Genomic DNA, 114,733 nt, shown 5'->3' on the forward strand with positions numbered 1-114,733 from the left:
TCGCCGGGACCGACCCGGACGCCCGGCCTCGTTGAACTGGCCGGTCCCGATGAAGGCAATCAGAAGGGCTTTCTCGACTTCCTGGCAAGCCAGGTTCCCGCCGGCCGCGTGGGCGAGCCGGACGAGATTGCGAAAGCGGTCGTGTTCCTGGCCTCGGATGACTCGAGTTTCGTCACCGGCGCCGAACTCTTCGTCGATGGCGGCTTGGTGCAGGTCTAGGCTTTAAAGCCTGGCCTTTGCGATCGGCCCTGCAGCCGGTCGCAAAGGCTCTTTCTTCAGGCTCCAGAAATGCGCTTGGCAAAGGATCCAACATGAGAAGCATTGTTTACAGGCAATATGGCGAACCGACTGAGGTGCTCGAACTTCTGGACGGTTCCCATCCGCCACCTCCGGCTCAAGACGAGGTGCTTGTCCGCGTTCTGTCCCGACCTGTCCATCCGGGCGATCTCATAGGGGTGCGTGGCGGATACCGGCCTCAAGGTAGCTCAGCCATTGCTCCGGCGGGCGTCGGTCGTCCGGGGTTCGAAGGGTTCGGTATCGTGGAGGCGCTTGGAGCCGGTCATTCGAAAGGGCTGGCGCTCGGATCCCGCGTCGCGTTCTTTCCTGCGAAGGGGGCTTGGGGCGAACAGGTCCTGGCGCCCGTTCAGTTCGTTACACCTGTACCGGACGGGGTTTCTGATGCCATTGCCAGTCAGCTGCATGTAAACCCGCTGACGGCCGCGATGCTGCTGCGGGCGGCGAGCGGTTCCGGGCTGGAGGCCAGTGATCTTATTGTCTTCTCGGCGGCGGGTTCTGCTGTCGCCAGACTTGCGATCAAGCTGGCGCTGGGCAAGGGGCTTTCCGTTGTCGGACTGGTCCGCTCCAATCAGGGAGCGGAAAGCCTGCAGACGATGTTTCCGGAAGCAGCAATCCTGTCCACCGAGGCGGCGGATTGGCCTGACCGGCTTCGCGCGATCGCAGGAAAAAGACCTATTCGGGCTGTTCTCGATCCGGTCGGCGGCCAAATGGCAGGACGACTGATTGACCTGCTTGCCGATGGCGGCGCCTTCATCGGCTACGGCGACCTCTCGGGCGAACCGATCCCGGTTCAACCGCTTGTCTTTCCTGTTCGCGGCCTGCGCATGTCCGGTGTCTCTGTTGGCCGTTGGGCCGGACTGTCAGAGGCTGAGCGGACTGAAGACATCAAGATGGCCCTGGAACTGGCGCATCGTTCGCCGGAATTGTTTTCTGTGGCTGCAGAATATGACTTGTCCGCGATCACCGAAGCGGTCGCACACGCAGAGCAGCCCGGCCGGTCCGGAACCGTTCTGCTGACATCGAAATGACCATCACGCTGGAGATGAACATCATGAAGATCGGCATTATAGGCGCATCAAGGCTGGGGCAGACCCTGGCCCGCCATCTCTCGGCGATCGGTATCGAGGTGATCATCGCAAACAGCCGTGGCCCCGAAACGCTGGCGGCTTTGACTGCAGAACTGGGCAGCAACGTCTCCGCCGGAACGCCCGACGACGCGGCAACATGCGACATGACCATCATCGCTGTACCTTGGACCCGGGTTGAAGAACTCCTCGAAAGCTTGCCTGACTGGAACGGGCGCATCCTGATCGATGCGACAAATGCATTCCTGTCATACGCGCCGGACTTCGAACTGGCAGATCTGGGCGGCAGAGCGTCCAGTGAAATTCTTGCCGAACAGGCTCCGGGCGCTCGCGTCGTGAAGGCCTTCAACACGCTGGATGCCAGGCTTCTTTCCAGGAACCCGCGTGAGCCCGGTGGGCGACGCGTAATGTTCATATCGGGCGACGATGCCGGTGCCAAAGGTGACGTGTCGTCAATTCTCGCCGCGCTCGGCTTCGCTGTGATTGATCTGGGCGGCCTTGCCGATGGTGGACGTATCCAGCAGGTTGGCGGCCCCCTTGCCGGGCACGACCTCCTGAAGGCCGGCTGACAGATCTCCCGACCGTAATGGCGACATGCGGCCAGCCCCGTTCAACCGGGCGGGGACGCTGTCGTTGCCGTCCTTATGGATGACTTCAGTCCCGAAGCTTAAGCGCACGGTTAATGCAGACCGTCAATTCGGAGGCATCGAACGGCTTCTTCAGGATACAGGCGGCATCTGAGGCCTCCGGTCGGCTTGCGATGTCCTGATGGTGCGCCGATATGAAAATGATCGGTATCGCAAACCCTTGCATCCTGAGCGTCTGCAATAACTCCGAACCGTGCATTCCAGGGAGCCTGAGGTCGCAGATGACGCAGGAGGTGCAGGCGATCCGCGGCCATTCCAGGAAAGCCTCCGCCGTCGGAAATGTCTGTATTTCAAAATCCTGCATAGCGAGCAGCCGCGCTGTCGCCTTCAGCACATGCGCGTCGTCATCAATAATCGCTATGAGGGTGATCGAGTTCGACACGGTGCCATTTTCCAACCGGTTCTGCAGGCCCATGACGTGGGACTTTGACGCGATTAATACCGCCTGGAAAAAGAAATGGAATCATACATAGGTTTGTGGCTTCAGCTAGACTTCAGCAGTTCCGCCATCCTCACCAGATCGGCCAGGGACCGCGCGGCCATTTTCCTCATCACGTTGCCGCGATGGATCTTCACCGTTATCTCGCTCAAGCCAAGCTCGCCGGCGACCTGCTTGTTCATCAGACCGGCTGTAACGTGCTGCATGACTTCTGTTTCGCGCGCGGTCAGCGTCGCATAGCGATCGTGAATATCGGCTTTGGCGCTGTCGGCCTCACGACGTTCTCTATCGTGGCGAAGAGCCACGGTCACGGCGTCGAGCATGTCCTGATCCCGAAACGGCTTCGTCAGGAAATCCAGCGCGCCGGACTTCATCGCCCGCACCGACATGGGAATGTCGCCATAGCCAGTCAGAAAGATCAGCGGCACGGCGATGCCGCGTGCGCGCAAGGATTGCTGGATGTCCAGCCCGCCGGCTCCCGGCAGCCGCACATCGAGCACCAGGCAGCAGGGCGCCTCGGGAAAGCTTGCCTGTTCGAGCTCGCTTGCCGAACCGTATGACTGGGTTTTCAGTCCAACAGAGCGGAAGAGCCGCTCGAGCGCATGGCGCACGTCAGCGTCATCATCGACGACCAGAACCACGCCATTCGTGATTGTGTCTTCGGAGTTCGAGCGCGGCATGTTTTCTATCCCAACCTTCTCTGGCGAAAGGAATACCTAACCTGTAGCGCAATAGAGCATGCGCTGGAAACCTGAACCAAAACAACAAAATCCTGGGGATTGCCTGTTCTCCGCCACTTGCACCTCGTAAGCGCCGCCGCTCTCTCTCTTGGCCTGTTTTCAGGCAACGCTCGTATCAGCATACAAGACACTTTGGCTGGAAACGTCAAACCTATGTTTAGGGTGCATCCCCCTTAGGCGCAATCGTCAGGTCGAGTTGCGCCCGGCATCATCGGAAACATCGAAAACATCGAAAACATCGACAAAGGAATGCTCCGATGACTGTCAGTCCAGCCATGTCTTTCGATCTACCGATCACCGAGCGCCGTTCTGCGAGACCCCATGAAAACGCATCGGACCGGAATGCGCGGCGCAACGCCCATTCTGCCGATGCCGGAGATGCTGCGGTCTATCGGGGTGGATTGACCACTTGGCAGAGACGCAGGGTCGTCTCCTATGTCGAGGAAAATCTGAGCCGATCAATCCGCATAGAAGAGATGGCCTCGCTTGCGCGTCTCAGCAAAAGCCACTTCTCAAGAGCTTTTCGTGAGAGCTTCGGCGACTCGCCCTACAATTATGTTCTTGTCCGGCGTGTTGCCCGAGCCAAGGAACTGATGATTGCGACCAGGGCCCCGTTGAGCGAAATCGCGCTGGATTGCGGCATGTGCGATCAGGCGCATTTCTGCAGGGTGTTCAAACGCGCTGTCGGGACCAGTCCCGACCGCTGGCGCCGACCGAACATGCCGGAACAGCGGACGGCCATGCATCAAGAGTGAGGGGGCTGGCCGCCCAAACGCCAGAGATCTTTTGGGGTGGCGACGACGGTAAGTGGTTCCGCTGGCGGCCTGCTTCGTCAAGTTCCTCTGTCCGGGAAATGGGCCCGATCGTCCGCCAGGTTTCTTTGGCAAACGGATCGAGCCAGTTGGGAGAGCCTTGGTCATCGGCGCGGAGCTGCCGCGCCGATGACTGTAGCCGTCATCAGTTGCTGTTGGATTCAGAGCGCTGGATCAGCTCAAGCTGCTGATCCGGACCGACGACATAGGTTTCGGTATAGCGCTGGCCGCCGTTGTAGAAGTCGTTGGTGACGACCGAGCCGGCCGGAGCCTTGGTGACCTGACCGTACTGCGCACCGTAGGTGATGCTGCCGCGGATGGGCTGGAGGGCAAGAGCAGGCCCGGCAATCAAACCGGTGAGGGCGATGGAAGCGATGAGCGTTTTCATTCTACTGTTCCTTTCTCGATAGCGCCGGAGAACCATTCCCCGACGACTGCTCTATCGTCGCCGAAACAGCATTTCTTCTATTGTAGCTATCACGCGATTTTGGCTGATCGGCGCATGCGCTCCTTCTCGTCGAGATAATGCCGCCGCGTGTCCAGATCCGTCGAATGACAATGAAGGGGCGACGGTCAAGGCGGATGAAGTCGTGCCAGGACAGGCATTCGATGACGCCGACGGAAAGGCGCTCGTGGACGTCCTTCAGCGTCGAGGCGAGCTTCACCAGGTTGAAGCGGGAGCCGGTGGTCTTGCTGACGCCGAGATTCCAGGCCGCCGCCTTGCCGCCGAAGGCGAGGCGCTGGAGGTAGAGGGAGCGGGCGGCGCGTTCGAGATCGGTCCGCGTCCGTCATCCGGAACGGCCAGATGATGAAATGATCGCACCAGCCAGGCGCGAAATCGCCGCTGTCGTCGCGCCGAGGAACAAATTGCCGGTGAATGCCGGGTGCGTCTGTCCAAAAAATCATATCAATGCGCCACCGCCAAAGCGCGGGTTACGACGGAAATTAGACATTCACGTTCAATGGCTTGGCGTATCAGGGCAGGGCGCGCGGGAGAAGTTGCCACCGCCGGCCGACCAGGTACGAGAGCAAAAAGAGTTGTTCCACACTTGCGAGGAGAACAAAAAAGAAACATAATAAAAACATAGAGCGAATTGGAGGCAAAAATGACCGAACTTCTGCGCGATGCTGCTGCATTCTTCTCAATCACATTGTTTTTGACCAGCATGGCGTTGATCGTCAGTTCACTGTAAAGCCGGCGCTTCGTTTTCCCATGTCGGCCCACGGGCGAGCTTTCTGTGCAAATGTTTCGTTTGCGTTGCGCCGGCCGTTCCGGCCTGCGAAAATCAACCGATAACGACAAGGCGTGACGGAGCAGGCGATGGTGGATAGTGGAGACAAGAGCGGGCACGGCATGGTGGAAAACGCAGCGTTCCGCTTTGTGCACCTGAGGGTCCACTCGGCCTATTCGCTGCTCGAGGGGGCCTTGCCGCTCAAGAAGGTGCTGAAGCTTGCCACGGAGGACCGGCAGCCGGCCGTCGCCGTGACCGACACCAATAATCTGTTCGGTGCGCTTGAATTCTCCCAGAAGGCGATTGGCGAGGGATTGCAGCCGATTGTCGGCTGCCAGCTTTCGATCGACATGGAAGACGGCGGCGACGGCGAACGGCGTGGCGGGTCTCATCTGCCTGTCAAGCTGCCCTCCATCGTCGTCCTTGTGGCCAATGAAACCGGCTATGCCAATCTGATGCATCTTGTCAGCGAGGCCTATCTCGCAGGCGAGGCCCATGAGAGCGTCTACATTCGCAAATCGTGGCTCGAAGGCCGGTCTGACGGCCTGATCGTGCTGACCGGTGGTCCGGGCGGCCCGGTCGACCAGGCCCTTGCCTCCGGCTTCGAGCTGAAGGCCAGCGAGCGCCTGGAGGCCTTGAAGGCGCTTTTCGGTGACCGTCTCTATGTAGAATTGCAGCGCCAGGGCACATTCGATGTCCAGCGTGAACGCCATGTGGTCAACCTCGCCTATGAGCTGGAACTGCCGCTGGTGGCGACCAACGAGCCCTTCTTCCCGGCGCGCGAGGATTTCGAGGCGCATGATGCGCTGATGGCCGTCGCCCACAACGCCATTGTTTCCGACGACCGGCGCTTCCGTTTGACGCCGGATCACTACATGAAATCGCAGGCGGAGATGGCCGCGCTGTTTGCCGACCTGCCGGAGGCGCTCGACAATACGATCGAGATTGCCCGGCGTTGCAGCTTCATTCTCCATACGCGCAATCCCATCCTGCCGCGGTTCACCGGCGCCTCCGACGATCCGGAAGAGGCGGAGAAAGCCGAGGCGCTTGAGCTTCGCCGTCAGGCGGTCGAGGGACTCGAAGCGCGGCTTTCCCACGTGGGCTTGAGCGAGGGGCATAGTCGCCAGGACTATGTCGAACGGCTCGACTATGAGCTCGGCATCATCGAGAGCATGAAGTTTCCGGGCTACTTCCTGATCGTTGCGGACTTTATCAAATGGGCCAAGGAGCACGATATTCCAGTCGGCCCCGGGCGCGGTTCGGGCGCGGGTTCGCTTGTCGCCTATGCGCTGACGATCACCGATGTCGATCCTTTGCGGTTTTCCCTGCTGTTCGAACGCTTTCTCAACCCCGAGCGCGTATCGATGCCGGACTTTGATATCGATTTCTGTCAGGATCGCCGCGAGGAGGTCATCCGCTACGTCCAGCAGAAATACGGGCGCGCCCAGGTGGCGCAGATCATCACGTTCGGTTCGCTGCAGGCGCGCGCTGCGCTGCGCGATGTGGGGCGGGTTCTGGAAATGCCTTACGGGCAGGTGGACCGGATCAGCAAGCTGGTTCCCAACAATCCGGCCAACCCGGTCACGCTTGCCAAGGCGATCGAGGATGAGCCGAAGTTTCAGGAGGCGGCCGAGGAGGAGCCGATCGTCGGCCGTCTCCTGGCGATCGCGCAGAAGATCGAGGGGCTCTACCGGCATGCCTCAACCCATGCCGCGGGCATCGTGATCGGTGATCGGCCGCTTTCACAGCTTGTGCCGATGTATCGCGATCCGCGTTCGGACATGCCGGTCACGCAGTTCAACATGAAGTGGGTCGAGCAGGCCGGCCTGGTCAAGTTCGACTTTCTTGGACTGAAGACGTTGACCGTGCTGAAGACCGCGGTCGATTTCATCGGTCGGCGCGATATCAAGGTCGACCTGTCGCTGGTGCCGCTCGATGATCATGACACATATGAAATGCTGGCGCGCGGCGAGACGGTCGGTGTGTTCCAGGTGGAAAGCGCCGGCATGCGCAAGGCTCTGATCGGCATGAAGCCCGACCGGGTCGAGGACCTGATCGCGCTCGTCGCGCTTTACCGGCCGGGGCCGATGGAGAATATCCCGGTCTATAATGCGCGCAAGCATGGCGAGGAGGAGATCGAGTCGGTGCATCCGATGATCGACCATCTTCTCGCAGAGACCCAGGGCGTCATCATCTACCAGGAGCAGGTGATGCAGGTCGCTCAGGTGCTCTCGGGCTATTCTCTTGGTGAAGCCGACCTTCTGCGCCGCGCGATGGGCAAGAAGATCAAGGAGCAGATGGACAAGCAGCGCGTCCGCTTCGTCGAGGGCGCGGTCGAAAAGGGCGTCAAGAAACAGCGCGCCGACGAGATCTTTGATCTTCTGGCGAAATTCGCCAATTACGGCTTCAACAAGTCGCATGCTGCCGCCTATGCGATCGTCTCCTATCATACGGCTTACCTGAAGGCGCATTATCCGGTGGAGTTCCTCGCCGCGTCGATGACGCTCGACATGGCCAATACCGAAAAGCTGAATGACTTCCGGCACGATGCCCGCAGGCTCGGCATCGACGTGGTCGCGCCGTCGGTTCAGACGAGCTACAGACATTTCGAGCCGGGCGAGGGGCGCATCTATTATGCGCTTGCCGCCATCAAGGGGGTTGGAGACGCGGCCGTCGATCATATCGTCGAAATGCGCGGCGATCGGCCTTTCGCCGATCTCGACGACTTCTGCCAGCGCATCGATCCGAAACTGGTCAATCGCCGGGTTCTGGAAAGCCTCATCTGTGCGGGCGCGTTCGATTGCTTCGGTCACGACCGGGCGGCGCTTCTCGCCGGCCTCGACCGGATCATCGGCCTTGCCCAGCGCACGCAGGAGGACCGCGTCAGCGGCCAGGCCGATATTTTCGGCAGTGCCGGTCAGGTTTCGAAGATCCTTCTGCCGGACTATACGCCGCTGTCTGATTCGGAGCGATTGATGCGCGAGTATCAGATGCTTGGCTATTATCAGACCGCGCATCCGCTCGATGCCTATTCCGAGATTCTGGCGAAGATGCGCGTGCAGGCCTTTTCGGACTTCCAGCTCTCGGTGAAGAACGGCTCGGACCGGGGGCGTCTTGCGGGCACGGTGGTCGCAAAGCAGGAGCGCAAGACCCGCACCGGCAATCGCATGGGCATCGTTACCTTCTCCGACGCCACGGGACAGTTCGAGGCGGTGCTTTTTTCGGAGATGCTCTATCAGTATCGCGATTTGCTTGAACCAGGCACATCGGTTGTCATTACCGTTTCCGCTGAAATGCGCCCCGAAGGAATCGGAATGCGGATCCAGACGGTTCAGTCCCTGGAGGAAGAGGCTGTGCGCCAGCAGCGCGCGATGCGAATCTTCCTGCGCGACGATTCGCCGATCGCTTCCCTTGCCCGTCATCTCAATGAAAATGGCGAGGGCCTGGTGTCATTTGTCGTCATACAGAATCACGGCCTTCGGGAAATCGAGGTCGAATTGCCGGGCAAATACCGTTTGTCACCGGAAGTCGCCTCAGCAATGCGCGCCGTCGCAGGCGTTGTGGATGTGGAGCTGGTCTAGGTCCGGTCGTCAGGAGAATGCGCGCGTCTGGTGCGATTCCCGAATGGAGCGCGAGGGGCTGCCGAGGAGCCTCGTCGCGTTCCTCTTTCGGTCCGAATCCGGCTTGCATGGACGTTGATTTGGCATTTCGGTTCGGATTCGCCCGGGAGCGAGCCGCGTAGATGCTCTGTTTCGCGCTTGTTTTCTTTACCTTTTGTAAAGATTTGACCTCCTGGAGGGGCGACTTGTTGCCAATCCGCAACAGCAAGCGGGTAAGGACGGCCCGATGGCGATAAACCGGGTGATTGGTGATTGCGATCGCGACGCGGTCTTGTATGTTCAACCTCGGAAGCGAGGGCGAGACGGCCCAGTCTTCTTGAAACCAGGGGATGGGGCAGGGAACGCCTCGGCGAAAATCCCAGACCCGCTTTAAACCTTATTTGGAGGTCATTATGAACGTGAAGAGCCTTCTCCTCGGCTCCGCTGCAGCAGTAGCAGCAGCTTCCGGCGCACAGGCTGCCGACCCGGTTGTGGTCATCGAGCCTGTAGCTGCCAACTACGTCGAAGTCTGCGACACCTTTGGTGCCGGCTACTTCTACATCCCGGGCACCGAAACCTGCCTCGACATCGGCGGTTATGTCCGTTTCCAGGTTAGCGCTCTGAGCAAGCAGACCCCGATGTGGGCCGCTTCGACCCCGGGCACCTGGGACGTATACACCAAGGCTCAGATTGACATCGCCAGCAAGACGGAAACCGAACTCGGTGTTCTGACCGGCGTTATCAAGATGAACGCTGAAGCGCACAGCGCCGGCGGTTCGGCCACGACCTTCGGTCTCGACCAGACCTACCTTGCTCTCGGCGGCTTCCAGGCTGGTTATTTCCAGAGCTACTGGGATGAAGGTCTCGTTGGCGAAATCGACGACCTGTCGGGCAACACCAAGTTCAACTCGATGCGTTACGTCTTCACGGGCGATGGCTTTGTGGCCGGTGTCTCGCTTGACGCTCTGACCGCTTCGCAGGTTGGCTACACGGGCAACCCGGACCTGGCTCGCCTCGGCGTTTCCGGTCGTGTCGGCTTCCAGGCCGGTGGCCTCGGCTTCAAGGTTGACGGTGGCTACGACACCTACAACGAAGACGGTTCGGTTCGTGCGATGACGTCGCTCGCACTCGGCCCGGGCCAGCTTGACCTCGGTGCTTCGTGGGCTTCCGGTTGGAACGCTTACGCCAACACCTTCGATGATTGGTTCGACAGCTACCCCTTCGCTGGTGCTCCGGCTGCGAACTCGATCTACGCCGAATGGCAGCTGGCTGCCGGTTACGCTCTTGACGTTACCGACAAGTTCACCATCACGCCTGCCATTCAGTGGACTTCGGTCAACATCCCGACCGCTTCGAACAAGAGCTTCTACACCTTCGGCGCTCTGTTCGACTACGAGATCGTCGACGGTCTGTCGGCCAAGGTCAACTTCAACTATGCTGACCTGCCGAACTCCTACTTCAAGGACGACACCTGGGGCGGTTGGTTCCGTCTGCAGCGCGACTTCTAAGAAGCGCTCAGGTTCAGTTACGAGAAACCCGGTCCTGGTGGCCGGGTTTTTCTTTGTCTGGGGTTCGCCGGGGACCGGCTTTTTCGGGCGTTCAGGCGAAGGCCAGGCCTATAGAGCGCCGTGCGTCCATTCGGATGCACAAAGGACGCTCTAACATATTGAATCTACGCATCGTGCTTTCCGAAAATCGATTCCGATTTTCGGAAAGCACGATGCGCTAGAGAGCTCGTCTTTGGGTTTCTATGCCGCAGTTCTCCGGTTGCGTGGACGCCGCATTGCCTGATCTGGCGCGTGTTGTCGGAATGCAGGGCAACCGGAGCGCTTTGACGATGCGCCGACTGGCTGAGAAACGGTTTCAGCGGCCCTGTTAAGGGGAGGCGTTTTCCGCTTTGAATGCGCGTGCGGGATGTTTGCGGCTGGTTCGCTTCGGGGCGTGGGGAGAAGATTGGTGCGGACGGCGGGGCTCGAACCCGCATGACCAATCGGTCGAGGGATTTTAAGTCCCTTGCGTCTACCTGTTTCGCCACGTCCGCTTCGGCTTGAGATTTATTATGGCGGTGCGCGTTAGGCAACAGTAGATCGCGTGATCGGGTGGCGGTTTTCACGGCCGGGAGCGTTGACCTAGCCTTGACCCTGTCTCTGTCGTTTTCTCTGTTTTGGCTTTGTTTTCAATATCAAACTCGCCAGTGTGTCGCTTGCGTCACAGTATTTCAGCATATTTTCACGTAAAAGCGTTTGGGGGAAAGTCGTCCATTTCCCGCCACAAACGAAGAGCATCAGAAAGGTCTGGTGCCGAGCGTGACGGCTCTCGGCCTTTCGCAAGAGCGAACTTGCGCGTGGCGGCGTGTTTTTTTGCCGGGCATTTATCCGGCCAGGTGTTTCGATGAAGAAACGTTCGATGATGATGGAAAAGACAGGTCATAGACAGGTTGGCCTCGTTCTGGTGCTGGCTAGCCTGGTGGTTGGCTATGGCGATGCGCGTCTTGCCCACGCTTTCGATATCACCACCGAGGTTCCGAAGGAATCAGGCCGGTTCGATCTCTTCCGCTTCGGCTTCAAGGCTTACCAGAACGGCGACAAGAAGAAGGCTGTCGAGGCCTACCGCTATGCCGCCGAAAAAGGACACACCGGCTCGCGCTGGGCGCTGGCCAATATGTATGCCTATGGCGACGGCGTGCCGGAGAACGACTATGAGGCCTTCAAGGCCTATGCCGAGATTGTCAATCATGATGTCGAGCCGGGTTCGCCTGATACCGGATTTTACGTGAATGCGCTGCTGGCGTTGGCTGGCTATTATCAGACGGGCATTCCCGATACGCCGGTTGAAAAGGATCTTGTTCAAGCCAGGCAGCTCTATTTCCAGGCGGCTTCCGTCTTCGGCAGTCCCGAAGCGCAGTTCCGGCTCGCCCAGATGATCCTCAATGGCGAGGGAGGGGCTAAGAATGTGCGCCTCGCCAAGAAATGGCTCAATCTCTCGCGTAAAAACGGCAATATCGGCGCCATGGCCGTCTTTGGCGACCTGATCTTCAACGAAGGCCAGCCGGTGCTGGGGCTTGCCTATCTGACCATGGCGGCGGACCGTTGCGCGCCGGGCGAATGCTCCTGGATCAGGGAGCTTCAGGAAAAGTGTTTCTCCGTCGTTGATGAGAATGATCGTCGCGGTGCGATCGCTCTTGCGCAAAATATGGGCACGACCAACCCCTGATTGTTGCTTCCGTAAGCAGGAGTGTCCGAACGATCAAACGCAGAGCAGCCGGAGCCTTACTCTTTCTCGATAGATGAATCTCAAGCTGGAGCGTCGGCCGTCGCTTTCCCTTGCGGGATCTTTTCGCGTCCAAGTGCCTTTTCTCGTGCCAGGGCCGGCAACGTTCTCTTCCGGCATAAGGTTTACAAAAACAACGCGATAGGCCGGTCTTCCGTTTCCGGATGCCACGGTTCGGCACGGCGGTGAACCGTTGGACCCAATGTGAGACAACAGCCTTGCTCTTCATTTGGATTATCGCCCTTCGCGGCATTTGCGCGAAGGTGAGGTCGGGTTGGCCGGCGCATGCCTCCAGCGTTCATGGCAAAGCACATTGCCTGAGGCCTGCAAGTTGTTTTCTGCTCTTTTCCTTGGACCTTATGCCCAGTCGAAACTGAATTCGGCCACGAGCGGTACATGATCGGACGGCTTTTCCCATCCGCGCACATTTTTGTCGATGATGGTGGTTCGCAACCTGTCGGCCGCCTCGCATGAGAGAAGCATGTGGTCGATGCGGATACCGTTATTCTTCTGCCAGGCGCCAGCCTGATAATCCCAGAATGTATATTGTCCGGCGGCATCGTCCGTGCTCGTGACAGCATCATAGAGACCAAGCGCGCAAAGGGTGTTGAACGCATCGCGCGTCGCTGGAAGAAAAAGTGCGTCGCCGGCCCAGAGGTCAGGGTCATGGCAGTCGCCCGGGCGGGGAATGACATTGTAATCGCCTGCCAAAATCAGCGGCTCCTCGAGCGCAAGCTGTTGTGAAACATGATCTTTCAGGCGGGACATCCAGGCAAGTTTATAGGGGTATTTGTCGCTGTCGACGGGATTGCCGTTCGGAAGATAGATCGAGGCGACACGTACGACACCGCCGGCCACGCTGAAGACGCCTTCGATATAGCGTGATTGGATATCATCCTCGGCGCCCGGCAAGCCGCGGCATGTCTCGTCCGGCGCCTTCTTGGAGATCAGCGCCACCCCGTTGAAACCCTTCTGCCCGTGGGTCTCCACGTGATAGCCGAGGGCTTCGATCGGTGCGCGCGGAAAGCTTTCGTCCTGCGACTTGATCTCCTGAAGGCAGAGGATGTCGGGGCTTTCCGCCGAGAGCCAGGCCAGAAGATTGTCCTGTCGCGCTTTGATGCCGTTGATGTTCCAGGTCGCGATTTTCATGGGGCCGCCTTTTCGGTGCTTCGACATCACTCTTATGCAGAGGACGACCTTGATTTGCAAACATCAACGCCGCGCCGATACGTGTAACGAATGGCTATTGCAAGACTTTCGGGAAATGTGACGATTTCGTGGCACGGAATTTGCATCGATGAAAACGCTAGCAGCAGGGGACAACGCGCGGTTTCGACCGCCTTCGAAAGAGAAATTCATGAGTGAACAAAATCCGAGTGCGGAGCACCATCACATCATCTTCAAGCTCAACGACGTGCCTTCGCCGCACGCATCGTTTCTGGCGGCCTTCCAGCATATTCTCGCCAGCATTATCGGGATTGTCACGCCGACGCTGATCATTGGCGGCGCACTGGGTCTCGGCGAGAACATGCCTTACCTTCTGGCGATGGCGATGTTTGTGTCCGGCGTAGCGACCTTTATCCAATGCCGGCGTATCGGCCCGGTCGGCTCCGGGCTCCTGAGCGTCCAGGGAACGAGCTTCGCCTTTCTCGGGGTCATCCTGGCCGCGGGTTTCGCGGTGAAGGGCAGGGGCGGCACGCCGGAGGATATCCTGGCGATGATTTTCGGGCTCTGCCTCGTCGGTTGCCTGGTCGAGGTCGTCCTCAGCCAGTTCATCACCAAGATGGGGCGTATCGTGACGCCGACCGTCACCGGGATCGTCATCACGGTCATCGGCCTTTCGCTCGTGAAGTCGGGCTTCACCGATTTCGCAGGCGGCGCGGGGGCGGGGGAAAACCTCGGCGCACCGGTCAACATCTTCCTTGGCCTGCTTGTCGTCGCGGTCATCATCTTCTTTTCCTTCTCCAAGATCCCGATGGTGCGGATTGCCGCGATCATGCTCGGGCTGGTCGCCGGTTTCGTCGTATCGATCTTCTTCGGCATGGTGGATTTCTCGCGGCTCGGCGCGCAGCCGATGTTTGCCATTCCCCAGCCGCTCCGTTACGGGCTTGATTTCGATATCGGCCTGTTCATTCCGATTGCCTTCGTCTACCTGATCACCGCGATCGAGACGACGGGCGACCTGACCGCGAACTCGGTCATCTCCGGCGAGCCGGTCCAGGGCGATGTCTATCTCAACAGGATCAAGGGCGGCGTTCTGGCAGACGGCATCAATTCCGGTCTCGCTGCGCTGTTCTGCACCTTCCCGAACACCACATTCAGCCAGAACAACGGCGTGATCCAGATGACGGGCGTGGCAAGCCGTCATGTCGGCTTCTATATCGCCGGCATTCTCGTGGTCATGGGCTTCTTCCCGGTCATCGGCGGGGCCTTTCTGCTGGTGCCCAAGCCGGTGCTCGGCGGCGCCACCGTCGTTCTGTTCGGTTCGATCGCGGTCGCCGGCATCCGTATCCTTGCCTCGGAGCCGATCGACCATCGCAAGGTCTACATCATGGCCGTTTCCTTTGGCCTTGGCCTTGGCGTCACCCTGGTGCCCCAGTCGATGCAGCAGATGCCCGACATCATCCAGAAGGTGTTCGCCACGCCGATCACGCTTTCGGGTCTGTCAGCGATCATTCTTTCCCTGGTCATTCCGGAAAGCGCGGGCAAGGCGATCAAGGACTGACGGCCTGATAAAACGAGAAGAGGCCGCGCTTTCGGGCGCGGCCTCTTTCATTCCGAGAGTTTGGCTCGGATCAGATCGCGAAGCTGGTGCCGCAGCCGCAACTGGCCACGGCGTTCGGGTTCTGGATCTGGAAGGACTGGCCGAGAAGGTTGTCGATGAAATCGATCTCCGCGCCGGCCATGTAGACAAGCGAGATGCTGTCGATCAGCACTGTCGCGTCGTCCTTGGTGATAACCACATCGTCCTCTTCCGGCCCTTCCACAAGGTCAAACTTGTAGGAAAAGCCGGAGCAGCCGCCGCCTTCCACGGAAACCCTGAGGGCGTGCTTGTCGTTCTCGCTGTTGATGATCGAGGCGATCCGCCGGGCGGCCGCGTCGGAAAGCGTCACTGTCTGGGCATCCATCTCAATTCTCCAATACCGGGGCGTGCCGGGCCTGGCAGTCAGACCCTAAATCCGCGGGCATGTGCTTGTCCATCGCGCGCCAGCGGCCGCGATGTCTTTCAATGACTTCCAATCTTAGTTAAGAACGGCATTGAAGGCCGTCAACGGTCTATTTGCATCCGGGTTCTCCGTGTTCCGCAAAACATGCCTCGCGCAACAGGATAGAAAATGACAATCGACAGATCGGCTCTGGGCTTTGGCGACGTGGCGCTCGCGGTCTATGCCTGCGATCCCTGGACAAGCCGCGGCCGGCTATTTCCCGAAGCCGACAGCCTTACGCGCTCGCCCTTCCAGCGCGACAGGGACAGGATCATCCATACCACGGCCTTTCGGCGGCTGAAACACAAGACCCAGGTCTTCATCGCCCAGGACGGTGATCATTACCGCACGCGGCTGACGCATACGATCGAGGTCGCCCAGGTTGCCCGCTCGCTCGCGCGCGCGTTAAGGCTCGACGAGGACCTCGCCGAGGGCGTTGCGCTGGTGCATGATTTCGGCCACACGCCCTTCGGCCACACGGGCGAGGATGCCCTGCACGAAAAGATGACAGATTATGGCGGGTTCGACCACAATGCCCAGTCGCTGAGGATCGTCACCAGCCTGGAACGCCGCTATGCCGATTTCGACGGGATCAACCTCACCTGGGAAGCGCTTGAAGGCCTCGTCAAGCATAACGGGCCGCTTCAGACGGCGGATGGCGAGGGCCTCGACGGCCCGGTGCCGCAGCCGATCATCGATTACAGCCGGCGTCACGACCTCTGGCTTTCCACCCATGCGAGCCTTGAGGCCCAAGTGGCTGCGATTGCCGATGACATTGCCTATAACACCCATGATATCGATGACGGGCTGCGCTCGGGCTATCTGACCTACGAGATGCTGGAGGAGGTGCCGTTCCTCGCCGGCCTGATGCGCGAAGTGCATGACCGCTATCCCGATCTCGAGGCCGCGCGCTTCACCAACGAGATTATGCGCCGCCAGATCACGGCCATGGTGGAGGATGTGATCGGCGTCACCCAGGCCAACCTGCGCGAAACGCGACCGGAGAATGCCGACGAGGTGCGTCTTTGCGGGCGCACGCTTGCCGCCTTCTCGCCGGAGATGTCCGAGATCGACCGGCAGATCAAGAAACTGCTGTTCGGTCACATCTACCGCCACCCCGACATCATGAAGATCCGCGCCGGCGCGGCGCAGATCGTCAGCGAACTGTTCGACGCCTATTTCGCCGATCCGGCTCTGATGGGCTCTCACCCCTGGACAGACGGTATCGAGGCGCTCACCCCGGCTCAGCGCGCGCGCCATGTCGCCGATTATCTGGCCGGAATGACCGATACCTATGCCGAGAAGACCCACCGGCAGCTGTTTGACCATACCCCTGAATTGCGCTAGAGCCGCCGCAAACAGCGCTTTTAGCCGCCTTTGGGCGGCCCATGGAACATGACATGAACCTCTTCACCGATTTTGAGCAAAGACTGAATGAACGGCTGCTGACGATTGCGGCGATTGCGGAAAAAAGCGCGTCACTCGATTTCTCGCGCCTTGTGGTGGAACCGCCGCGCGATCCGAGCCACGGCGATATCGCCATCAATGCCGCGCTTGTTCTGGCGAAGCCGCTCGGCAAGAAGCCGCGCGATCTCGCCGGCGAAATCGTCGCGGCGCTTGAAAGCGATGCGGACATCGCCGAGCTTTCGATCGCCGGCCCGGGCTTCATCAATATCCGTCTTTCGGATGCATTCTGGAAGCGCATGCTGGTTGCCGCCCTTCGCGAGGCGGAGGATTTCGGCCGCAGCGCCACCGGCGGCGGACGGAAGGTCAACGTCGAATATGTCTCGGCCAATCCGACCGGGCCGATGCATGTCGGTCACTGCCGCGGCGCGGTCGTGGGCGATACGCTCGCCAATATTCTCGATTATGCCGGTTTTGATGTGACCAAGGAATATTACATCAACGATGCCGGCGCGCAGATCGACGTTCTGGCCCGCTCGGTCTTCCTGCGCTACCGCGAGGCTTTGGGCGAGGATATCGGCGCGATCCCCGAAGGTCTCTATCCGGGCGATTATCTCATTCCCGTGGGAGAGGGGCTGAAGGCCGAATTCGGTCCTTCGCTGCATAACCTGCCGGAAGAGGAGTGGATGCCGATCGTGAAGGATCGGGCGATCGATGCCATGCTGTCGATGATCCGGGAAGATCTCGAGGCGCTCAATGTCCGCCACGAGGTGTTCTTCTCCGAACGCACGCTCCACGCCGATGATGCGTCGATGATCCGCACGGCGATCAATGACCTCACCTTCAAGGGGCATGTCTACAAGGGCACGCTGCCGCCGCCGAAGGGGCAGATTCCCGAAGACTGGGAGGACCGCGAGCAGACGCTGTTCCGCTCCACCGAAGTGGGGGACGACATCGACCGCCCACTGATCAAGTCGGACGGCAACTATACCTATTTCGCCGCCGACGTCGCTTACTTCAAGGACAAATACGATCGCGGTTTTCACGAGATGGTCTATATTCTCGGCGCGGACCATGGCGGCTACGTAAAGCGTCTTGAGGCTGTCGCCAAGGCGGTTGCCGGCGCCGATGCCAAGCTGACCGTGCTGCTCTGCCAGCTCGTCAAGCTCTTGCGCAACGGCCAGGAAGTGAAGATGTCGAAACGTTCCGGCAATTTCGTCACGCTGCGCGAAGTGGTTGACGAGGTCGGCCGCGATTCCGTCCGCTTCATGATGCTCTATCGCAAGAGCAGCGAGCCGCTGGACTTCGACTTCGCCAAGGTCACCGAGCAGTCCAAGGATAATCCGGTCTTTTACGTCCAGTATGCCCATGCGCGTTCGATGTCGGTGATGCGCCAGGCTCAGGAAGCCTTTGCCGGGCTCGATATCTCGCAGAAATCTCTGGAAAAGGCCGTGCTTGAAGCGGATTTCGAGCCGGAAGAGCTCAAACTTGTGGCAAAATTGTCAGAATATCCGCGAGTCGTGGAGTCGGCCGCACTGATGCGCGAGCCGCATCGACTGGCGTTTTACCTCTATGATCTTGCGTCGAACTTCCATTCCCACTGGAACAAGGGGAAGGAAAAGAAGGAATTACGCTTTATTAATGAGGGTGATAGACAATCGACGCTTGCAAAACTGGGACTGGTTTCTTCCGTGGCCGCCGTCCTGCGCTCCGGCCTGACGCTGACGGGCACGGATGCACCGCAGGAAATGCGCTAGAGACCGTCTCATCCGCACTTATCTCGCGTCGTTGCCGGCGCGAGGCAGCATCGGTGGTAGAAGATGGCAGATAACAACAAGCCGGATCGTTCAAAGCCTGGTCCCGCACACACGGACGAGGACGATCCCTTCGCCGAACTGGCGCGGCTGATCGCCCCGCGCGAGGCGGAACGGCCCCGTACGGCAGAGACTGCCGATGACCTGGCCGACGAGTTGCTGCGCGAATTTAACGCCTATCCCGGTCATTATCCGAGCGCCGAGACCGAACAGCAGGAGCCGGTCGCGTCGGAGCCGGAACCAAGCGCCCCGCCAATGGCGTTCGAAAGCTTCCATCCTGTCGGCGCTTTTCAATCTGAAGCCCCTCAACCGCCCGATGAGCGGGAGCCCGTGGCGCCCGAGTTCGGCGAGGCGGGCCTTAATGAGGGGTTGCTTGAAGACGAGCTCCGGCAATCGATCTCCTCTCTCGATCTCTCCGAGGATGAGCAGAACGAACCGCCGTCCGCCGATGAAGGCATTCACCCGGACAAGCTGTTCGCGCCGCAGGCGTTCGAATTCGAACAGCCTGACGAAGAAACCGTGCCGGAACCCGCAGAAAGCGGAGACTGGGCGTCGTCCTATGCCTTTGGCGAACCGCCGGCGAGCGATGCCGAGATCGAGCGGGACGAAAATGATCTGGCGCTCGACCTTGATGAGCTGGAACTCGAGCTTGCCGATGTGGCCCGGCCCGAAAATGACGGCCCTGAACCTTTGGAAGAGGCGGGCGCGGGCGAAGCGGGACGCGATGACGTCTTCGATCCGGCGGCAATCATTCCGACCGACGAAATGCCGCGACCGGTTGATGAACTCGATCTGCCGCGTATGGGTGATGAGGCTGAAACCGGTCACGAACCGCCGCCGCCGGTCTATGAATTCGATCTCGATGAAGAACTCGCCGATATGCTGGCGAGCCAGTCGGCTCTCGTCGATCCGTTGAGCGAGACGCCGGCCGAGCCCGAGCCGGTCATTCAGCCCGTTCCGCCGCCGCCGAACGATCGCGTCTATGACGACGATATCGAGCGGGCTCTTGAGGAAGGTTTCCAACTTGCCGAAAGCCGGGGAGGAGCCGCGCCGCCGACCTATCCAGACGCCGGCGACGACGTTTATTACGATGGGGATGAGCAGGAACAGCGGACGAGCTGGCTTGCCGTCACCTTCATGGGCTATGGTCGCATATTGCTGTTCGGCCTTGCCTTTGTCGTGATCGCGGTGCTGGCCGTTTTCGCGAGCCTTCGCTATATCGGCGGAGAAGGAGACAGCGGCCCGGTCATTATCGCTGCGGATGACACGAGCGTGAAGGAAGCCCCCGAGGATCCGGGCGGCGAGGTCGTTCCCAACCAGGACAATGTGATCTTCAACGACGCATCCGATACGCTCGACGCCGCGCCGCGTCAGGGCAGCCTGATCGCTTCGGATCAGGAGCCGGTCGATGTCGATGATATCGCGCCCAATCCGTTGGCCGACAGCGCCTCAAACGCGCCTGCGGACCAGGCCGGAGGAGGCGTTGTCGAGCCGCGCCGGGTCCGCACCATCATCGTTCGCCCGGACGGCACGCTGGTCGAGCGCGCGGAACCGGAGACCGGAAACACGGGTGAAAGCGGCGTAAGAGGGCTCGAGACCATCACCGCCATGCCCGATGACACCGGAAGGCTGGTGCCCTCCCAAACGGTGGAGGAGACCGGTAATTCCGACGAGGCCGCGCCCGATGATACGCAAAGCCCCTCCGTCGCCGATGTGCTGAATGGCGCTGCCGATACGGATGCTTCATCGGGGGCGACGGACCTGACCGACCAGCAAGCTCTGGAAGACGCTGCACCGGAAGCCGCGGCTGAGCCGGTGCCCGATTTCGGCATCGCCAATGTGCCGATCCCGACGCCGCGTTCATCGACCGGGGGCGCGCCGTCCGTTGCCGCGCGGCCAACGCCGGCTGCGCCGAGCCAGCCGACCGTAGCGACTTCTCCCGCAGCCTCCGCCGCTCCTGCGACCAACGCCGCGCCCTCTTCGCGCTATGCGATGCAGATCGCATCACTGCCGACGGAAGCCGAGGCCCAACAGGCCTATCGACGTCTGGCGGCCCAGTATCCGGCGGTGCTTGGACGCAGGCCGGTGGAAATCGTCAGGGCTGACATCGCGGGCAGAGGCACCTACTACCGGGTTCGTATCCCGGCCGACAATCTTTCGGACGCCCTGTCGCTCTGCGAGAACTTCAAGGCCGCAGGCGGCAGTTGCTTCGTGCCGCGCTAGCTGCGGTTTCGGCTCAGGCGCCTGAAGAAAACTGTGCATGAAGCGCGGGCGAATTTCGCGCTTTCGCGCGGAACCTCTATGATTCGCGGATGACCGAGACACGCAAGGCCATGATTCTGGGATGCGGCGGAACGCGCCTCAGCGCGGAGGAGACAGATTTCTTCCGCGCCGTTCAGCCGTGGGGGTTCATCCTGTTCAGGCGCAATGTCGAAAGCCTCGCCCAGGTCAGGGCGCTGACGGAGGCGATGCGCGAGGCGGTCGGTTGGTATGCCCCGGTCTTCGTCGATCAGGAGGGCGGCACGGTGCGCCGTCTGCGGCCGCCGCTGGTGCGCGATTATCCGGCGGCCTCCGTCATCGGCGCGCTCTATGCGACATCAAGGACGGCGGCGCATGAAGCGGCCTTTCTCAGCGGACGGCTGATGGCCGGCGACCTTCATGCGGTCGGCATCAATTGCGACTGCGCCCCCGTGCTCGACATCCCGCCGGAACCGGGCACCGGTTTTCTTGCCGACCGGGCCTTCGGCACGGACCCGGACCAGGTGATCGCGCTCGCCACGGCCCAGGCCGAAGGGCTGAAGGCCGGCGGCGTGCTGCCGGTGATCAAGCACATGCCGGGCCACGGGCGCGGCCTGCTCGATTCGCACCAGCGTCTGCCGGTGGTCGATGCCTCGCTTGAGACGTTGCGCGAGAAGGATTTTCGTCCGTTCCGGGAAATCCCGGGCATTGCCATGGCGATGACCTGCCATGTCCTGTTTGAGGCGGTCGACCCGGAAAACCCGGCATCAGCCTCGCGCAAGGTCGTTGAGGATATCATGCGCGGCGAGATCGGCTTCGACGGGCTGATCATATCCGACGATATCTCGATGAACGCGCTTTCCGGCGATATCGCGATGAGGGCGTGCGCCGTTGCCGCCGCCGGCGTCGACATCGTTCTGCATTGCAATGGCGATATGGATGAAATGCGCGCCGTGGCCGAAGAGGCACCGCCACTCGCGGGCGCGGCGCTGGAAAGAGCGGAGCGGGCGCTTGCCGGCGCGCCCGAGGCCGACGACAGCGATCTCGCGGCATTGTCGCGCCGGTTCGATGATCTGCTTGAGGGGAAGGGGTAGGCCGCATGCAGGACGATTTCTTCCCGGAAAATCCGAACGGAACCGTCGAGGTTCGCGCTGCTGGCGAGGCCGTTCTGGTGATTGATGTCGGCGGGTTCGAAGGCCCGCTCGACCTTCTCCTGCATCTGGCCCGCACGCAGAAGGTGGATCTTGCGCGCATCTCCGTTCTGGCGCTTGCCGAGCAATATCTCCAGTTCATCGAAAGCGCACGGCGCATCCGCATAGAGCTTGCCGCCGATTATCTCGTCATGGCGGCCTGGCTCGCCTATCTCAAGTCGCGGCTGCTGATCCCGCGCCGGGCAAGCGACGAGGAACCGTCGGGCGAAGACATGGCGGCAACGCTCGCCCACCGGCTGAAACGGCTGGAGGCCATGCGCGACGCCGCCGCCAAGATCGTCAATCGCAACCGGCTCGGTCGCGATACCTTCCAGCGCGGCGCGCCGGAGCATATTCCCGACGAGACCGGATCGTCCTACACGGCGACGCTTTATGAGCTTCTGGATGCCTATGCCAATCTCCGCCAGCGCCAGGCCGTAACCGAAGTGACCATCGAGAAGCGTCTCGTCTGGTCGCTGACCGATGCGCGCGAACTGCTGCAGGAGTTGATCGGCGAGATCGTCGAATGGACCGCGCTCGATCGTTATCTGCTGCGCTACCTCACGCGCCCGGAAGAAATGCGCACCGCGATCGCCAGCACCTTTGCCGCGTCCCTGGAACTTGTGCGCGAGGGCCGGCTCGACCTGCGTCAGGAAGAAGCCTTTTCGCCGATCCTGATGCGGCGCGGCAGCGGCCGATTGCCGCAGTCGGGCGCGATCTCCGGGGAGGCGGCCGAATGAGCGACGACGAGATTGACGAGACGCAAGAACCGGAAGACGTGGCCGCGACAAGCCCGGAACTGCTGCTCGAGGCCGAGCGCATCGCCGAGGCGCTGGTGTTTGCCTCTGCCGAACCGGTCAGCGAGGCCTATATCGCCGAACGTATTCCGGGCGGCATCAATGTCGGGGACGTCATGGCGGGGCTGAAGGAGACCTATGCCAATCGCGGCGTCAACCTGGTGCGCATCGAGGACCACTGGGCGTTTCGTACGGCGCCCGATCTCTCCTTCGTCATCCATCGCGGCGAGCGCGAGGCCCGCAAACTCACGCGCGCGGCGCTCGAAGTGCTGTCGATCATCGCCTATCACCAGCCGGTGACCCGCGCCGAGATCGAGGAAATCCGCGGCGTCCAGACCTCCAAGGGCACGCTGGACGTGCTGATGGAGGCGGGCTTTGTGCGTTTTCGCGGCCGCCGCAGAACGCCGGGCCGGCCCGTCACCATGGGCACGACGCGCGCCTTCCTCGACCATTTCGGCCTTGAGGAAATCCGCGATCTGCCGGGGCTCGAAGAGCTGCGCGGCGCCGGGCTGTTGTCTGGCCGCATTCCACCCGGTTTCCAGATCCCGCTGCCGCTCAATGACGACGAGGACCTTGCCGATGACGAGGATCCGCTGGATGCCGCCGATCTTGAGGATCTCGGCCTTTTGACTCCGGGCGGCAAACATGATGAATAAGCTCTAGAAAAATATCGGCCGGAACCGGCCGTATCGCAACTTCTGGAGCGACGATGAACCTTCAGGCGCTGAACCTGGGCGCGAGCGGCACGGCCGCCCGATTGCGTTTCGAGCATATCCGTCACGGCTATGGCGGGCGCGACGTCGTTCGCGACGTGTCGCTGACGGCGTTTCCCGGCAGGGTGCTGTGCCTTCTGGGACCGTCCGGATCCGGCAAGAGCACCTTGCTCAGGATCGCGGCCGGGCTAGAAGTGCCGCGCGGCGGGCGGTTGCTCATCAATGACGTCGAGGTCAGCGGCCCTCACGCTTTCCTGCCGCCGGAGCAGCGCGGCGTCGGCCTGATGTTCCAGGATTTCGCGCTCTTTCCCCATATGACGGTCGGCGCCAATGTCGCCTTCGGACTGACGCATCTGTCGAAGGCAGGCCGTCAAGCGGCGGCGGGGGAAGCCCTGGCACGGGTCGGGCTTGCCGGCTACGAGGGCAAGTATCCGCATATGCTCTCAGGCGGCGAGCAGCAGCGCGTGGCGCTTGCCCGCGCCGTCGCGCCCAAGCCCTCCGTGCTGTTGATGGATGAACCGTTCTCCGGCCTCGATTCGCGGCTGAAGGACCAGGTGCGGGCCGACACCCTGGCGGTTTTGCGCGAGACCGGCGCGACGGTGGTGATCGTGACCCATGACCCGGAAGAGGCGATGGGCATGGCCGACCAGATCGCGCTCTTGAAGGATGGCGAACTGGTGCAGACCGGCAGCGCGCGCGACCTGTTCCTTCATCCCGGCAGCGTTTTCGCCGCTTCCTTTTTCTCAGAAATCAACCGGTTCGAGGCGGTCGCCCGCAACGGTCTCGTCGAAACGCCGTTCGGCACCCGCCGCGCTCCTGAAAACGTGACCGCGGGCGAAGTGACGCTTGCCGTGCGGTTCAGCGACATCCGCGTCGCCACGGTGGAGCAGCCGGGCGCGGTGCCGGCCAGCGTCATCGACCGCCGCTATCTCGGCACTTCGGAGCATCTGACGCTCGCTTTGGAAGAGGGCGGAGCGACGGTGGAAGCGAGCATCAGCGCCGGCATGCTCGCCGAAGGTATAAGCCGAGTTTTCCTGTTTGTTGCCGAAGACGCGATTTTGATGTTTGAAAAACAACCGTAAACACCTTACACCAGATACAAAGTGGTAACAGGAGAATTGGCCATGGGTAATCTCGGTATCTGGCAGTTGCTGATCATTCTCGCGATTGTCGTCCTGCTGTTTGGCCGCGGCAAGATCCCCGAACTGATGGGCGATGTCGCAAAGGGCATCAAGAGCTTCAAGAAGGGCATTTCCGACGAAGACGAAAAACCGTCGGACAATGACAAGACCGTCGAGCACAGGGCAGACGAAAAGACCAAGCAGGGCTGACACGGTGTCGGACAGCCTTGCGGCTGTCTGCAGGAGAATGTGAATGCTTGATATTGGCTGGACGGAGCTTCTGGTCGTCGCGATCGTGCTGGTCGTCGTCGTCGGCCCGAGGGAGCTTCCGCATGTCCTGCGGACCTTCGGCAAGACCATGACCAAGATGCGGCGCATGGCCACCGATTTCCGTTCGCAGATGGACGACGCGCTGAAAGAGGCGGATATGGAAGACGTTTCCTCCGCCATTAGGGATGTGAGAAAACTCAATCCCGCCAATCAGTTGCGTGATGCCGTCAATCCATTGCGTCAAACGGCCCGCGATATCCAGTCGGATCTGAAGACCTCGACCTCGCTCGAAAACAAGCCGAAGACGACGACGTCCGACAAGCCGGACCTGCCAAAGGCTTCCTATCCGACGCCCGGCGCGCAGCCGGCCTTCACGCCGGAGAACGTCTTCCAGAAGGCCGTTCGAAAGGACGAGGAACAGGCCGCCGAGCTTGTATCGAAGCGTCAGGATGACGGGTTGATGAGCCGACGTCCCGGCTACAGGGGAACGGCGCGGCCGACGAAATCAAGCAAGGGACGCTCAGGCGGGCGGAGGAACGGCCGATGAGCGCCGATGAGAATATCGACGACAAGCCGCAGCCGCTTGTCGAGCATCTGATCGAGCTTAGAAAGCGGCTGGTGTGGTCGCTCGCCGCCTTCTTTGCCGGTTTCCTGCTCTGTTTTGCCTTTGCCAAGGACCTCTTCAATCTGCTGGTCCTGCCCTATAAATGGGCGGTGATCTGGTCGGGGCTGGACCCGGACAAGATGCAGCTGATCTATACCGCGCCGCAGGAATTCTTCTTCACCCAGATCAAGATTTCGCTGTTCGGCGGCCTGCTGATCGCCTTTCCGGTGATCGCCTTCCAGGTCTACAGTTTCGTTGCGCCGGGGCTCTACAAGAACGAGCGCTCGGCCTTCCTGCCGTTCCTGGTTGCCTCGCCGATCCTGTTCATCATCGGCGGCGCGATCGTCTACTTCTTTCTCATTCCCGTTGTCATGCTGTTCTTCCTCGGCATGCAACAGACGCCGGAAAGCGGCGAGGTCGCGATCTCGCTTCTGCCCAAGGTTTCGGAATATCTGAGCCTGATCATGTCGCTGGTGCTGGCCTTCGGGCTGGTGTTCCAGCTGCCGGTCGTGACCACGCTTCTGTCGCGGGCGGGCCTCGTGACCGCGGAATGGCTTGCCAAGCAGCGCAAGTTCGCCATCGTCATCGCCTTCATCATCGCCGCCGTTCTGACGCCGCCGGATCCGCTCTCCCAGCTTGGCCTGGCGCTGCCGACCGTACTGCTCTACGAAGTGGCGATCTATGCCGCCAAGCTGGTCGAGCGCCGGCGGAAGGAGGAGCAGGCCGAGGCGGCGAGCGAGGAAACGCCGCCGGAGGACACGCCGCCAGGGGACGAAACTTAGGCGATATCCTGAAAGCGTGTCTTGCGCTTTGAAGATGAGTTGGGCACAAGAGGGCCGCTGACGCAGACGCGCCGGCGGCCTTTTCTTCGTCATGGGAAAGCAGGAACGATGCTCGATATCAAATGGATTCGCGAAAACCCCGAAGCGCTGGACGCAGCCCTTGCGACGCGCGGCGCCGCACCGCTGGCGGCGGAGGTCGTCGGACTTGACGAGAAGCGCCGCTCCGTTCTGCAGCGCCTGCAGGAAATGCAGTCCCGCCGCAACGCCGCCTCTAAGGAAATCGGCGCGGCGATGGGCAAGAAGGACACCGCGCTTGCCGAAAAGCTGAAGGGCGAGGTCGCCGAGATCAAATCGGCCATGCCGACGCTCGAGGAAGAGGAACGCTCGGTCAGCGCCGCCCTCGAAGAGCTTCTGTCGGGCATTCCGAACGTTCCGCTGGACGATGTGCCGGTCGGCGAGGACGAGGACGACAACATCGAAATCCGCAAATGGGGTGAGAAGCCGTCGTGGAACCATGCGCCGAAGGAGCATTACGAGATCGGCGAGGCGCTCGGCGGCATGGATTTCGAACGCGCGGCCAAGCTATCCGGTTCGCGTTTCACGGTTCTGACCGGGGCTTTCGCGCGGCTTGAGCGGGCGCTCGGCCAGTTCATGATCGACATGCACACCGAAAAGCACGGCTACAAGGAAGTCAGCCCGCCGCTTCTGGTGCGCGATGCGGCCCTTTATGGCACCGGCCAGTTGCCGAAATTCGCCGAGGACCTGTTCAAGGCGTCGGAAGACCGCTGGATGATCCCGACCGCGGAAGTGCCGCTCACCAATCTCGTCGCCGGCGACATTCTTGCCGCCGAGACGCTGCCGCTACGCTATACCGCGCTCACTTACTGCTTCCGCTCGGAGGCGGGCTCTGCCGGCCGCGATACGCGCGGCATGCTGCGCCAGCACCAGTTCCTGAAATGCGAGATGGTGTCGATCACCGACGCCGAGACCTCGCTTGCCGAACTGGAGCGGATGACGTCGGCCGCCGAGGACGTGCTGCAGGCGCTCGGCCTGCATTACCGCGTCGTCGCGCTTTCGACCGGCGACATGGGCTTTTCCGCCCGCAAGACCTACGACATCGAGGTCTGGCTTCCCGGTCAGGATACCTATCGCGAGATTTCCTCCTGCTCGGTCTGCGGCGATTTCCAGGCGCGGCGCATGAATGCGCGCTACCGGGCAAAGGACGAGAAGGCCACGCGCTTCGTCCATACGCTGAACGGTTCGGGCGTGGCGGTCGGTCGCGCGCTGATCGCCGTCGTCGAGAACTATCTGAACGAAGACGGTTCGGTGACGATCCCGGAGGTTCTCGTCCCCTATATGGGCGGCAAGACCAAGATCGAAGCCGGGGAGTGAGCCGCGACATGCGTATTCTGCTGACCAATGACGACGGCATTCACGGCCCCGGCCTTGCCGTGCTCCAGAAGATCGCCGCGGAACTCTCCGACGATGTCTGGACCGTCGCTCCTGAAACCGACCAGAGCGGTCTTGCCCATTCGCTGACGCTTTCCGAGCCGCTTCGGTTGCGCCAGATGGGCGAAAAGCAGTTCGCGCTGCGCGGCACGCCGACCGACTGCGTCATCATGGCCGTGCGCGAGGTCTTGCCGGACGCGCCGGATCTGATCCTGTCGGGCATCAATTCCGGCGCCAACATGGCCGATGATGTCACCTATTCCGGCACCATCGCCGCGGCAATCGAGGGCACGCTTCAGGGTGTGAAGTCGATCGCGCTCAGCCAGACCGGGCGCTATGACAATGGCCGCTATTTCCCCTGGGAAGTGGCCGAGCGTCACGCCTTGCCGCTGATTCGCAAGCTCCTGCCGCTGGAACTGCCGGAAGGCACGTTCTTCAACCTCAACTTCCCGTGCTGCACGCCGGAAGAGGTCCAGGGCGTGCGGGTGACGACGCAGGGCAAGCTCGAATCGGGTCTTTCGGTCGAAAAACGCACGGACGGGCGGGGTCTGCCCTATTATTGGCTGACGTTCCGCGAGCGGCTGAGCGCCTTTGACCATGACAGCGACCTCAACGCGATCGGCGAGAACCATGTCTCGGTGACGCCGCTGAAGCTCGACTTGACCGATCACGCGGTTCGCGACAGGATCGCCGAAGCGCTTGCGTAAATGACGAGGTTGGACGGTGGCGACGAAGCTTCAGGAACGTGAGGGGTTTGCCGCCCTGGTGATGCGGCTGAGAGCGAGCGGCGTCACCAATCTCGATCTTCTTTCCGCCGTGGAGGCAACGCCGCGCACTGCCTTCACGCCCTCGCACATGTCGCCCTATGCCTATTCGGGGCGGTCGATCCCGATTGAATGCGGGGCCTTCATGGAAGGCGCGGATCTTGCCATCCGCCTGATCGATATCCTCAAGGTGAAGCCCGGTCAGCGCGTTCTGGAAGTCGGGACAGGTTCCGGCTACACCGCCGCCATCATGGGGCGGATCGCCGAGCGGGTGCTGAGCGTGGAACGCTACCGCACGCTTGCCGATCTCGCCCGCAAGCGCATGGCAGACCTCGCGCTCAAAAGCGTGGTCGTGCGCCAGGCCGACGGCCGCGAGGGCTTGAGCGGCGAGGGGACCTTCGACCGGATCTTCTACACGGTGGCCCTGCCTGAAATTCCGCGCGCGCGCGTCGAACAGCTCGTCTCCAACGGGGTGATCATGGCCCCGCTGATCCGCGAGGGAGCGCCGCCGCTGATGGTGCGCATGACGCGGATCGGCAGCCGCTTCGAACGTCAGGACCTGTTCGAGGTTCCCTATCTTCCTGTCGAGCGCGGCCTTTCGAAAGCGCTGTAAGGCCCTTCCAAGCCGGCCGTTGCGCCCTGCCATGCATGCCGCCTTTCCGGCGTCCCGATCCCCCTTCAAACTGATTTTCTGCATTGTCGTCCGCGCCTTAACCGCACGGTAACTCTGTTAGGGTTAAAAACGGTGCAGTAAAGAGTTCAAGCGTACAGGGTCGGTTCATGCGTATTTCAGGTGTGCCGGAAGGCGGCAAGGCAACACAGCGTATTCTGCTTGTTTCCGCGTTGGCGGTCATGGCGGCAAGCTGCAGCTCGCAGAGCGCGCGGCTCGGCAGCAATCCCGATACGATGACGACGGGTTCAGTTTCCGGCGTCCCGCAATACCAGCAGATGGTGCCCCCGGAAAATGTCGGAACCGGCGGTTACCAGGCGCTTCCTTCACAGAATTCGGCGGTCGTCAGCCGCCAGCCGATCAACACCGCGACCACCGCGGGTTCTGGCGCACGCATGGCGACCACGCCGGTGGCGGTGCAGAGCGGAAACCTGCCTTCGCCGCAGCCGGTCCAGACCGCGGCCATGACCCAGCCCGCCAATCCTTCCGCAACCTATAGCCAGCAGCAGGCCACCGTCGGCGCGCCGAGCAACCTTCCGTCGCGCACGCAGGATGTCGCCACCAAGCGGGTGATGATGCGCTCCGACGAGACGCTTGCCGCCTTTGCTGCCCGCAACGGTGCGAGCGAACAGGACATCCTGCGGCTGAACGGGTTGACGAGCCCCTCGCAGGTGCGCGCCGGCCAGGTGCTGCTCGTGCCGCTGGTCTCAAGTCAATCATCCGCTGCCAAGGCGACCGCCGAGGCACAGGGCCTGCCGCCGGCAGCGCCGGTGCCGACGCCTTCCAATACGCCCGACCAGCGCGTCGCCGTGCTGCCGACCACGCCGAGCAGCCGCGAAAAGCAGAGCACCGGCGCAAGCGCGACGTCGTCCGCTTCAACCGGCCAAAGCGGTGACGGGCGAACGCCCGCCAGCGGCAATGTCTATACCGTCAAGAGCGGCGACAGCCTCTACACGATCGCCAAGGCCAACGGCGTGACCGTCGATTCGCTGAAGGCGGCCAACGGTTTGACCTCGTCCAATATCCGGATTGGCCAGAAGCTCGCCATTCCGACCGGAGGCGCCGCGCCGGCCCAGCCCGTGACCCCGGTGCAGACGGCAGAAAAGCCCGCGCCGCAGCAGACGCAGCAGAAAAGCGCTGCCTCGGGCAATCCGAAACCCTACCAGCCGCCGGCGGCCGAGGAGCAGGAAGTCGTCGTCCAGGAAGTCGCCGTGCGCTCCGATGCCGGCGAGGCCGTTCCGGAAGGCACCGGCATCGCCACCTATCGCTGGCCGGTCAAGGGTGCTGTCGTGGTCGGCTTCGGCCAGCCGGACGGCGACGATCTCTCCGAGGGCATCGACATTTCCGTGCCGCAGGGCACGCCGATCAAGGCGGCGGAGAACGGCGTCGTCGTCTATGCCGATGACGGCCTGTCCGACTACGGCAACGCCATCCTCATCCGTCACGACGACGGCCGCGTGACCGTCTACGGTTATGCCGAGGAGTTGAAGGTCAAGCGCGGCGATAGCGTCCAGCGCGGCCAGACGATCGCCACCTCCGGTATGACCGGCAAGGCGACGCGTCCGATGGTCCACTTCGAAGTCCGCGACAACACCAAGGCCGTCGACCCGATGCCCTACCTCAACGGTTGATGCTCGGGCAGGGCAGGGCTTTCCTGCCCGACCTCTGCCTCAGCCAGCCAGGTGTTTCCTCTGTCGCCCCGCAACATCCTGAACGAACTGCCAGGCGACGCGGCCTGATCGGCCGCCGCGCGTCGTGGCCCAGGTCAGCGCTTCGGCGTGAAGCGCTTGCCTACCGCCTTCAAGCCCGAAATGGGCGGCGTAACCGTCAATCATGGCGAGATAGTCGTCCTGGCTGCACTTGTGGAAGCCGAGCCAGAGGCCGAAACGATCCGACAGCGAGACTTTTTCCTCGGTTGCTTCCGAAGGATTGATCGCGGTCGAGCGCTCGTTCTCGATCATGTCGCGCGGCATCAGGTGCCGGCGGTTGGAGGTGGCGTAAAGCAGTACGTTTTCCGGCCGTCCTTCCACGCCGCCATCGAGCGCCGCCTTCAGGGACTTGTAGGCCGCGTCGTCGTGATCGAAGGAGAGGTCGTCGGTGAAGAGCAGGAACCGGTATTGCGATCCCTTCAATATCTCGAGAAGCGCGCCGAGCGAGCCGATATCCTCCCGGTAAAGCTCCACCAGCTTCAGCTTCATCGTGGGCTTTTCCGCGATTTCGGCGTGGATTGCCTTCACCAGCGAGGATTTGCCCATGCCGCGCGCGCCCCACAACAGCGCGTTGTTGGCCGGAAAACCCTCGGCGAAGCGCAGTGTGTTTTCATGCAGGATGTCGCGCACATGGTCGACGCCGCGTATGAGCGGGAGGGGGATGCGGCTGGGGGCGACGACCGGCGAGAGATAGCGCTCCTCCGGCTTCCAGACGAAACAGTCGGCGGCATCGAGGTCGTTTTCGCGCGGCCGGACTGGTCCCATACGCTCCAGCGCGTCGGCCAGGCGTCTGACTTCGGCGATCAGCGCGCTTTCGGATGTCTTGTCCAAGTCTGCACTCCCATGACTTTGAAAAAAGAGGCGTTATGGCGCACAGCTTTTCGGTTTTTGCCGCGCTTGCAAGGTCGAAATGACGGTAAAATGATCGCTACCCCCCAAAAAGCACCCTTGTTTTTACGGCTGTTGTTGCATTGAACTGGCCTCCGACTATATACCGGCGACACATCCAAGGGGCATGAGCCCCGTTCATGGTCTGAGGAGTTGTAGACAACATGTTTAGCACGGCTTACGCCCAGGCAGCGGGCGGCGCAGGCGCGATGGGATCGGGTCTCGAAATGATCTTCCTGTTCGTGCCGTTGATGGCGATCTGGTACTTCCTGCTTATCCGTCCGCAGCGTCGTCAGGCCAAGAAGCGCCAGGAAACGCTGGCCGCCATTCGTCGCGGCGATCAGGTGGTCACCGGCGGCGGCATCGTCGGCAAGGTCATCAAGGTGGTCGACGACACCGAGCTCGAAGTCGAGATTGCCGAAGGCGTGCGGATCCGGATCATGCGCAGCTATGTGTCCGAAGTTCGCGTCAAGGGTGAGCCGGTCAAGACCGAGGAAACCAAGCCGAAAAGCTGATGCGCATTGAGCCGGCCCGGTATCGCCCAGAAAAAGCGATATTGGGCCGGTAACGCGTCATGGCATGCCTAGCCGGGACTGCACTGTCCCGATCGGCTGGCAGAGAACAGAAAGGGCGATGCCGCTGGGCGTCGCCTGCTTCGTGAAAACCGACGAACCGAGACCTCCATGCTGTATTTTTCCCGTTGGAAGACCCTATTCATCTGGCTCGTTGTGGCGCTTGGGGTGGTCATTGCCATTCCCAACGTTCTCAGCGACCAGCAACTGGCAAAGCTTCCGGGATGGATGCCAGACAGCAAGGTCACGCTGGGTCTCGACCTTCAGGGCGGTTCCTACATCATGCTGCAGGTCGATCGCAGCGATATCGTCACCGACCGCATGAACACGCTGGTCGACGATGTCCGCGCCGATCTGCGCGAGGCGCAGGTGCGCTATACCGGTCTTTCCGGTTCTGGGCAGACGGCGCAGGTGCGCATCACTGATCCGGACCAGTATGTGACTGCGGAAGAGGCGCTGCAGCCGCTCGCCGACTATGTCAATGCCGGTACGCTGAACGGCGGCACCTTCCAGGAAGTGACGATCGATGACGACGGCACTGGGCTGATCCGGCTCGCACTGACCGAGCAGGGGATCGATTATCGCATGCGCTCCGCCGTGCAGCAGTCGATCGAGGTCATCCGCCGCCGCGTCGACGAACTCGGCACCACCGAGCCGCTGATCCAGCGCCAGGGCGACGATCGCATCATCGTTCAGGTGCCCGGTCTCGATGATCCGCAGCGTCTGAAGGCGCTCCTGAACAAGACGGCGAAGCTGACCTTCCACATGGTTGACACATCGGTCAATCCGCAGGACGCGATCGAGGGCCGCCCGCCGGCAGGCGACGAAGTGCTCTACTCGATGGACGATCCGCCGGTTCCTTATGTGATCGAGAAGCGCGCTCTAATTTCCGGCGAGGACCTGGTTGACGCCAAGGCCGCCTTCGACCAGCGCACCAACGAGCCTGTCGTCAACTTCCGCTTCGATTCGCGCGGCGCTCAGCGTTTTGCCCAGGCCACACAGCAGAATGTCGGCCGTCCCTTCGCCATCGTGCTCGACGACCAGATCGTGTCCGCGCCGGTGATCAACGAGCCGATCCTCGGCGGTTCGGGGCAGATCTCGGGCAATTTCACCGTGCAGGGCGCCAATGACCTGGCCGTGCTGCTGCGCGCCGGCGCGCTGCCGGCAACGCTGACCGTTGTCGAGGAGCGCACTGTTGGCCCGAGCCTCGGCGCAGATTCGATCCGCGCCGGCGTTCTCGCCTCCGTCATCGGTGCAGGCCTCGTCGTCGTCTTCATGGTCGCCTTCTACGGCATGTTCGGCGTGGTCGCGAACATCGCGCTGTTCTTCAACATCGTGATGCTGATTGCCCTGTTGAGCATTATCGGCGCGACGCTGACGCTTCCGGGCATTGCCGGCATCGTGCTGACGATCGGCATGGCGGTCGATTCCAACGTGCTGATCTATGAACGCATCCGCGAGGAGCGGCGGCGCAACGGCCGCAGCGTGGTCCAGTCGGTCGATGCCGGTTTCCGCAAGGCCTTTGCCACCATCATCGACGCCAACCTGACGACGCTGATCGCCGCCGTGATCCTGTTCTTCCTCGGCTCCGGCCCGGTGCGCGGCTTCGCCGTGACGCTTGCCATCGGTATCCTGACCACGATCTTCAGCGCCTTCTACCTGACGCGTTTCATGATTTCCGAATGGGTCCGCCGCCGTCGCCCGAAGGAACTGCCGAAGGGCATCCGCACCGGCATGTTCGACGGGATCAATTTCTCGTTCATGAACTTCCGCAGGATCTCGTTTGCCGCATCGGCCATCCTGACGGTCGCCTCGGTCGTCGGTTTCGCCACCCACGGAATGAATCTCGGCATCGATTTTACCGGCGGTTCGGTCGTTCAGGTGGAATCGAAATCCGGCCCCGCCGATATCGGCCAGATCCGTTCCGATCTGAACAATCTCAATATCGGCGCGGTGCAGGCTCAGGGCTTCGGTTCCGACAAGGACGTGCTGATCCGCGTTCCCGCGCAGGACGGCGGCGCGAATGCCGAACAGAGTGCGATTTCGAAAATCCGGACGTCGCTTGAGAGCAGCTATGATTTTGTCCGCGTCGAGGTTGTCGGTCCGGTCGTCTCCGGCGAGCTGTCGCGCTCGGCCACGATCGGCGTTCTGGCGTCGCTGATCGCGATCCTGATCTATATCTGGTTCCGCTTCGAATGGCAGTTCGCCGTCGGCGCGATCATCGCGACCGCGCACGACGTGCTCCTGACCATCGGTATCTTCGTGCTGACGGGCGTCGAGTTCAATCTCACCAGTATTGCGGCGGTGCTGACGATCGTCGGCTATTCGCTGAACGATACGGTGGTGGTCTATGACCGCGTGCGCGAGAATCTCAGGCGATATCAGAAGATGCCGCTGCCGGAACTGCTCGACATCTCGATCAACCACACGCTGTCGCGCACCATCCTGACGGCGCTGACGACGATGCTGGCGCTTGCCGCGCTCTATCTCTTCGGCGGCGAGGTGATTCGATCCTTTACCTTCGCGATGCTGTTCGGCGTGGCGATCGGCACCTATTCCTCGATCTATATCGCGGCGCCGATCCTGATCGCCTTCAGGCTCCGCCCCGATACCTTCCAGAAGAAGGACGAGGAGAAGAAGGATACGCCGCCGGAAGAACACGGAACGGTGACGGGGATCTGATCTGATGGCGCGTGGCATCGAGATCCGCGAGGCGCATTTTCCCGGAAAGGCGCCGATCGACACCTATGGCAATGGCGGCTTCCGCTTTGCCGACATGTCGCATCGCGGCTCTCTCCTGTGCGTGCCGTCCGGCATCCACGGCTGGGACGTGACCGCGCCGGAGGAGATGAGCATTGCCGCCTTCGAGCGGGTGCTGGACCAGGCCGACGAGATCGAGGTTCTGCTGGTCGGAACCGGTCTCGACATGGTGATCCTGCCGAAGCCGTTGCGCGAGGCATTGCGGGCGAAGAAGATCGTCGCCGATCCGATGAATACCGGGGCGGCGGTCCGGACCTACAATATCCTGCTCGGAGAAGAGCGCGCGGTCGCCGCCGCGCTGATTGCCGTTTGACGCGAGGAACGGCCTCAACCGCACTGGAGCAAGGCGCGTGACCGATCACGCCGAAACCGAAACACTTCTGCTTGCCGAACTGCGCGAGGCCGACCGCGACCGCTATCTGGCCGCGCTGCTTTCGCCCGCGGACAAGCGACAGGCCCTTGTCGCTCTTTATCTTTTCAATGCCGAGCTTGCCCGAGTGCGCGAGCGCGTCAGCGAGCCCCTGCCGGGCGAGGTCAGGCTGCAATACTGGCGCGATCTGCTTGAGGGTGCCGACCACGGCTCGACGGCGGCCAACCCGACGGCCGCGGCGCTTCTGGAGGCGATCGAAACGCATCACCTGCCGCGCGACCCGCTCGTCCGCATGAGCGAGGCACGGATTTTCGATCTTTACGACGATCCGATGGGCGCGACGTCGGAATTCGAAGGCTATGCCGGCGAAACGGCGTCGGCGCTCATTCAACTCGCAAGCCTCGTGCTTGATCCAAAGTCAGCCGCTGCAAGCGCCACGGCCGCCGGTCATGCCGGCGTGGCGCAGGCCGTGGCCGGTTCGATCCTGCTGCTGCCGCGCCACAGGGCCGCCGGCCAGGTTTTCGTGCCCACGGAGATCCTCGGCGCCACGGGGCTTGATCGGGAGAGCTTCCTGATTGCCAGCGATCGCGAGCGGGTCGGCAATGCGATCCGCGCCTTCGCCGCCTTTGGCCGGTCTCACCTGGAGAAGTTCCGGGCGGAGGGCCCGGTCGCAAAAACACTTGCGCCGGCCTATCTTCCTATGTCAGCCTTGGAGAACATTCTTGTAAAGGCCGAGGCTTTGGGGGAAAATGCATTGGAACATACGGTGCGGCCTTCGCAGTGGAAGCGGCAGCTTGCGATGATGCGCTCTTTGCTGTTTCGTAAGTTTTAACAGGTATGTTGAAGCTCTAGCGCAGGCTTGCGGGCCGCTTCCGGCCGATCTTGTGGAATATTATCCCTCAGAAGCATTCCCGCGGGACATCGGGCCCCACGCGTCGCAACGGGAGAGGAAACTGGCGAATGGAAACTTGGGTATGGCTTCTCGTCGCCGTGGTCGCCGCCATCATTGCCTACTATTTCTTCGGACGGTCGAAGGCGCAAAATTCTGATGGCGGATTTTCCGTCGAGGAAGCCAATGGCTGGGCGCATCGGGAATTCAACCGCAGCTATCCCGATGAGCGGGTTACCGCCGTCATCGGCGATACGGAGCTTGAGACCTTCTTCCTGAGACTGGCCGATGGCAAGGTCGGCATGTATCGCTCGCGGCGCGGCAAGGGCCAGGCGATCATCGTCCGGCAGGCCGAATATCGCCTGCGCGCGCTTCCGGAGGCGAACGGCCTCCAGGTCGACTTCCCCGAAAGCGATTTCTTCAGCGGCAATTATCATTTCCTGACCGAGCAGGAAGCGGCGGACGTCTCGACCTGGATGTTGAACGCCCGCTGAGCTTTGCCGTTCAAGCCTGCGTCAGGCGTCCAGCCAGGCCTTGCAGGCATCCAGCGCCCGTTTGGCGACGAGCTGCTTTTTCACCGATGACTTCGCCTTGCCGCGCGGACGTTTGCCCGTCTCCGGATCGATCAGCGCGCCGGGCTCCAGCTCTGGAAACAGGCCGAAATTGACGTTCATCGGCTGGAAGGAGCGTTTTCCGCCTTCCTCCTCATGCGAGATATGGCCGCCGGTGACATGGCCGAGAAGCGAGCCGAGCGCGGTTTCCGGCGGCGGTGCGACCGGCGCTTCCCCGAGGCGTTCGGCGGCGGCGAACCGCCCGGCCAGAAGCCCGATGCTGGCGCTTTCCACATAACCCTCGCAGCCGGTGATCTGGCCGGCAAAGCGGAGGCCCGGACGGCCCTTCAGCGCCAGCGTTCCGTCGAGCAGCGTCGGCGAGTTCAGATAGGTGTTGCGATGCAGGCCGCCGAGGCGGGCGAATTCGGCCTCCTGAAGACCCGGAATCATCTTCAGCACGTCCTTTTGCGCGCCGTAGCGCAGCTTGGTCTGGAAACCGACCATGTTGTAGAGCGTGCCGAGCGCGTTGTCCTGGCGCAGCTGTACGACCGCGTAGGGCTTTTCGTCCGGCTTGTGGGCATTGGTGAGCCCCATCGGCTTCATCGGCCCGTGGCGCAGCGTCTCGCGGCCGCGTTCGGCCATGATCTCGATCGGTAGGCAGCCGTCGAAATAGGGCGTGCCCTCCCATTCCTTGAAGTCGGTCTTGTCGCCGGCGATCAGCGCGTCGATGAAGGCGTTGTATTCCGCCTCGTTCATCGGGCAGTTGATATAGTCCTTGCCCGTGCCGCCGGGTCCGACCTTGTCGTAGCGCGACTGGTACCAGCAGATATCCATGTCCACCGTGTCGCGATAGACGATGGGCGCGATGGCGTCAAAGAAGGCGAGCGCTTCCTTGCCCGTCCTGGCGCTGATGGCCTCGGCGAGGGCAGGGGCCGTCAGCGGGCCTGTGGCGATGATCGCCTGGTCCCAGTCTTCCGGCGGCAGCGCGGTGATTTCCTCGCGCACGATCGTAATCAGCGGGTGGGCGGCGAGCTTTTCGGTGACGGCATTTGAAAAACCGTCCCGGTCGACCGCCAGCGCGCCGCCGGCCGGCACCTGATGGGCATCGGCGCAGGCCATGATCAGCGAGTTCGCCAGGCGCATTTCGGCGTGGATGACGCCGACGGCATTGCTGGTCGCATCATCGGAGCGGAAGGAGTTGGAGCAGACGAGTTCGGCAAGGCCGTCGGTCTTGTGGGCCGCCGTCTCGCGCACGCCGCGCATCTCGTGCAGGATCACCGGGATGCCGCGGCTGGCGATCTGCCACGCCGCTTCCGAACCGGCGAGGCCGCCGCCGATGACGTGGATGGGGCTCAGTGATGTGCTGGTGTCGGGCATGATTGTTCAAACCGGAAGGTTGGCCGGCTCTTTGACGCCGGCATGTTTCAGTTTATTCTGCGCGCCGGAGCGACCGGCGAAACCGGCCCTGCACATGCCAGATCGGCAACGTCGCGTCGAGTACCGAATGACGATTTGCGCCGCAAACAAAATTCTCGGAATTTTCTTTGGTCGCCAAAAGTCTGTCACGGTTGACGTTATATGATCGCTGCATCAAAGTTTGCAATCGTCAAGTCGTTGAAAGCGCTGGAACAACTGCTATGTCGTTATGGGCGAGGCGCGACCGGCGCTTCGCCAGCGATGCAAAATCCCTCGGTTCGAGAGCCGGAAAATCTCTGCCGCCGCGCTTCGGTTGATTTAGGTCATGTGATCTCAAACCGGTCTGAGGGATATAGCAAATCGATTTAAACGCCAATTTGATTTCGAAAAGGGGAATCGACATGGAACAGATCACGCCTGATGGAGCCCAGAATATTCTGGCGCCCGAAGAACTGGATCTGATGAATAGATACTGGCAGGCGGCCAATTACCTGTCGGTTGGTCAGATCTATCTGATGAACAACCCCCTGCTGAAGGAGCCGCTCGCCGAAGAAGACGTCAAGCCGCGCCTGCTCGGCCACTGGGGTACGACGCCAGGCCTGAACTTCATCTATGTTCACCTGAACCGTATCATCAAGAAATACGACGCCAGCACGATCTATATCTGCGGCCCCGGCCACGGCGGTCCCGGCCTGGTGGCCAATGCCTATCTCGACGGCACCTATACCGAAGTCTATCCGGAAATCACGGAAGACACGGAAGGCATGCAGAAGCTGTTCAAGCAGTTCTCGTTCCCCGGAGGCATTCCGAGCCACGTTGCTCCCGAAACGCCCGGATCGATCCATGAAGGCGGCGAACTTGGCTACGCCCTGGTCCACGCATTCGGCGCGGCCTACGACAACCCCGACCTGATCGTTGCCTGCGTCGTCGGCGACGGCGAAGCCGAAACCGGCCCGCTTGCCGCGTCGTGGCACTCGAACAAGTTCCTGAACCCGATCAATGACGGCGCCGTTCTGCCGATCCTGCACCTCAACGGCTACAAGATCGCCAACCCGACCCTGATGGCTCGCATGAGCAAGAAGGACCTGACGGACCTGTTCCAGGGTTATGGCTACGAGCCCTTCTACGTTGAAGGCGACGATCCGGAATACATGCATCAGCGCATGGCCGAGGTCATGGAAGAGTGCTACGCCCGCATTCGCGAGATCCAGGAAGAAGCCCGCGCCGAAGGCACGGTCTACGAAATGCCGCGCTGGCCGATGATCATCCTCCGCAGCCCCAAGGGCTGGACCGGCCCGAAATTCGTCGACAACAAGAAGGTCGAGGATTTCTGGCGTTCGCACCAGGTTCCGATTTCGGCTGCCCGTGAAGATGCCGACCACCGCAGCCAGCTGGAAGACTGGCTGAAGAGCTACGGCCCGGAAAAGCTGTTTGACGAAAACGGCAAGATCCTGCCCGAGTTGAAGGCACTGGCGCCGGAAGGCGACCTGCGCATGAGCGCCAACCCGCACACCAATGGCGGCGTTCTTCGCAAGGAACTGAAGATGCCCGACTTCCGCGAACTCGCGGTTGACGTGAGCCAGCCGGGCGCGGTGATGACCTCGGCCACAAAGCGCCTCGGCATGCTGCTGCGCGAAGTGATGAAGCTCAACGCCGAAGAGCGCAACTTCCGCCTGATGGGCCCCGACGAAACCGCGTCGAACCGCCTGCAGGACGTCTTCGAAGTCACCGATCGCGTCTGGATGGCCGATATCCTCGACTATGACGAAGGCGTCGCCCGCGATGGCCGTGTCATGGAAGTCCTCAGCGAACATCTGTGCCAGGGGTGGCTGGAAGGCTACCTGCTGACGGGCCGCCACGGTCTGTTCTCGTGCTACGAAGCCTTCATCCACATCATCGACTCGATGTTCAACCAGCATGCGAAGTGGCTGAAGACCACTCAGCATATGGCTTGGCGCAAGCCGATCTCGTCGCTGAACTACCTTCTGACCTCGCATGTGTGGCGTCAGGACCACAACGGCTTCAGCCACCAGGATCCGGGCTTCATCGACCACGTCGTCAACAAGAAGGCCGACGTCGTCCGCACCTATTTCCCGCCGGATGCCAACACGCTTCTGGTTGTCGGTGACCACATCCTGCGCACCTACAACCGCGTCAACGTGATCGTTGCCGGCAAGCAGCCGCAGCCGCAATGGCTGTCGATTGAGGAAGCAATCGTTCATTGCGACACCGGTCTCGGCGAATGGAAGTGGGCAAGCAATGTGCCGGAAGGCGAAGAGCCCGATGTCGTCATGGCTGCGGCCGGCGACGTCCCGACGCTGGAAATGATGGCCGCCGTCGACATTCTCCGTCAGAAGCTGCCGGAAATGAAGGTCAAGGTTGTCAACGTTGTCGACCTGATGGCCCTGCAGCCTAAGGAAGAGCACCCGCACGGCATCCGCGACGCGGACTTCGATGCGCTCTTCACCGAGAACAAGCCGGTCATCTTCGCCTATCACGGCTATCCCTGGCTCATTCACCGCCTGGCCTATCGCCGCCACAACCACAACAACATCCACGTTCGTGGTTATGTTGAAGAGGGAACGACGACGACGCCGTTCGACATGGTTGTCCAGAACCGCCTCGACCGCTACCATCTCGCCATGGATGCGATCGAACGTGCAGGCGGATTTGGCGAAAGAGGTGCGGCCGCATTGAACTATCTCAAGGAAATGCGCGCCAAACACCACGATTATGTCCGCGAGCATGGTCAAGACATGCCGGAGATTCTCGATTGGAAATGGCCTTATCCCAAGGGCTGATCCAATTTTCTGAAGCCTCGCGCACCGCCTTCTCCCAGGGCGGTGCGCATACCATTTCTGGATAGCGATTATGAATGGCACAGTACTGGCATTGAATGCCGGATCATCCAGCCTCAAATTCCGTCTTTACGAAGTCGAGGGTGATCATTTTTCTCTTGTTCTGCGCGGTCAGTTCGACGGCGTGAATGAAAACCCCCGCCTCGTGGTCAAGGAGGCCGGCGGCAAGGAAATCTGCAATATGGATCTCGAGATCGGGGAACATATGCAGGAAGACATGCTTGAGCGCATCTTCGGCGTCATCAAGCCCTACACCGCGAACAGCCCGCTGCAGGCCGTCGGCCACAGGGTTCTGCACGGCGGTGGCCGATTCGCCGATCCGGTGCTGCTGGATGACGAGATCGTTTCCTATCTCGAAACGCTAATCCCGATGGGCCCGCTGCACCAGCCGGCCAACCTCGCCTCGATCAAGCTTTTCCGTCGCATCCGTCCTGACCTCCCGCAGGTCGCGTGCTTCGACACCGCCTTCCACGTCAATATCGACGAGCGCGCCGCGCGTTACCCGATTCCGTTGGAATATGAGGCCAAGGGGTACCGCCGCTTCGGTTTTCACGGTCTGTCCTATACCTATATCGCCGACCGCCTGCGCGATATCTCGGAATATCTGGTCAAGAAGCGTACCGTCGTTGCCCATCTCGGCAGCGGGTCGTCCATGTGCGCCATGCGCAACGGCAAGGCCATCGATACCACGATGGGCCTGACGCCGCTCGGCGGCCTGATGATGGGCACGCGCTCCGGGACGGTCGATCCGGGTCTGGTTCTGACTCTGATGGAAGCAGAAAACCTGTCGCCGGCCGAAATCAAGAACATGCTCTACTACAAGTCCGGTCTGCTCGGCGTCTCCGGCATCTCCGGCGACCTGCGCGTGCTGATGGAGAGCGACAATCCGAACGCCAAGAAGGCGATCGATCTCTTCGTCTTCCGCGCCTGCCGCGAACTGTCGATCATGGTTGCCACTATGGAAGGCATGGAATCGCTGGTCTTCAGCGCCGGCATCGGCGAGAACTCGCCGGTCATCCGCAAGATGATCTGCGACCGCCTCGGCTGGCTCGGTGTCCAGCTTGACGATGATGCCAACAATGCCAGCGCAGAAATCATTTCCTGCCCGGAAAGCCGCGTGGAAGTGCGCGTCATCCCGACGGACGAGGAAATCGTGCTGGCCAAGCAGACCGCCCGCGTCGTCGGCGAAGCCGCCAAGGCCGGCAAGGTGCCCGCCTTCGCTTGAGCGATGTGAGCATTGGTTTTGAGATGAAATGCCCGTGCCGGAAGCGCGGGCATTTTCACGTTCTGCGACGGGCCTCGATCAGGCGCGTGCCCTGAAGGGCGATCAGAATGACCGCGACTCCGAGGAAAATGCGGGGCGGGGGCACCTCGCCGAAGAAGAAGAAGCCGGCGGCGGCGGCAAAGAACACCGAGAGGTAGCCGAACGGAGCGAGCAGGCTCGCATCGCTCTTTTGATAAGCTTTCAGCCAGCAATATTGGCCGGCCTGCGCCAGAAGGCCGATCAGCGCCAGCACCGGCCAGTGGGAAAGCGGTACGGGCTGCCAGACAAAGGCGGCGGGCAGGCCGGTCAGCAGCACGAGGCCGAGCGTGTAGAAAGTCATCATCACGATCGTGCTTTCCTCCGCCAGACGTCGCGTCTGGATGGTCGCCATGGCACCGAAGAGGATGCTGGCAAGCACCACCAGCAGGCCGGGGTTGAGATCGATCTCGTCTGGCGAGACGATGATCAGCGCGCCGCCAAAGGCGATTGCCGCGCCAAGCCAGCGCAGCCGGCCGACGCGTTCCCCCAGCAGAAGCGCGGCAAGCCCCATGGTCACCAGCGGGCGGGTGAAGCCGAGCGCATTGACCATCACCAGCGGCAGCATGGCAAAAGCGAGAAAGTTCGATGTGAGCGCGATGGCGTTGCAGGTCACGCGAAAGGCATTGCGCAGCGGATAGCGCATCGTCTTCAGCGCCGCGCGGTTCTTCACGATCATCGGCAGGATGAAGACAAGGCCGATGAGCGCGCGGATGAAGACGAGCTGGATCGCCGGATAGGCAACGCTGTTGGCTTTCACCAGGGCGCTCATGAAGGTCACCAGCGTCATGTCCGCCATCAGCCAGGCGATGCCCTGGCCGGCGGTGTTCTTCGTCTCTGTTACCTTGTCGCTCAATGTGTCATGCCGGCTGCACCAGATTGGCCATCAGGCGGAAGGCGCCGGGGATGAGCCGGTCCATCTGGTGGTGGAGCACGAGGCTGGTATGGGTATGCCGGCCCTTGCCGATCCTGGCGGAAACGAGCGCGCCCTTCAGCGGCTTTTCATCCGCATCATGCATGGCGAGGAGCGGCTGATAGGCATCGTCCCATTCGGCAGCGAAATACAGTCCGCGTTCCTTGTGCCAGCCCGCCCAGTCATCGGCGGTGATCCGGTTCGGACCGGTGAGGAGCGGGTGGTCGGGTGCCAGAACCTCGACGTCTGCATCGGGGTTGGTGACGCGCCAGCGCAGCGATGGCGAGCCGATCTTGAGATAAAGCGGCGGCGTTGCCTCGGGCGACCAGCCATCGGAGGGACGGTGGTAGAGTGTCAGCAGGTGGCCGCCGTCTTCAACGAAGCGATGGAGTGTTGTTGTCGCCGCCGCAAGATCCGGACGGGTGCCGAAGGCGAAGATACCGATGACGATCGTGGTGAAGGCGGAGAGATCGGCGGAAAGGGCAGCCGCATCAAGCTCGGTGACATCGAGCCCCATGCGTTTCAGCGAGACGAAGACATTATCCGCGCCGCCGCCGACATAGCCGATCTTCGCGCCTTCGGGCAGGGCGAGGTCGAGGGTGAGAACGCTCAGAACCTCCGGTCGGACGAAGCGGTTGCGGCCGATATGGGGATAGGCGAAGGGGGTGATATTGGCGGCAGGGTGACCGTCGATTTCCGGGATGATATGCGCGAGGCCGGGCTCTGCCTGCTGTGGCAGGTCGAGGCGAAAATGCGCGCCCGTTCCGCTCACCCGAAACCCCTCGGGCGCGCTAAAGTGAATTGCGAGCTTTGGATCATCGCTTTGTGTGGTGAATGAGAAACTATGGTTAATATTCTGTATTGGAACGATAAATGTATTCGGCTTCAAGGTGAGGGAGTGGGCCGGAACGACAGGCAAAGCGGTTTCGAGGTCGAAATGACCCGTGGCCCTGCGGCCTGAAATTTCAGTTTCAAGCCTCACCGAGACCGGACCATTGCCGCCGAGCGATGACCAGAGCGGCGGATACTGGTTGGTCAGGGGCGCATCGTCGGCGACGGCAAGGGGGAAGCGGAAGATGCCGGCCTTCGTCTCAGGCTTTGACGCCGTGACGCCGCGCGGCAGGTGCGGCGTAATGGCGGTTGTTGACGTGTCGGCATCCTCGCTGAGAATGACGGTCAGCGTTGTCTCGTCGCCCGGCGTCAGGCACTCGGCCTCGCCATAGGCGCGCTCGAACAGCGCCGCAGCTTCCAGAAGCGCCGCATCGATCTCGGCGAGCTTGCGGGTAAGTCTGTGTCCCTGGCTTTCGATGAAGGAGGTGGGCGCGGCGTTGAGCGCGGCCTCGATCGTGCCTGCGGCGGAGACGAGGCTGCGGGTCACGGCCTCGCGATCGGGAAAGGCGGTGACCGCCGCGGCGATCGCTGCATCGGCCGTCACGAGATCATCGGTGAGCGTCTCGGCCTCGCCGACGCAGAGATCGGCCAGCGTCTTCGGCAGTCCGTCGAGGATGGTCTCCTCCGGCGTGCTGCCGTCGGGGCCGAGCAGCAGGTGCAACTGCCAGGCATGATCCGGTCGTTCCGGCCACCAGCCCATGCCCTGCGAGGCATGGTAATAGCGCGACCATTCGCCGATGCGATCATAATCCGCGCCTGTTGCCGGGTCGCGGCCCTTTGCGATGACGGTCACCGTGGCGGGGGGCGGGGGCAGGTCGTCATCATAGGTGCCGCCGCCGCCAGACCATGCGGGAAGGTAGTATTTTGCCACCCGCCAGGGCCTCAGGCCCTCGGCGAAGTGTTCAGGGTAAGCGGCCTCGTCGGCGGCAAGGCGGATGGCGGTCTCGGCGGCCCGCGTCATGGCGCGGTGGTGGCCGTGCTGGCCGGGAACGTCGAGGAAGGTCGGGATGACGATATCGGGGCGTTCGGCCCGGTAAGCGCGCACCAGGCGCTCGACGATCCGCTCCTCGCCCCAGCGGGCGAAGGTGGCGTCGCCATCCTTGGAAAAGCCGAAATCATGCACCGGGTCGTCCGGGCCATGGCCGAGCCAGTGGATATCGGCATCGAGCGCGCGGGCCGCTTCCTCCATCTCGCGGGTTCGAAGCACGCCGAGCGCGCCGATGCGCTCTGGGCCAAGAACGTTCTGGCCCCCTTCGCCGCGCGTCGAGCAACCGACGATCACCCGCATGCCGAGGCCGAAGCGGAAAAAGGCGAGCATGCCGGACTGTTCATCGTCCGGGTGCGCGCCCGTGTTCATCATCGTCACCGGCGATTTCAGCCGCGAGAGCGCCCGGTGAAGGCGAACGAGCGATGATGAGGCCATTTCCTGTTCGATGCGCTGGCGCGGCGTAAGCATGTCATTCCCCGTTATTCTGTTTTCTCGGTTTTGTGGTCTCAGGCCACCTGCTGGTCGGGCGGCGATGTTTCGAGTTTCGGCGTCAGAATTTCGAAAAGCGGCAGGGCGGCAGCCCCGAGGGCGGCAGTGTATTGCCCGGTCTGGCCGCGCATGACGCGCGGATGAGCGCGGTTCGAGCGCGCGGCGACGGAAGGCGGCAGCGTCGGCATGCGGGCAATCAGCGCGTCCATGACAGCGTCCGAAAACGCGCCGCTCAGAATGATGGTTTCCGGATCGAAAATGTTTTCAAGCAGGCCGACAACGGTGGAGAGATGAGACGCGGCTTCGCCAAGCCATTCTTCGACGGTCGGATCGGAATCCGTCAAAAGCGATTCTATTTCAGAGACTTGTGGCCGTTCTCTGCCATTGATGTCGAATCGTTCATGCAGAGCATGAAGCGAGGCATAACGTTCCAGGCAGCCATGCTGGCCGCAGGGGCATGGCCTGCCGCCGGGCACGACCGGCACATGGCCGATTTCGCCGGCATTGCCGAAGGCGCCGCGATAGGGCGCACCGTCCTGGATCATGCCAAGGCCGATGCCGGTGCCGAAATAGAGCATGCAGAAGTGGGAGATCGCGTGACCGGCGCCGAACAGCCGCTCGGCAACGGCAGCGGCGGCGGCATCGTTTTCGAGCGTGACATCGACGCCGCAGGCTGTCTCGAGCGCCGCCTTCACATCGATGCCGCTCCAGCCGGGAAGGGTTGTCGGCCCGACAAAGCTCATGCCCTCGATGCCGAACGGTCCGGGCATCACCACGCCGACGCCGAGAAGCGGGGCCTCGACCGATTTGCGCGCCCGTTCGACCTCGAGCGCGAACACGGGCAGGGTGCGTTCGGGCGTGGTGTCAGCGAGGGGGACGATGCGCTTGTAGCGCAGCACGCCGGTCAGATCGAGCACGGTGACGACCATCTGGTCGGTGGCGATCTCGACGCCGATCGTGGCAGCGCCCTCAGGGTTCACCGCAAACTGGATCGGCGGCTGGCCACGTCCCGTGCGCCTTCTTCCGGTGGACATCAGCAGGTTCTCGCCGACGAGATCGTCAACGATATTGGCGACAGCCTGCGCCGTCAGATGCGTGCGCCGGGCAATTTCCATGCGGCCCAGCATGCCGTGCTGGCGCACCAGGTCCAGGACGACGCGGCGGTTGTGTTCCCTGTTGCGTTCCGGGTTGTTGCCGATGGCCGAAGGCGCGCGTGTCTTCTCGTTCATGTCCGTCCGCTTTCCGATGGTCTCAGTCTGGGGCCGGTCCCTTCTATCGTCAATATATTAATTCAACTAGATTATCTTATTGACAAAGTCCCGATGTCACGCGACCGTAATGAAGAGGCACCGGAAAAAGGTGTCCGGAGGCGCAAGCGCGCCGGAATAAAAGCGAACAGTGGGCCGACGCGTTGGGCGGGCGGCCTTTCGGGAACAAGAAAAGCCCCGGATGCGGTGGGACGCCGCACATGGGGAAGTGGAGATTTCAATGCGCAAGGCACTTCTGCTCGCCGGCCTGATGTCCGGCATCAGCATGGTCTCGGTCAATTCGGCGAACGCCGTCGAGATCGAGTACTGGCAGTATATCTACGAGACCCGCGTCAACGCGATGGACCAGCTGATCGAGAATTTCGAGGCGGCCAATCCGGATATCACCGTCAAGCAGGTCAATTTTCCCTATGCGGACTACCAGACCCGCATCGTTGCCGCCAACATGGCCGGCAAGGGTCCGGACGTGATGCAGCTTTTCTACGGCTGGCTCGACAAGTTCGTCGCCGGCGGTCTTCTGCAGCCGCTGCCTGCGGACGCATTCCCGCATGACCAGATCGAGAGTGAGTTCTTCCCGATCGTGACGGCGATGAAGCGCGACGGCGAATATTACGGCCTGCCGACGGCCGTGCGCTCGCTGGCGCTGTTCTACAACAAGAAGCTCTTCGAGGAGAACGGCCTCGATCCGGAAAACCCGCCGCAGACGCTGGATGAACTGGTTGCCGCCGGCAAGGCGATCGCCAAGTTTGATGATGCCGGCAATATGGTGACCGAGGGCATGACGCTCGACATGGCCGGCCAGGACCACCAGTGGTGGCGCGAAGTGCTGGTGCGCCAGTTCGGCGGCGTGCCTTATGAGGACGACTACCGCAAGGTGACCTATGACAGCCCGGAAGGCACCGAGGCGCTGGAATTCTACACCGGCCTGCAGATGAACGAGAAAATCGGCCAGTCCGGCTTCATGGATGAAGGCCAGGCTGCCTTCCGCGCCGGCAAGGCCGGCATGACCATCGACGGCACCTTCCGTCTCGGCTCCTTCAGCCAGATCGAGGATTTCGACTGGGCCGTGACCGAACTGCCGGCCAATGCCGACGGCATGCGCTCCAACTATTCGAGCTATTTTGCAAACGGCATCGGCGCCAAGGTCGAAGGCGAGGAGCTCGAGGCTGCGGAAAAGTTCCTGACCTATCTGACCTCGCCGGAAGCCATGGGCATCTGGCTTGACGTGGTCGGCGAACTGCCGGCGCGCCGTGCCGTGGCCCTGACGGACGAGAATACCTCGAACCCGATCTACGGCCCGTTCCTCAAGGGGCTCGACTACGCCCACACCACGCTGTTCGTGGATGAGGCCGCCCAGCGCCAGGTCGCGATCGACATGGTCAACCGCGTGATCCTGAACGGCCAGTCGCCTGCCGACAGCATCAAGGAAGCGGCCGAGGAAGAACAGGCCATCATCGACGACGCGATGTAAGCCGGATCGAGCCGATGTCTTCACAGGCTGACCACACCAAGGGGGCGGCCGCCGGCCGCCCCGAAGGCGGCGGCTTTGCCGACCGTTTCTCCATGCACACCAAGCGCCTTGTCTGGGTCTGGACCTTTCTGGCGTTGCCCGTGCTGTTTTACAGCGTCATCCGTTTCTACCCGACGCTCGACGCCTTCCGGCTGTCGCTGACGGACTGGAACCTGATGCGTCCGCCGAAATTCATCGGCTTTGAGAATTACGCAAAACTGTTCGCCGATCCGGATTTCTGGCAGGTGTTCAAGAACACCTTCGCCTATCTGATCTTCGGCACGCCCATCTCGCTGGTGCTGTCCTTCACCATCGCCTTTTTCCTCGATCGCGTGCGCTTCGGCCACGGCTTCATCCGCGCGCTCTATTTCATGCCGTTCCTGACGACGGCGGCGGCCATGGCCTGGGTCTGGCGCTGGTTCTATCAGCCGGCCCCGATCGGCGTCATCAATGACGTGCTCGCCGCCTTCGGACTGCCGCAGCAGCCTTTCCTGCGCTCGACAACACAGGCGCTGCCGTCAATCATGGTGACGGCCATCTGGGCCGGCCTCGGCTTCCAGATCATCATCTTCATGGCCGGGCTCCGCGCCATTCCGACAACCTTTTACGAGGCCGCCCGCATCGACGGTCTCGGCGAATGGGCGATCCTGCGCAAGATCACGCTTCCGCTGCTGAAGCCCACCACCGTGTTTCTGGTCGTGCTTTCCTCGATCGGTTTCCTGAGGATCTTCGACCAGGTCTACAACATGACCACGAATGATCCGGGCGGGCCGCTCGGCACCACAAAGCCGCTGGTGCTGATGATCTACCAGTCGGCATTTTCGTCCTACCAGATGGGCTACGCCGCGGCGCAAACCGTGGTTCTCTTCCTCATTCTCCTCGTCATATCGCTGCTGCAGCTCTGGATCCTGAGGGACAAGTCATGACCGAACTTCGCCAACAGGATGCGGTCTCGCGTTACAAGCCGAAGGTGCGGCCGGGCAGGGTGCTGATGTGGACGCTGCTCTTCATCGGCGGCCTCGTCATGATCACGCCGCTGCTCTTCATGTTCTCCACCTCGCTGAAGCCCGCAAGCCAGGTCTATGACCTGAGGCTGATCCCGCAGGACCCGACATTTTCGAACTATGTGAAAGTGCTGACGACCACAGGCTTTGGCCGCTGGTTCTTCAACTCGCTGCTGGTCGCCACCATCGTCACCTGCTCGAACGTGTTCTTCGACAGCCTCGTCGGCTACACGCTGGCAAAGTTCCGCTTTCGCGGCCGGCGCTTCATCTTCCTCGCCATCCTGTCGACGCTGATGATCCCGACGGAAATGCTGGTGATCCCGTGGTATCTGATGTCGGCCAATTTCGGCTGGCTGGACAGCTATTGGGGCATCATGTTTCCGGGCATGATGACCGGCTTCGGCACCTTCCTGATGCGCCAGTTCTTCGAGGGCGTGCCGGATGACTTCATGGAAGCCGCCCGCATCGACGGGATGAACGAGTTCGTCATCTGGTGGAAGATCGCCATGCCGCTCGTCGCGCCGGCGCTCTCGGCGCTTGCCATCTTCACCTTCCTCGGCAACTGGACCGCCTTCTTCTGGCCGCTGATCGTCACCACCTCGAGCGAGCTCTACACGCTGCCCGTCGGCCTTTCGAGCTTTGCCGTGGAAGCCGCGATCCAGTGGGAGATGATCATGACCGGGGCAGCGCTTGCGACCATACCCACACTTCTCGTCTTCCTCATCTTCCAGCGCTATATCGTGCGCGGCGTGATGCTGGCAGGCGTCAAGGGATAGACCCATGAACACGAACGATCCGCAAAAAGACGATACCAGCAAGTTTCCTGATCCGGTTTACAAGGAAACCGTGCTCAAGCCATTGTTTGATGGCGCAAAAACGCATTTCGTCGATGGCTTCAGGGCCATCGACCGCGCCCATCTCGTCATGCTGGCCGAGACCGGTATCCTGACTGGCGAACAGGCCGGAAAGATCGCAGAGGCGCTCGCCGCCATCGACCGTGAGGTGGACCCGGCGGCGCTTGAATACACCGGCGAGGTCGAGGACTTTTTCTTTCTCATCGAGAAAGAGCTGAAGGCGCGCCTTGGTCCCGATCTCGGCGGGCGCCTGCACACGGCGCGCTCGCGCAACGACATCGACCATACATTGTTCAAGTTCAACCTGCGTCGCTATATCGATGCTGCGGCAGGCGAAGCCTTGAGGTTTCTGGCGGCCCTCATCGAAACGGCCGAGCGCGAAAAAACAACGCTGATCGTTGCCTATACGCATGGTCAGCCGGCGCAGCCGACGACCTTTGGCCACTATCTCTCCGCCGCAATCGAAATGCTGATCCGCGATATCGAGCGTCTTTATGCCGCCCGCAAGATCGTCGACCTTAGCCCGATGGGCGCTGCCGCGATCACGACATCGGGCTTCCCGATCGACCGGGCGCGTATGGCGGAGCTTCTGGGCTTTGCCGCGCCGTTGCAGAATTCCTATAGCTGCATCGCCGGTGTCGACTACATCACGGCGACCTATTCCGCGCTCGAACTCATGTTCCTGCATCTCGGACGCCTGATCCAGGATTTCCAGTTCTGGACCAGTTTCGAGGTCGGCCAGCTTTATGTGCCGAACGCGCTGGTGCAGATCTCCTCGATCATGCCGCAAAAGCGCAACCCGGTGCCGGTGGAACATATGCGCCATCTCGCCAGCCAGACGGTGGGCCGCGCCCAGACCGTGCTGACGGTGATGCACAACACGCCCTTTACCGACATGAACGACAGCGAGGGCGAAACCCAGGTGATGGGCTATCAGGCATTCGACAGCGGCATGCGCGTACTGGAACTGATGACGAGCCTGATCGGCCAGGTGCGCATCAACGGCAAGCGCGTTGCCGCCAATCTCGACCGATCCTGCATCACCATCACCGAACTGGCCGACAGTCTGGTGCGGCGCGAGGCGCTGTCCTTCCGACAGGCGCACGAGATTGCCGCCGACGTGGCCCGTGCCGTGGTCGCCGCCGACGGCGCGCTTGGAACGGATGGTTTCGCGCCCTTCAAAAAGGCCTTTGCCGACCATGCCGGCCGCGAGACGACGCTCGATGAAGAGGCCTTCCGCGAGATCGTGTCACCGGAATATTTCGTCGCCGTGCGCAAGCGCTATGGCGGGCCGGCGGCAGAGCCGCTTGATGCCGCCATTGCCGGCTACCGCGAAAATCTGGATGCATTTCAAAAACAAGCCGACGACCTTGCCGCCCGCATGGACGCTGCGGCCAGCGAACGCGGTCAATGTTTCGACCGGTTGAGGGGAAAAGCATAATGGCTTCAATCGCACTGGAAAAACTGGTGAAGCGCTATGACAAGGTCGAGGCCGTGCATGGCATTGACCTTGAGATTGCCGATGGCGAGTTTGTTGTCTTTGTCGGCCCGTCCGGCTGCGGCAAGTCGACGACGCTCCGGATGATCGCCGGCCTCGAGGAGATCACCGGCGGCACGCTGAAAATCGGCGAGGCGGTGGTCAACGAGCGGGCGCCGAAGGCCCGGAACATCGCCATGGTGTTTCAGAACTACGCTATCTATCCGCATCTGACCGTGCGCCAGAATATCGGCTTCGGTCTCTACACCTCCAAGCTTTCGAAGGAGGAGAAGAATGCGCGGATCGACGAGACGGCGCGCATTCTGGGCCTCACCGACTATCTGGAGCGTCGTCCGGCAGCGCTTTCCGGCGGCCAGCGCCAGCGCGTCGCCATCGGCCGCGCCATGGTGCGAAATCCGTCGGCCTTCCTCTTCGACGAGCCGCTCTCCAATCTCGATGCCCAGCTTCGCGCGCAGATGCGCATAGAAATCAAGAAGTTGCATCAGGAACTTAAGACGACGACGATCTATGTCACCCATGACCAGATCGAGGCGATGACCATGGCCGACCGGATCGTGGTGATGAAGGACGGCTATATCCTGCAGACGGGCACGCCGGTCGATCTCTACGAAAACCCCGCCGATGTCTTCACCGCGCGTTTCATCGGCTCACCGTCGATGAACATGCTGCCGGCAGCCGCGCTCGGCGATCAGGCGGCCGCCTTTGGCGGCGAGGACGAAGTGCTGGTTGGCATCAGGCCGCATGATCTTCTGGCGGTCGTGGACGGCGCGGTGCCCGAGGGCGCGATCGTGACGCTGGAAGGAGAAGTCGAGGCCGTCGAACCGCTTGGTCCGGAGACCATGGTGCATATGAACGTGGCGGGCAAACCGATGATTGCGACCTCGCCGGGCACGCTGTCTCCCGATGTCGGCAGCAGGATCATGTGCACGGTTCAGCCCGGCAAGCTTTACCTCTTCGATGCTGCCACAGAGAAGAGCCTCGGCCGCCGATGACACCCGGAGACGACGAAAGGCAGGCGGTCCTCAGCGTGGGGCGGATCTACTGCGACCTCATTTTCACCGGTCTCGAGCGCATGCCGGTGCTGGGCCGGGAGGTTTTTGCCGACCAACTGACCATCGCGGCCGGTGGCGGCGCCTTCATCTCGGCGGCCCACTTCGTCAGGGCCGGCCGCCATGCCGCCCTCGTGGGAAGGCTCGGCCATGATTCCCTTTCGAGTTCCATTGAAGGGCAGCTTGCGGCGGGCGGAATCGATCTTGCCTTCCTGGAACGCGCCGACGATGCCGGGCCGCAGGTCACCGTCGCGGCGGTTCTCAAGAGCGAGCGCGCCTTTCTCACCAAGCGGGCAGGGCCGGCCGAGCCTGCCACGCTTGAAGCCGCGCTTTCATGGCCGAAGGCCGGCCATCTCCACATCGCCGAATATGCGACCCTGGCCGAAATGCCGGATCTGGTTACCCGCGCGAAAGCTGAAGGGCTCACGGTCTCTCTCGATCCAAGCTGGGATGATCAGCTTATCGGAGATCCTTGCCTGCTGGAGGCATGCCGCGGGGTCGACCTGTTCCTGCCCAATATCGAAGAGGCGCGGGCTATTTCCGGGGTTGGCGAGCCGGAGGCGATGGGCGCCCGCCTTGCCGAGCATTTTCCCGTCGTGGCAATCAAGGCCGGCGGCGAGGGGGCCTATCTGGCAACTTCTGCCCTGTTTTGCCACGCGCCTGCCGAGCCCGTCAGCGTAGTTGATACCACCGGCGCAGGCGATGCCTTCAATGCCGGTTTTGTTGACGCCTGGCTGAAGGGTGAGGACCTGCCGCTTTGCATGGCCGCGGCCATTCGAACGGGAAGCCGCGCCGTGCAGGTCGCGGGTGGCGCGGGCGCGCCCGTCGCCGAGGAAATCTCGGCCTCAGCCGGTCGTCCCTAGGCGCTCCCCTTCAGCGGGAGCGCGAACCGCTTTCTCATTGGTTCGGGCTCATCTGCGCAGACGTCGGGGGAACCGCTCGACGATGAGATGCGTGTTCCGGATCGTGTCCTATGGCGTGGTGTATCTGGATTTCCTAGCCATCGGTGATTTTCGGTAGGGTCGGGTTGCTTGTGACCAACCTGAGGGACACCACCGATGACCGACGACATGATGAACCTGCGCTCACACCTAGAGAAGATCCGACGCCGATCTGCTGCGCGAAATGATCGGCTCTGCCGCCGAGAAGCTGATGGCGCGGGAAGTGGGCACGAAGACCGGCGCGGGTTATGGCGAGAAGAACGGCTTCCGACTTGCCCAGCGCAACGGCTACCGCGATCGAGACTGGGAGACGCGTGCAGGAACCGTCGAGTTGCGCATTCCCAAGTTGCGCACAGGCAGCTATTTTCCGAGTTTTCTGGAGCCGCGCCGGAAGGCCGAGAAGGCTGTGCCGGCTGTCATTCAGGAGGCTTATATCCAGGGCGTTTCGACCCGATCCGTTGATGATCTTGCAAAAGCCTTGGGCATGTCAGGCATCTCCAAGAGCCAGGTATCCCGGTTGTGCGAGGAGATCGACGAGAAGGTGAAGGCCTTCATCTGAACCGCCGCCAGAAGCCCCGCATCATGCCTACTCAAACCAATCACCGATTACCCCGATCAGGCCTTCAGGGAAGAGCGAGAGGTGAAGAATTTGCGGTGATCTGCAAAGTTGATCCTTCCTTTGGTTATGCTGCCTTCTGTCGTTTGCGTATCGGAAACAACATATTATGGCGGCCCGAAAATGCAGAAAGCGATTGATCTGGCGAGAGAGGGAGATTGCCCGGCGGCCTGGCGCGTGGTCTGGCCCATGGCCAAGGCGGGAGACCGGGATGCATTTACATTGTTGGCCGAAGGGCTCGCCGGATTTGACATGAACCCGTCCGGCCAACCCGCGGAGGGTCTGGAATGGCATCGTACATACCGTTTTCTGGTGATGAGAGGATATAATCCTCAGAGCAATTTGCTCGGATCAGACTTCCTGGCGATTCTGAACTCAACTCTTGTGGAGCAACCGGCAGGAGAGCAGGTAGCCGACTGCCTCAAAGATCGGAGCGGCATTCGGGAATGCGTTGCTCTTGCCGAGCAGTTCGGTTTTGTCCCGGCACATGCCGACTTTGTCGTTGAGGTTAATGCTCATCGCAATGACCCCAATGAACCACGTTGTGAAGCAGGCGGCATTGTGGAGGAGATTGAGCAATGAAGCCGAGAACATTGACAGAAGCGGAATGAGAACCGGCTGCTCGCGTCACGCCGAAAATAGCGCGTTTCCGTGTTGCATGTGCAGTGCACGCATTCGTTGGCTCGTGTCACGATAGCGGGCCGAGCAAAGATGCAAACGGTTCCTGGCTGACTGACCGGCTTTTGTGAAAGAATCCTTGCCGATTCCTGTTTCGTTTCTGCTTTCTTCTGCGGATTTCTGTAGAGCGTGTCAGCCTTGGAAATTGGGTTATTTATGAAAAATATCCTTGATCTCTACGGCATTTGACCATAAACGGGCGTCACCGGAGAGGTGGCCGAGTGGTCGAAGGCGCTCCCCTGCTAAGGGAGTATACCAGTGATGGTATCGAGGGTTCGAATCCCTTCCTCTCCGCCATTTGATTTGAAACTTCCAATTAAATCAAACCCTTGTGGGCAAGATTGTCAAACTAGTGTGTCAGGTTTGACAGTTATTCGCTAGCTCTCTTTGTATTGAACGTCATCATCGCCTTTTTCGCCATGTCTCTCCTACTTGCGGCAATGGTGTATCGGGTGACTTCAGACAGCGACTTGTGCCCGCTGATCGCCATTATCTCATGTGGGCTGCATCCGGCTTCCGCGAGGCGTCGGCAGGTCGCTTTGCGTAGGCCATGCGGCGAAAGCCCGTCAGGCAAACCGGCCTCTTTCACCATTTCCCGAAACCAGTTTGTGAAGCCCGCCGGGGTAAAAGGCTTGCCTTGTCCGGTCGTGATGAATGTCAGGTTGTCGCGCGGCAAGGCGTCGATGATTTCTGCCAGCTGATCATGAACGGGAATGGTAACAAGCTGCCCGGTTTTTTGCTGTGTGATCGACAGCCAGCCGTCTTTGATGTGCTGGCGCCCCATTCTGACAACATCGCTGCGTCGCTGCCCAGTGAAAAGCAAAAGCGACAAGGCGAGGTGAGCCCGTGTGCCATGGGGGTGCTTCTTGATGAACGTGGCAATGTGCTCTTCTTCCCATGTTAGGAAGCCGACACTATTGCGACGGACCTTGCGAACGCCACTTGTCGGGTCATCATTGCGCCAGCCTATATCCACCGCGTGGCGCATAAGGACGTGGATCATTCGAAGCATGTTGTTTGCGGCGGCAGGCGTTGCGGCCCGTTCGCTAACAATGCGCTGAACATGTTTTCGCTGAAGGTGGGCAACACGTTTGTCGCCATGTTCAACTCGAAAGCGTTCGATGATACCCCGGTAGGTGGCTTTTGTGGAATCGCTTAATGCTGTGAAATCTGAAGAGCGATAGAAACTAACAACAAGCGCTGAAACCGTGCCAGGCGTTGTTTTGCCTTGCGCTATTTCCGCCGGTTCGCCCGTTGCTGCTGCCTCATAGGCTTTCATGAATTCCGGTGTCCACGGCAATCCCGGAAGCGGCGTTCGTTTTAAGCCGGGTTTGCGAAAATACCAGCGGGTTTTGCCATGACGATCGACAAACCCTTGGCAATACTTCGGAGGTTTTCGGAGTTGTTTCATTTCAATCCCAATCGTTGTTTTCGGGGATTGAATCATCGTCTTCAGAAGGCAAAGCATCAAGTGCACAATCTAGCGCCCGGATGTCCCAGACTGTTCGGGCGTATATTCTCTTTGGTTTAGGGACCAGCTTGTCCCGCATCATTTTGTCGAAGGTTGCAGGGCTAACCCCACAATAGGCCGCCGCCTCAGCACGCGACAACATCCGGGCACAAGGTGCCGGAATAGCGCGCTGTTGTGCTGAGGCGGTGGCGGTCATTGGTTCAAGCCTTCACCTTGTCGGCAACAGGCATGATATCGGCGGCGACCATGGTTGCATCGCCTTCGGTCACAGAACCGAACGAATTGCCAGCCTTTTCCTTGGCCTTCGCTTCGGCGGCGGTGATTTCGCCCTTGGTGGCGTTGCGGGCCGAGTTCATCGACAGCAACTGTTTTGCAAGTGCCGGCGTTGCGTCAAAGACCGACTTCCGGTCGATGGTGGTGTCATTCGGGAGAATGATCTTTTTGAGAGCGTACATTTTCGCCATTGAGAGAATCCTTTCTTAGAAGCCGGAGAGCCGGACGTTGACGGTGGCGGTCGAAGCGGCGGCAGCAGCAACAGCAACGCCGATCTTCGTATTGTCGGTCGCCGTCGAGGTTGCGAGCGAGGTGTCGGAGTCGAAGTAGACGGGATCGCCCACAGCGAACGCATTGGCGCCCACCTTCGGAACGTCGAAGACACCAGTCGTTCGAACATCGACAGGATTGCCGGTGACAGCATCGCCAAGGGCAACGCCGATGATTTCATTTTCGATGACGACATCGCCGGAAAGATAGTCGGCGCCGGCCGGAATGGTGAGCGTGTCGCCTGCCTGCACATAGTTGGTAGCCATGTTTCAGAGTCCTTTTGAGCTGTTGAATTTGATGGTTTTGGAGGGTTTGCGGGTGGCGGCTGCAATCTCAGATTCCAATGCCGCCAAAGCCCGCCCGATTTCTGCCTCTGACCGATACGTGACACGCTCGCCGTTCTGATCGACGAATGTCTGGACCCCGGAAAACCGGGTTTCCAGAAGCTTGTCACGAAAGGTCAGAAGGTCCGCGAGCGATGCCATGATCAAGCGCCCGTCGATCGGTACGCGCCGCGCCAATCCAGCCAGCCGCAGCCGAAGTCGAGGAAAGCCCGGTATTTCAAGCCAAGCGATTCCCACGCTTCCTGGCGCTGGATCTGCACACCCTGAGCGCTTGCAAGGTAGCCATACTGGATCGATGGCACCGAAGCCGGATCGGCCATGACGAACCACGCGTCGTCTTCGATACGGGGCTCGACAACCAGCGACAGCTTACCGGCGAAAGCGTTCACGTCGTCAGCCGTTGCGGCGTAAATCGAAGCGAGGAGTTTTTCGCCCGCGGTTTCGAGTTCCGGCCCGACCACCAGATAACGAGGCTTGACGGCGATGATCGTCTTGCCGTCGAGTCCCTTCACCGTGCGAAGGTGCTGGCGTGCATCCGACAGAGCATTTTCCGACAGCGCGACGGCAACGGTGTTATTCCGGCTTGCATCGAAAACCGGCGTTTCGTCGGAAAGGTCCGGATTGGCGGTCAGAAGTGCGACCAGTTCTTCGGCTTCCGTCTGGGCTGCTGCTTGGCCCATTGCCGAAGTCATGTCGCCAAGGAGTCCAAGGTCGTCGTCAATGATCAGCTTGCGGCTGACGTTGATCGCACGCCCGAACGTCTTCAGGGCCATGGACTCGCCGGACTCGGCACGGGACGTGTGCTTGAACTCGCCGTGTTCCGTCATCTCTTCGAGACGGCCCATTTCGCCAAGGCGGATGGCGGTCGATTTCTTGAAGTTCGAAAGCGTACGCTGGCGAGCCAGTGCCTTCAGCGGGCTTTCTGCGGCCTGATACGCCTGAGCGGCGACCTTGCCCATGGCATTGGAAACCACGAGGGGGAAGTCAGACGTGCCTACGGTCGAACGCTGCAGAATTTCGTCGGCGGTCATGCCGCGAACAGAGATGCCAGAACGTGCAAGCGACTCCTTGGCATGATCGACGAAAGACATGCCGACATATTCGCGGCTCGCTTCCGGCAGATCACCGCCCGTCATGCGGAAAGCGAGCGCATCGGCGGCGCGCGTCTGGATTTCGACAGGGTTATCACGCTCGCGAGTGACGCGAATGCGCGGTGCCTGGCGCTTCATCATTTCGGCGCGCGCAGCTTCTCGAATTGCCTCTTCGTCGGCTTCGACATCGAGACCTTCGGCCCAGTCTTCCGACAGCCCACAGGCAGATCGGATATTTTCCACGAATTCTTCGCGGATTTCTTCAGTTTCGAATGGCATGGAAAGACTCCTTTGGATTGTCGCATTCGGGTCGGCGGGGATCGGGGTCAGGGAAACTTCGAGGATGCGCCAGCGGGTGGCGGTTTTGGTCCGGTTGCCTTCGGCGTCAGTGCCTTCGCGCCACGACAGAACTTGATAACCGGCAGACACATGTTTGAGGGTGCCGTCGCGCACGCGGGCCGCTAGCGGCGCGATGTCTTCGGCAAGGCCGAGCCGAAGCGATGCAGAGACACTGTTCCCGTTGACGGCGAAATCATACGCCCGCCCTACCGTCTCGCGGGCAGATTTCTTGTGATCTGTGAGAAGCGGAACGTCAGCACCACGCGCCAGTTCCAGCCCAGCCGGATCCAGAACTTCCAGGTACATGCCTTTGCGATCACGGCGAGCGACGGGCGCATCGGTGGCAACGATCGCACTGAAGATCGTCGCCCCGTCTTCTTCCGAAGGTGCAAACGCCTCGACAGTGCGCGCGAGGAATTCGCCGGACGTGGTGTCGGGAAGTTTTCGCACCTTCGGAGGCGAAACAATGTATGTGGCAAGTGCAGGATCACCGACAAGACGGGTCATTTGATCACCTTTTGTTCAACTTTCTGTTGACCGGGAGCGCCGCCGAAAGACAGGCCCAGTTCAGTTTCGCGCTGACGATCTGTGGCAATTTCCCGATCGACTTGGGTGATGTCGTAGCCCAGTTGGGCGACGGCCTGTCGGCGGCTGATGAGCCCCATGTCCAGCATCTCACGCGTGGCTTTGGCGTCGGATTCCGGGTCCACCCATTGGGCTTTAGGGAAATGCCATTCAACATCGGCTTCAGGATCAGCGGTGTTCGATCCGCGCAAAGACTCGAGAAGCTGCCAACGCGCCCAAATTCGATTTAGAGCGGGCACCAGAATCGTGTGCTGCAGGGCTTCGATATGCGCACGGAATTGCACAAGGGCGGTGCGGGCAGATGAATAGTTCACACCGCGCATGTCGCCCGAAAGCAGGAATTCCGGTATCTGAAGCCCGGTAGCGATCTGTCGCAAGGAAACCGCAACAAGTTCAACGGCGCTTTGCATCTGTTGCGGGCTCGAAAACTTCACGTCGTACCCGGCCGGCAGAACGCGCATAACACCGGGCTCCAACGAAACGTCGAGCGGGTCGCCGCCGTCACCAAACGGATTCGAACCGGTTGCGTTCTGATCGATGAGAAAGCCGCAAAGCATCGATTGCACCTTGGCGTTCACGGCCAACGCGTCCTGAAGCTGTGAAAGCTCATTCAGCGGCAGAATGACCGGCGCAAACCAGCTTAGGCCGCGTGTTTGCCCTGCCCCCTGTCGGCGGAAGATGTGAAGAACGTCGGATGCTTCTACGCGGACCGGCGCGCGGAACGCTTGGAAGGCGTCGGTCGGTCGCGCCGGGCGGAAATGGTATGCGACAGGTTCGTCGTCGGAATCGTACTCGATCCCTGCCGCGATATAGCGCCCGTTACCAAGCTCGCTTGTGAGCGCTTCGTCCAACTGTTCAGCAGGCACATGCTGCAAGCGAAGTTCACCTTCGGCATTGGCTCGCATGATCACGAGGGATTCGCCATCGGTCGCAAGCGCGTCGGCAACCTCGCCCAGAAGAGCGGGAAAACCGGAATTTTGTGCCCATTCGCTGAAATTTGCGTCATGGGACTCGCGGACGGACTCGTCATTCTCCGACGACGCGGCGGAAACCCCGAAACCCACCAGCGCCGTTTTCAGGATCTCAACCGCATTGCTTGCAGTGGGATCGTTGAATCGAAGATGGCGAGCCCGCCCGCGAACTTGCGCGGCACCGGCCAAAACTTCCGCGCCGGTCGTGCCGAATTGAGGCGTATTGTTCCAGCGCTTGCCGGACGCCCCTTCAAGCATGCGGACATTCGAAGGCTTTTCGGCGCGATTCCGAGAAATGTCGAAGCCGAATAAACGCATTAGTCGACCTCATTCAGGGAAGAAAGCAGCTCGACAATGATTGATGAGGCGGGCAACGAGAACCGTGCGATTGCAGGGGCGTTGCTCAAACCGGCTAGCCGAAGCGAATTTTCAACACGTTCGCTCTTGGGCTGATCTAGCGACCAACTAGCTTCGACACAGTATCTATAATCAGCCCCCAGAACGAGCGAGACAGAGAATTCCTCACCGTTCTGAACGCGTTCTACGGCTTCGGCCGAATGAGTCACACCCAACCATCCGCCAGTCACTTTGCGGCGACGGGTACCACTCTCGGCAAGCCAACGCGCCAGCGGATCAATAGCCGTGCGATCTAGGCCGAATTCATTGGCGATCTGTACCAGGCGAATGGCCGAGAGCGCGCCTTCGTCATACATAAAGACACGGCCTCTTTGATCAGATGGCGGCAAATGGTTCCGTTGGACTAGGTTGCGAAGCGCTTTTTCGTATCGGGCAATATCCTTTGCAGGAACGTTGTCCAGGCTGGCAAATACAGGGATGATTTCAGCAAGGGTGAACATCGATGACTCCTTCGTCTAACTCGTTATCTCATTTGTGAGTTGACGAGTCAAACGAAATCTGCCAATAAGGGATTGTCCCAAAGTTCGGCGGTCTCCTTCGCCGAAACCGTGGTCGGGGGCGGTTCTTTCCTCTTCTTCAACCGCCCCCGGCAACCTCTCAGAGGTATAAGGATGAAAACGCCAACACCCCCAGATTTCATTCCCGAAAAGAAGCGCCGACAGTGGCGCGCGATCTGGCGCGACGCGCGGACGTTCTGGGCTGACAAGGAAACCGAGTCCGAAAGTTTCTACCTGGCGTGCGAAGTGATTGCCCCCGAAAAAACACGGGAAAAGCTGGGGCCAAAAGAACATTTTCGACTTCCCGAAACACATTCGGTTGAATAGTCAACTAATTGTATTTGTTGACTTATAATATGTCGACGTTATGCCTTCTCAACAACGAAAGGCAGCACGATGAATGTTGTATGGGTTGGCAGGAAAACAGACAGCGGGCAACCAGTTGTTGTCCAACAAGGTAAAGGCTTCAGACCTTATTGGTTGAATCGGAACTGCTTGACTAGCCAAAGAGTAGTTTCCATGAATCTACAAATTGCTGCAAAACTTGCACGTGAAATGCAACCAAATCCCTTGTCACGGTCGCGGTTGCATGGGAACCTTTGCAACCAAACAACTCCCTACTTAAAGGAAAGCAAAATGGAAGAATTTACGGTTGGTGACCTCAGGCGTCATCTTAAGGTTTTCAGTGACGATACCGTTCTGGAAATTGCAGGAGGGCTCACGTTCTATCGACTCAAGCTCGTTGACGATAAGGTTGTATTCTTGGAATTTAATGAAGCGGAAGCCGAGTTGAGCCCTAAAGATCGAAAAAATATTCAAGTTGCATTCATGCGTATACCCGACATGGATGCCAGCTAACCTAAAGTGATGCCCATCGGCCCACTGCTGTTGTGCTTTTTTAGTTGACCGATCTTGACGGTTTTTTTGACCTTGCCGCCACCGCGCAAACACACCGCCTCACCATTCAGAATGGATGCCACCCGATACACATATGGGTCGTCTTTCAGCATGACCTCATCGCCAACTTTTATTTCTGCACTCATCGGCCCAACCAACTCGATCTGATTACACGTTCCGGTTTCTTCACTAAAGCTTGAGAAGACAACTCTTCAGCACGGCGGTCAAGGTTTAGGTTGATGAGAGACCTTGCGGCCCATGCGTAGACCGTCGCGTCAAGCGTTTCTGCCCGCTTGCCTTTCACTCGCTCGAAGCGCGGTTGCGGCACACCACGCACGTAACGCATGACACGGCGTTCACTTGTCAGTTGCTCAAAGAAGATGGGTTCCAAGTCCTGCGAGAAACGGACGCCTTCTTTGCGCTGTATGCGATTGAAGAGTTGAGCCTTAACTGCATCGACGCCAACAAGCCAAACCTGCTGACCGCGAGTTTTTGATTTAGCGAGAAACTGGCGCGAAAAGCCCGGAACACCTTTTGTACTCACGACACGCCTTCCGAAGCGGCTGCGCGTGAAACCGTGGACAATATCAGTATGGCCACCATCCCCGGAGTCTACCGCACAGGCATCTATGCCGATGGTGCCGCCGTTGGCGTGCTGCCAGCGTTCCCTCAAGAGGTCGTCCAGTTCCAGCCAAACAGCGTCACCATCAACAGGTCCATAGAATACACGGTGATTGAATACGAAAATTTCCGTCGCGCTATGCCCCATAACGACGCACTCGAGTCTATCGTCCTGCACATCGACGCCAACGGTAAGCAGCAGCACATCAGAAGGGAAAACTTCGAGCGAAAAGTGTTCGCGCCGACCGGTCAATTCGTGTTCGTCTAGGTCTTCGCCTTCGGTTTTCCACGGTTCGCCCAACACGAGGTTGACGAAAGACTGCAGCCCTTCAGGGGTTTTCTTTGCTTCCAGAAATTCCGCGGCCAGGGCCGACCAGCGGGCGTTAAAGTGGGGGCTGACAAGTGAATTGATACGAAAGCCAGCACGAGTCTTCACTTCAGGGCGCGTTGCCCGCCAGCGACCGTTTGCGACCATCTCGACCTTATGCTTTTCCGGGACAAGGCATCCGCAACAGGGACAACACCACTCGACGCCTTTGGCGAGGTTCTCAGGATCGAATCGAATGTCTTTCCAGAGAATTTCCGCAAAACCGTCACACTCCACACACCGCACCTCGAACACCCGTTGGTCCGAATTCGAATATAGTGTTGTGACAGGCCCGAAATCGAAAATCGGCGTGCCGCCAAAAATCAGTTTCCGGTCGCGATAAGTCTGGGTGCGCATCTTCAGAAGATCGAGCACCGAACCTTCATCTGTCGGCGGATACGCGTCAATTTCGTCGGCAATCGCCACCTTGCCCAACTTGCGGCGAAATGCGCGTGGGCTGGAAGCTGACAGGAATTCAAGAGTACCGCCGGGATAGATTCGCCGCATCATCGTCGATCGGCCGGATTCGTCGGCATCGTCCGAAATCAGACCGCGGAGAGTGGGGCTAGCCTCGAAAAGCGCTTCGGTGTCCACGGAGAAGGCGCGGCTGTCATCACTCGTCGGCTGGGTGACCAGAAGAGGTGCCGGATTAACTGCGACACAATGACCGATGTATCCGCTAAGCAGCGCCGTGAAGCCGATGCGGGCTGATTTCTGGATTACTATTTCAGAAACGTTTGGATCGTCCAGGGCGTCACATATGCCTCTCTGATAGGAGTACAATTTCATACGTCCGGGTGTTGCCGAAGCAGTCGACGGCAGGAACACATTCTCTTCAACCCAGTTCGCGAGCGGCATATCGGGCGGCGGGCGAAGGACTGCGAGTGCGTTAGCGCGGATCTGCTCAATCTTTCCCATCGGCGAGTCCTTCCAGACCGTTTTTAATTTCTGAGTTCAGGTCCGAAATATCGTTCGGCGTCAGGTGTGGGTGATCGGCGCCAAAACGTGACGGCACGGCAAGCATTGCTGCCCGAACATCTCGCAAAACTGCCTGCCATTCCCGCGTGACGGCCTCGACTTCGATCAGTTCGCCACGTAATGCGGCATTCTTCGTTTCCTCACGTTCTGCCTGAGCTTTCATCAGCCTGAGTTTTTCCGCCCGTAGATCGTCGCCACCGGCTGAAGGGCGACCAGCGCGTTCAGCGTGAAGACGTAATCGGGCAAGATAATTGTGGAGCGACTTCCAAAAGTCGTAACGGCCCGGTCGGGTTCGAATGCAAATACCGTCGCGAGCGAGCGTGCGAAGGCGGGCCGACGAAATTGCGAGGGCAGAGCACATTTCGCTTTCCGTCATTTCTGCCGTGATGGGACCAGATGTTTTTCCGTTATCTGGGATCTGGGGCACAAGGTCTCCAAACAGTTCATCATCGCTCATCGGGAAATCCCTTTCGAAAAAAGTCTGAAAAGATCGACAAGCCGCGGCTCAGAGTGCCCCGCGATGCCGCCCCGGCGGGAAGGACCCAGATGCCCAGATGTTGGACCAGACGTAATGCTATCCGGGTTCGTGCTTCCATGCGTGAGACAGCTGAAGTTCTCTAAGTCTTTGATTTTGTTACTTTGAGACAGGGTGAGACAGGGCTGCCGTATAAGCGCCTTACACACGCACGCACGCGTGAAAAGATTGTACGGAAAGGGTGTCTCGCCCTGTCTCACATCAAATGATTTCAATGGGTTAGGCATTTTTCATCTTTCATGCCTGTCTCAACTGTCGATGCGCCCAAATCGTCGAAATCATCAAATTGTTCGGGCTGAGGTGCTATGCGGATACCCGAATAACCACGAGCGCGCTTTGAACCTATGTTCTTTGCTGTCAGGAAGCCCCTCTCACGCATCCGCTGCGGGAAGTCGCTAAACCTGTTCCCCGGCTCCTCGCCATTCTGGCGCGCGTACCATGACCACGAGTCAAAGAGGTCTTCAGTCGTTGCGGCATAACGTGGTCCCGTTTCGCAGCGATCCACGAGCCAGTTGCTGAACAGGTCCATTTCGGCGAAATACTCATTGGTGGTTTCCACCATGACCGCAGGGCGGCAAAGCCCATGCTTCTGCCAGTCGAGGCAACCTTGAATCGCCCACGACAAAATCCCGGCGAACTCTGCTTCAAGAGAGGCTTTCAAGCCGTGATCTGCATGAGCGGGTTTGTGGTCGAACGGCATGACGTTGAAGCGCCGCTTTATCGCGCCATCCACATTCGCGAAGGCAGGCTTATTGTTCCCAATTACAACCAGTTTCAATTGCGGTTTGAACTCGAAATCATCCTGCCGCATGAAACGCGCTGTCATCACATCTCCACCCGTGAGCTGCTTTATCCTGTTTTCAGCCCATGCGCGGCCTGCCTCCGTTTCGGAAGCATAGGCCATACGGGCACCATGCAGGCGGGCGATTTCTGTGGAATGCCGTCCATGCTTTTGTGCTGTGATTGTCTCGGGATCGACCGCCGTCGCGTAGTCGCCCAACAGAGCGGCAATAGTGTTTATGGTGGTTGATTTTCCGCTGCCACCTATTCCATGCACGAAAAGTAGGGCTTCCTCGCGTGTGTCGCCGGTCAGGCTGTAGCCGAACCATTGTTGCAAAAAGCGGATTGCATCAGCATCCCCGCCGGTAGCGAATTCGAGGAATGCCAGCCAACGTGGGCAGTGTTTGGCGGGGTCAAAAGACTCAGATGGGATCGGGGCGGCGGCGGTGATTTTGGTGATCATGTCAGTTTGCCGCGCCTCGCGAAGCTCACCTGTGCGAAGATCGACCGTGCCACCCGGTGTGCCCAGCAACCAATGGTCAGAATCCCACGCATCAGCGGTGACGGCAAACGCACGGTCGGCTTGCGCAAACCTCTCGACAGCCGCAGATGTTGCTGCTTTTGCCAGTGCTTTCGCGGCGGAAGACTTCACGTCAGCTGCAGCGCGAGCGCGGCAGATTTCGCGCGCCCAGTTGAAGGCGAGTTTTGTTTCTTCTTTACGCCAATGTGAGCCGGTCCAGACATGCCAGCGCCCGGACGAATGGCAGAAGCGCAATCGATCGGCATGTGCCGCGGCGAAGGCGCGAGCGACTCCGTCTTCCGTCATCGGAAAACCGTCGATATCCTCGCCCATATCTTCGAATTCGTCTTCAAGGTCTATATCACCGCGCGTACGCTCCCATGCCCGCTTAACTTGCCGCATGTCGTTCGCCCAGTCCGCAAGGTCTGGATCTTCTGCTAAGTCCGAACGGAATTGTTCAAAGGTCTGACCGGCGCGCCGGCATTCACCTGCAAGCCGGAATGCGCGGCCTGAACGGCTTTCATCTCGCTTTTCTTTGTCGATGTCTGCCTCACCTTTGAAGCGCGGTCCAGCTTCCTCAATCAGCCAATTCAGCGTTGTTTTCGTGATCAAGGCCAACGTGTCGGCATGACCGGGTAAGGCCTGTTCGGTCACGGTGAAATATCGGTTTCCCAGATGCAGGGCGATTTCATGGTGTGAGCCGCGCGACCATGACTTTCCATGCTTTGTGCCCATAGCTTTCTGCAGGGCTTCCATATCGGCCGCCGCATATCGGAAGAAAACCTTCAGGCCAGTCTGCGAAGGGCTGACTTCGGTGTAGGAGCCGAACCGCTCGACAATTTCACTCGCCCAGCCAGTCAGGTCGCCGGTTGCCGGGTCGCGGCAGGAATCGAGATCAATGCCGCCCAGGCGGTTCTTCTTGTCGCCTCCCAGCATGAGGCCCACGCCGCCCTTCCGTCCGCCGGAAAGCAAGTCGAGTGCTAAGGTTTCGGCAGCAGCGCGAGAAAGCCAGGTTGCGGGGTCGTTGGCCCGTGCCATTTGTCGAGGCGTGGAATAGGGCACCTTAGTCGGCTTGCTATTGCGCTCTTCTTCCCGCCAAGCTACCCAGCGCGCCAGCTTCGCCAGCGGTGCAATCGCGGCTGGACCTTTGGGCGCTTTATGGTATTGTGTTTCTAGAAGTTGTTCAGCTTCTGTATGCTTTTCAAAGCCGTTGCGGGGTCCAGCCGCGACGGCTTTATTCGTTTCAGGGTCTGACGCCCCCATCAGATCGCCGAAGATGTTGTCTAGATTTTCCATTTGTGAGTCCTCTTTTGAGGCCCACAAAGGTTTGACGATTCATATGGAAAGCTAAAGAAAACAATGGAGTCAAAATCTCAGGTTTGACAGCGCAACTATTTGATTTCACTTGCATATGTCACTCCCTTCCTCTCCGCCATTGCTGTTTGCGCTTTGCCGTCCACCAACCCAAAGCGCATTGGCCCCGAGTTCGAACTTCGTTCTTCACTCCTCGCCAGTTTCCCTTAAGTGTTTGATGTCCTCAAAATCGTTGCCTGTTCAAAGGGTTGCGTGTAGCGTGGTACAATGATTTGGTACAGAGGGGCGCCAGGCGATGGGGAAGTGAATAGCCCCGGGAATTGTAGACACCTTCCTGCCTAAAAATGAGGTAAGAAGGTGTAGCGCGCAAAATCCGATGGCCAGACGCGCAACATCGAGTGGCATCATTTCTGACGGAGTACAGCTCAGATGTAGTGGCACAGAAAGAGCGCTCGTCAATAAGGCCCGCGCCTCCATGCGGACTCGGGCCGTCTGCTATCAATCCAGCATTGCTACCGGGTCGATTCAGCGCACTGAAGTTGGCTTCGGGGGCGATTCAGGGCATACCTTGGCTACTGGATAGCGTTCCTGAAGTTGGGGATGAGGGCGATCACGATGATGGCAATGTTCTACGCCAAGTCAGTTCACGACATACGGCGTTCAATTCTGATACTGTTGTTCTTCACATTTGCTGTTGTCGGCTACGGCATCGACGGCATCGATTTTAGGCAAGCGCTGGAAGCTATCGGTGTCCAAACAGACCGCCCTGTGACGCTGGATGGCGATCACCTTCGCTGGTTTATCGCGGGCTTGGCAATCTACCTGTATGTGCGGTTGGTCATGCTTGTTCCAACCGATTTGTATAAACTGACCAAAGAGCTTCCCGACCTGTTTGAGAGTGCCAAAGCGCACAAAAACAAAGTTGAAACCATAGCGAAGCGCGCAGAGACCGAAGGGCAAAAGATTAATGGAACGCTTACTGAAAAGAAATTCAAGGACAACGATGCCTATTATAATGACCTGAAAGGCCTTTTGTCGGGGCTTTCTACTAGCATAAACGACGTCGATGCAAGTTCCCACGAGTTTTGTAAATCTGCCGAGGCGCTAAGGCAGGAAATCAGCGCAATAGATTGGGACCGCCAACCGGATGAGATACAGCGATTGGAGGGACAACTCGCGGACGTGCGACATGTTGAAGAATTCAGGAATAGCCTAAAAGCGCGTCGTACTGAGCTTGATGGCCTTCAGCTTAAACTCGAAAGTCATTTTTTTATGGCAGCGGAAGAACTCAAGAACAAAAATGCTGATACAGAAAAAATCAGCTCTGCGATTGATTCATTTAATAGTGCTGCTGCCTCCCTTGCCCAAATCGGAAGCAGCGCCCTCAACGACTATCAGGCGTCAACGCGGTACGATCACTATATATTTGGTAGGTTCGTTCCTTGTGTCGCCATTTCGACTATAGCAACATTGCTGTTGTTGGGAGCGCCGCGCTACGAATGGCTTTGGTGGGGCATTCTCGGGACAACCAGCCTTTTACTGATCTACATTCTGTTCAAAGCTCCGTCGATGCATCCAATAGACAACCTCAAGAAAGTTCTTCGGTTTTTTTAAAAAAGCACCTCTTAATGCGATGATGCCGCTGCCAAAGCCCGCCCCAATCACAGGCGGGCTTTGTGGTTTCAATCCAGCGGCGTTACCCGGTTAACGGCTCGTGCCGCCGCCAGAAGCGAAGCCAATCGTTCGATGGTGGCGTCTACCGGGGCGAGTGCGCCGATGGCGCTGTTGCGGTGGCCCTGGTCGATTTCCTCGGCCGCGAGGTCGACCTGATTCATGATATCCTCGGGGTCGCGCTTGAGCATCTCAGTTTTCGAGCCACTTGTTGGCCCTGTAAACGCTACAGCGTCCCCGTCGATCTAACGCACCTGCCACGGGAAATCCCGATATTGCCGTTAAGGCTACGATGCCGGCAGTGCGGTAAGCAGGGCGAGTGGACAGTGATCCCGAAGTGCACCGAACCGATGCGGCCAAAATGACAGCCCGCCTCTTGAAGGCGGGCATGTCCCAATTTCATCTAAGGTTCAGATGTAGTGGGCAGCTTTGAGAGTTCGCCACGCATATGCCGCAGCCAAGCTGACCACTCCGTTACCGGCCGCGTCGGATCGGTCCAGCCGATCGGCCACCCCATGATCCAGTCCGAGAAATTCGGGTTGAAGGTCAGGATGCCGATCGAGGATCTCGGCCCAGCGTTCAAACTGATGTGGAGCGGGCGGGAATGCGGGAGGCAGAAAGCCTTTGTGGGTTTCGCCCCGAGTGCTTTCGTCAAAAGCCAGATCATCGTCCAGAGTCGTGCTGCCTTGCCCAGCGCGATTTGCGAGCCCGATTGCGTCGGGTCGTCTCGAAGCTTCAGGCCGTCGCGCGACAGCTCCATCTCTATTCTGTTGCAATAGAGGGATTGCCGCCCGCGTTGACCTTGGCGGAATGCGCCTTCGGCTGGCAGACGGAGCCGACCGTGCCGGATTTGGTGCCCTTGGCCGTTCCCGGCTCGTCGCCCGAACAGGTCGTGATCAGCGAGCCCATGGTGTGGACGCGCTTTCCCGTGGCGCGCACGGTTGACCTGCCGCTAAGCTTTCGTCCGGCTGCGACTGGAGGTCCGGCATTTTCTGATAAGCCAGATGGCGCGGTGGTAGCACCCGGCGGAAACGTGTAGCCTTCATCCTGCGTTTTTTCGAAGTTCGTTTTCGCCAACCCGCCGCTTTTCGGGGCGAAGGGCTCGAAGTTCAGTCCATCGCAAGAAGCGCGCTTGCCAGCGGCTCGTCGACGACGAGGTGGGTCACGAGACCGCCCTTGATCGCCGCGCGGGTCGCCTGCAGGCGGTCGGCGCCGCAGACGACGAGGAGGCGTTTTCGCGCCGTCTTGAGATTGTCGATGCTCGCGGCGATGATCCGGTCCTGGGGTTCGAGCGGCATGTCGTTGCCGTCGGCGTCGATGTAGCGACAGCAGTAGATGCCGACGCAGCCCGCCTGCCGAGCAGAGCGCAGTGCGGAAGGCGTCGCCATGCCCGCTGTGACCAGATGGGTATCGTCGGCGACATTGCCGACAGAGGCGATCGTGAGGTCGAGGTCGGCGAGGCGGGCAAGCTGCGTCCTGATCGTGGGTTCGCTGCGAAAGGCCTCGGCCAGAGCCACGGTCGAGACGATTCCCGGCGCATGCAGGGTGAAACAGTCTGCGCCGAGCTTGTTGGCGACCTCGATGGCGCAGATCTCGGAGGCCGGAACACGATCGGAATCCTTTGAGCCGATCAGCTGGCACACCTCGATATCGCTCATCGGGGCGCGCGGCATGGCTTTCGCCATGGCCGCGATCGTCTCGCCCCAGGCGACGCCGATCCTGTCGCCGGTTTCGGCGATATCGAGCACCGCCATGGCGGCGACGCGAGCGACCAGAGGCAGGTTTTCCGCCCGTCCGCCGGCAGACGGCGCGGCTTCGCCGCTTGCCACATAGACATCCTCAAGGCCGTAGCGGGCGCAGAGATCACGCGACAGCGTCGAGGCGGCGAGGAGCGCGCCGTCGACCTGAATTTCGACGATGCCCTTTTCGCGACATTCGCGCAGCATGTTGACGACGGTTGCCCGCGAAATCTTGAAACGCCGGGCGATCTCGCCCTGCGTCAGGCCCTCGCCGTAATAGAGAAGGGCGACATTGGAAAGGAGCGCATCCTTTTCCCCGCCTGCCGAAGTATGACGCTGCGCGTGTTTCATGAGCTAGCTGCTGACGTCCTTGTTTCCCGATTGCCCGTAGTTCTTTCGGAGCCAGTTATAGCAGCGGGCCTGCTCTTCGGCAGACAATTCTTCAACGCCGCCGCGCAGCAGGGCAAAATGCGTGGTTTTCGCCGCCTCCTCCAGATACATGGCAATGGACGTGGCCTCTTTTGCAGAGGTTCCCATGGTGAACACGCCATGCGCCTTGACGAGCGCCGCCCAGCCGCCGTCCGCCGCTTCAACCACAGCGCGGCCGGTATCGACCTCGCCCGGCGTCGCATAGCGCGAGCAGGGCACGTCCCGGCCGATCATGTGGGTGATCGGGGTAAGCACGGCGGGGATCCGCTCGCCGCGCGCGGCAAAGCTTGTTGCATAAGGCGAGTGGGTGTGGGCGATGCCGAAGACATCGTCGCGGTGGCGGTAGATATAGAGATGGACGCCGGTGTCGACCGAGGGTTTCATGTGGCCTTCGACGATATTGCCGTCGAGATCAACCACCACCATGGTCTCCGGCGTCAGTTTGGCGAACTTGACGCCCGACGGCTTGATCACGACGAGGCCCGTTTCCGGGTCGCGTCCCGAGACATTGCCGCCCGAGCCGACGACGAGACCGGCAGCGGGGAGTTCGTGGTTCTGTTCGCAGACGATTTGCTTGAGGTCTTCCAGCATCAGGCTGCCTCCTTGCCCGGTATCCCGTGGGGGTAGACGACAATCTTGAGCGACTTCTCCGCCTCGACCAGCATGCGGAAGGCTTCCGCACTGTCTTCAATGCCAAAGCGGTGCGAGATCGCGTCATCCGCCTTGATCCGGCCGGCTTCCAGCAGGCGGATATAGCTGTAGGTGTCGCGGTGGTCGGAGGAGTAGCGCGAAGTGACGGTGATCTGGTCGAAATAGGCCTTGTGGCCGTCCTGCACCCAGTCGGTTCCGGGCGGCAGCGGCGCGCCGAGATGCAGGCATCCGCCCGGCTCGACCAGCGCCATCGCCTGTTCCCAGGCGGACGGGAAGGGAGCGATGACGATCACGGTGTCCGCGAGCCGGCCATTGTTGAGTGCGCGCATTTCGGCAACCGCATCGGCCGTCTTCGGGTTGATCGTGTGGGTCGCGCCGAAGAACCGCGCCTTTTCCAGCCGCCATTCGGAAAAATCGAGCGAGACGACCTTGCCCGCGCCGAAAAGCGGCGCCATGTGGACGAAGCCTTGGCCCATGAATCCGGCCCCGACAACAGCCACAGTGTCGCCCGGCTGGATATTGCAGACCTTCAGCCCGGAAAGCACGCAGGACCAGGGCTCGATCGTCGTCGCCGCCTCGTTGGAAATGCTGTCGGGAAGCTTGTGGGCATCCATGGCCAGATGCTGCGCCGTGACCCGGTAATATTCGCAGACCCCGCCCGGATCGAGTTTCATCGTCGAATAGAACGGATCGCGGGTGAAGTGGCCGCGCAGCGACCAGTGGGAATTCACCCGGCCGACATGATGATTGACGAACAGACGGTCGCCGGGCCTGTAGTCGGTGACGCCTTCGCCGACCTTCACCACTTCGCCGACGGGCTCGTGGCCGAGGACCTTGGGCTGTGCCTTCTTGTACCATGCCATGGTCTCGCCGCCGCACAAGCCGCAAGCCAGCGTCTTCAGGAGAACCTCGCCGGGGCCGATCTCGGGAACGGGCCTGTCTTCCAGCCGGATGTCGTCAAGGGCGTGGTAGACGGCCGCTCGCATCATTGCGTTCATGGGTTCTCCTCCTTCAGGCTGTTGAGGGCGGTCTGAAGGGTGCGCATGGCTGACGAGATCAGCGCGTAGCGGCGATAGACCGCGCAATAGTGTTCGTGAATTTCGGGCCGGGCGCGATAGACGGTGGGCGTCTCCTCGCGCTTCGAAAGGGCAATCGCGTCGCCGAGGCCGGCGGCCGCGGCGCCCAGGCAGGCAGCGCCCCACAGGCCCTGGTCGGAGGCCGGCGAAACCTCGATGTCCTGGCCGATCACATCGGCGATGATCTGGCACCAGACCGGGTTTTTCGATCCGCCGCCGGTCAGTTGCACCGGCGCCGGGGGCAGGCCGTCTTCCGCCTCGAAACAATGGCGAAGGCTCATCGCCGTGCCTTCCATGACGGCGCGGCCCATCTCGGCCTTGGTCGTGTCGGCCTTGAGGCCGTGGAACTGGGCGCGGATGTCGGGCGAGACGAAGGGCGCGCGTTCGCCGTTCAGATAGGGCAGGAAGGTCACGCCATTGGCGCCGGGCGGCACATCCTCGACGAGCGCATTGAGCTTGCCGGCAATCTCGTCGGTCGACTCGCCGCCGAGGCTTTTTGGGTGAAGGGCGGTGAACCAGTCGAACGCGGCTGCACCGGTTGATGGCGCGAGAATGCGGATGATCGCCTCGCTCGTCGGATGCAGCGCCGATGCGCCGACCGGCTTTTCGGTCGGGGTCACATGATCGGTCAGGATATTGACCACGGCCGTCGTGCCGAGGATCATCATCGTCTGGCCCGGACGATCGAGCCCCATGCCAACGATCATGGCGGCAAGGTCGAGCGTACCGACGGAGACCGGCAGCCCGGCAGGAAGGCCTGTCTTCCGTGCGGCCTCCGGCGTCAATGTGCCGAGCTTTTCCGAGGCCTGTTTTGGGGCCGCAAGAATTGCGCCCAGATCATTGCATTCAAGCAGGTCGAGCTGGCGCGGGCCGTAGCTGCGGGTCTCGAAATCGATAAGGGGAATTGAGGCATTGGAGAAGTCGGTCGCGATCTGGCCGGTGAGCCGGAAGCCGACCCAGTCGGCGCAGGTGAAGGATGTCCTGGCGCATGCAGCAGCTTCGGGCCGGTTCCTGCGCAGCCAGCGCCACAGCATGGCCGAGGTGCCGGGCCACAGGTCGGTGTGGCAGCCAAGCCCTACGGCGGCCGTCGCGCCTCTTTGCGTCAGGGTCTCAAGATCGGCGGAGGCGCGGGTATCGTTCCACAGCATGGCATTGCCGCACGGCTTGCCGGCCTCATCCATCAGCCAGAGACCGTCACCCTGGGCGCAGACCCCGAGCGCGGCAAAGGAGGCGCCTTCGCATTTCTCCGACAATTCGCTGAGGCACTCCGTCGTCAGCGTCCAGATCGTTTCCATATCCTGTTCGGCATGGCCCGGCGCGGGGCGCGCTACCTTGTTGACGCGGGCAGCACTTGCCACGCATTTGCCCTCCGGCGTGTAGGCCGCGACCTTGATTGCGGTCGTGCCGACATCCAGTCCTATTCTCAGTTCAGTCACGCATGCTCCTCCATAGATTTCTACAATTGAAATATTTCTTGACTTTTGTAAAGCCAATTGTTTTTGTTCCCGGGACACTGCGGTGTCACGAAGTTCTAAGGGAGGAGAACATGAAAAAATTCGTCGCTGCGGCCCTCATGGCCGCTGCTGCAGGCCTGTACGCCATTCCGGCTGCGGCCCAGGAAGACGGTCTGTCGCTTGAAGGCAAGACCATCGGCGTCGCCGTCGTCGGCACCCAGCACTTCTGGGACCGCGAAGCCTTCAACGGCGCCACCACCACGGTCGAGGAACTTGGCGGCTCGGTCGTCCCGGTCGATGGCGGTCGTGACAACCAGGTCCACGCCGACAACCATGATGTGCTCTTGAACCGCGGCGTCGATGCCGTGATCTCGATCCTCGGCGACGGTGCCGTCGAGCCGAAGTTCGAGGCGCTGAAGAATGCCGGCATTCCCGTCTTCACCGTCGATCATCCCTCGCCCTATTCGGCCAATAACACGACGTCCGACAATTACACGATGGGCACGACCATCGGCCGTTACATGGCGGACGCAATCGGCGGCAAGGGCAAGGTCGCGGTCTTCAACGCCTTCGAGGAATCGCTGCGCATTTGCGGCATCCGCACCGGGCTTTGGAAATATGTGCTGCAGGACTATCCGGAGATCGAGATCATCCAGCCGGAACTGGCCGAGGAATTCGCCAATGCGCCGGAGGATGCGCGCCGCCAGACGCTCGATCTCTTAAGCCAGTATCCGGAAGGTTCGATCGACGCGATCCATGTCGGCTGCTGGGACCAGCCCGCCATCGGCATCGTGCAGGCGCTGGAGGAAACCGGCCGCACGGAGATCAAGGTCACCGCGCTTGACGGTGGACCCGAGACGCTGGAAATCATGGCCGAGGAGGGGAGCCCCTTCGTCGCCAATGTGGCCCAGCAGCCCTATCTGATCGGGGCGACATCGGCTGAAAACGTCGCGCGCTATTTCGCCGGCGAGGAGCTTCTGCCGCAGACCTATGTGGATGTCATGCCGGTAAACGGTCCGGAAGAGGCCCGGCAGGCCTATGAGGACCTGGGTTACGGCAGCCTGAACTAGACTGCCTTCTTGATCAGCGCGGCCGCCCGCAAACGCGTGGCGGCCGCCCCTGAGAAGGCAGCGCAAAGAACAATAATATGCGAGGCGAAATGTCCGATACTGCGTTTCGGCTGAAGGACATCGTCAAGGTTTTTCCCGGCGTCAAGGCGCTCGACGGCGCCAGTCTTGAAGTCCGGCCCGGCGAGGTTCACGGCCTTGTCGGCGAGAACGGCGCGGGAAAATCGACGATCATCAAGGTCCTGGCGGGCATCTACCAGCCCGAGGGCGGCACAATCGAGATCGGCGGAAACGTGCTCGATCCGGCGACCCCGGACAATGTGCATGCCGCCGGCGTCCGCTTCATCCATCAGGAACTGCATCTGGTTCCCCATTTCACGGTGACGGAATCCGTGTTCATGGGGCAGGAGATTGCCGGCCCGTTCGGCCTCGCACGGGGCGCCATGCGGCGCAAGGCCGAAACCTTCCTGCGCGATACGCTGGGCATCGAACTGCCCGGAAACCGGTTGATCCGCGATATCGGCCCGGCGGAGCGCAAGCTCGTGCAGGTCGCTCGCGCGTTGATCGACGGTCATGCGAAAGTCGTCGTCTTTGACGAGCCGACGGCCCCGCTTGCGAGCGAGGAGGTGCTGAAGGTGATGCATGCGATTGCCAGGCTGAAGAGCCAGGGGATCGCGATCCTTTACGTTTCGCACTATCTGAACGAGATCACCGAAGTCTGCGACCGGGTGACGGTCTTCCGACAGGGCCGGGATGTCGGCCTGTTCGAGACGGTGACGGACGATATCGCGCCGGAGTTGGTCTCCGCCATGATCGGGCGGGAGCTCTCCGCCTTCTTCCCGGACAATCGCCGCACCCCTGGCGAAATCGCGCTTCGTATCGAAGGTCTCGGCGACGGCCACGCCTTCGAGGGCATCGACCTTTCCGTGCGTCGCGGCGAGATCTTCGGCATAGCCGGTCTGATCGGCTCGGGGCGCGAGGAACTGGTCGACACGCTTTACGGGCTTCGCCGCGCCGAGGTCGGCACAGTCTCGCTTGACGGAAAGCCGATACAGTTGAAAACGGCGGCGCGGGCGGTCGAGCAGGGTTTCGTACTGGTGCCGCGCGATCGCCGCCATGACGGGCTGGTGCTGTCGATGACGGTTGAGGAAAACGCGACGCTGTCGACGCTCGACGAAAATGCCGCCTTCGGTCTTGTCGACAGGAAAAAGGCGCGGGCGAAGACCGAGGAACTGATCGGCGAACTCGATATCCGTCCGGCCAATCCCGTCGCCGTCACCCGTTTCTTAAGCGGCGGCAACCAGCAGAAGGTGGTTCTCGCCCGCTGGCTCGCCAAGGATGCGCGGGTCTTCATCTTCGACGAGCCGACTGTCGGCGTCGATGTCGGCGCGAAGGCGGAAATCTACCAGCTGATCGAACGGCTCGCCGAGGCCGGCGCGGTGGTTCTCATTTCCTCGTCCGATCCGGTGGAACTGGTCGGCGTCTGCGACCGCGTCGCGGTGATGATGCGCGGCGCCGTCAGCCGCACGATCGATCGCGAGGCGCTGCAGGTCGACCGCCTTGTTGCCGCAACCACGGGCGCGGACGAAAAACGGGAGGCTGCCCATGCTTAGCAGATCCATCGCCCGCCACCGGCTGATGGCGGAGCTTGTCGGCTTTCTGCCGCTGATCATCTTTCTGGCGCTTCTGACCTATGTGGGTCTCAACGCGCCCAATTTCATGACGCTGTTCAATCTGAAGCTGGTGTTGATGCAGAGCCTGCCGGTGGTCCTGTTGGTCACAGGCCTTTCGGCCGTGGTCATGGCCGGCGGCGATGACGTGGTTTCCGGCGGCATCGATCTTTCGATCCCGGCAACGGCCGTGCTGTGCGCCGGCATCACGGCTGTCCTTCTGGCTTCGGGCCTGTCGCCTTTCGTGGCATCGCTTGCCGCCCTTGCCGCAGCGCTTGCCGCCGGCGCGGTCAACGCCGTCTTGATTACACGTCTCAGGATGACGCCGCTCCTGACCACGCTTGCCATGTTCGTGGCGCTGGTCGGCATCAACAACATGGTGACGTCGCGGCGGCGCATCAACCTGACCGACGGTCATATCGGCCTCTTGCGCGAGGACTTTGTCTTTGGCATTCCGCTCGGCATCGTGATCGTCGCACTCGTCGTTCTCGTCGCCTACCACCTCCTGCACCGCACCCGCTGGGGGCTCAACCTTCAGGCCGCTGGCGGCAGCCGCGACGCGGCGGAGATTTCAGGGCTGAAGGTCGACCGGCTGGTTGCGCAGTCCTATCTGCTGGCCGCTTTTATGGGCTTTCTGACAGGTTTCTTCGTGCTGGCGCGCGGCAATGGCTATTCGCCGGGCGTGGAAAACAATCTCATGCTGGAAATGGTGCTGGCCAACTTCCTGGGGGCCGCCTTTTCGCCCCGCCGGGTGGTGACCATGTGGGGCGCGGTGCTCGGCGCGGTTCTGGTCGCCGCCATTTCGATCGGGCTGAAGACCATCGGCGTCAACGTCTTCTGGACCGACCTCGTCAAGGGCGCGCTGATCCTTGTGGTCGTGGCGCTGTCGGCAATTTCGCAAAGGGTGCAGTAATGGCAAGTGAAACCGCAGGCACGCCGCTCTGGCGCGATATCATCGTCCGGTTCGGGTTCCTCATCGTCTTTGCGCTTTTCGTTGTGTTCTTTGCCGCCTGGAACCCGGTTTTCGTCCAGGGCCAGAACCTGATGAACATCATCGAGGGCTCGGCGATCCTGATGATCATCGCGCTCGGCATGACGCTGATCGTGGCGACCGGCGGCATCGATCTGTCCGTGGGCATCGCGCTCGATTTCGGCGCCGCCTTCGCCATCGTTGCCATGAAGAGCTTTGGCATTCACTGGTTCGGCGCGGCCTGTATCGGCATTGCCGGCGGCGCTCTGGTCGGGCTGTTGAATGCGGCGCTGGTGGTCGGCCTGCGTATCTCTCCGTTTCTGGCGACGCTCGGCACTTTCTTCATCGGCTCCTCGGTGCAGCGTATTTTCACCAATGGCGGCGGGCCGATCTCCTATCGTCAGATGCCGGATGAGTTCCGAAACCTCGCGCTCGGCGATGTCTTCGGCGTCCCTTCCGAGGTGATCATCGCGCTGGTGCTCGCGGCGATCTATTTCTTCGTGCTGGAACGCTCCGTCTGGGGCCGGCGCATTCATGCCATGGGCATGCAGCGTTCGGCAGCCGTCGTTGCCGGCATCAAGGTCAACCGCATTCTGTTCCTGTGCTTCGTCCTGGCATCGGCAACCTGCGCGTTCGGCGGGCTGATCGCGGCGGCCAATATCCGCATGTTCACGCCGCTTTCGGGCTTTGCCTATCTGCTCGATGCCATTGCCGCCGTCTTCATCGGCGCCGCCCTTCATCCGCGCGGACGGCCGAATGTGCCGGGCACGGTGGCGGGCGTGCTGTTCCTCGGCGTGGTCACCAACGGGTTGAACCTGATGGGGCTGAACTTCAACACCAAGGACGCGCTGTCCGGCATCATTCTGGTTGCAGCGCTCGCGCTGGCCGTCGCCCAGCGCAACATGCGCAAGAGTTGAGACCGCGGCGGCCCCGCTCAGGCGGGGCTCAGCCTCAAGCGATCGGCGGACGGTCGATGGAAAGCGCGGGCAGGGGGCGGTCCCATTTTTCCACCCGCACAAGGCAGGTATGGGCGATATTGCCCTGCGACAGGCCCGAGCAGCCCTTGTCGATGGTGAGCGCATTGGGATTGCCGTGGACCTCGAGCAGAACGCCGTCAACGATCTGCGGATCGTACCAGGCCCCGGTCGGCAGAAAGACGCAGTCGGGCCTCAGCCCGTCGTCGAAGCGAAGTCCTGCAAGGCAGGCGCCGCGTTGGTTGGAGAGGCGGATAATATCGCCTTCGGTCAGTCCGTTCGCTTTCGCCGTTTCGGGATGCAGATAGGCGGCCTCGCGGCCCTGCACCTTGTCGGAAAGGCTTTCCGAGCCGCGATCATTCTGCGAGTGCAGCCGCGTGTCCGGCTGGCCGGAGACCAGTTGCAGCATGCCGTCTTCCGCCGCGCCGAGCCATTCGACCGGCGGCATCCATGTCGGATGGCCGGGGCAGTCGGCAAGCCCCATGGCGGCAATCTTTTCGTTGAAAAGCGTGATCCGGCCGCTTTCGGTGGCAAGCGGGGAACCTTCCGGATCGGCGGCAAAAGCGGACAGCGCGATCCGCGCCTCTTCCTCGTCCGGAATGTCAAACCGGCCTTCCGCCTTGAACGTCTCGAAATCCGGCAGGGCAAATCCATGGGCCTCGGCCACCTTCCCGGCACGCTCCCAGAGGTGCTCCAGCCATTCGGCAGAGCTTTTTCCCTTGGTGAAGGCCTCGCCAAAACCCATCCGTTCGGCAAGGCGGGCGAAGATGTCGTGGTCGTCCAGCGCCTCGCCGATAGGGGCGTCGAGCGCTGACATGTAAATGAGGGCTGGGTCACGCCGGTTCATCATGATGTCGTCGCGCTCCAGCGGCGTCGTTGCCGGTAGCACGATATCGGCCCGGCGCGCCGTTGCCGTCCAGCTGTGCTCGTTGACGATCACGGTTTCGGGGCGTTGCCAGGCTTTTTCCAGCCGGTAAAGGTCCTGGTGATGGTGAAACGGATTGCCGCCGGTCCACCAGATGAGGCGGATATCCGGATAGGTCCGTGTCTCGCCATTATAGGCATAGTCCGATCCCGGATTGAGCAGCATGTCGGCAATGCGGGCGACGGGGATAAAGTCGCTGACCGGATTGACGCCCTGCGGCAGGGACGGCCAGGGGATCAACCGCGTCGGGCGGCCGACCGGCGTGGTGCAGCCATAGCCGAAAGCATATCCGCCGCCCGGCAGGCCGATCTGGCCGATGATGGCGGCAAGCGCCAGCCCGGCCCAGATCGGCTGTTCACCGTGGTCGCCGCGCTGCATCGACCATGTCATCGAGATCAGGCTGCGCTTTTCGGTGAGTTCCAGTGCGGTCTTGCGGATCGTATCGGCCGGAATATCGCAGATATCCGCGGCCCATTCGGCCGACTTCGCCGTACCGTCCGTCTTGCCGGCGAGATAGTCGCGGAATGTGTCATAGCCGCTGGTGCAGCGCTTGAGAAAATCCTCATTCGCCCGTCCGGCGGCGATGATCTCCTGGCAGAGCGCCAGAATGAGCGCGGTATCCGTGCCGGGTCGGATCGCCCACCATTCGGCCCTTTCAAGGTCGCCGCGACGTGGCGAGACCGAGATCAGCCGCGTCTTTCCGTTGGCGAGGTTTTCAAGCCAGGGCGCGACCTCGTGGCGGGACGTGCCGGAGGAGGCGACCTGCGCGGTTCTGGGCGAAATGCCGCCAAAGGCGAGCATGATCTCGCAGGCCCCGCTGACGGAAGGCATGGCCGTCACCTCATCCTGAAAGGCCCGGTTGGAGAGCCCCAGAATGTGGGGGAACAGCACTTCGGCGGCTGCGTGCGAATAGGTTTCGCGCGCGCCGACAAAGCCGCCGGCCAGATTGAGGAAGCGGCGCATCTGGCTTTGGGCATGGTGAAAGCGCCCGGCGCTCGACCAGCCATAGGAGCCGCCGAAAATCGCGCCATTGCCATGGGTCTCGCGCACCCTTGTCAGCTCCGACGCGCAATGGCCAAGCGCCTCGTCCCAGCTGACTTCCACATAGCGGTCGCCCGAGCGCCCCGCCCCGCCATCGCCTTCAAGCCACCCCTTGCGGATGGCGGGTTTCATGATCCGGCTGTCGCGGTCGCGCGAGGCGCTGGCCCAGCCCTTGCCGATCCGGGAGGGCTGCGGATCACCCTCGACAGGCAAAAGCGTGCCGGTGTCGCGGTCGATGCGGTAGCTTCCCCAATGGGCGGCCGTATAGGGCATGTGATCCTCACATTTGCGGGTCGAGAATGATCTTGATCTGCACCTCGTCCGGTTCGGGACGTCGTTCGAGCGCTTCCTCGAATGCTTCCAGCGGATAAGTGTGCGTGACGCAGGCATCCCCATCTATAAGCCCGCGGCTCATCAAGTCCAGCGCCGTGCGATAGGTAAAGGGCGCCAGATGCCCGCCCCGGATGTCGAGCTCCTTGAACTCGCCGAAGATGTTGAGATCGACGGCGACCGGCTTCTTGTATACGCCGAAGACGACAAGACGGCCCGCCTTGCGCAGAAGTTCGAGGCCGAGCGTGAAAGCCTGCGTCTGGCCGGAGGCTTCGAGAAAGACGTCTGCGCCGCGTCCACCCGTCAGGTCCGCCAAAGCCGTCTTCAGTTCGGGGTCATCCGGGTGGAAGGCCATGTCGGCGCCAAGCGTCAGGGCAAGCCTGCGTTTGGCGGCGCCCGGATTGACGAGGATGAGCTTGCGCGGGGTCTTCAGCCGGGCTGCCTGCAGCATGCCCATGCCGATGGGACCGGCGCCCGAGACGATGACCACGTCTTCAAACCCGATATCGGCGCGCTCGACCCCGTGAATGGCATTGGCCAGCGGTTCTGTGTAGCAGGCGGCGGCGTTGGAGAGGTTTTCCGGCACCTTGTGGATCACGGCGTCGGCCGGATAGATCATGTATTCCGCCCAGCCGCCGTCGAGCGTCGCGCCGATCACATCCATCGAGTCGGCGAGGTGGTATAGGCCGCGCTGGCGGAAGAAATCATTGCCATAGGTGATGTTGAGTTCCGCCACGGCCCGGTCGCCGACCTTAACGCCATGCCGCTCGTCCGCGCCTTCGCCAAGCTCGACCACCGTACCCGTAAACTCATGGCCGGGCGTGAAGGGGAAGGGCAGCGACCAGGGGCCGGAACCGTCCCACATCGCCCGGTCCGCCGCGCAGACGCCGCTTGCATCGACCCTGACCAGAATCTCTCCCGGCTTCGGCTTCGGCACTGCAATGCCCGTCTCCAAACGATGCTGATGGCCAAAGCCGAGGCAGCGCACGGCCTTCATTGTCGTCATTCCATCCTCCCTGTTGCTTGCGGCGTCTCCCAAGCCGCGCGGCGACGAATGTAGAGGCAAAGCCCTCAGACATAAACCGCTTGATTTTTACATTTGACTGAATTAATGACTTTTGTAAAGTTTGAAGGAGGAGCTCAGTGAGAAATTCCAAGTCCACCGAAGAGGTCGCTCTCGGCATTCGCCGCCGCGTTTTCGAGCATTCGATCCGCAATAATGGCGGCTATCTCAGCCAGGCCTGTTCGGCCGGCGAGCAGCTTGCCTGGCTTTACAATGAGGAGCTCAATCTCGGCGCGCCGACGCTGCCGATGGTGCCGAAGCCCTTCGAAGGCGTGCCTTCGCCGCAAAATCCCGACTATCATACGGGCGCGGGCTATAACGGCCCGGCAACGCCGGAGTTCGACCGGCTGTTCATCGCGCCCGCCCATTACGCGCTTGTCGCCTACGCGACGCTGATCGAGGTTGGCCGCATGGCGCCCGAGGGGCTTGCCATGTTCAACAAGGATGGTTCCTCCGTCGAGATGATCGGGGCGGAGCATTCGCCGGGCATGGAGGTGCATAACGGCACGCTCGGCATAGGGCTTTCAACGGCGGCGGGTCTTGCCTATGGCCGACGCCGGCGCGGCGATAGCGGGCGCACCTGGGTGTTCATGTCCGACGGCGAAGTGCAGGAGGGCCAAACCTGGGAGGCTGTTCAGGCGGCCGCCTATCACGGCATCGACAATCTCTATGCGATCATGGACGTCAACGACCAGCAGTGTGACGGGGCGATGAACTCGGTCATGGAGGTCGGCGATATCCGCACCAAGTTCAACGATTTCGGCGCCGTCTGCGTGGAAATCGACGGGCATGATGTCGACGCGATGCGTGAGGCGGTGAAGGAACCGCATCCGGGCAAGCCGCTGATCATCCTCGCCCGCACCAATCCGTTCAACGCCATGCCGATCCTGGAGGAGCGTTTCCCGCGGCTTCATTATGTCCGCTTCAAGTCGGATGATGAGCGCCAGCGCATGAATGTGTCGATTGCCGGGGATCTTGGCATCGAGCCGATCGACTACGCACACTGAGGAGACGGGAAATGGTAGAAATGGTGTCACGCCCCTATGCAACGGCGTTCGAGAAATTTGCCGCAGGCAATCCCGATATTCTCTGCCTTTCGGCGGATCTGACCTCATCCTGCGAAGTGGACGGGTTCCGCGACCGGCATCCCGATCAGTTCCTGTCGCTCGGCATGGCCGAGCAGAACATGATGAGTTTCGCCGGCGGGCTCGGCCTTGCCGGCTTCCGCCCCTTCATCCACACGTTCGGCGTCTTCATGTATCGCCGTCCCTATGACCAGTTGATGGCCTCGATCGCCTATCCGCGTCGCAAGGTGCGGCTGATGGGCTTCCTGCCCGGCGTCACCACGCCCGGCGGCATGACCCACCAGTCGATCGAGGATATTGCGGTGATGCGCTCGATCCCGAACATGACCATCCTGGAAACGGGTGATGCGACCGAGGTGGAAAGCATCTGCGAGGCCGCCGACAGCATTGACGGGCCGGTCTGGTGCCGGGTGCTGCGCGGTTCCGTGCCGCGCCTGTTCGACACGCCGATCAAGGTCGGCGAGATGCGCGAACTGAGTGCCGGCGACGACGTTCTGGTGGTTACCGCAGGCATCACCACGGAAGAGGCGATGCGGGCGCGCTCGGCGCTGAAGAATGCCGGACTTTCGATCCGCCATCTTCACCTCCACACGATCAAGCCTTTTGATGCCAAGGCATTGCTCGATCATGTCGGCTCGGTGCGCCACGGGGTGATCACGCTGGAAAACCATGTGACCGAAGGCGGCATCGGTTCGCTTGTCGCCGAGACCATGGCTGACGCCGGCGTCGGAAAGCGGCTGATCCGGCTGGGGCTCAAGGACACCTATGCCCATGGCGGCTCGCGCGCCTATCTGATGCGCTATTACGGCCTCGATGCGCTGGCGCTGGTGCGCGGCGTCGAGGATCTTGTGGGCGAAAGCTTCGGCATCGACGAGGATGATCTGGATTCGGCCCGCGTCGAGGATGTCCATTCGCTGGTCAAGGCGGAGGCGCTTTAGCGCATTTCGCAGTCAGATGGAAACATATGACGTCCGCGAAAATGCGTCAAAACAAATAGATAGAGCGGTTGCGCGTTTTCAAGAAAGGCGGAACCTTCTCTAGGAGAGTAGGCGACCGGGTGGAAACATCCGGCGTCCGCGAAATTGCGGCGCGGGAAACGACGCACGGCACGCGGCTCTTCGCTGATGCCCCGGTCTGCGGGCGACGGGCCGTCGTCGCCCACAGCGCTTTCGTCTCGTCAGCCGGCCTCGTGCATTCTGCCGATCCTCTTCAGAACGGCCGCACCGGTCTTGATCCCCTTGATGAAGAGGTCGATCTTCAGGTTCTCGTTCGGCGCGTGATTGGCCTCGTCCGCATTGGCGTAAGGCACCACGAAGGCCGGCGTCTTCAGGATCTTGGTGAAGACGTAATCGGGCAGGCTGCCGCCGACAGTCGGGTAGAGCAGGGGCGTCTCGCCGCGCGCCTCCGCGATTGCCTGCTCGATGGTGGCGGCAAACGGGCTGTCCATCGGCGTCTTTGACGGCAACATCCCGTTTCTCGGAATGAATTCGACGTCGGGCGCGTGGCGTTCCACATGGTCCCTGACCTTGTCGAACACATATTCCGGCGTCAACGGTTCGACGAGGCGGATATCGCATTTGGCGATCGCTTCGCAAGGAAGCACTGTCTTCGTGCCTTCTCCTCCGTAACCGCCGTGAAAACCGTTGATCGTCAGCGTCGGGTGAAACATCAGCCGGTCGTAATAGGCGCGGTCGACCGGCGCATCCAGTTCATCAATGCCGAGGTCGGCCTTGATCGCCTCAAGGTCGAGCGGCAGTTGGCTGACGGCTTCGCGTTCCATGTTGGTCGGAGGGATGACCGGTTCGTTGATGCCTTCGATGGTGATCTCGCCGGCCTCGTTCTTCATCGTTGAGAGCAGATGCACCAGCTTCCAGATCGCGTTCGGCATCACGCCGCCGAAATTTCCGGAATGGGCATCGCGCCTGGCCGTGCGGCAGTGCAGTTCGAAGGAGGCGACGCCGCGCACGCCGAAGGTGATGATCGGCTGCCCGCTTTCATGCAGCGGGCCGTCGGAGGTGATCACCAGGTCGGCCTTCAGCTTCTCGGCATGCTCGGCGACGAATTCGGCGATGTGGGGCGAGCCGATCTCCTCCTCGCCCTCCAGCAGGAAAAGCACGTTGCAGGGCAGTTCGCCCTCGGTCTCCAGCAGTGTCTCGATTGCCATCAACTGGGCGAAGTGCTGGCCCTTGTTGTCGCCGATGCCGCGGGCATAGATGCGACCGTCGCGAATGGTGGGCTCAAAGGGCGGGCTCTTCCATTCGGCAAGCGGTTCCGGCGGCTGGACATCGTAGTGGCCGTAAAGCAGCACCGTCGGCTTGCCCGGCTTTTTCTCCCAGCGGCCAAGCACCATCGGATGGTTTTTTGTGGCGATGGTATCGGCCTCGAAGCCCATGGCTGTCAGCGTATCGACCAGAATGCCGGCGACCTCGCGGATCCCTTTGTTCTGGGCGCTGATCGAGGGATGGCTGACATAATCCATCACCCGCGCGACGAAATCATCCGCATGGGCATCGATGTGGGCGAAGGCGGTTTCAAGTTCGGTCATGGCCATGTGTTCAGCCTTCCTCACGGTTCAGGATGACGGCGCCCGATGCGTCGACGCGTGCGCGCCAGCCGGGTTTGACGACGGTGGTGGTATCGAGCTGGGTGAGGATTGCCGGCCCGTCGAATGACGCGCCGGCGCCAAGCGTCGCCCGGTCGATGACGGGAACGGTCTCGGTGCCGGTTTCAAAATGCAAGGGAACAGCATCATACGGCGTGATCGCGCCGTCCTGCGGCGGCAGGGCGGCGATTTCGGGCGCATCGACCCGGCCCTTTGCCTCGATACGAAGCGTCACCAGCTCGATTTCGGCATCAAGGGTGAAACCGTAGAGCGCCTGATGGGCCTCGGCGAACCGCGCCTCGACCGTCGCGGCATCATCAGCCCAGGAGACGGCCAGCTCGCCGCCTTGGCCATGATAGCGCAACAGCGCGACCGGCTGTTTCTCGCGCGCTTCAAGCGTTACCCCTTCCTCGTCAAACCATTGATCGGCCTGTTCGGCGAGCCCGGAGAGGATCGCCCCGGCGCTGTCGACATCGATTGCGCCGGCCTTTGGCATGGTGCGGGAGAACTCGGCCTTGAGGTCGGCGGCCAGAAGACCGTCGGCGCACAAGACGCCCGGGGCCGCCGGGATCATCACCTGGGCGATGCCCAGAAGCTCGGCCAGTGCGCAGCCATGCAGCGGCCCCGCGCCGCCGAAGGGCACAAGGGTGAAATCGCGCGGATCATGGCCGCGCTCGACGGAGACCACCCGCACGGCGCCGACCATATGGCTGTCGACAATGGCGAGAATGCCGCGTGCCGCCGCTTCCCGTCCGAGCTTCAGGGGCGTGGCGACGGCAGTATCGATCACGCCAAGAGCGGCCTCGACATCGAGCGCCATGCGTCCGCCAAGCAGTTTTGCCGGCAGATGACCGAGCGCGACATGGGCATCGGTCACGGTCGCCTCGCTGCCGCCATTGCCATAGGCGGCAGGTCCGGGCATGGCGCCGGCGCTTTGCGGGCCGACCGTCAGCGTGCCATCGGCAACCTTGGCGATCGAACCGCCGCCGGCGCCGATCGTTACCATGTCGACCATGGGAAGCGGCAGCGGCCATTCGCCGATGCGGCCATGCTGGGTGAGTCCGATCTCGCCATCCTTGATCAGGCAGATATCGGCGCTGGTGCCACCGATATCGACGGTGATGATATCCTTGATCCCGCAGGCGGCCGCCGCCGCCCGCGCGCCGACCACGCCGGCTGCCGGCCCCGAAAGCGCGGTCAGCGCCGGCGCCTTGCGAATGGCGGCAGCACCGGCAACCCCGCCGTTCGATTGCATCAGCAACAGCGGCGCATCAACCTTCTCGTCGGTGAGGCGCTGTTCCAGCCTTTCGACATAGGACGTCACGCCCGGCATGACCGTGGCATTCAGCACCGTGGTCAGCGAACGCTCGAATTCGCGCACGACCGGCAGAACATCCGTGGAGCAGGTGATCGCATGGTCCGGCAGCTCTTCGGCGAGGATGGCGACAACGCGTTCTTCATGGGCGGCATTGGCAAAGGCATGCAGCAGGCAGACGCCGACGGCGGTCACATCCATGGCGCGGATCGCCGCGGCCGCCTTTCGCACGCCTGCCTCGTCGAGCGCCTCGAGAACCGCGCCGCCGGGGCCGATGCGCTCGTCGATCTCGATGATGCGGGCGGCTGGAACGGGGCGCTCCGGCTTGACCCAGTTATAGAGATTGGCCTTGCGCGGAATATCCTGCCGGCCGATTTCCAGCACGTGGCGGAAGCCGCGCGTGGTGATCAGCGCGGTTCTGGCGCCCTTGTCCTCGAGGATCATGTTCGTGGCAACGGTGGTGCCATGCAGCACCTGCGACAGGCGCGAAGCCTCAAGACCGGCATCGCCCAGGGCAAGGCGGATACCGTTAAGGAAGGCCTCGGACGGATCTGCCGGAATGCTCGGCGTCTTTGCGCGCCACACCTTGCCGCTTGCCCGGTCCAGAAGCGAGATATCGGTGAAGGTTCCGCCGATATCGACGGCGATCGAAAGGGCGCTTGTGATTTCAGGCGAGGACATCGACATACTCCTGGCGATGGAAGGCTTTGGTCTCGGGGCGGTTTTCGCGCAGTGCCGCCGTTGCGGCGGTATCGAGAGCGCCGTCGCGGATGACGACGCCGTAGAGCCGCTCTGCCGCATCGGTGCTGACAAAGCCGCCGAGCACATCGGCCAGCACCCTGTCCGCCGCCCGGTCGAAAGGATGGCCGTAGCCGCCGCCGCCGCCGGTTTCCATGCGCAGGATATCGCCCCTGGTCAGCCTGTTGCCGTCCGAAAGCGGTTTCAGGACCCTTTCGTTTGCAAGGCCGGGATTGACGGTGACGCGACCGCTGCCGCCGCCCATGCCGCCGTGAATGCCCCAGGGCGGGTTCTTGACGCTGTCGATCCGGACGGCCAGCATCATGTCCTCGGCAAGGATTTCGTATTCGCGGATAATGCCGCAGCCGCCGCGGAACTTGCCCGCGCCGCCGGAGTTTTCGACAATGCCGTAGCGCCTGAGCCGCACCGGATAGCCGACTTCGAGAAATTCGACAGGATAGTTTTCCTGCGCGACGAAATAGACCGCATCGATGCCATCGGCATTCGGCCGCGCGCCATAGCCGACGCCGATGCCGTCGGCGAGCAGAAAGCGCTTCAACTGGCCGTCATCCTCATCGCGGAAATTGCCGCGCATGATGGTGATCACATAGGCCGAATTGGCGGCGGGCGCCTTGCCGCCAGCAACATTGACGAGGCCGTTGATTGCAGACAGCACGCGCATCGTCGTCAGTCCGCGCATGCCGAGCGGTGCGGGAAATGTCGGCTTCAGCAACGATCCCTCGCGCAGCTTCACCTCGTCAAGCGCGTTGGGTCCGCCGGCATTGCAGACCTGCGCCGGATCGCCGCCCAGATAGAAAAGCCCGAGCGCCATGCCGGGCACGCCCCGGTTCATCAGGAAGTTGACCGGGCCGGGAGCCTGGTCGTCGGTGGCCGTCGCATCAAAGATGAAGCGGTCGTCGCCGTCCTCGGCCCTTTCGCGCGTCAGCGAGAAGCGGATCTTGAACGGCCCGTTGCCGTGGCCGTCCGTGTCGATTGCATCGGTGAAGGAATAGGTGCCGTAGTCGAAAGTTTCGGCCAGTTTCTCGCGCACCAGCTTGCGGGTGCGCACGAGAAGCTGGGAGAGCGCGTCGGCGAGCACATCCGCGCCGAAACGCCCGACGATCTCGCCGATGCGGCGCACGCCGAGATCGACGCTTGCCATCAGGGCGCGCATGTCGCCGATGCTTTGATCGGGAAAGCGCGAATTGCGGTGAAAGATTTCAAGCGCGGTCTCGTTGGTCACGCCGGCAGAAATCAGCTTCGTCGGCGGAACGATGATGCCTTCCTGGAAGATCTCCGTGGCATCGGGACTGATCGAGCCCGGGTGGATGCCGCCAATATCGGCGAAATGAGCCCAACTCATCACGAAGGCGCAAAGCCGGCCATCCTTGAAGACGGGCGCCAGCAGAACCTGGTCATTGGAATGGGAGACGGCGCCTTTGGAACCGTAGCAGTCGTTGTACCAGTAGAGATCGCCGGGCTGCATCGTCTCGGCCGGGAATTTTTCCAGCACGGGCGTGGTCATGTCACCGAAGATCGGCACCATCGAGCCGACAGCCATCACGCCATCGGCATCGAAAAGGGCGGTGTAAAAATCCTTCTTCTCGCGGATAAAGGCAGAAATCGCGGTGCGCTCCAGAAGCGCTTCCATTTCAGCTTGGGCGGCGGCCACCGCGCCGCGGATGATCTCGAGCGTTACCGGGTCGCAGAGCGGCGGGCTGCCGTCGCTTTTTTCATTCACTGTGTCTGACATTTTCTGACCTTCATTCTGAAACTGACCGCCGCCGACCGCTCAGGCCGGATCGCCGGGAAAGACGACGACATTGCCAAGCCCGCCCGCCTCGACGCGTTCATGGGCAAGGGCAATGTCGGCAAGGGAAAAGGTTGCGCCGATGGCGACCTGCAGCCTGCCGGATCCGGCAAGCGCATCTATCCTGGCTTCGCCGGCGCGGTGGGCGTCCTCGGGTATGGCAAAGCCCTGGATGAAGCGCAGATTGGCGCCGATGGAGGCAAAGGCGTAGTAGGAGAGAACCGGCTCGGGATTGCTGCTCGATGAATAGGCGGCGATCGTGCCGTTGGGTTTGAGGACGGCGGCGGCAAGCGCGGCATTGGCGGCGAAATCGACCTCGATGATCCGGTCGACGCCGGCCCCATCCGTCAGATCCAGAATGCGGGCTGCCACATCTTCTGCCTTGCGGTTGATGGTGATTTCCGCGCCCGCGTCCGTTGCATGGCGGGCGGACGCGTCACTGCTGACCGTGCCGATCACACGAGCGCCGTCGAGTGCTGCCATCTGCACGGCGAAATGACCGACCGCGCCTGCCGCGCCGCTGACGAGCACGGTTTTCCCCGCAACGCTGCCATCGGCAAAGACGGCCCGGTGGGCTGTCATGGCGGGAACGCCGAGGCACGCGCCCTCGGCAAAGGTCAGATGATCATTGAGCCGCACCGCCTGCCGCGCGTCGATGGCGATCAGTTCGGCAGCTGTTCCATAGGCCCGACCCTTCTGGCGGTAGCCGCCCTGCGCATTCCAGAGCCAGACGCGCTCGCCGATACGGCCGGCATCGACGCCGGGGCCGACAGCGATGATCTCGCCCGCGCCATCGGTGTGGGGGATAATCAGCGGGTGATCCATGCCCATGCCGCGCCATCCCGCGCGGCGCTTCACATCCGCCGGATTGATGCCGGAAGCCCGGACAGCAACCAGCACCTCGCCGGGACCGGGGGCGGGATCAGTGAGATCGCCAAATTTCAGGACGTCCCCCGCAGGGCCGGTCCTTTCGTAGAAAGCCGCCCTCATGCGCCTGTCTCCCCGTCATAGAGGTGGCAGGCGACGAGGCGGTTGCCGACGGTCTGCGGCTTCGGGACGTCCGAGGCGCAGCGGGCAAAGGCTTTCGGGCAGCGGTCGCGAAAGACGCAGCCCGAGGGCGGGTTGCGCGGATCCGGCGCGCCGCGTCCGATCGGCAGCGGTTCGTGGCTCTGGTCGGGATGGGGCACGGGAACTGCGGAAACGAGCGCCTTCGTATAGGGGTGCAGCGGTTCGCGCACGATCTCCTCGGTCGGCCCGTCCTCCATGATGCGGCCGAGATACATGACGATGGTGCGTTCGCAGACATAGCGCACCAGCGCCAGATCATGGCTGATATAGATCGCTGTCAGCCCCAGCCGGTCGCGCACATCGCGAAAGACGTTGAGCACGCCGGCACGCACCGAGACATCGAGCATGGAGACCGGCTCGTCGGCGACGACAAATTCCGGTTCCAGGATCAACGCGCGCGCCATCACCACGCGCTGCAACTGCCCTCCGGAAAGCTGATGCGGATAACGGTCGAGAAATTGTTGGGGATCGGGAAGCTTCACCAGTTCCAGGGCTGCGATGATCTTCGCCTCGCGGTCCTTCTTGGGAATTCCGGCATTTTCCAGCGGCTCGGAGAGCGTCGCGCGGATGGAAAAGCGCGGATTGACCGCGTCGAAGGGGTTCTGGAAGATCAGCTGCGCCTGCGAGCGGAATTTCTTCAGCCGTTCCCGGCCCATGCCGGAAAGGTCAGAACCTTCGAAATTGATATTGCCGTCGGTCACGTCCTCGAGTTTGAGGAGAAGCCGGCCCATGGAACTCTTGCCGCAACCGCTCTCGCCCAGAAGGCCGATGCTCTCGCCCCGACGAATGTCGAAGCTGACGCCGTCGACGGCTTTCACCACGGTGGAATGGCCGCGCATGGCCGATAGCGCGCTTCCGACCTTGTAGTGCAGTTTCGCCTCGAAGATCGAGACCAGGACGTCATTCTTCTTTCCCGACATCATCATAGGTCCGCACCCCAGGTTTCGGTTTTGGCGGCTTCGACCCGAAGCTTGTCGGCCTCGCCGGCGCGGTGGCAGGCGACCTGATGGACCGCGTCCAGAGCGACGAGCGGCGGTTCGGTGGCGCAGATGTCGATGGCGAAGGGACAGCGCTCGGCGAAACGGCAGCCCTGCGGCGGATCGGCAAGGTTCGGCGGCGCACCCTCGATCGGCGTCAGTTCGCCGGTCTCGGCCCCCGTCAGATCGGGAAAGGCGTTCTTGAGGCCCATCGTATAGGGATGCGAGGGACTGGTGAGCGTCGCCCGTGTGGTCCCGGCCTCGGCCACCTTGCCGGCATACATCACCACGGTGCGGTCGCAGATATAGGCGACAACCGAAATGTCGTGGGTGACCAGAATGACGGACAGGCCGAGCCGTTGCTGCAGTTCCTTCAACTGGTCGAGGATCTGCCGCTGGACGATGACGTCGAGCGCCGTCACCGGCTCGTCGGCGATCACCAGTTTCGGATCGAGCGCCAGAGCCAGCGCAATCGCAACGCGCTGGCGCATGCCGCCGGAAAACTGATGCGGAAAATCCGACAAGCGGCCGGGATCGATGCCGACCATGTCGAACAGTTCCTCCGAGCGTCGGCGTGCATCCCGTTTTCCCATGCCGCCGCGTTTCCGCAACACTTCGGCAAGCTGGTATTCGACCGTATAGACCGGATCGAGCGAGTTCATCGCGCTCTGCGGCACGAAGGCGATGTCGCGCCAGCGCAGCGCGTTCATCCGCCGTTCGGGCAGCTTGGCAAGGTCCTGCCCGGCAAACATGATCCTGCCGCCGGAAATCGCGGCATTGTCGGCCATCACCCGGGTCAGCGCCCGCGCGGCCGTGGTCTTGCCGCAGCCGGATTCCCCGACAAGGCCGGTGATCGATCCTTCCGGCACATCGAAGCTTGCGCCATCGACGGCATGGACGAGGCCGCCGGGCACCTTGTAGGACACTGTGAGATTGTCGACGGAAAGAAGCGGTTCGCTCATCGGCTCAACTTCGGAAACAGGAGGTTTTCATAGCCGCGCGTGACGAAGAAGCCCGCGCTGACGACGAGGATGATGCATAGGCCCGGCGGAATGAACCAGTAATAGGCCTGCTTGGCGAGCGCCTGGCTGGCGAAGGCATCCTGCAGCATGTAGCCCCAGCTAATCGAGTTCGGATCGCCGAAGCCGAGAAAGCTGATCGAGGCTTCCGTCAGGATCGCCCAGCCAATGGCGATCGAGCCGTAGAGGAAGGAAAGCGGCAACACGTTGGGCGCGACATGGCGGGCGATGATCTTGAGGCTGGAAGAGCCCGAGATCCGCGCCGCCTCGACATAGCCCCGCGTCCGCAGCGTCAGCACCTGGCTGCGGATCACGCGCGCGGTGTCGCGCCAGAGCACCAGCGCCATGGCGATGACGACGTTCCAGATCGAGGGCTCGAGGAAGGCGGCGATGACGATGACGAAGGGCAGGAAGGGAATGCCGAAGGCGATATCGGCAAGCCGCATCAGGATCGTATCGACCCAGCCGCCGAAATAGCCGGCGAGAATGCCGACGAGCGAGCCGATCAGCACCACCATGAAGGCAGCCGTCAGCCCGATCACCAGCGCCGAGCGGCTGCCGTAGACGAGCTGCGAGAAGATGTCGCGGCCAAGGCTGGTGGTGCCGAGGATGAAGCCATCCTGACCGGGATGCAGGTCGGCGGCGAGATCGTAGGACGCCGAATAGAGGATCTCGTTCGGGTCATGGGTGGCGATATCGGGAGCGAAGATCGCCGCCAGGATGAAGACCACATAGATGAGAACGCCGGCGATGGCGAAAGGATCGCGCACCGGGAATTTCAGGGCACGGGCGAAGCGGCCGAGACCGCCGGAAAGGGAGGAGGCAATCTCACGCATGGCCGATCCTCGGGTCAAGCAGGGCATAGAGCAGGTCGGCGATCATGTTCATCAGGATCACCACCACCGCGATCAGCAGGAAGGCGCCCTGCGCCAGCGGATAGTCCGAGGCGGAAACGGCGCGCACCAGTTCGCGGCCAAGCCCCGGCCAGGAAAACACGGTCTCAACCACGACATTGCCCTGCAGCTGGTAACCGACGGCGATCGCAAAGGAGGTCATGATCGGCAGAAGCGCATTACGGGCGGCATGGCGCACGACCACTGTCCAGCTCGAAAGCCCCTTGATGCGCGCCATGGTGACGAAATCTTCCTTCATCACGTCCAGCATGTTGGAGCGCATGAGGAGAAGCGGCAGACCCTGGCTGTAGATGGCGAGGGTCAGTGCCGGCAGAGCGAGATGGGCGAGAAAATCGCGCGACGTATAAAGCGCGAAATAGCCGTCATAGCTTTCGCCGGCCGTGCGCGTGCCGCCTGCCGGAAACCATCCGAGCCAGAAGGAGAAGACGGCAAGCAGTACCATGCCGAGCCAGAATTCCGGCATGGCGCGGGTGGTCAGCACGGCGGGAATGGCCGCCTGCTCGACCCAGTTGCCGCGCTTCCAGGCAAGATAGGCGCCGGCCAGAATGCCGAAGGCGTATGCGACGATCAGCGATGTGAAGGTGAGGATCAGCGTGTTCGGCAGAAGCGGAAAGATGATTTCGGCCACCGGCTTTCGATAGGTGAAGCTCTCGCCGAGATTGCCCGTGAGAAGATTGCCGATATAGATCAGATATTGCTGCCACAACGGCTTGTCGAGCCCGAAGGAAGCCATCAGGATTTCCTGCTGCTCCAGGGTGAAATTCGGATCGATATAGGCCGCCATCGGGTTGCCCGGCATCAGCCGGAACATCAGGAACAATATGGTGACCACGGTCCACAGGACCAGCAGCATCTGCAGCACGCGGCTGCCGATCGGCTTTAAAGTTGACATGAAGCGCCGTCCTCTTCCTGTTGCGTTCTAAGGTCAATCGCAATCAGGCATGAAGGTCGTAAAAGGGGGCGGCAGGCAAGTGCCCGCCGCCTTCTCAAGATCTACGTCGGCCTAGTTGCCGAGCGTTTCCTTGATGTCGCCCGGATAATGCAGCTTGCCGCCCTCGAGCGTATAGCCGGCATCTTCCAGCGTCTGTTTGGCAAGATCGGTGCCGGTGGCGAAGTCCTCGACCGCCGGGTCATGCCAGAATTCAAGCGCCGGCGAGACGACGGAATTGGAAGGCACCGCATAGCCGCGATAGGCGGCCTTGGCGATCAGTTGCCGGTTGACCGCCTGCGACAGTGCCATGCGGAAGGCCGGGTCGTCGAAGGGGGCGCGGCGGTTGTTGAAGCCGATATAACGGAAGCCGATATCGACGGTGGAGACCGCCTCGAGATCGGGGTTTTCCGTGGCAGCGTCAACGAGGACCTGCGGGTCGCCCGGGAATTCGCCGATGAAGTTCAACTCGCCCGACTTCAGCATGCCAAGGGCTGCTTCCGCATTCGGCACGATGCGCAGGATCCAGCGATCGGCCTTCGGCGCGTGGAAATGATCGGTATTGGCCTCCAGAACGATTTCCTCGTTCTTGGTCCAGCTTGCAAACTTGTAGGGACCGGAACCGATTGGCGTCTCTTCCTGATAGCTTTCGGCGTTTTCCGGCTTGTCCTTCAGATCCGCCAGGATCGGGCCCCAGACATGTTCGGGAATGATGTTGATCTTGGCGAGCGTCGACGTCAGGAACGAGGCAAGCGGCGTCTTCAGGTGGAAGGTGACGACATCGCCCTCGACATCGACGCTGTCGATGTTCTTGGCGAAGGGCTGATACATCGGGGCCTCTTCGCTAGCGGCTGCCTCGTAAGAGAACTTCACGTCCTCCGCCGTCACCGGCTCGCCGTCGTGCCACGTCATGCCGGGACGCAGGGTCAGCGCGATCGTGGTGTCGTCGAGCCATTCATAGCTTTCCGCCGCCCAGGGCTGCGGCAGGCCGTCGGGGCCGACGCGCAGAAGCCGGTCATAGACAAGTTCGGTCACCCAGCTGTCGACGCCGCCGGAAATATAGAGCGGGTTGATCGACTTCACATTGTCGGAGGAATTCAGGACGATATCCTTCTCCTCGCCAAGCGGGGTGATGTCCATGAAGGTCCAGGCATTCTTGATGCCGATGCCGCTCTGGTTGACGACGGTTTCGGGATCGAAGACGGCCTTGTTGAAGGCGAAGGTGGATTTGGGATGAACCAGCATCATGTTGGGCTGGTCGGCGCTGAGGATTTCCTGGGCCTCGAACACCATGTCCCTGCGCGTGTCCTGATCGACTTCGCGGCGCTGCGCTTCGACGATCGAGTCATATTCGGGGTTCTTGTAGCCGATGAAATTGTAGCCCGATTCGGCCGTGGTCGAGTGGAACAGGTTGAACAGAAGCTCATCCGGGTCCGAACGCTCCGGCCGCCCGACCATCTGCCAGGCGGTGGCATCCCAGGCGCCGCGGTCGTACCAGACGACATTCGACATCTGCTCCCAGGGCATGACCTCGACCTTGACGTCGAGACCAAGCTTTCGCCATTCCTGGGCAATGAGCTGGACGGACTGGAATTCGGCCTGCTGACCGGCCTGCGGCCGGGAGAAAAGCACGATTTCGCGAATCTCATCGCCGGCAAAGGCGGGCAAGGCCGCCGTGGAGGCCAGCAACGCGGCAAGGGAAGCCCGCGCGATATAATTCATGGTCGTTCTCCTCTGAACGGTTTGGTTCTTTTTATCGTGTCCGGATTTTTCCGGTTATATCTTGGAAACGGCGCTTGCCGGCGTGCCGGCTGTTTCGACAGGGAAGCCCGCGAGGGGAGCTTGAAATACGATTGTAGATGTTTTATTCAGTAAAACGCTGTTTCGTAATTTTAAGTAAAGCAGATTTTGGCGCGATTGCAAGTCGCGAAAACGATGACAAAGCAGGGGACTTGAAACGTGACCGAGGGGAAGGACTACACGATCGCCGCCGTCGACCGTGCCATGGTGGTGCTGGAGGCGCTGGCGGAGCGGCCCAATCAGGGCCTGACGGAACTCGCCAAATCGCTCGGCATGACAAAATCCCTGGTTTTCCGGATTCTGTTCACGCTTGAGGAGCGCGGCTTCGTTTCGCGGGATGCGGAGCGTTCGGAATATGCGCTTGGCTATCGGATCGGCGTCCTGGGCGAGTGCCTCGGCAAGGATGGCGGCCTGTTGTTTGCGGCGCGTCCGGTCATGGATTGGTTGCGCGACGTCACTTCGGAGAACGTCAATCTGGTGATTCGCGACGGCACGGAAAGCTATGTCCTCGCAACGCGTCCCGGACGTCATTCGATGCGTCTCTTCGCCCAGGCCGGCCGGTTCGGGCCGCTTCATGCCGGCGGCAGTTCGCAACTGCTTCTCGCCTATGCCGACCCCGCAGTGATCGAGGACGTGCTTTCAAGACCGCTCGAAACCTTCACGCCCTATACCATCACCGATCCCGACAAGCTGCGCCAGACGCTCGAGCGCATACGCGCAAGCGGCTACAACATCGTCACCAATGATCTGGACGAAGGCGCATTCTCCGTGGCCGCGCCGATCAAGGGAGCGGACGGAACGGTGACGGCCTCGATTTCGATCGCCGGCGCCGTCATGCGCCTCGACGAGGAACGCCGCGCGGCAAACCTGGAGGCAGCGCTTGAGGCCGGTCGCCGGATCTCGGAAAAGCTTGCCGTGGGCGGTGTGCTGAAGGCTGGCTGAGCCTGCCTGTCGCGACCAGCAGGTCCGTTTTTCCCTACTCGACTGCATTGCCGACATCGCTCCGCCGACGAACCTCTTGTTCTGTTCACGACGCTGCAACGCGTGGCCGCTTGCGGGAGCGCAAGTCCTCTGTTACGCTAATCAAAAATAAAACATCGTTTTATCTAGTAAAACAATAGAGGAAAACAGCTGTGAACGATATCGAATCCGCCATTCTCGGCGCCGTTTCGCTTGATGCCCCCTGGGCGCTGGTCGAAAGCTTTTCCACCTACAAGCGCGAGCATCCGGACGATGTGAACCGCGGCATGAACGAGGTGAAGGCGCGTCTTGAAAAACACGGCGTGCCGGTGACCATGCACCAGCCGGAACTTTTTCTGAGCCTGCCGGGCAAGGCGCGCGTGGAGGCCGACGGCAAGACCTTCCGGGCCAAGCCTCCGGCCTATTGCGTCGATGCGCGCGACGGTCTTGCCGGCGAACTTGTCTATGTGCCAAGCAACCAGCCGAAGGCGATCTCGACCATGTTCGAGCGCTCGGTGGAGGATGCGAGCGATCTGGCGGCGCTCGTTTCCGGCAAGATCGTGCTGTCGGAGGGATTCGCCAATCCCGGCCTCGTCGCCCAGTTTACCGAGCTTGGGGCGATCGGCGTGATCGCCATCAATCCCGGCGTCGACATTCACTGGGGCATCTGCACCACGGTCTGGGGCACGCCGGATCTCGACGACCTGCCGCGCAAGCCGCGCATTCCGGCCGTTGCCGTCAACCGCGAAAGCGGCGATCAACTGATCGAGCTGGCAAAGGCGGGCGCACAAGTTACTGTGTTTGCCGAAATGGAAGAGGGCTGGTTTTCCTCCAAATTGCCGGAAGTCTTCATCGAGGGCACGGAAGAACCGGAAAAATACATCCTGCTGCACGGCCATCTCGACAGTTGGGATGTCGGCGTGGGCGACAACGCCACCGGCGACGCCTCGCTTCTGGAAATGGCGCGGGTTCTTTATGAAAACCGCGACAAGCTGAAGCGTTCCGTGCGCGTCTGCTGGTGGCCCGGCCACTCGACCGGGCGTTATGCCGGCTCGACCTGGTTTTCGGACAATTTCGCGCTCGATCTGGACGAGAACTGCGTCGCCTCGGTCAATTGCGACAGCCCCGGCTGCCGTTGGGCGACGGAGTTCATCAATCTGTGCATGATGAGCGAGACCGAGGATTTCCTCTCCGGGGTGATCGAGGAAGTGGCCGGCAAGAAGGCCGAGGGCGAACGCCCGCACCGCGCCGGCGACTATTCCTTCAACAATATCGGGCTTTCGAGCTATCTGATGCTGTCCTCGACCATGGCCGAGCGCGCCCGCGAGGAGAAGGGCTATTACACGGTTGGCGGCTGCGGCGGCAACATCGCCTGGCATACCGAAAACGACACGCTCGAAATCGCCGACAAGGATATCCTGCTGCGCGACATCAAGGTCTATCTTCTCGCCGTCCTGCGTAACGCCAATGCGGAAATCCTGCCCTTCGACTGGCGCAAGACGGCCGGGGAATTCATCGGCACGATCGCGGACTATCAGAAAAAGGCTGGCGATCGCTTCGATCTGGCGCCGACAATGCAGGCCGCCGAGGCCTTGAAGACTTCTCTGGACGCCTTTTACGCAGGCATCGAGGACGGTTCGGTGACGCCGACCGCCGCCAACGCCGCGATCCAGAAACTCGCACGCATCCTGGTTCCGCTCAACTTCACTCGTGAGCAGCGCTTCCGGCATGACCCGGCAGTGCCGATCCCGCCGCTGCCCGCTCTCTCGGCAGCAGCCGATCTCGACAAACTCGGACCGGCAAAACTTGGTTTTGCCCGCACCCAGCTCGTGCGCGGCCAGAACCGGGTGATCGCCGCACTGAAACAGGCAAAGGCCCTGGTCGAGGAAGCCAAGGCCTAGGCGGTCGACCGGTCGGTCCCGGGCAATAGATAGAGCCTGGCGCGCGGTGAACACTGACCGCGCGCCTTTTCATATGTCGGCGAAGAGGCTGCGCGGTTCAGCCCCGTTCATTGTCGCCTTTTGCCGGATTGAAGCTTTGGCGCACATGCAGATGGCGGTGGGGCTCCGCCTGGTCTTCGTGGACATGCATGGCGCCGCCGGTCGAAACCGGCACGAGGGATAGCGCGCCATGGGCGATGCCGCGTTCCAGGAAGAGTTGCTGGGCTGCCGCGCCCACTTCGCCAAGCTTGCCGCGCGTCACCTCGATTTCGAGCGCGGTCGAATGGTCGAGCGGAACCGAAAGCGCGGCGACGTGGCGGTCATGCGCGTCCAACCGGCGTCTGGCGAGCCGGCTGGCGAGATTGCGCGTGGTCTGGTCCACCGTATAGGAGACGACGCCAAGGCAATCGGCATCCTCCGGCCCGCTTTCAAGGTCCAGCATGGCGCGGCGGACGAGGTCGCGAATGGCTTCCGAGCGGTTCTGTGCGCCGCTCTTGTCCATATAGTGATCAAGCGCGTCGGCGATGTCGTCTGACAGGGTAATGGTGATGCGCTTCATGGCTGCCTCCATTGCAGTGTATCAAGCCAATAGCAGCAATGCGGCCAAATCGAAAGAAACCGCAAGCGAACACTTGATTGCGCTTCTGTCGTATGATTTTTTATAGAAAATATCATACGAAATTGACTCCGATACTTTTCATCAGGTTCCAAGCATGATCAGACCCGCATGTCTTCTTTTCACCGCAGCGCTTGTCGGTGCGAGCCCTGCCGCTGCGCATTTTCAGGAAATTATTCCTTCCGCCGACGTGCTGCCGGATGGCGGCCCGGTTACGGTCGATCTGGTGTTCACCCATCCTTTCGAGGGTGGACCGGTGATGAACATGGCGGTTCCGGTGGCCGTCGGCGTGGTCAAGAATGGCGAACGGACGGACCTTCTGGGAGCGCTTGAAGAAGCGCCGCAGGGCGATGCCATGGCCTATCGCCTGACCACCGATCTCGAAACCCCCGGCGCTGCCATCTTCTATGTCGAGCCCGAGCCCTATTTCGAGCCGGCGGAGGGAAAATTTATCACTCATTACGCCAAGGTCGTGGTCGACAGCTATGCCTCCGGCGAGGGCTGGGACGAGAGTGTCGGCCTTCCGGTCGAGATTGTGCCGCTGTCCCGGCCGACGGGGCTTTGGACGGGCAATGCCTTTACCGGCGTGGTGACCAGGGGCGGTAAACCGGTGCCCTTTGCCGAGATAGAAGTCGAATTCATCAATGATCACGGCATTGAAGCGCCGAATGATGCCTATATCACCCAGGTGATCAAGGCGGATGCCAATGGCACCTTCTCCTATGCCATGCCGGTATCGGGATGGTGGGGCTTTGCCGCGCTCATCGAAGCCGACGCGCCGATGACCGCGCCCGATGGCAGGGAGGTTCCGGTCGAGGAAGGCGCGCTCATCTGGGTCAACGCCAAGCCGGTCGAGTAATGGCCCATATTCCGGACGGCCTCCTTTCTCTTCCCGTTCTGATTGGCGGCGGCGCGGTGGCGGCCGCCGGCGTGGCGGCCGGTCTCAAGAGCATTGATGACCGGGCCATTCCGCGCGTTGCTGTGCTTTCCGCTGCCTTTTTTGCCGCCTCTCTCATCGCCGTGCCCGTCGGACCATCCAGCGTGCATGTCCTGCTCTCGGCCCTGACGGCGCTGATGCTCGGGCCGGCCATTTTTCCCGCCGTGCTGGTTGCGCTCTTGCTGCAGACCGTTCTCTTCGGTTTCGGCGGGTTGACGACGCTCGGGGTCAACACGGTCAATATCGCGCTGCCGGGCTATCTTGTGGCGTTGATCATCGGCAAGGCTTTGCGGCGCGCGCCCTCTGCCGGCAGGGCCGCCATGATCGCCAGCCTCGGGGCTTCGGTCGCGGTGTTTCTCACCGGAGGGCTCGTCGCGCTTTGCCTCTGGCTGTCGTCATCGGCCTATGTTCCGGCGGCGCGTATTCTGCTTCTCACCTATCTGCCGCTTGCGCTCGGCGAAGCGCTGGTTTGCGGCGCAATCGTCGGTTTCCTGAAAAGGGTGGCGCCGGAACTGCTGGAGCCTCGCCTTCCCGAAAGGGAGCTGCAGACATGAGATACTGTCTGGCGCTCCTGCTCGCCATGTTTGTCTCTGCTCACCCCGCCCTGGCCCATAGCCTGCGGGTCTTCGCCACGGTCGAAGGCCGGGAGATTGTGGGCTATGGCTTCTTCGTCGGCGGCGGGCGCCCTCAAGGGGCAGCGTGGACGGCCGCCATGTCAGGCAACGCCTTTGCCGGCGGAAAGACGGATCAGGAGGGCGGTTTTGCCTTTGCCGCGCCCGATCCGGTCACCGGGCCGGTGACCGTTACGATCGATACGGGCGAGGGTCATGTCGCATCGCGAGCGTTGACGACCGATCGCTTTGGCGCGGTGACGTTGCCTGTTGCGCAATCCTCACCGGCGGAGAAGGAGGCTTCCGCCGTACGGCCTGGCGAGGGCGCGGCAATCACCACCGATATGGTCCGCACCGCTGTTGCGCAGGAAGTCGCGCCGCTGCTCGAGCGGATCGAGCAGATGGATGCGCGCATGCGGCTGACTGATATCGTCGCTGGCCTCAGCCTGATCTTCGGCATTGCCGGGATCGCGCTCTGGGCGCGCGGGCGGCGGCGATGAACCTGCCAGCGGACCTCAGGCTGCGCATGGTCACGGTCTTTGCCGTCGTCGCGATGATGACGCCGCTGGCGCATTTCCGGCCGGCAGCAGCCTATCTCGCTCTGGTGCTTTGTCTCGCCTTCACACGCGGGAGCGGCATCGCCTGGCGGCGTCTCCTGCATCTGGAAGCTTTTCTCGTCGTGCTGCTGATCACGTTGCCCTTTGCGGTTGCGGGCACGCCGCTGGTGACGGTCTTCGGCTTTACCGCCAGCGCTGAAGGCGTCGTGCGGGCGCTGGTCGTCGCGCTCAAGGTCACGGCTTCCGTGCTGCTGCTCAATATTGCCTTTGAGGGGGTAGAGCCCGTGCGTCTCGGGCAAAGCCTTGATGCGCTGAGAATGCCGAAAAAGCTGGTCCATATCTTCATCGCTCTGGTGCGCTATCTCGGCGTGATCCGTGGGGAGTTCAGCCGGCTGCAGGAGGCGATGAAGCTGCGCGCTTTTCAACCGCGCTCGAACCGCCATACATTTCAAACCTATGGCAATATGATCGGCATGTTGCTTGTGCGGGCAACGGCGCGCGCCGAGCGGATCGAGGAGGCCATGCGCATGCGCGGCTTTGCCGGGCGCTATCCGGTCTCAGAACCGGCCCCGCTGACTGTGCGGGACGTGTTGGGGGCGGCGCTTGTGGCGGGGGCCGCGCTCGTTGTTTTGATCTCCGATCTGGCTCTTTCTCGGGATGTCTCATGGCCGCTTTGATTTCCGCCCGTTCTGTCATCGTCTGCCGCGATGGCCGGCCCGTTCTGACCGAGGCGGACCTTTCTCTGGAGCCTCTGGAGCGGCTTGCGGTGGTCGGTCCCAACGGGGCCGGCAAGACAACGCTGTTGCGCGCGCTCGTCGGTCTTGAGCTCTTGTCGTCCGGCGGGATCGAAGCCTTTGGCGAGGCGTGCCGGGGCGAAGCCGGGTTTCGCAAAGCGCGCCGCCGCATCGGCTTTCTGTTTCAGGACAGCGACGACCAGCTCTTTTGCCCGACCGTTCTGGAAGACGTTTCCTTCGGCCCGCTGAACCTTGGGCTGACGAGGGCCGAATCGGCCGAGCGGGCGGGCAAAACGCTTGCCGAGCTTGGCCTCTCCCACCTCGCCGACCGGCTGACGCACAAGCTCTCCGGCGGCGAAAAGCGGCTGGTCTGCCTCGCCGGGCTGCTGGCAATGGGGCCGGACGTTCTGCTGCTGGATGAGCCGACCAACGGCGTCGACGCGGAAAACGGCGCACGGCTTGAGGATGCGCTGCGGGCGTTCGAGGGCGCAATGATCCTTGTTTCCCACGACGATGCCTTCGTCAGCCGGCTCGCGACGCGCGGCATGTTGCTGAGGGATGGCCGTCTCGAGCCGGCAGTCATTCACACACATGCCCACCGGCATGGGCATCCGCACATGCACCCGCGGAATGAGAATTGAGGCGGGGCCTGTAAGGCAAGCCCCGTCCTAAGCGTAGTCGTGTTCAGGCCTTCTCGGCGGCGAAGCTGCTCAGCATGCGCCAGTCGGCGGGAAGCTTGCGGCGTTCGCCGGTCACTTCGACGCGGGCCTTCAGCTTGATGTCGCCGCTGGATGCGCCGACCATCAGGGTGAAGAAGCCGGGCTCGACGACGCGATAGCCCTCATAGCCGGTGAAGTTCAGCATGTCGGTCGGCACTTCGAAGGCGACGCGGGCGCTTGTCCCGGGCTTCAGGGCAACCTTGCCGAAGGCCTTCAGCTCCTTGACTGGACGCACCAGCGTGGCGATTTCGTCACGGACATAGAGCTGCGGCACGGCAATGCCGTCGCGATCGCCGGTGTTCTTCACCGTGAAGGAAAGCCGGACGGTGCCCGTTTCGATATCGACAGCCTCGCTCTCGAGCGCCACGTCGGAATAGTCGAACGTGGTGTAGGAGAGGCCGTGGCCGAAGGGATAGCGGCTGCCGAAGTGGCGGGCGATCGGCGTGCCGGAACTCTTGAAGCTGTGATTGTAGAAATAGGGCGCCGCGCCGACATTGTGCGGGATCGACAGCGTCAGGCGACCGGAGGGTTCCACCGCGCCGGTCAGCACGCTCGCCAGCGCCGTGCCGCCTTCCTGGCCGGAGAAGAAGGTCATTACCTGTGCCGCGATCCTGTCTTCCGCACCGCCCAGATTATAGGGACGGCCGGACGAGACGACGACGATCACCGGCTTGCCGGTCTCGATCACGGCATCGAGCAGCTTTTGTTGCACGCCGGGCAGTTCCAGCGTATCGGCGTCCGATCCTTCGCCGACCGTGCCGGTCTGGAAGATGCCGGAGAGGTCGCCGACGCAGACAATGGCGACATCGGCGCTGTTCGCCGCTTCCACCGCGCTCGGGATCATGTCCAGCCGGGTGGAAAGCGAAGAGGCCTGTTCCAGCGAGGTACTGTCGTCCACATCGCCGGGGAAGACCGGCGCACCGGCCTTGCGCTCGTCGAGAATATTGCAGCCACGGGCATAGATGACGTTTTCCGCGCCAAGCTTTGCCCTAAGACCCGCCAGCGGCGTGACGACGCTTTCGACCTCTTCCTGCGCCTCGTTGTGGATCAGGTGAACCGGGAAGGCATAGTCGCCGAGCAGCGCCAGCGGATCATCCGCCGTCGGGCCGATGACGGCGACCTTCTTGCCGGCGGGAAGCGGCAGGATGCCGTTATTGTCGAGAATGGTGACGGATTCTTCCGCCGTCTGCCGGGCGACGTCGATATAGTCCTGACGCTGAAGCACGATCTTGCCATCGTCGGCATAGGGCTTCTCGAACAGGCCGAGACGGAACTTTTCCTTCAGGATGCGGGCGACGATCTCGTCGATCTTCGCCTCGGTGATCAGTCCGCGCGCGAGCGCTTCCTTCAGGTCCTTGGCGCAATCATCACCCGGAAGCTCGATATCGAGGCCGGCATTGAAGGAAAGCGCAGCAGCTTCCGCCCGGTTCTCGGCAATGCCGTGGTGCTGGTAGAGCAGGCTGACGCCGACATAGTCGGCCACGATCAGGCCGTCAAAGCCCCAGTCATCGCGTAGAACCTTGGTCATCAGGTGATGCGAGGCATGGACCGGCTCGCCGTCGATATCGTGATAGGCCGGCATGACCGAACCGGCATTGGCGAGCTTCACCGCCATTTCAAACGGCAGCATGAACATGTCGTTCAGTTCGCGCCAGCCCATGTGCACCGGCGCATGGTTGCGCCCGCCTTCGCTGGCGGAATGGCCCGCATAATGTTTCAGCGTCGCCAGCACGCCGCGATCCTCGCCCTGCAAGCCCTTCACATAGGCCGAGGCGATGACGCCGGTGAGGTACGGATCCTCGCCAATGCTTTCTTCCGTGCGGCCCCAGCGGGCATCGCGGGCCACATCGAGAACCGGGGCGAGGCCCTGATGGCAGCCGATGGCGCGCGATTCCTGGCCGATGGCAGCGCCGACCTTTTCGATGAGATCCGGATTGAAGGTCGCGCCGAAGGAAAGCGAGGAGGGAAACAGCGTCGCGCCCTTGATCATCAGGCCGGACAGGCATTCCTCATGCGACATGACCGGAATGCCGAGCCGGGTCTCCTCGACCATGAATTTCTGCAGCGCGTTCAGCGCCCGCACGCCTTCCGCCGCATCGATGCTGCGGGTGCCGAGCGGGCGGGTGACCTGCCCGAGGCCGGATGACAGCATGCTCTTCAGAGTTTCGGGATCGGTCGATCCGGTGAACTGGTCCGAGCGGGTCCGGTGATTGCCGTCTTCCTCGAGGAACAGCCAGACGGCGTGAAGCTGGCCGATCTTTTCCTCGATCGTCATGCGGTCGAGAAGGTCTGAAACACGAGCCTCGACCGGCTTGGAAGCGTCCTTGTAGACGGGGTTTTTCTGTTCGTTGGTCATTTTGCCATTTCCGTATTTCGTGTTCAGACCGCGTCGGTCTCGGAGAGCTCATGCGGGCCGGGCACGCTCGGCAGATAGGCGAGCGCCTCGCCATCGGCATCGAATAGGTGGCAGGCCGCAGGCTTGACGAAGAAGGCCATCGGCTTTTCCGGCACCTTCAACACATCCTCGGCGACCTTGGCGATCATCGGCTTTTCCGTGCTTTCGTTGAGGTAGAGGTGGCTGTATTCGCCGAAATTCTCCACGGCGCGCACCTTGCGGCGGATCACCTGTTCGCGCGTTTCATCATCGACCGGATGCATGTGCTCCGGGCGGAGGCCAAGCGTCAGTTCGGCGCCGTTCGAAAGACCATCGGTCGAAACCGGGACCTGCAGCAGCTCGCCGGACTGAAGTTTCACCACAGCGCCTTCGGCATTCGCGCTCTCGAGCGTCACCGTGAAGAAGTTCATCGAGGGCGAGCCGAGGAAACCGGCGGCAAACAGGTTTGCCGGGCGGTGGTAGAGTTCCAGCGGCGCGCCGATCTGGGCGATGCTGCCTTTCTTGGTCACGTCCGGGCCTGCGCGCAGCAGCACGATCTTGTCGGCAAGCGCCATGGCCTCCGTCTGGTCGTGGGTCACGTAGATCATGCTGGCTTCCGGATAGTCGCGGTGGAGATTGGCGATCTCGGAACGCATGTGCACGCGCAGCGCCGCATCGAGGTTCGACAGCGGTTCGTCAAACAGGAAGACGGCGGGCTGGCGAACGATGGCGCGGCCGATGGCGACGCGCTGACGCTGGCCGCCGGAAAGCTGCTTCGGCTTGCGGTCGAGCAGCGGTTCGATCTGCAGCATGCGCGCGGCTTCGTTGACGCGCTTTTCGATGTCGGCCTTTGGCGTCTTTGCCTGCTTCAGGCCGAAGGCCATGTTCTCATAAACGCTCATATGCGGATAGAGCGCGTAGTTCTGGAACACCATGGCCACGCGCCGTTCGGCCGGCGGCACGTCGTTCATGATTTCGCCGCCGATCGTCAGGTCGCCCTCGGTGGTTTCCTCGATGCCGGCGATCATCCTCAAAAGCGTGGACTTGCCGCAGCCCGAAGGGCCGAGGAAGACGCAGAACTGGCCGTCTTCGATGTTGAGGTTGATGTCGTGCAGGACGGTGAGCTTACCGAAGCGCTTTTCGACGTTTTCGAGAAGGATCTGTGTCATTGTTGTTACTCCGGTTCCATCAGCCCTTGAGCGAGCCGGCCATCATGCCGTTGACGATCTTTTCCTGGCCGATGGCGTAGACGATGATCAAGGGCAGGGCGGAAAGGGTGACGACGGCCATGATGGCGGGGACATTCGATGCGTACTGGCCCTGAAAGTCCCAGACAGCGAGCGGCAGGGTGCGCCTGTCGGCTGACGACGTCAGCACATAAGCGAAGACGAATTCGTTCCACAGCATGATGCCGTTATAGATGGCGACGGTGGAAAGGCCGGGTCCGGCGAGCGGCAGGAAGATCTTCCAGTAGATCTTGAACGGGCCGCAGCCATCGAGCATGGCGGCTTCCTCGAGTTCCTTCGGCACCTGGCGCATGAACTCCGTCAGGATGAACACCGAGATCGGCAGGCTGATCGCCACATAGGGGCCGATCAGGCCGGCGGGCGTGTCATAGAGCCCCATGGAGCGCGTCATCAGATAGACCGGCACGAGGGTCACATGCAGCGGCACGATCATCCCGGCGACGATCAGCGCGAACAGGCTGTCGGAGAATTTGAACTTCAGCCGCGCCAGCGCGTAAGCGGCCATCGAGGAGAAGAGGAGGATGATGACGACCGAGGTCGTGATCACGAACAGGCTGTTCCTGAGGTAGATCAGGAAGGAACCTTCCAGAACCTCGATATAGTTGGAAAGGTTGAAGCTTTCCGGCAGCGCCCAGACCGGATTGGCGAAGGTCTCCTGCTGCGTCTTCAGGCTCATGAAGGCGACGAAGATGAAGGGGAGCGTGGTGACGGCGAGCCAGAAGGTGCCGAGCACCGGAATGGCGACGCGTCCGACCTTGAAGCCTTGTTTCTTTTTCATCGGATCAGACCTCCGTCTCGAACCGTTTGGACAGGCGGAAGGCGACTGCCGCAATCACGGTGATGATGATGAACATGGCGGCGGCGACCGTGGTGCCGTAACCGAGCTCGAAGGAGGCGAAGACCTGCTTGTACATGTAGCTTGCCATCACCTGGGAGGCGTTTTCCGGCCCGCCCTCGGTCATGACGTAGATGAGGTCGAAATAGCGCATAGAGCCGATGGTCGCGAGCAGCACGGCGGTGCGGAACGTGCCCTGAAGATGCGGCAGTTTCAGCCGCCAGAAGATGGTCGTCTGCGATGCGCCATCAAGCCTTGCCGCTTCGGTGATTTCGCGCGGGAAGGAGGCGAGGCCGGCCAGGAACAGCACCATGTAGAAGGGGATGTTCTGCCACAGCACGACGGCGATGACGGAGCCCAGCGCATAGCGCGGGTCGCCGAGCCAGTCATGGGCCCAGCCATAAAGCCCCATGGCGTCGAGGATGGAATTGATCGGCCCGAAATTCGGATCGTAGATGTTCTTGAACAGGACGCCGAGTGCCACAGAGGACATCAGAAGCGGAATGAAATAGAGGATCTTGAGGATCCGCGATCCCTTGCTCGCCTCATCGAGAACGACGGCCAGAACCAGCGCGATCGGAAGCTGGATGATGATCGAGAACAGCGCCAGCAGGATGTTGTTCCAGGCCGAGTGCCAGAACACGCTGTCGTGCATCAGCCGGACCCAGTTGTCGAGGCCGACGAACTCTGCCGTGTCGCCAAGGCCGTTCCAGTTGACGAAGGACAGCCGGAAGCTGGAGACCAGCGGGTAGAGCAGGTAGACGGCCAGAAAGATGACCGCCGGCGCCATGAACACGAAGGGCGCCGCCTTCTGGGCCATGACCCATTTCTTGCGCTGCCTTTGCCGGTCGGCAGCCGTCCGCGTTATCGCCGTGGACATGATGTTTCCTTTCTCTGCCGCGTTTTCCGGCTTGCCGGAAAACCTCACAAGCGGCATGACGGCCGCCGCCGGTCAGGGCGGCGGCCGATACGGGGCGCGTGCGGATCACGGACGCCTCGGGAGGTTTGGGGTTGAACGTCCTACTGCTGGGCTTCGGCCTGGGCGGCCTGTTCCATTTCGGCGGCTGCCTCTTCCGGCGTGATCGACATGCCGAAGAGCTGCTGGACCGTGTCCTTGTGGACTTCGCCAAGGGCGGGCGGCAGTTCCTGGTCGTACCAGAGCTGGACGCTGCCGGCTTCGCCAACGACATCCAGAACCTTGTTCAGGAAGGGATCGTCCGTGGTGATGCCCTTCAGCGGCATGACGCGCTGGTCGGCGAGACGGGCGGCAGCCGCATCGTCATTGGTGAGATAGGTCAGAAGCTCGAAGGCCTTGTCCTTCTCGGGGCAGGCGGCGGAGATGCTGACATAATTGTCGCCGAGCGTGCCGATGACGTTGGAGGGATCGCCCTTGCCGTCCGGAACGGACGGGAAGGTGAAGAAGTCGACCTTTTCAGCGAATGCAGGGTTCTCGTTGCGGATCGAGGCCATTTCCCAACTGCCCATCAGCTCCATGGCGGCGCGATCTGCGTAGAGCAGGCGACGCGAACCGCCAACGTCATAATCGAGGCCGTTATAACCGCGGGCAAAGGCGTCAGCTTCGACGAGCTCCTGAAGGCGTTCGCCGGCTTCGATGAAGACCGGATCCTCGAACGAGCCGCCTTCCTCGCGGGCGGCAGCCTTGCGGAAGGCTTCCGGGCCGCCGATGCGGTCGGCGAGCAGGACGAAATACATGGACCCTGGCCACTTGTTCTTGTTGGCGAGCGCGAAGGGCGCGATGTTGTTTTCGTTGAGAACGGTGATGACGTTCATCAGCTCGTCCCAGGTTTCGGGCGGCGTGAGATCCAGTTCGTCGAAGATTTCCGTGTTGTAGAAGATCACGGCGACGGCGGTGTTTTCAGCCGGCAGGCCGTAGATCTTGTCGTTGAAGGTCACCGGGCCGAAGCTTGCCGGCACGAAGCGGTCCTTGAATTCCGGATTGGCGTCGAGATAGGGCGTGAGGTCGACCACCTGGTCGGAATCGACATATTCCTTCAGCGGGCCGCCGCCCCAGGAAGCGAAGACGCAGGGCGGCTCGTTGGCGCCGAAAGCGATCTTCAGCTTGGTCTTGTAGGCGTCATTGGCGAAGTGCGAATCCTCAACGACATAGCCGGGATTGGCTTCCTCGAACCGATCCATCGCGTCACGGACGATGCCGGCGGTCGCCGTGTCGGAACGCAGGTCCCAGGAGGTGATCGTCTTGGTGTCCTGCGCCTGGGCAGCGAGCGGCACGAGGGCGGCGACGGCGGCGGAACCCAGAAGACGCGTGAAAGTTCGGGATGGTTTGAATTGCATTGTATCCTCCCATGCAAGACAGTGGTAAACCTTACGACATGAGGTACGTTACCGGTAACGGTACGGGGTGTCAATCGGGTTTCGTTATCCGTAAACATCTGACGGTTTTGCCCTGCGGAACCAGCGCGCGCGTGCCCGGATTTCAGGCCGGGGTGCGCGGGTTTCGCGCGCATGTCGCTATTGTGACGAAACTGTGCTAGTCGAAATATTTGCCCGACGCTTCAGCCGCGAGGGCAGGCAGGAAAGGGGTAAGGCATTGATCGTTCTGGTATCTTCAGGCGGTGCCGGGCGCGCAATGCCGGCGAGGCTGCGCCGGTGGGGGATATTGTGGCTGTGAAGAAACGAGCGGCAACGCTGGCCGAGATCGCGAAAGTCGCGGGCGTCTCGCGGATGACGGCCTCGCGCGCGCTCAACAACCAGCCGGGCGTTTCGGCCGAAACGCGCGAGGATATCCTGCGTATCGCCGACGAGATGGGCTATTCGGTCAACCCCTTCGCCCAGAAGCTTTCCAACGGCCGCTCGCGAATCATCGGAGTGATGGCCGAACTCCACGCGCCCTTTACCAGCGACATCGTGCTCGGCATCAGCGGCGCGGCGAAAAGCGCCGGCTACGAGGCGCTCGTCTATTCGCTGCCCGACCGCGACAGCACCGCGCCGAGCAGCGTGGCGAGCCTGTTGCAGCAGATCGCCGGCGGCATCATCGCCATCCTGCCCTATGAGGCGAGTTACCTGGAACAGATCGCCAGCGAAGCCCTTCCGGTGGTGACGATCGACACGCTTTACGACGATCCGCCGTTCCCCTCGGTCGACGGCGACAGCTATCAGGGCGCGCGGCTTGCCGTGCGCCATCTCGCCGATCTCGGTCACCGGCGCATCGGCTTCATCTCCGGCGACAATCGCCTGCGCTCCGCGCGCGAACGTCTGACGGGCTATCGCGACGCCGTCGCCCAGTTCGACCTTGATCGGGACCCGCAGCTCGTTGTCGACGGCGATTTCCTGCAGAAGAGCGGCTTTGACGCGGCCAAGCGGCTTCTGGCCCTGAAGGATCGGCCGACCGCGATCTTCGCCGCCAACGATATCAGCGCGCTCGGCGCCAGCCAGGCAATGAGAGAGAAGGGGCTTTCGATCCCGGAGGACATGTCGCTGATCGGCTTCGACGACATCGCCATTGCCCAGCAGATGCATCCGCCGCTGACCACCATCCGCCAGCCGCTGCGCCAGATCGGCCGTTCGGCGATGAACACGCTTCTGGCGCGCATCGGCGGGCTTGACGCGCCGAGCAACCGGATCACGCTGCCAACCGAACTGATCGTGCGCCAGTCAACCGCCGCGCCGCGCCGGTAAGAGCGCGACCGGAGGAAGTCAAAGCGGCATCGGCGCGCCTTCGGTTTCCTTCACAAGCGTGGCGATTGTCTTCAGACTTGCCGAACTCTCGCCGACGCTGAGGTCGTATTCGCCCGCCGCAATGCGCCACGCCTTCGCTTCCACGTCGAAATGCGCGAAATCGCGCGGCGAAAGCGCAAGACGCACAGTGCCGCTCTCGCCTGGGGCAAGATCCACCTTGGCGAACGCCTTCAATTCCTTCCGCGGACGCTGCCCGCTACTGTCCTTCGGACAGACGTAAAGCTGCACCACCGTGGAGCCGCGTCGTTCGCCAGTGTTCTCGACCGTCAGGCTGATTGTTGCGGATGCCTCTGCTTCGAAATTCTCTGCCTCGACCACCGGTTCGCCAAGACTGAATGTCGTATAGCTGAGGCCGAAGCCGAAGGGGAAAAGCGGCGCAATCCCGTGGCGGTCATAATGGCGGTAGCCGATGAAGACGCCCTCGCGATATTCCACCTCGCCGTCCTTGCCGGGATAGACGCGCGGATCCTGGCTGTGGGCCGGGTTGTCCGACCATTTCGCCGGAAAGGTCTGGGCGAGGCGCCCGCCGGGCTCAGCCTTGCCGAGAAGCACGTCGGCAATCGCATTGCCCGCTTCCTGGCCGGGATACCAGGCCGAGATCAGCCCCGCCACATCATCAAGCCAGGGCATCTCCACCGGTCCGCCGGTCTGCAGCACGACGATGGTCTTCGGGTTGGCGCGGGCAATCGCGGCAATCAGCGCATCCTGACGGCCGGGCAGCGTGATCGATTCGAGATCGCTGCCTTCCGTATCCCATTCGCCGCTGCGCCCGGCAAAGACCAGCGCGACATCGGCCTTTGCCGCAAGGGCCGCAGCCTCTTCGATCGCCTCTTCGCCGAGCGGCACGGAAATGCCGACGCGGATGGCGGACAGGCCAAGTGCGGAAGCCGGGCGGGTGGCGTATTCGACGACGATCTCGGCGGGTTCTCCGGCGACAAGGTCGACGCTTCCGACAACCTCGTCGCAGCCCTCCTCGAAATAGGTCCGGCCGTGCGTCCAGTTGGTCCAGGCATCGGCCACCAGTTCGCCGTTCACATAGAGCCTGGAAAGGCCGGCCGAGACGAGCCCGACCTGATGGGTCGCCGTCTCCCTGGGAATATATTCCCCGACAAGCCGCGCGGAGAAATGATCCGGCGCGACCTTGCCTTCAGCGACATTGCCGATCCAGATCAGCTCCGCTTCATACTCGGTGGCGGTGAACACCGGTTCGCCCGAGAGCGCGTCATTGTCGAAATAGGAAACCTCAAGCGGGGTCTTCAGCAGCGGCTGGAAGCGGAAATTGGTGCATCCCTCGGCATAGGTCAGGTTTTCCGCGCCAAGGGCTGTGGCAAGACCGTCATAGGGACTGACGCGGTAATGCGGGTTCAACTGGGCGCTGCCGCCGCCCATGATCTGCGCGGTCCTGGCATTGGGGCCGATAACGGCGATGGTCTCCTTGCCCGAAAGCGGCAATACGTCCTCATTCTTCAGGAGAACGGCCGCCTCCGCGCCTGCCTTGCGGATCAGGGCGCGGTGCTCCGGTCGGTCATCAGCCCGTTCGGCGAAGGGCGCGGCACTGCCGAGCGCGCCGGTGCGCTCCATCACCGTCAGGATCGCGCGGACACGGTCCCGGATCGTTTCATGCGAGACCTTGCCGGCCTTGACCGCCTCGATCAGCTTGTCACCCCGGTCACGCGTCGGGCCGGGCATTTCGAGGTCAAGCCCGGCATTGACGGTTTCGACCGTCGAGTGCGAGCCGAACCAGTCGGACATCACGACGCCGTCAAAGCCCCAGTCGCCCCTCAGAACGTCGGTGATCAGCCATTCATGCTCGGAGGCAAAGGTGCCGTTGACCTTGTTATAGGCCGTCATGATGCCCCAGAGATCCGCATCCTTCACCGCGCGCTCGAAGGGCAGGAGATAGACCTCCCGGAGCGAACGCTCGTCGATGACGGAGGAATTCGAGGTGCGGGCGATCTCGGATTCATTGCCGGCGAAATGCTTGGCAACGGCGGAAATGCCCTTTTGCTGCAGTCCTTTGACATAGGCGGAGGCGAGTTCGGCCGTCAGCACCGGGTCTTCCGAATAGCACTCGAAATTGCGGCCGTTGGTGACGGTGCGCTGGATGTTGATGGTCGGGCCGAGCAGCACATGCGCGCCCTTGGACTTGACTTCGTCGGCCAGCGCCGCGCCGATTTCGCCCACCAGCGCCGGGTTCCATGTGGCGCCAATGGCGATGCCGACGGGAAAGGCCGCCGACTTGACGCCGCCGATCAGCGAGCCGCCGCCGCGTGCGCCGTTCGGACCGTCGGTGACGCGGAATTTTCCGATGCCGAGCCTCTCGATTGCCGGCAGCGACCAGAAATCCTCGCCGGACAGCAGCGAGACCTGTTCCTCAAGGGTCATCCGGTCGATCAGTTCATCCAGTGTCGGCATTGCTCGGCTCCCGCAGTGAGAATGAAGGGATGGGAAACCTGCGTTCCCGCGTTCTGACGGGAAAGATAGAGTGGCGCGATGCCCTCGACAAGGAACCGGCCTTGGCGGCGGTGGGGGCAACCGGCCCCGGATGCCGCAAATTCCTGCCGTCATGCCGCCACTCTATTGGTTTTTATTGAGAAAATTGCAGGAACAAAATGCCGGCTCTCCGGTTTTTGAGTGATACCTGCCGGCCAGGGCCGACAGTGGCGCAACAACAAGACGAGGAAAACAAGATGTCGAAGCTTGCCACATTCTGGAGCATCCCCGTTCACGTGCTGACGGCGGACG

103 protein-coding genes, 2 tRNA genes and 1 pseudogene (2 of these 106 only partly in view) are annotated in these 114,733 nt (G+C 61.5%); 57 read left to right on the forward strand and 49 right to left on the reverse strand.

The window, feature by feature from the left end:
• From GGR30_RS00275 to GGR30_RS00285, 3 genes are all read left to right on the forward strand, one after another.
• On the forward strand, positions 1-219 hold the 3' end of the coding sequence (locus tag GGR30_RS00275) for an SDR family oxidoreductase (protein WP_183480958.1). It extends 537 nt beyond the left edge of the window; the window shows 219 of its 756 coding nt (coding positions 538-756); its start codon lies beyond the left edge, outside the window; it ends in the stop codon at positions 217-219.
• Positions 220-353: 134 nt separating this feature from the next.
• Positions 354-1,325 (forward strand): zinc-binding dehydrogenase, encoded by a 972-nt coding sequence (locus tag GGR30_RS00280; RefSeq protein WP_343066455.1) that lies wholly within the window; start codon positions 354-356, stop codon positions 1,323-1,325.
• Positions 1,322-1,951, forward strand: coding sequence for an NADPH-dependent F420 reductase (locus GGR30_RS00285; protein ID WP_246413477.1), 630 nt, complete (start codon positions 1,322-1,324; stop codon positions 1,949-1,951). Before GGR30_RS00280 ends, GGR30_RS00285 begins: the two co-directional genes overlap by 4 nt.
• 85 nt (positions 1,952-2,036) lie before the next feature.
• On the opposite strand, the gene GGR30_RS00290 is transcribed toward GGR30_RS00285, so the two are convergent.
• Positions 2,037-2,444, reverse strand: coding sequence for a response regulator transcription factor (locus GGR30_RS00290; RefSeq protein ID WP_183480961.1), 408 nt, complete (start codon positions 2,442-2,444; stop codon positions 2,037-2,039).
• Between the two features lie 68 nt (positions 2,445-2,512).
• Positions 2,513-3,148: a response regulator transcription factor gene (locus tag GGR30_RS00295; protein ID WP_183480964.1), complete on the reverse strand. Its 636-nt coding sequence runs from the start codon at positions 3,146-3,148 to the stop codon at positions 2,513-2,515.
• A gap of 317 nt (positions 3,149-3,465) precedes the next feature.
• On the opposite strand from GGR30_RS00295, the gene GGR30_RS00300 reads away from it, so the two are divergent.
• Positions 3,466-3,963, forward strand: a complete 498-nt coding sequence (locus tag GGR30_RS00300) for a helix-turn-helix domain-containing protein (protein ID WP_183480967.1) — start codon at positions 3,466-3,468, stop codon at positions 3,961-3,963.
• A gap of 202 nt (positions 3,964-4,165) precedes the next feature.
• Here GGR30_RS00300 and GGR30_RS00305 read toward each other — a convergent pair whose 3' ends face one another.
• Complete coding sequence (locus GGR30_RS00305; RefSeq protein ID WP_183480970.1) at positions 4,166-4,408, reverse strand: hypothetical protein; 243 nt, start codon at positions 4,406-4,408, stop codon at positions 4,166-4,168.
• Positions 4,409-4,610: 202 nt separating this feature from the next.
• Between GGR30_RS00305 and GGR30_RS23725 the strand changes: the two genes are divergently transcribed.
• A complete protein-coding gene (locus GGR30_RS23725; protein ID WP_183480973.1) occupies positions 4,611-4,829 on the forward strand; it encodes a hypothetical protein in 219 nt (72 codons plus the stop codon).
• Positions 4,830-4,927: 98 nt separating this feature from the next.
• Here the strand turns inward: GGR30_RS23725 and GGR30_RS00315 are convergent, their stop codons facing one another.
• Complete coding sequence (locus tag GGR30_RS00315) at positions 4,928-5,188, reverse strand: hypothetical protein (protein ID WP_183480976.1); 261 nt, start codon at positions 5,186-5,188, stop codon at positions 4,928-4,930.
• A gap of 153 nt (positions 5,189-5,341) precedes the next feature.
• On the opposite strand from GGR30_RS00315, the gene dnaE reads away from it, so the two are divergent.
• Entirely contained in the window at positions 5,342-8,833 is a 3,492-nt protein-coding gene (gene dnaE / locus GGR30_RS00320; RefSeq protein ID WP_246413478.1) for a DNA polymerase III subunit alpha, read from the forward strand.
• A 431-nt stretch (positions 8,834-9,264) separates the two neighbouring features.
• On the forward strand, positions 9,265-10,359 hold the full coding sequence (locus GGR30_RS00325; RefSeq protein WP_183480979.1) for a porin: 1,095 nt from the start codon (positions 9,265-9,267) through the stop codon (positions 10,357-10,359).
• 446 nt (positions 10,360-10,805) lie between these two features.
• On the opposite strand, the gene GGR30_RS00330 is transcribed toward GGR30_RS00325, so the two are convergent.
• A tRNA-Leu gene (locus GGR30_RS00330) sits at positions 10,806-10,892 on the reverse strand.
• A gap of 371 nt (positions 10,893-11,263) precedes the next feature.
• Here GGR30_RS00330 and GGR30_RS00335 point away from each other — a divergent pair.
• Complete coding sequence (locus GGR30_RS00335) at positions 11,264-12,064, forward strand: tetratricopeptide repeat protein (protein WP_425488332.1); 801 nt, start codon at positions 11,264-11,266, stop codon at positions 12,062-12,064.
• A gap of 414 nt (positions 12,065-12,478) precedes the next feature.
• Here the strand turns inward: GGR30_RS00335 and xth are convergent, their stop codons facing one another.
• Positions 12,479-13,270 (reverse strand): exodeoxyribonuclease III, encoded by a 792-nt coding sequence (xth, locus tag GGR30_RS00340; RefSeq protein ID WP_183480982.1) that lies wholly within the window; start codon positions 13,268-13,270, stop codon positions 12,479-12,481.
• Between the two features lie 208 nt (positions 13,271-13,478).
• Here xth and GGR30_RS00345 point away from each other — a divergent pair, with 208 nt between their 5' ends.
• Entirely contained in the window at positions 13,479-14,846 is a 1,368-nt protein-coding gene (locus GGR30_RS00345) for a uracil-xanthine permease family protein (protein WP_183480985.1), read from the forward strand.
• A gap of 70 nt (positions 14,847-14,916) precedes the next feature.
• On the opposite strand, the gene erpA is transcribed toward GGR30_RS00345, so the two are convergent.
• Positions 14,917-15,249, reverse strand: a complete 333-nt coding sequence (gene erpA, locus GGR30_RS00350) for an iron-sulfur cluster insertion protein ErpA (protein ID WP_183480988.1) — start codon at positions 15,247-15,249, stop codon at positions 14,917-14,919.
• Between the two features lie 207 nt (positions 15,250-15,456).
• Between erpA and GGR30_RS00355 the strand changes: the two genes are divergently transcribed.
• The 14 genes from GGR30_RS00355 (at position 15,457) to GGR30_RS00420 (ending at position 30,774) form a co-directional block, all read left to right on the forward strand.
• Complete coding sequence (locus GGR30_RS00355; RefSeq protein WP_183480991.1) at positions 15,457-16,674, forward strand: deoxyguanosinetriphosphate triphosphohydrolase; 1,218 nt, start codon at positions 15,457-15,459, stop codon at positions 16,672-16,674.
• A 53-nt stretch (positions 16,675-16,727) separates the two neighbouring features.
• Positions 16,728-18,488 (forward strand): arginine--tRNA ligase, encoded by a 1,761-nt coding sequence (gene argS / locus GGR30_RS00360; RefSeq protein WP_183480994.1) that lies wholly within the window; start codon positions 16,728-16,730, stop codon positions 18,486-18,488.
• A 63-nt stretch (positions 18,489-18,551) separates the two neighbouring features.
• Entirely contained in the window at positions 18,552-20,768 is a 2,217-nt protein-coding gene (locus tag GGR30_RS00365; RefSeq protein ID WP_183480997.1) for an SPOR domain-containing protein, read from the forward strand.
• 89 nt (positions 20,769-20,857) lie between these two features.
• Positions 20,858-21,877 (forward strand): beta-N-acetylhexosaminidase, encoded by a 1,020-nt coding sequence (gene nagZ / locus GGR30_RS00370; protein WP_246413480.1) that lies wholly within the window; start codon positions 20,858-20,860, stop codon positions 21,875-21,877.
• A gap of 5 nt (positions 21,878-21,882) precedes the next feature.
• Positions 21,883-22,713: a segregation and condensation protein A gene (locus tag GGR30_RS00375; RefSeq protein WP_183481000.1), complete on the forward strand. Its 831-nt coding sequence runs from the start codon at positions 21,883-21,885 to the stop codon at positions 22,711-22,713.
• A complete protein-coding gene (gene scpB, locus GGR30_RS00380) occupies positions 22,710-23,426 on the forward strand; it encodes an SMC-Scp complex subunit ScpB (RefSeq protein WP_183481003.1) in 717 nt (238 codons plus the stop codon). Before GGR30_RS00375 ends, scpB begins: the two co-directional genes overlap by 4 nt.
• 53 nt (positions 23,427-23,479) lie before the next feature.
• Complete coding sequence (locus GGR30_RS00385) at positions 23,480-24,565, forward strand: ABC transporter ATP-binding protein (RefSeq protein WP_183481006.1); 1,086 nt, start codon at positions 23,480-23,482, stop codon at positions 24,563-24,565.
• 42 nt (positions 24,566-24,607) lie between these two features.
• On the forward strand, positions 24,608-24,814 hold the full coding sequence (locus tag GGR30_RS00390) for a twin-arginine translocase TatA/TatE family subunit (protein WP_138749742.1): 207 nt from the start codon (positions 24,608-24,610) through the stop codon (positions 24,812-24,814).
• Between the two features lie 43 nt (positions 24,815-24,857).
• Positions 24,858-25,421 carry a Sec-independent protein translocase protein TatB gene (gene tatB / locus GGR30_RS23620; protein WP_183481010.1) on the forward strand — a complete coding sequence of 188 codons (564 nt, stop codon included), beginning with the start codon at positions 24,858-24,860 and terminating at the stop codon, positions 25,419-25,421.
• Entirely contained in the window at positions 25,418-26,260 is an 843-nt protein-coding gene (gene tatC, locus GGR30_RS00400; protein WP_183481013.1) for a twin-arginine translocase subunit TatC, read from the forward strand. Before tatB ends, tatC begins: the two co-directional genes overlap by 4 nt.
• A 108-nt stretch (positions 26,261-26,368) precedes the next feature.
• On the forward strand, positions 26,369-27,652 hold the full coding sequence (serS, locus tag GGR30_RS00405) for a serine--tRNA ligase (RefSeq protein ID WP_183481016.1): 1,284 nt from the start codon (positions 26,369-26,371) through the stop codon (positions 27,650-27,652).
• Between the two features lie 8 nt (positions 27,653-27,660).
• A complete protein-coding gene (gene surE, locus GGR30_RS00410; RefSeq protein WP_183481019.1) occupies positions 27,661-28,416 on the forward strand; it encodes a 5'/3'-nucleotidase SurE in 756 nt (251 codons plus the stop codon).
• 16 nt (positions 28,417-28,432) lie between these two features.
• A complete protein-coding gene (locus tag GGR30_RS00415; protein ID WP_183481022.1) occupies positions 28,433-29,086 on the forward strand; it encodes a protein-L-isoaspartate(D-aspartate) O-methyltransferase in 654 nt (217 codons plus the stop codon).
• Positions 29,087-29,253: 167 nt separating this feature from the next.
• Complete coding sequence (locus GGR30_RS00420; RefSeq protein ID WP_183481025.1) at positions 29,254-30,774, forward strand: peptidoglycan DD-metalloendopeptidase family protein; 1,521 nt, start codon at positions 29,254-29,256, stop codon at positions 30,772-30,774.
• Between the two features lie 39 nt (positions 30,775-30,813).
• On the opposite strand, the gene GGR30_RS00425 is transcribed toward GGR30_RS00420, so the two are convergent.
• Positions 30,814-31,683 carry an ATP-binding protein gene (locus GGR30_RS00425; RefSeq protein WP_246413481.1) on the reverse strand — a complete coding sequence of 290 codons (870 nt, stop codon included), beginning with the start codon at positions 31,681-31,683 and terminating at the stop codon, positions 30,814-30,816.
• A gap of 221 nt (positions 31,684-31,904) precedes the next feature.
• Between GGR30_RS00425 and yajC the strand changes: the two genes are divergently transcribed.
• From yajC to GGR30_RS00450, 5 genes are all read left to right on the forward strand, one after another.
• Complete coding sequence (gene yajC / locus GGR30_RS00430; RefSeq protein WP_183481027.1) at positions 31,905-32,255, forward strand: preprotein translocase subunit YajC; 351 nt, start codon at positions 31,905-31,907, stop codon at positions 32,253-32,255.
• Between the two features lie 168 nt (positions 32,256-32,423).
• A complete protein-coding gene (secDF, locus tag GGR30_RS00435) occupies positions 32,424-34,994 on the forward strand; it encodes a protein translocase subunit SecDF (RefSeq protein WP_183481030.1) in 2,571 nt (856 codons plus the stop codon).
• A gap of 4 nt (positions 34,995-34,998) precedes the next feature.
• Positions 34,999-35,385: an Mth938-like domain-containing protein gene (locus GGR30_RS00440; protein ID WP_183481033.1), complete on the forward strand. Its 387-nt coding sequence runs from the start codon at positions 34,999-35,001 to the stop codon at positions 35,383-35,385.
• 37 nt (positions 35,386-35,422) lie between these two features.
• Positions 35,423-36,274 (forward strand): squalene/phytoene synthase family protein, encoded by an 852-nt coding sequence (locus GGR30_RS00445; protein WP_183481036.1) that lies wholly within the window; start codon positions 35,423-35,425, stop codon positions 36,272-36,274.
• Between the two features lie 128 nt (positions 36,275-36,402).
• Positions 36,403-36,825 carry a hypothetical protein gene (locus GGR30_RS00450; RefSeq protein WP_183481039.1) on the forward strand — a complete coding sequence of 141 codons (423 nt, stop codon included), beginning with the start codon at positions 36,403-36,405 and terminating at the stop codon, positions 36,823-36,825.
• A gap of 21 nt (positions 36,826-36,846) precedes the next feature.
• On the opposite strand, the gene trmFO is transcribed toward GGR30_RS00450, so the two are convergent.
• Positions 36,847-38,259 carry a methylenetetrahydrofolate--tRNA-(uracil(54)-C(5))-methyltransferase (FADH(2)-oxidizing) TrmFO gene (gene trmFO / locus GGR30_RS00455; RefSeq protein WP_183481042.1) on the reverse strand — a complete coding sequence of 471 codons (1,413 nt, stop codon included), beginning with the start codon at positions 38,257-38,259 and terminating at the stop codon, positions 36,847-36,849.
• 440 nt (positions 38,260-38,699) lie between these two features.
• On the opposite strand from trmFO, the gene GGR30_RS00460 reads away from it, so the two are divergent.
• Positions 38,700-41,099: a phosphoketolase family protein gene (locus GGR30_RS00460; protein ID WP_183481045.1), complete on the forward strand. Its 2,400-nt coding sequence runs from the start codon at positions 38,700-38,702 to the stop codon at positions 41,097-41,099.
• A gap of 70 nt (positions 41,100-41,169) precedes the next feature.
• Positions 41,170-42,381: an acetate/propionate family kinase gene (locus tag GGR30_RS00465; protein ID WP_183481048.1), complete on the forward strand. Its 1,212-nt coding sequence runs from the start codon at positions 41,170-41,172 to the stop codon at positions 42,379-42,381.
• Positions 42,382-42,436: 55 nt separating this feature from the next.
• Here the strand turns inward: GGR30_RS00465 and GGR30_RS00470 are convergent, their stop codons facing one another.
• Genes GGR30_RS00470 through GGR30_RS00480 form a run of 3 tightly spaced genes read right to left on the reverse strand, consistent with a single transcriptional unit; the run spans position 42,437 to position 46,966 of the window.
• Complete coding sequence (locus tag GGR30_RS00470; RefSeq protein ID WP_281378090.1) at positions 42,437-43,312, reverse strand: DMT family transporter; 876 nt, start codon at positions 43,310-43,312, stop codon at positions 42,437-42,439.
• A 4-nt stretch (positions 43,313-43,316) separates the two neighbouring features.
• Positions 43,317-45,716 carry a PIG-L family deacetylase gene (locus tag GGR30_RS00475; protein ID WP_183481050.1) on the reverse strand — a complete coding sequence of 800 codons (2,400 nt, stop codon included), beginning with the start codon at positions 45,714-45,716 and terminating at the stop codon, positions 43,317-43,319.
• A 38-nt stretch (positions 45,717-45,754) separates the two neighbouring features.
• Positions 45,755-46,966 (reverse strand): ROK family transcriptional regulator, encoded by a 1,212-nt coding sequence (locus GGR30_RS00480; protein WP_183481053.1) that lies wholly within the window; start codon positions 46,964-46,966, stop codon positions 45,755-45,757.
• Positions 46,967-47,225: 259 nt separating this feature from the next.
• On the opposite strand from GGR30_RS00480, the gene GGR30_RS00485 reads away from it, so the two are divergent.
• From GGR30_RS00485 to GGR30_RS00525, 9 genes and pseudogenes are all read left to right on the forward strand, one after another.
• Positions 47,226-48,476, forward strand: coding sequence for a sugar ABC transporter substrate-binding protein (locus GGR30_RS00485; protein WP_183481056.1), 1,251 nt, complete (start codon positions 47,226-47,228; stop codon positions 48,474-48,476).
• 14 nt (positions 48,477-48,490) lie between these two features.
• Positions 48,491-49,441 (forward strand): carbohydrate ABC transporter permease, encoded by a 951-nt coding sequence (locus tag GGR30_RS00490; RefSeq protein WP_183481059.1) that lies wholly within the window; start codon positions 48,491-48,493, stop codon positions 49,439-49,441.
• The gene (locus GGR30_RS00495; protein WP_183481062.1) at positions 49,438-50,295 is read left to right on the forward strand and encodes a carbohydrate ABC transporter permease; all 858 of its coding nucleotides are present in this window, start codon (positions 49,438-49,440) and stop codon (positions 50,293-50,295) included. Before GGR30_RS00490 ends, GGR30_RS00495 begins: the two co-directional genes overlap by 4 nt.
• 4 nt (positions 50,296-50,299) lie before the next feature.
• A complete protein-coding gene (argH, locus tag GGR30_RS00500; protein WP_183481065.1) occupies positions 50,300-51,814 on the forward strand; it encodes an argininosuccinate lyase in 1,515 nt (504 codons plus the stop codon).
• Positions 51,814-52,863, forward strand: coding sequence for an ABC transporter ATP-binding protein (locus GGR30_RS00505; protein WP_183481068.1), 1,050 nt, complete (start codon positions 51,814-51,816; stop codon positions 52,861-52,863). The genes argH and GGR30_RS00505 overlap by 1 nt, the downstream gene beginning before the upstream one ends.
• A complete protein-coding gene (locus tag GGR30_RS00510) occupies positions 52,860-53,783 on the forward strand; it encodes a carbohydrate kinase family protein (protein WP_183481071.1) in 924 nt (307 codons plus the stop codon). Before GGR30_RS00505 ends, GGR30_RS00510 begins: the two co-directional genes overlap by 4 nt.
• Before the next feature lie 195 nt (positions 53,784-53,978).
• Positions 53,979-54,417, forward strand: a pseudogene (locus GGR30_RS00515) (transposase); the annotation flags it as partial.
• A gap of 183 nt (positions 54,418-54,600) precedes the next feature.
• Positions 54,601-55,059, forward strand: coding sequence for a hypothetical protein (locus GGR30_RS00520; protein WP_183481074.1), 459 nt, complete (start codon positions 54,601-54,603; stop codon positions 55,057-55,059).
• 303 nt (positions 55,060-55,362) lie between these two features.
• A tRNA-Ser gene (locus GGR30_RS00525) sits at positions 55,363-55,452 on the forward strand.
• A 73-nt stretch (positions 55,453-55,525) separates the two neighbouring features.
• On the opposite strand, the gene GGR30_RS00530 is transcribed toward GGR30_RS00525, so the two are convergent.
• From GGR30_RS00530 to GGR30_RS00565, 8 genes are read right to left on the reverse strand one after another with little or no spacing between them, the layout of a single operon-like run.
• Positions 55,526-56,566: a tyrosine-type recombinase/integrase gene (locus tag GGR30_RS00530; RefSeq protein WP_183481077.1), complete on the reverse strand. Its 1,041-nt coding sequence runs from the start codon at positions 56,564-56,566 to the stop codon at positions 55,526-55,528.
• A gap of 1 nt (position 56,567) precedes the next feature.
• Complete coding sequence (locus GGR30_RS00535) at positions 56,568-56,822, reverse strand: helix-turn-helix transcriptional regulator (protein WP_183481079.1); 255 nt, start codon at positions 56,820-56,822, stop codon at positions 56,568-56,570.
• Positions 56,823-56,826: 4 nt separating this feature from the next.
• Positions 56,827-57,090, reverse strand: a complete 264-nt coding sequence (locus GGR30_RS00540) for a hypothetical protein (protein WP_183481082.1) — start codon at positions 57,088-57,090, stop codon at positions 56,827-56,829.
• 15 nt (positions 57,091-57,105) lie between these two features.
• Positions 57,106-57,435, reverse strand: coding sequence for a DUF2190 family protein (locus GGR30_RS00545; RefSeq protein WP_183481085.1), 330 nt, complete (start codon positions 57,433-57,435; stop codon positions 57,106-57,108).
• Between the two features lie 3 nt (positions 57,436-57,438).
• Positions 57,439-57,654, reverse strand: coding sequence for a phage head-tail joining protein (locus GGR30_RS00550; RefSeq protein ID WP_183481087.1), 216 nt, complete (start codon positions 57,652-57,654; stop codon positions 57,439-57,441).
• Positions 57,655-57,656: 2 nt separating this feature from the next.
• Positions 57,657-59,450: a prohead protease/major capsid protein fusion protein gene (locus GGR30_RS00555; RefSeq protein ID WP_183481089.1), complete on the reverse strand. Its 1,794-nt coding sequence runs from the start codon at positions 59,448-59,450 to the stop codon at positions 57,657-57,659.
• Positions 59,447-60,817 carry a phage portal protein gene (locus GGR30_RS00560; protein ID WP_183481091.1) on the reverse strand — a complete coding sequence of 457 codons (1,371 nt, stop codon included), beginning with the start codon at positions 60,815-60,817 and terminating at the stop codon, positions 59,447-59,449. Before GGR30_RS00560 ends, GGR30_RS00555 begins: the two co-directional genes overlap by 4 nt.
• On the reverse strand, positions 60,817-61,356 hold the full coding sequence (locus GGR30_RS00565; protein ID WP_183481093.1) for a hypothetical protein: 540 nt from the start codon (positions 61,354-61,356) through the stop codon (positions 60,817-60,819). The genes GGR30_RS00560 and GGR30_RS00565 overlap by 1 nt, the downstream gene beginning before the upstream one ends.
• Positions 61,357-61,527: 171 nt before the next feature.
• Between GGR30_RS00565 and GGR30_RS00570 the strand changes: the two genes are divergently transcribed.
• Positions 61,528-61,740, forward strand: coding sequence for a hypothetical protein (locus GGR30_RS00570; RefSeq protein WP_183481095.1), 213 nt, complete (start codon positions 61,528-61,530; stop codon positions 61,738-61,740).
• Positions 61,741-61,932: 192 nt separating this feature from the next.
• Positions 61,933-62,271 (forward strand): hypothetical protein, encoded by a 339-nt coding sequence (locus GGR30_RS00575; RefSeq protein ID WP_183481097.1) that lies wholly within the window; start codon positions 61,933-61,935, stop codon positions 62,269-62,271.
• Here the strand turns inward: GGR30_RS00575 and GGR30_RS00580 are convergent.
• The 4 genes from GGR30_RS00580 to GGR30_RS00595 form a co-directional block, all read right to left on the reverse strand.
• The gene (locus tag GGR30_RS00580; protein ID WP_183481100.1) at positions 62,268-62,456 is read right to left on the reverse strand and encodes a hypothetical protein; all 189 of its coding nucleotides are present in this window, start codon (positions 62,454-62,456) and stop codon (positions 62,268-62,270) included. The two genes, GGR30_RS00575 and GGR30_RS00580, sit on opposite strands and share 4 nt — an antisense overlap.
• Positions 62,453-64,216 carry a phage terminase large subunit family protein gene (locus tag GGR30_RS00585; protein WP_183481102.1) on the reverse strand — a complete coding sequence of 588 codons (1,764 nt, stop codon included), beginning with the start codon at positions 64,214-64,216 and terminating at the stop codon, positions 62,453-62,455. Before GGR30_RS00585 ends, GGR30_RS00580 begins: the two co-directional genes overlap by 4 nt.
• Positions 64,203-64,733 carry a terminase small subunit gene (locus GGR30_RS00590; RefSeq protein WP_183481105.1) on the reverse strand — a complete coding sequence of 177 codons (531 nt, stop codon included), beginning with the start codon at positions 64,731-64,733 and terminating at the stop codon, positions 64,203-64,205. Before GGR30_RS00590 ends, GGR30_RS00585 begins: the two co-directional genes overlap by 14 nt.
• A gap of 289 nt (positions 64,734-65,022) precedes the next feature.
• Positions 65,023-67,407 carry a phage/plasmid primase, P4 family gene (locus GGR30_RS00595; protein ID WP_183481110.1) on the reverse strand — a complete coding sequence of 795 codons (2,385 nt, stop codon included), beginning with the start codon at positions 67,405-67,407 and terminating at the stop codon, positions 65,023-65,025.
• A gap of 633 nt (positions 67,408-68,040) precedes the next feature.
• Between GGR30_RS00595 and GGR30_RS00600 the strand changes: the two genes are divergently transcribed.
• A complete protein-coding gene (locus tag GGR30_RS00600; protein ID WP_183481113.1) occupies positions 68,041-69,039 on the forward strand; it encodes a hypothetical protein in 999 nt (332 codons plus the stop codon).
• A 68-nt stretch (positions 69,040-69,107) separates the two neighbouring features.
• Here the strand turns inward: GGR30_RS00600 and GGR30_RS00605 are convergent, their stop codons facing one another.
• From GGR30_RS00605 to GGR30_RS00635, 7 genes are all read right to left on the reverse strand, one after another.
• Entirely contained in the window at positions 69,108-69,287 is a 180-nt protein-coding gene (locus tag GGR30_RS00605; protein ID WP_183481116.1) for a hypothetical protein, read from the reverse strand.
• 212 nt (positions 69,288-69,499) lie between these two features.
• A complete protein-coding gene (locus tag GGR30_RS00610) occupies positions 69,500-69,856 on the reverse strand; it encodes a hypothetical protein (protein ID WP_183481118.1) in 357 nt (118 codons plus the stop codon).
• A gap of 2 nt (positions 69,857-69,858) precedes the next feature.
• Positions 69,859-70,173 (reverse strand): PAAR-like domain-containing protein, encoded by a 315-nt coding sequence (locus tag GGR30_RS23730; RefSeq protein ID WP_281378091.1) that lies wholly within the window; start codon positions 70,171-70,173, stop codon positions 69,859-69,861.
• Between the two features lie 32 nt (positions 70,174-70,205).
• The gene (locus GGR30_RS00620; RefSeq protein ID WP_183481122.1) at positions 70,206-71,186 is read right to left on the reverse strand and encodes a sugar-binding transcriptional regulator; all 981 of its coding nucleotides are present in this window, start codon (positions 71,184-71,186) and stop codon (positions 70,206-70,208) included.
• 3 nt (positions 71,187-71,189) lie between these two features.
• Positions 71,190-71,855, reverse strand: coding sequence for a class II aldolase/adducin family protein (locus tag GGR30_RS00625; protein WP_183481125.1), 666 nt, complete (start codon positions 71,853-71,855; stop codon positions 71,190-71,192).
• The gene (locus GGR30_RS00630) at positions 71,855-72,913 is read right to left on the reverse strand and encodes a zinc-binding dehydrogenase (protein ID WP_183481130.1); all 1,059 of its coding nucleotides are present in this window, start codon (positions 72,911-72,913) and stop codon (positions 71,855-71,857) included. The genes GGR30_RS00625 and GGR30_RS00630 overlap by 1 nt, the downstream gene beginning before the upstream one ends.
• Positions 72,910-74,427 carry an FGGY family carbohydrate kinase gene (locus GGR30_RS00635; RefSeq protein ID WP_183481133.1) on the reverse strand — a complete coding sequence of 506 codons (1,518 nt, stop codon included), beginning with the start codon at positions 74,425-74,427 and terminating at the stop codon, positions 72,910-72,912. The genes GGR30_RS00630 and GGR30_RS00635 overlap by 4 nt, the downstream gene beginning before the upstream one ends.
• A gap of 110 nt (positions 74,428-74,537) precedes the next feature.
• Here GGR30_RS00635 and GGR30_RS00640 point away from each other — a divergent pair, with 110 nt between their 5' ends.
• The 4 genes from GGR30_RS00640 (at position 74,538) to GGR30_RS00655 (ending at position 79,069) form a co-directional block, all read left to right on the forward strand.
• Positions 74,538-75,515, forward strand: a complete 978-nt coding sequence (locus tag GGR30_RS00640) for a sugar ABC transporter substrate-binding protein (RefSeq protein WP_183481136.1) — start codon at positions 74,538-74,540, stop codon at positions 75,513-75,515.
• A gap of 89 nt (positions 75,516-75,604) precedes the next feature.
• On the forward strand, positions 75,605-77,125 hold the full coding sequence (locus GGR30_RS00645) for a sugar ABC transporter ATP-binding protein (protein WP_210287887.1): 1,521 nt from the start codon (positions 75,605-75,607) through the stop codon (positions 77,123-77,125).
• Positions 77,118-78,095 carry an ABC transporter permease gene (locus GGR30_RS00650; RefSeq protein ID WP_183481142.1) on the forward strand — a complete coding sequence of 326 codons (978 nt, stop codon included), beginning with the start codon at positions 77,118-77,120 and terminating at the stop codon, positions 78,093-78,095. Before GGR30_RS00645 ends, GGR30_RS00650 begins: the two co-directional genes overlap by 8 nt.
• Positions 78,095-79,069 (forward strand): ABC transporter permease, encoded by a 975-nt coding sequence (locus GGR30_RS00655; protein ID WP_183481145.1) that lies wholly within the window; start codon positions 78,095-78,097, stop codon positions 79,067-79,069. Before GGR30_RS00650 ends, GGR30_RS00655 begins: the two co-directional genes overlap by 1 nt.
• 34 nt (positions 79,070-79,103) lie before the next feature.
• On the opposite strand, the gene GGR30_RS00660 is transcribed toward GGR30_RS00655, so the two are convergent.
• On the reverse strand, positions 79,104-81,365 hold the full coding sequence (locus tag GGR30_RS00660) for a molybdopterin-dependent oxidoreductase (protein WP_183481148.1): 2,262 nt from the start codon (positions 81,363-81,365) through the stop codon (positions 79,104-79,106).
• Between the two features lie 7 nt (positions 81,366-81,372).
• Positions 81,373-82,428: an alcohol dehydrogenase catalytic domain-containing protein gene (locus tag GGR30_RS00665; RefSeq protein ID WP_183481151.1), complete on the reverse strand. Its 1,056-nt coding sequence runs from the start codon at positions 82,426-82,428 to the stop codon at positions 81,373-81,375.
• Positions 82,429-82,565: 137 nt separating this feature from the next.
• Between GGR30_RS00665 and GGR30_RS00670 the strand changes: the two genes are divergently transcribed.
• Positions 82,566-83,492, forward strand: coding sequence for a thiamine pyrophosphate-dependent enzyme (locus GGR30_RS00670; protein WP_183481154.1), 927 nt, complete (start codon positions 82,566-82,568; stop codon positions 83,490-83,492).
• Positions 83,493-83,503: 11 nt separating this feature from the next.
• Positions 83,504-84,508, forward strand: a complete 1,005-nt coding sequence (locus tag GGR30_RS00675) for a transketolase family protein (RefSeq protein WP_183481156.1) — start codon at positions 83,504-83,506, stop codon at positions 84,506-84,508.
• Between the two features lie 239 nt (positions 84,509-84,747).
• On the opposite strand, the gene GGR30_RS00680 is transcribed toward GGR30_RS00675, so the two are convergent.
• From GGR30_RS00680 to GGR30_RS00720, 9 genes are all read right to left on the reverse strand, one after another.
• On the reverse strand, positions 84,748-86,121 hold the full coding sequence (locus tag GGR30_RS00680) for a M20/M25/M40 family metallo-hydrolase (RefSeq protein ID WP_183481158.1): 1,374 nt from the start codon (positions 86,119-86,121) through the stop codon (positions 84,748-84,750).
• A gap of 4 nt (positions 86,122-86,125) precedes the next feature.
• Positions 86,126-88,168 carry a hydantoinase/oxoprolinase family protein gene (locus GGR30_RS00685; protein WP_183481160.1) on the reverse strand — a complete coding sequence of 681 codons (2,043 nt, stop codon included), beginning with the start codon at positions 88,166-88,168 and terminating at the stop codon, positions 86,126-86,128.
• Positions 88,155-89,978 carry a hydantoinase B/oxoprolinase family protein gene (locus tag GGR30_RS00690; RefSeq protein WP_183481162.1) on the reverse strand — a complete coding sequence of 608 codons (1,824 nt, stop codon included), beginning with the start codon at positions 89,976-89,978 and terminating at the stop codon, positions 88,155-88,157. Before GGR30_RS00690 ends, GGR30_RS00685 begins: the two co-directional genes overlap by 14 nt.
• Positions 89,979-90,017: 39 nt before the next feature.
• On the reverse strand, positions 90,018-91,025 hold the full coding sequence (locus GGR30_RS00695) for an NADPH:quinone reductase (protein WP_183481164.1): 1,008 nt from the start codon (positions 91,023-91,025) through the stop codon (positions 90,018-90,020).
• Positions 91,022-92,029, reverse strand: coding sequence for an ABC transporter ATP-binding protein (locus tag GGR30_RS00700; protein ID WP_183481166.1), 1,008 nt, complete (start codon positions 92,027-92,029; stop codon positions 91,022-91,024). The genes GGR30_RS00695 and GGR30_RS00700 overlap by 4 nt, the downstream gene beginning before the upstream one ends.
• Positions 92,026-93,042, reverse strand: coding sequence for an ABC transporter ATP-binding protein (locus tag GGR30_RS00705; protein WP_183481169.1), 1,017 nt, complete (start codon positions 93,040-93,042; stop codon positions 92,026-92,028). The genes GGR30_RS00700 and GGR30_RS00705 overlap by 4 nt, the downstream gene beginning before the upstream one ends.
• A complete protein-coding gene (locus GGR30_RS00710) occupies positions 93,039-93,935 on the reverse strand; it encodes an ABC transporter permease (protein WP_210287888.1) in 897 nt (298 codons plus the stop codon). Before GGR30_RS00710 ends, GGR30_RS00705 begins: the two co-directional genes overlap by 4 nt.
• On the reverse strand, positions 93,928-94,905 hold the full coding sequence (locus GGR30_RS00715) for an ABC transporter permease (protein ID WP_183481174.1): 978 nt from the start codon (positions 94,903-94,905) through the stop codon (positions 93,928-93,930). Before GGR30_RS00715 ends, GGR30_RS00710 begins: the two co-directional genes overlap by 8 nt.
• Before the next feature lie 111 nt (positions 94,906-95,016).
• Complete coding sequence (locus GGR30_RS00720) at positions 95,017-96,663, reverse strand: ABC transporter substrate-binding protein (protein WP_183481177.1); 1,647 nt, start codon at positions 96,661-96,663, stop codon at positions 95,017-95,019.
• A gap of 237 nt (positions 96,664-96,900) precedes the next feature.
• Here GGR30_RS00720 and GGR30_RS23630 point away from each other — a divergent pair, with 237 nt between their 5' ends.
• Together GGR30_RS23630 and GGR30_RS00730 are read left to right on the forward strand one after the other, a co-directional pair.
• Complete coding sequence (locus tag GGR30_RS23630; protein ID WP_183481179.1) at positions 96,901-97,683, forward strand: IclR family transcriptional regulator domain-containing protein; 783 nt, start codon at positions 96,901-96,903, stop codon at positions 97,681-97,683.
• Positions 97,684-97,874: 191 nt separating this feature from the next.
• Positions 97,875-99,602, forward strand: a complete 1,728-nt coding sequence (locus tag GGR30_RS00730; RefSeq protein ID WP_183481182.1) for a M28 family peptidase — start codon at positions 97,875-97,877, stop codon at positions 99,600-99,602.
• A gap of 97 nt (positions 99,603-99,699) precedes the next feature.
• Here the strand turns inward: GGR30_RS00730 and nikR are convergent, their stop codons facing one another.
• Positions 99,700-100,200, reverse strand: coding sequence for a nickel-responsive transcriptional regulator NikR (gene nikR / locus GGR30_RS00735; protein WP_183481185.1), 501 nt, complete (start codon positions 100,198-100,200; stop codon positions 99,700-99,702).
• Positions 100,201-100,354: 154 nt separating this feature from the next.
• On the opposite strand from nikR, the gene GGR30_RS00740 reads away from it, so the two are divergent.
• From GGR30_RS00740 to GGR30_RS00760, 5 genes are read left to right on the forward strand one after another with little or no spacing between them, the layout of a single operon-like run.
• On the forward strand, positions 100,355-101,116 hold the full coding sequence (locus GGR30_RS00740; RefSeq protein WP_183481188.1) for a DUF4198 domain-containing protein: 762 nt from the start codon (positions 100,355-100,357) through the stop codon (positions 101,114-101,116).
• On the forward strand, positions 101,116-101,748 hold the full coding sequence (cbiM, locus tag GGR30_RS00745; RefSeq protein ID WP_183481191.1) for a cobalt transporter CbiM: 633 nt from the start codon (positions 101,116-101,118) through the stop codon (positions 101,746-101,748). Before GGR30_RS00740 ends, cbiM begins: the two co-directional genes overlap by 1 nt.
• Entirely contained in the window at positions 101,745-102,305 is a 561-nt protein-coding gene (locus tag GGR30_RS00750; RefSeq protein WP_183481194.1) for a cobalamin biosynthesis protein CbiL, read from the forward strand. Before cbiM ends, GGR30_RS00750 begins: the two co-directional genes overlap by 4 nt.
• Complete coding sequence (locus tag GGR30_RS00755) at positions 102,302-103,039, forward strand: energy-coupling factor transporter transmembrane component T family protein (protein WP_246413482.1); 738 nt, start codon at positions 102,302-102,304, stop codon at positions 103,037-103,039. Before GGR30_RS00750 ends, GGR30_RS00755 begins: the two co-directional genes overlap by 4 nt.
• On the forward strand, positions 103,027-103,737 hold the full coding sequence (locus tag GGR30_RS00760; RefSeq protein WP_183481197.1) for an energy-coupling factor ABC transporter ATP-binding protein: 711 nt from the start codon (positions 103,027-103,029) through the stop codon (positions 103,735-103,737). The genes GGR30_RS00755 and GGR30_RS00760 overlap by 13 nt, the downstream gene beginning before the upstream one ends.
• Positions 103,738-103,780: 43 nt before the next feature.
• On the opposite strand, the gene GGR30_RS00765 is transcribed toward GGR30_RS00760, so the two are convergent.
• The 5 genes from GGR30_RS00765 to GGR30_RS00785 all read right to left on the reverse strand — a co-directional run bounded on the left by GGR30_RS00765 (position 103,781) and on the right by GGR30_RS00785 (position 110,584).
• The gene (locus GGR30_RS00765) at positions 103,781-106,171 is read right to left on the reverse strand and encodes a glycoside hydrolase family 3 N-terminal domain-containing protein (RefSeq protein ID WP_183481199.1); all 2,391 of its coding nucleotides are present in this window, start codon (positions 106,169-106,171) and stop codon (positions 103,781-103,783) included.
• 23 nt (positions 106,172-106,194) lie between these two features.
• Positions 106,195-107,358 (reverse strand): ABC transporter ATP-binding protein, encoded by a 1,164-nt coding sequence (locus GGR30_RS00770; protein WP_183481201.1) that lies wholly within the window; start codon positions 107,356-107,358, stop codon positions 106,195-106,197.
• Between the two features lie 19 nt (positions 107,359-107,377).
• Positions 107,378-108,214 carry a carbohydrate ABC transporter permease gene (locus GGR30_RS00775; protein ID WP_183481203.1) on the reverse strand — a complete coding sequence of 279 codons (837 nt, stop codon included), beginning with the start codon at positions 108,212-108,214 and terminating at the stop codon, positions 107,378-107,380.
• A 4-nt stretch (positions 108,215-108,218) separates the two neighbouring features.
• Positions 108,219-109,151 carry a carbohydrate ABC transporter permease gene (locus tag GGR30_RS00780; RefSeq protein ID WP_183481205.1) on the reverse strand — a complete coding sequence of 311 codons (933 nt, stop codon included), beginning with the start codon at positions 109,149-109,151 and terminating at the stop codon, positions 108,219-108,221.
• Positions 109,152-109,291: 140 nt separating this feature from the next.
• A complete protein-coding gene (locus GGR30_RS00785) occupies positions 109,292-110,584 on the reverse strand; it encodes an extracellular solute-binding protein (protein WP_183481207.1) in 1,293 nt (430 codons plus the stop codon).
• A 333-nt stretch (positions 110,585-110,917) separates the two neighbouring features.
• On the opposite strand from GGR30_RS00785, the gene GGR30_RS00790 reads away from it, so the two are divergent.
• The gene (locus GGR30_RS00790) at positions 110,918-111,928 is read left to right on the forward strand and encodes a substrate-binding domain-containing protein (protein WP_183481209.1); all 1,011 of its coding nucleotides are present in this window, start codon (positions 110,918-110,920) and stop codon (positions 111,926-111,928) included.
• 18 nt (positions 111,929-111,946) lie between these two features.
• Here GGR30_RS00790 and GGR30_RS00795 read toward each other — a convergent pair whose 3' ends face one another.
• On the reverse strand, positions 111,947-114,403 hold the full coding sequence (locus GGR30_RS00795) for a beta-glucosidase (protein WP_183481212.1): 2,457 nt from the start codon (positions 114,401-114,403) through the stop codon (positions 111,947-111,949).
• 275 nt (positions 114,404-114,678) lie between these two features.
• Here GGR30_RS00795 and GGR30_RS00800 point away from each other — a divergent pair, with 275 nt between their 5' ends.
• A protein-coding gene (locus GGR30_RS00800) for a DUF982 domain-containing protein (RefSeq protein WP_183481215.1) crosses the window boundary here: on the forward strand, positions 114,679-114,733 show its 5' portion. It continues 245 nt past the right edge of the window; only the first 55 of its 300 coding nucleotides appear in the window; it begins with the start codon at positions 114,679-114,681; its stop codon lies off the right edge, out of view.

Origin of the sequence: Martelella radicis (genome assembly GCF_014196625.1) — a bacterium.
In the GTDB taxonomy this organism is placed as follows: domain Bacteria; phylum Pseudomonadota; class Alphaproteobacteria; order Rhizobiales; family Rhizobiaceae; genus Martelella; species Martelella radicis.

Coding starts and splice junctions, on each gene's coding strand:
- GGR30_RS00285 (WP_246413477.1), top strand. CDS start 1,322: ATGACCATCACGCTGGAGATGAACATCATGAAGATCGGCATTATAGGC.
- GGR30_RS00290 (WP_183480961.1), bottom strand. CDS start 2,444: ATGGGCCTGCAGAACCGGTTGGAAAATGGCACCGTGTCGAACTCGATC.
- GGR30_RS00295 (WP_183480964.1), bottom strand. CDS start 3,148: ATGCCGCGCTCGAACTCCGAAGACACAATCACGAATGGCGTGGTTCTG.
- GGR30_RS00300 (WP_183480967.1), top strand. CDS start 3,466: ATGACTGTCAGTCCAGCCATGTCTTTCGATCTACCGATCACCGAGCGC.
- GGR30_RS00305 (WP_183480970.1), bottom strand. CDS start 4,408: ATGAAAACGCTCATCGCTTCCATCGCCCTCACCGGTTTGATTGCCGGG.
- GGR30_RS00315 (WP_183480976.1), bottom strand. CDS start 5,188: ATGCTGGTCAAAAACAATGTGATTGAGAAGAATGCAGCAGCATCGCGC.
- dnaE (WP_246413478.1), top strand. CDS start 5,342: ATGGTGGATAGTGGAGACAAGAGCGGGCACGGCATGGTGGAAAACGCA.
- GGR30_RS00325 (WP_183480979.1), top strand. CDS start 9,265: ATGAACGTGAAGAGCCTTCTCCTCGGCTCCGCTGCAGCAGTAGCAGCA.
- GGR30_RS00335 (WP_425488332.1), top strand. CDS start 11,264: ATGGAAAAGACAGGTCATAGACAGGTTGGCCTCGTTCTGGTGCTGGCT.
- xth (WP_183480982.1), bottom strand. CDS start 13,270: ATGAAAATCGCGACCTGGAACATCAACGGCATCAAAGCGCGACAGGAC.
- GGR30_RS00345 (WP_183480985.1), top strand. CDS start 13,479: ATGAGTGAACAAAATCCGAGTGCGGAGCACCATCACATCATCTTCAAG.
- erpA (WP_183480988.1), bottom strand. CDS start 15,249: ATGGATGCCCAGACAGTGACGCTTTCCGACGCGGCCGCCCGGCGGATC.
- GGR30_RS00355 (WP_183480991.1), top strand. CDS start 15,457: ATGACAATCGACAGATCGGCTCTGGGCTTTGGCGACGTGGCGCTCGCG.
- argS (WP_183480994.1), top strand. CDS start 16,728: ATGAACCTCTTCACCGATTTTGAGCAAAGACTGAATGAACGGCTGCTG.
- GGR30_RS00365 (WP_183480997.1), top strand. CDS start 18,552: ATGGCAGATAACAACAAGCCGGATCGTTCAAAGCCTGGTCCCGCACAC.
- nagZ (WP_246413480.1), top strand. CDS start 20,858: ATGACCGAGACACGCAAGGCCATGATTCTGGGATGCGGCGGAACGCGC.
- GGR30_RS00375 (WP_183481000.1), top strand. CDS start 21,883: ATGCAGGACGATTTCTTCCCGGAAAATCCGAACGGAACCGTCGAGGTT.
- scpB (WP_183481003.1), top strand. CDS start 22,710: ATGAGCGACGACGAGATTGACGAGACGCAAGAACCGGAAGACGTGGCC.
- GGR30_RS00385 (WP_183481006.1), top strand. CDS start 23,480: ATGAACCTTCAGGCGCTGAACCTGGGCGCGAGCGGCACGGCCGCCCGA.
- GGR30_RS00390 (WP_138749742.1), top strand. CDS start 24,608: ATGGGTAATCTCGGTATCTGGCAGTTGCTGATCATTCTCGCGATTGTC.
- tatB (WP_183481010.1), top strand. CDS start 24,858: ATGCTTGATATTGGCTGGACGGAGCTTCTGGTCGTCGCGATCGTGCTG.
- tatC (WP_183481013.1), top strand. CDS start 25,418: ATGAGCGCCGATGAGAATATCGACGACAAGCCGCAGCCGCTTGTCGAG.
- serS (WP_183481016.1), top strand. CDS start 26,369: ATGCTCGATATCAAATGGATTCGCGAAAACCCCGAAGCGCTGGACGCA.
- surE (WP_183481019.1), top strand. CDS start 27,661: ATGCGTATTCTGCTGACCAATGACGACGGCATTCACGGCCCCGGCCTT.
- GGR30_RS00420 (WP_183481025.1), top strand. CDS start 29,254: ATGCGTATTTCAGGTGTGCCGGAAGGCGGCAAGGCAACACAGCGTATT.
- yajC (WP_183481027.1), top strand. CDS start 31,905: ATGTTTAGCACGGCTTACGCCCAGGCAGCGGGCGGCGCAGGCGCGATG.
- secDF (WP_183481030.1), top strand. CDS start 32,424: ATGCTGTATTTTTCCCGTTGGAAGACCCTATTCATCTGGCTCGTTGTG.
- GGR30_RS00440 (WP_183481033.1), top strand. CDS start 34,999: ATGGCGCGTGGCATCGAGATCCGCGAGGCGCATTTTCCCGGAAAGGCG.
- GGR30_RS00450 (WP_183481039.1), top strand. CDS start 36,403: ATGGAAACTTGGGTATGGCTTCTCGTCGCCGTGGTCGCCGCCATCATT.
- trmFO (WP_183481042.1), bottom strand. CDS start 38,259: ATGCCCGACACCAGCACATCACTGAGCCCCATCCACGTCATCGGCGGC.
- GGR30_RS00460 (WP_183481045.1), top strand. CDS start 38,700: ATGGAACAGATCACGCCTGATGGAGCCCAGAATATTCTGGCGCCCGAA.
- GGR30_RS00465 (WP_183481048.1), top strand. CDS start 41,170: ATGAATGGCACAGTACTGGCATTGAATGCCGGATCATCCAGCCTCAAA.
- GGR30_RS00475 (WP_183481050.1), bottom strand. CDS start 45,716: ATGCTTACGCCGCGCCAGCGCATCGAACAGGAAATGGCCTCATCATCG.
- GGR30_RS00480 (WP_183481053.1), bottom strand. CDS start 46,966: ATGAACGAGAAGACACGCGCGCCTTCGGCCATCGGCAACAACCCGGAA.
- GGR30_RS00485 (WP_183481056.1), top strand. CDS start 47,226: ATGCGCAAGGCACTTCTGCTCGCCGGCCTGATGTCCGGCATCAGCATG.
- GGR30_RS00490 (WP_183481059.1), top strand. CDS start 48,491: ATGTCTTCACAGGCTGACCACACCAAGGGGGCGGCCGCCGGCCGCCCC.
- GGR30_RS00495 (WP_183481062.1), top strand. CDS start 49,438: ATGACCGAACTTCGCCAACAGGATGCGGTCTCGCGTTACAAGCCGAAG.
- argH (WP_183481065.1), top strand. CDS start 50,300: ATGAACACGAACGATCCGCAAAAAGACGATACCAGCAAGTTTCCTGAT.
- GGR30_RS00505 (WP_183481068.1), top strand. CDS start 51,814: ATGGCTTCAATCGCACTGGAAAAACTGGTGAAGCGCTATGACAAGGTC.
- GGR30_RS00510 (WP_183481071.1), top strand. CDS start 52,860: ATGACACCCGGAGACGACGAAAGGCAGGCGGTCCTCAGCGTGGGGCGG.
- GGR30_RS00520 (WP_183481074.1), top strand. CDS start 54,601: ATGCAGAAAGCGATTGATCTGGCGAGAGAGGGAGATTGCCCGGCGGCC.
- GGR30_RS00530 (WP_183481077.1), bottom strand. CDS start 56,566: ATGAAACAACTCCGAAAACCTCCGAAGTATTGCCAAGGGTTTGTCGAT.
- GGR30_RS00535 (WP_183481079.1), bottom strand. CDS start 56,822: ATGACCGCCACCGCCTCAGCACAACAGCGCGCTATTCCGGCACCTTGT.
- GGR30_RS00540 (WP_183481082.1), bottom strand. CDS start 57,090: ATGGCGAAAATGTACGCTCTCAAAAAGATCATTCTCCCGAATGACACC.
- GGR30_RS00545 (WP_183481085.1), bottom strand. CDS start 57,435: ATGGCTACCAACTATGTGCAGGCAGGCGACACGCTCACCATTCCGGCC.
- GGR30_RS00550 (WP_183481087.1), bottom strand. CDS start 57,654: ATGGCATCGCTCGCGGACCTTCTGACCTTTCGTGACAAGCTTCTGGAA.
- GGR30_RS00555 (WP_183481089.1), bottom strand. CDS start 59,450: ATGACCCGTCTTGTCGGTGATCCTGCACTTGCCACATACATTGTTTCG.
- GGR30_RS00560 (WP_183481091.1), bottom strand. CDS start 60,817: ATGCGTTTATTCGGCTTCGACATTTCTCGGAATCGCGCCGAAAAGCCT.
- GGR30_RS00565 (WP_183481093.1), bottom strand. CDS start 61,356: ATGTTCACCCTTGCTGAAATCATCCCTGTATTTGCCAGCCTGGACAAC.
- GGR30_RS00570 (WP_183481095.1), top strand. CDS start 61,528: ATGAAAACGCCAACACCCCCAGATTTCATTCCCGAAAAGAAGCGCCGA.
- GGR30_RS00575 (WP_183481097.1), top strand. CDS start 61,933: ATGAATCTACAAATTGCTGCAAAACTTGCACGTGAAATGCAACCAAAT.
- GGR30_RS00580 (WP_183481100.1), bottom strand. CDS start 62,456: ATGAGTGCAGAAATAAAAGTTGGCGATGAGGTCATGCTGAAAGACGAC.
- GGR30_RS00585 (WP_183481102.1), bottom strand. CDS start 64,216: ATGGGAAAGATTGAGCAGATCCGCGCTAACGCACTCGCAGTCCTTCGC.
- GGR30_RS00590 (WP_183481105.1), bottom strand. CDS start 64,733: ATGAGCGATGATGAACTGTTTGGAGACCTTGTGCCCCAGATCCCAGAT.
- GGR30_RS00595 (WP_183481110.1), bottom strand. CDS start 67,407: ATGGAAAATCTAGACAACATCTTCGGCGATCTGATGGGGGCGTCAGAC.
- GGR30_RS00600 (WP_183481113.1), top strand. CDS start 68,041: ATGATGGCAATGTTCTACGCCAAGTCAGTTCACGACATACGGCGTTCA.
- GGR30_RS00605 (WP_183481116.1), bottom strand. CDS start 69,287: ATGCTCAAGCGCGACCCCGAGGATATCATGAATCAGGTCGACCTCGCG.
- GGR30_RS00610 (WP_183481118.1), bottom strand. CDS start 69,856: ATGGAGCTGTCGCGCGACGGCCTGAAGCTTCGAGACGACCCGACGCAA.
- GGR30_RS00620 (WP_183481122.1), bottom strand. CDS start 71,186: ATGAAACACGCGCAGCGTCATACTTCGGCAGGCGGGGAAAAGGATGCG.
- GGR30_RS00625 (WP_183481125.1), bottom strand. CDS start 71,855: ATGCTGGAAGACCTCAAGCAAATCGTCTGCGAACAGAACCACGAACTC.
- GGR30_RS00630 (WP_183481130.1), bottom strand. CDS start 72,913: ATGAACGCAATGATGCGAGCGGCCGTCTACCACGCCCTTGACGACATC.
- GGR30_RS00640 (WP_183481136.1), top strand. CDS start 74,538: ATGAAAAAATTCGTCGCTGCGGCCCTCATGGCCGCTGCTGCAGGCCTG.
- GGR30_RS00645 (WP_210287887.1), top strand. CDS start 75,605: ATGTCCGATACTGCGTTTCGGCTGAAGGACATCGTCAAGGTTTTTCCC.
- GGR30_RS00650 (WP_183481142.1), top strand. CDS start 77,118: ATGCTTAGCAGATCCATCGCCCGCCACCGGCTGATGGCGGAGCTTGTC.
- GGR30_RS00655 (WP_183481145.1), top strand. CDS start 78,095: ATGGCAAGTGAAACCGCAGGCACGCCGCTCTGGCGCGATATCATCGTC.
- GGR30_RS00660 (WP_183481148.1), bottom strand. CDS start 81,365: ATGCCCTATACGGCCGCCCATTGGGGAAGCTACCGCATCGACCGCGAC.
- GGR30_RS00665 (WP_183481151.1), bottom strand. CDS start 82,428: ATGACGACAATGAAGGCCGTGCGCTGCCTCGGCTTTGGCCATCAGCAT.
- GGR30_RS00675 (WP_183481156.1), top strand. CDS start 83,504: ATGGTAGAAATGGTGTCACGCCCCTATGCAACGGCGTTCGAGAAATTT.
- GGR30_RS00680 (WP_183481158.1), bottom strand. CDS start 86,121: ATGGCCATGACCGAACTTGAAACCGCCTTCGCCCACATCGATGCCCAT.
- GGR30_RS00685 (WP_183481160.1), bottom strand. CDS start 88,168: ATGTCCTCGCCTGAAATCACAAGCGCCCTTTCGATCGCCGTCGATATC.
- GGR30_RS00690 (WP_183481162.1), bottom strand. CDS start 89,978: ATGTCAGACACAGTGAATGAAAAAAGCGACGGCAGCCCGCCGCTCTGC.
- GGR30_RS00695 (WP_183481164.1), bottom strand. CDS start 91,025: ATGAGGGCGGCTTTCTACGAAAGGACCGGCCCTGCGGGGGACGTCCTG.
- GGR30_RS00700 (WP_183481166.1), bottom strand. CDS start 92,029: ATGATGATGTCGGGAAAGAAGAATGACGTCCTGGTCTCGATCTTCGAG.
- GGR30_RS00705 (WP_183481169.1), bottom strand. CDS start 93,042: ATGAGCGAACCGCTTCTTTCCGTCGACAATCTCACAGTGTCCTACAAG.
- GGR30_RS00710 (WP_210287888.1), bottom strand. CDS start 93,935: ATGCGTGAGATTGCCTCCTCCCTTTCCGGCGGTCTCGGCCGCTTCGCC.
- GGR30_RS00715 (WP_183481174.1), bottom strand. CDS start 94,905: ATGTCAACTTTAAAGCCGATCGGCAGCCGCGTGCTGCAGATGCTGCTG.
- GGR30_RS00720 (WP_183481177.1), bottom strand. CDS start 96,663: ATGAATTATATCGCGCGGGCTTCCCTTGCCGCGTTGCTGGCCTCCACG.
- nikR (WP_183481185.1), bottom strand. CDS start 100,200: ATGAAGCGCATCACCATTACCCTGTCAGACGACATCGCCGACGCGCTT.
- GGR30_RS00740 (WP_183481188.1), top strand. CDS start 100,355: ATGATCAGACCCGCATGTCTTCTTTTCACCGCAGCGCTTGTCGGTGCG.
- cbiM (WP_183481191.1), top strand. CDS start 101,116: ATGGCCCATATTCCGGACGGCCTCCTTTCTCTTCCCGTTCTGATTGGC.
- GGR30_RS00750 (WP_183481194.1), top strand. CDS start 101,745: ATGAGATACTGTCTGGCGCTCCTGCTCGCCATGTTTGTCTCTGCTCAC.
- GGR30_RS00755 (WP_246413482.1), top strand. CDS start 102,302: ATGAACCTGCCAGCGGACCTCAGGCTGCGCATGGTCACGGTCTTTGCC.
- GGR30_RS00760 (WP_183481197.1), top strand. CDS start 103,027: ATGGCCGCTTTGATTTCCGCCCGTTCTGTCATCGTCTGCCGCGATGGC.
- GGR30_RS00765 (WP_183481199.1), bottom strand. CDS start 106,171: ATGACCAACGAACAGAAAAACCCCGTCTACAAGGACGCTTCCAAGCCG.
- GGR30_RS00770 (WP_183481201.1), bottom strand. CDS start 107,358: ATGACACAGATCCTTCTCGAAAACGTCGAAAAGCGCTTCGGTAAGCTC.
- GGR30_RS00775 (WP_183481203.1), bottom strand. CDS start 108,214: ATGAAAAAGAAACAAGGCTTCAAGGTCGGACGCGTCGCCATTCCGGTG.
- GGR30_RS00780 (WP_183481205.1), bottom strand. CDS start 109,151: ATGTCCACGGCGATAACGCGGACGGCTGCCGACCGGCAAAGGCAGCGC.
- GGR30_RS00785 (WP_183481207.1), bottom strand. CDS start 110,584: ATGCAATTCAAACCATCCCGAACTTTCACGCGTCTTCTGGGTTCCGCC.
- GGR30_RS00795 (WP_183481212.1), bottom strand. CDS start 114,403: ATGCCGACACTGGATGAACTGATCGACCGGATGACCCTTGAGGAACAG.